Here is a 115,343-nt window from a genome sequence, read left to right on the forward strand (position 1 = left end):
TAAGGCGCAACTCGGACAGAAGCTGTTCTTCGACACCAGCCTGTCCACGCCGCCCGGCCAGTCGTGCAGCAGTTGCCACGATCCCAACTCGGCATTTTCCGACCCGAACAAAAATCAACCGACCTCCAATGGCGTGCTGCCGACGCTGAAGGGCAACCGCAATGCGCCGACCGCGGCCTACGCCGCCTATACCCCGCCGTTCCACTACGACACCACGCTGCGCCTCTTTGTGGGGGGGCAGTTCCTGGACGGACGCGCATCGACGCTCAAGGACCAGGCCAAAGGGCCATTCCTCAATCCCGTGGAAATGGCCAATCCCGACAAACAGACCGTAGTGACCAAGGTCAGGGAGGCGGAATACGCCTGGATGTTCGACGAGGTCTTCGGACCCGGCTCGCTCGACAATACCCGCAAGGCCTACGACCGGATCGCCGCCGCGATCGCGGCATTCGAGCGATCTCCGGTATTCGCCAGATTCGATTCCAAGTACGACTACTACCTGAAGGGGAAAGTCAGGCTGACGCCGCAGGAAATGCGGGGGCTGGTGGTCTTCGAATCCGAAGAAAAAGGCAATTGCGCCGCCTGTCATCCGAGCACGCCGAGCGCGAACGGCACCCCGCCCTTGTTCACGGATCACACCTACGACAACCTCGGCGTGCCCAAGAACCCGGACAACCCGTTCTACGCCCTCCCGTCGAAACTGAATCCCGATGGCCCCGCCTTCGTCGACCGGGGACTGGGTAAACAGGTGGGCAAGTTCTGGGAAGACGGAAAACTAAAGGTGCCGACGCTCCGCAACATCGCGGTCACGGCGCCCTACATGCACAACGGCTATTTCAGCACCCTGCGCTCCGTGGTGGATTTCTACAATACCCGGGACGTTCGCCCCACCTGCTGGAACGAACTCGTGACCGAAGCCGAAGCCGAGCGACTGGGCTGCTGGCCGGCGCCCGAGGTCAAACAGAACGTCAATGGCGACGAACTCGGCGATCTGGGCCTGAGCGACAGGGAAGTCGACGATCTGGTCGCTTTCCTCAAGACTCTGACCGACGGCTACCAGCCGGAATGAAGGCTCAGGAGGGTTGCGCCGCAGGGATGTAGAAAAAGCCAATAGCGAGTATGCAGTAAACGCCGATCAGCAACAGACCCTCGAACCAGCTCGACTGGCCGTCTCGGACCAGGTCGCGTGTGACCACGACAGCGAGCATCACGGCGACGATCTCGAACTGGGAAAACAGGAGGTCCATGTCCTGTCCGATGAGCATGCTGAAGAACACCAAGACGGGCGCTACCAGCAGAGCGACCTGGGTGCTGGCACCGACGGTGACGCCCAGCGCCAGCTCCACTTGATTGGAGCGGGCGAACCGGATTGAATTGAAGGTTTCAGCCGCGTTGCCCACCATCGCCAGCAGGAAAACGCCGGCGAACAAGGGCGTCAATCCCATCGCATCGGCCGCCGGCTGGATCGCGTCCGTCATGATTTCGCTCATGACGCCCAGGGCGATGGTCACCACGGCGAGGACCGCGAGCGCTCGGTTCCTGCTCCATCCGAGCTCGCCGCCCAACGGCTCCGGCTCGGCCTTGCCTTTCTCTTCGAGCTCCTCGGCTGCCGCCGCGACACCGAAAACCGCCTTCTGGCTTCGCAGGGTCAGAATGATGCTGCCGCAGTACACGAAAAAGAGCACGGCGGCGATATGGACGCTGATTTCCTCGTCGGAACTCGCGCTGAAATGAAACACGGCAGGGATGATCAGCGCGATCGCCGCCAGCATCAGCGAACCCGCGTTGCGGCGCGCCGTCTTGGAATCGAATTGCTGCTCGCCCCATTTCGCACCGCCGGCGAACAGAGACAAACCCAGCCCAAGCAACAGATTTCCGATGATGGAACCGGTCAACGAGGCCTTGACGACGTCGACCAACCCTTGATGAAGCGCGAACAGTCCCACGATGATTTCGGGCGCATTCCCGAGGGTCGCACTGAGCAAGCCTCCGTAAGTGGGCCCCAGGTAGCTCGCGAGCGATTCGGTAGCATCGCCCATCAGCGCCGCAAGCGGCACGATCGCCAAGGCAGAAGCCAGGAACACCAGCGTCGGGTGGGCATCTCGCCAGTCCATGCCCAACGCAATCGGAATGAATACCAGCAACCAGTTCAGTCTCACATTCGGCTCCCAAGGCCCATGAAGAATATCAATATCCGTTCAAAAAACTATCACGCTCGGTGACTATAATCGCGCGATTTGAAAAATAGCTGAATGAGGCCGCGGATGAACCTGAATTGGCTGCTTGCGCTGATACCCGCGTCGGTCGCGCTCAACTGGGCCCATGCCGATCCGATCCTGGTTTTCCTCTGCTCCGCCCTTTCCATCGTTCCCCTGGCCGGCCTGATGGAAAAAGCCACGGATGCCCTGTCCGACTATTTGGGGCCCACTTACGGCGGACTGTTGAACGCGACCATGGGCAACGCTCCCGAGCTCATCATCGGCGTTTCGGCCTTGCGCAATGGACTGATCGACATCCTCAAAGCCTCTATCGCGGGCTCGATCATGGGCACCCTGCTGTTCGGCATGGGCCTTTCCCTCCTTGCCGGCGGGCTGCGCAAGCCCCGCCAGAGCTTCGACAGCGAGATGGTCTCGGTCAATGGCGCGCTGCTGATGCTCGGAACCTTCGGGCTCGTGATACCCGCAGTGTTCAAGTTCGGAGCCAAGCCCGACCAGGAAATCAGCCTGGAAATCTCCATCGTCCTGTTCGTGGTTTACCTCGCCAGCATGGTCTTCACCCTGATCACGCACCGGCCGGCGGTCGGCGCCCTCGCGGTAAAAGCAGAGCTGCAGGAAAAAGGAGACGCCGCGAAGACGGAAAAACCGGCGTGGAACCCCAAGACCGCCTTTTGGATACTCGGCGGGGTGGCCGTCCTCCTGGCGGTCGTGAGCGATGCGCTGACCGACTCCATCGACGACGCAGCGGACGCCATCGGCCTCACTCCCGTGTTTGCCGGTGTGTTTCTACTCTCCATCGTCGGCAATGTGGCCCAGTTCATGAATTCGACCTCATTCGCCTACCGGAACCAGATGACCCTGGCCCTGTCGGTCAACCTCGGCGCGACGACCCAACTGGTGCTGCTGGTCGCTCCGGTGCTGGTCATCGCCGGCAATCTCATGGGCATGAGCATGGACCTGCTGTTCACCCAGTTCGAACTCGTCGGCATCATCCTGTCGGTGACGGTCGCCCGGAACCTCCTGAGCGACCATACCTCGACCTGGCTCGAAGGCGTGATGTTGATCGGAGTCTACATGATGCTCGGCATCGGTTTTTTTTATGCACCTTCGCCCTGATCCACCGACCGATAACCTACATGAAACTCCAACGAAATCTTAACGCGGCTTGCAGATACTTATACGGTTCGTACTTGAAGGCCGCGCCATAACGTTACAGTAAGGTTAAATCGGCTCGTCGACGGCGTCTCGACCTTGGCTTCCTCCAGACAGGCATGTTAGCCTGAGAATGAATGTTACAGCCGGTTTCGAACGGCCGGCCCGTCAGTCAAAACGAACATGTCAAACCTCAAGGGAGCATCCGATACCATGGCAGATCAAACCGCGAACAGTACCAGCACCGATGCCGGCGAGGCCGAAGCCCTGAAATCAATCTCGGACGCGATGCGTGACGCCGTCCAGAACGCGACGGAAGACGCCGCAAAGGTGAGAGAGAAGCTGGCCGGCATGGACGTAGGACGCTCGCTGTCGCGCTTTGCCTACACCAGCTCCTACATGGTTTCCTACGGCATCGTTTACGGCACTGTCTTCATCGCCCGCGCCATTCCCCAGGACAACCCCATCGTCGAGGGATTCGTCGATGGCAGCCGCGCCGCTATCGATGCGCTGAACGAAGCCAAGGAAGCGCAAGCACCCGTTTCCGGCGCCTGAGCCGCGATGCCGGCCACGGGGCGGGATGACGCCCCTTTGTAAAAGGAATCATCGGAAATTCTCATCGATCAATCAGGACAGTTGATAATGCCCCAGCTCGCTTCCAACCCCAGCGCTCAGAAACTCTCCGGATCCAGTTGCATCACCGTCTCGTTTCCCGCGCCCGGAACCATTGCAATCCACGGTCAGGAAATGTTCGGCAATCCGGATACACCAGTCTGCCGAGCTTTCTTACGGCGGGTATTCCTGGTACCGGAAATCCGGGGAGCGACGATCAAGGCAGCACCGGCCTGTTGCGCCGAACTGCATTTCGACACGAAGCGTCATGCTGCGAAAGAAGTGCTGTGGCGGGTGGCGGACTGCCTGGTGGAAGACGGCGCCGCTCCGGCGGAGGGCGAAGCCGCTCCGGTTATTGCGCCGATGATTACCGCGCGCGACCGTCACGGTGTCGTGCATTACCATCGCTTCGGCAAGCGGGTCACCGGCTGGCAGGTCGTAAGCGACCACACCGGTTCGATCAGGCTGAAGAACCCCGTTCTGTACCGCAAGAATAATCTCTGCCAGGCCATCGAGCGGGAGCTGATGAGCATCCTGGGGGTCGACCGCTACAAGACGCACTCGCTGCGATGCACAGTACAGATCGACTACGATCCGCGCCGTCTGAGTCAGGCGAATCTCATCGAGATACTCGACAGTGCCCTGGAAACTGCAGAGCACCAGGAAGAACTCGACAAACTCGATCTCGACCTGACCATCTGCACCCTGTCCATTCCCCTCGCGGCGACAGCCCAATTCGCGGTTCCCGCCCTGCTTCCGGTGTCCGCAGCGGTATTCGCCTACACCTCGATCCCCTGCTTCCAGGGAGCCTACGAACTCATCTTCAAGGAAAAGCGGATCGGCTGCGACTTCTTGGATTCGATCGTCGTGCTCGGCTGCCTGGGCACCTTGCAGATCCTGCCCGGCGCGGTGCTCGCCTGGTGCCTGTCGTTCGGCCGGCTGTTGGTCAAGAAGACCGAAGACAACTCCAAGAAGATGCTGCTGAACGCTTTCGGCAAACAGCCTCGTTATGTCTGGCTGGTCAAGGACGGCGTAGAGATCGAGGTGCCCATGGACAAGGTCGAGAAGGGCGACATCGTTGCCGTCCACACCGGCGATACCGTGCCGGTGGACGGCCACATCGTCGAAGGCATGGCGATGATCGACCAGCACGCGCTGACCGGCGAATCCACCCCCGCCGAAAAAGGTGTGGGGGACAGGGTCTTCGCCTCCACCATCATGGTGGCCGGCAAGATTTTCGTCTCGGTCGAGCAATCGGGCAGCGAAACGGCCTCCTCGAAGATCAGCCAGATATTGAACGATACCGCGGGCTATAAGCTCTCCTCCCAGAACCGGGGAGAAAAGCTGGCGGATCAGGCAGCCGTTCCGACCCTGGTGGTGGGCGGCCTCGCGATGGCGGCCATCGGACCGGGCGGCGCAGTCGCCGCCCTGAACAGCGACCTCGGCACCGGCATCCGGATGGCGGCGCCGCTGGCCCTGTTGTCCTCCCTGGCCCTGTGTGCGCAAAAGGGCATCCTGGTCAAGGACGGCCGGGCGCTGGAACTCATGGGCAAGATCGACACCGTGTTGTTCGACAAGACCGGCACCCTGACACGCGAGTGCCCGGAGGTCGGCCGCGTCATCACGGCGAACGGCTTCGCCGAAAGCGAGGTGCTGATGTATGCCGCCGCCGCGGAACAGAAATTCCATCACCCCATCGCCCTGGCTATCCTGAACAAGGCGGAGGAATGGGGGATTGGGCTGCCGGCGACCGACGAAACCCAGTACAAGGTGGGCTATGGCATCGACGTCGGCGTGAACGGCCGGCGAATCCGGGTCGGCAGCCCCCGCTTCATGGAGATGGAGGGCATCGCGCTGACCCCGGAAATCAAGGAAGCGCTCGATGCCGCCCATCTCGAAGGCTACACGATGGTGATGGTCGCGATCGGCGACCGGATGGGTGGGGCGCTGGAACTCCGGGCCGCGGTCCGCCCCGAAGTGAAGGAAATCGTCGCCGGCCTGCGCTCACGCGGCGTCAAGCATCTGGCCATCATTTCCGGCGACCATGAAGCACCCACGCGCAAACTGGCCGAGGAACTCGGCATGGACCGCTATTTCGCCCAGGTCTTGCCGGCAGACAAGGCCGATTACGTGGAAAAGCTGCAGCAGGAAGGCCGCATGGTCTGCTTCGTGGGCGACGGGATCAACGACTCGATCGCGCTGAAGAAGGCCAACGTGTCGATCTCGCTGCGGGGCGCCACCTCCATCGCCACGGATACCGCCCACATCGTGTTTCTCGAGCAGGGCCTGGGCAAGCTCTGCGAACTGCGGGACATCTCCCGGGAGCTGGAGCGCAATATCGCGCGCAGTTGGGCTATGATCATCGCCCCCAACGTTGCCTGCGTCCTCGGCGTGTTCACCCTGGGCTTCGGCGTGGCAGCCTCCGTTTTCACCAATAACGTCGCGGCGCTCGCGGCGCTCGCCAACGGCCTGCTGCCCATGCGGAAGGTCGCCCTTCTGGAAGCCGAACGGCGCCATCAGATCGAACTCGAACTGAAGCGCGCGGGCTGTGCTAATGTAGATCGGTCTGGAATCCATGAAACCGCCACCGCAGCGGAAAGTGTCGACGCGACGGCGGAAATCGACGATGCCGACGACGGCAGACGGAGCGCGCTGGCGGCCTAGCGATCCGGTTCCGGCGCTCGTGCCGCCTCACCCATGCAGCGGCATCCGCGCTCTCGCTCTCATGCTTCGGAAATCTCCAACAGAGGATTGCCCATGTCCGAACCAAACACACCCGCATCCCGCGGACGCAGAAGCAAACCGGTACACGCCGCGGCCTCGGAAAGCGCAGGCGGCCGGCCGGCTCCCAGATTTCGCATATTCATCGTGGATACCGGCTGGACCTCCCCCGCCGCTCAGGTGATCCGGGACAATTTCGAGATGATCCGCTCATTCCAGGACGGCGACCCGCTCTACGTGCTTTCCCCGGAACAGTCCCGAGACATCGTCAAGCGGCATCCGCAGTTCATCGGAAAGGATCCTGTCCTCATCGTCCGCGACATGCATCGGTCCGGTCCGCGCGACGGCGGCGAATACCACGGATTCCATCTCAATCTGGGACTGATCCAAAAGCCCGTGCGGGCGCTGCACGCTCTGCAGGAATTCCTGCGCTTTCTGAACCTGCATCACGACAGCCCCAATATCGAGCGGGACATCAAGGACAGGCTGCACAAAGACGGGTTCATCGGTACGATCGAGGTGATCCGCGAGGGTGCCAAGGACGCCATGGGCGCCTGACGGAAACGTTCGACCCGCATTTTCACTACACCGAAACCGGAGGATAGACGCATGGAACAGGTGACGAACGCACTGACCACCGCCCTGGCGGCCGTTTTTCTATCGGCCATGATCATCGAAGTCCGGCGCCGCCAGAAGCAGTTGCAGGAGCTATACAACGTCCTCGATGAGCAGGATAAGCAGATCGTCGTGGAACTCGACCGCATGGTCGAGCTCGGCGAAATCGAGCCCTACGCCGATTAGCCGCATCTCAAACCAACAGCCCGACAAAAGACTGGTGTATGGCCGATAGCATCACGTTCGGTTCCAACTGGCTGCGCATCGAGGACGACTCGGTCTTTGGCCCCGGCCGCGCAAGGATTGCCCGCCGTTTTGCCCGGCAGGTCCTGGCCCTCCCGGAAGTCGAATCACTCGACCTGGCGCCGTCCCAAGGCAGGGCGCTCATAAGGCACCGCACCGCGAAAGGCGACCTTAGCGCATTCCGCCAACGTCTGGCCGCCGCCGTGGGCCCCGATAACGAAGGACTGGACGACCGCGATTTGCCGCATTGGCCGGTGGATTCCTCGCTGACGCTGCATCGGCACGAGGGCTTGATTTCGCTGTTCCGGATCGAAGCTGTCGATGACGGCTGGCTGGAATTGCGTCATCCCCGCCTGAAGGGAAATTCCCGGCTCCTCCGAAACATCGAAACCGGGCTGGGCGCACTCGATGCCGTCAGGCGGGTCTCCGGCAACGCCGCTTCCGGATCCATCCGGATACGTTATGACGCCGAGTCGGCAGAACCGTTGATCCTTGCGCGCTTGGCCGAGGGGCTGCTGACGGGTCAAGTGGCATCGCGTGTTCCCGAACCCGCGACAGTGGACTTCCGGGTCGCCAATGCCGGCATCGGACTCGGCGCCGTTGGGGAATTGATGCTGCCGCTTGCGACGCCGGTCGCGGCGGGCCTGCTGGTCGCGAGCAATCTCAAGGTCTTGCAGGATGCGGGCAAGCAGATCGGCCGCGGAAAACTGGGCGTGCCGGTGTTTCACACCGCCCTGCTCGCCTGCTCGATCGCCACCGGCCAGGTTCTCGCCTACGCCCTGACCGAATGGTCTCTGCGCTACTGGCAGCGGAACTGGCGGAAAAATCTGGCATGGGAAACCCATGCGCTCCTCGAGGACACCCTGCCACTTCCGGCACAGACCGTCCTGCTGGATACCGATGGAAGCGAGTCTCTGATCGCCGTGGCCGATTTGCGCGCCGGCGACCGCGTCAAAGTCCCGGCATCGGAAGCCATCCCGGTCGACGGGGTCATCGTCGCCGGCCAGGCCCTTGTCCAGGAAACCAGCCTCCGCGGAAGCCGGGGCCTGGTGCGGAAAATCCCCGGCGACGAAGTCTTCGCCGGAACCGTCGTCATCAACGGCTCCCTGGAAATCGAAACCGTCCGCACCGGACCGGACACACGGGCGGCCGGGCTTACGAGATCCGTTCTCGAAACCGCCACACTGATACCCTCCGACCGGGCCATGCGGCGCGAAGCCGAAGACTTGGCGGAACGGACGGTGCTCCCCACGTTGGCCACCGCCGGCGTCGGCTGGGCCGCGGGCGACCTGATCACGGTCGGTGCCATCCTGCACCAGGACTGGGTCAGCGGACCCGGTATGGCTCTGCCGATGCAGGCACTCCGGGACATGCGCCTGGCCCTGCACAGCGGTGCCCTGCTCAAATCGGCTTCGGCCCTCGCCCGCCTGAAGGACAGCGACTTCCTGGTGATCGACGGCGATCTGCCCGGCCTTCTCAGTCCGCAACTCGAACTGACCGAAGTGGCCAGCCAACTACCGGACACTGACACGATCCTGCGGCATGCCGCTGGCGCCGGACTCTTCCTCGGCGACGAGCGCGCGGAGGCGTTGGCCCAAACCTGCCTCCAGCGTGGGCTGGTCGTCCGCGAGCCGGAACTGCTGTCCCTGGAGGCCAATGCGGTGGAGGTGCGGATCGGCCGCCATACCGTCAGCCTGGTCGGCGATCCCAGCCGTTCCACGACGGCTCCGGCGCCATTGCTGATGCGCATTGACGGCGCCGACGTCGCCGAGCTGCGGTTCGCTTACTCACCCCTGCCTCGCGCGGCCCATACTCTCGCCCGTCTCCACGCGCTCGGCATGCAGCAGATATTCGTCGTCTCGTCCCGTCCCGACGCTGAAGCCGCCGAACTCGCGCGGCGCCTCGGCGCCGATCTTTCCGGCGGCGGACTGAACGCGGAGCAGAAGATCCGCTTTCTCCAGGGGCTGAAAAAACGGGGCGTGCGCGCCGCGCTGATCGGCGACTTCGGCAGGGATCCGGATGCTGCGGGCGAAGCCCATGTCGCCGTCGCGTTCGGAAGCCGGGCAGCTGACGGCGGCCCCTGCGACATCGCGATCCTGGGCGAGTCGCTCGATCCCCTCGTCGATTTGATGGAGCTGGCCCGTGGCCACGACGCCAACGTCGTTTCGGCCTGCCGCATGGCGGCGATCCCGAATCTGCTGTGCATCGCCGGCGCCTTCGCCGGCCTGCTCAACGGCATCACTTCCGGAATCATCGCCAACATCGGCGTCATGAACGTCGACCGCCGCATGCGGCGAGACCTGCAGGCGGCAAGAACCCGCCGCGTTCCGGTTCTGCGCTGACCCGTTTTTCGGCGGGGGAAGCAGGCCGCCTCCTCCCCGCCCCGTCTTGCGGACACGCATGAAACACCTCATCCCAGCCGAACCGCCGAGCCATTACGAGGCGGAACAGATCCGGGCCATCGCCGCCTGGAAACGGCGCAAGCCTCATCTGGCGAGCCCGCTCCTGAACCGCGCGCAACGGCCGCTGGTCCGGCTGAGCCGGAAGATCGTACCCGCCCCCGCCTCGCGATTCGCACTCGACGCCCTCAACGGAGTCGCCGAACAACTGGTACGGGACGATTGGATCCTGCGCCACAGCGGATTCCGCAGCCTGGAAGAAATCGGCGCGCAATCGCTGGAATTCAGCGACCGCCTGGCCGACAAGGTCATCGAAGAAGGACTCAAGCTCGCCACCGGGGTGGGAGCGGTGACCGGCACCGGCAGCCTGGGTACCGTCGTGGTGGGCGTTCCGGCATTGCTGGGCGTGGCCCTGCGCCTGATCCACCGCGTATCCCAGGCTTACGGCTATTCCACGGAGTGTACGGGCGACCGCAGCTTCATGCTGCACATCCTGGCGCTGTCCACCGCCAGCACATCCGAGGAACAGTCGCGCGCCATGGAGAACTATCATTGGCAGCTCGAGCATCACCTCGTCGGCGACGCCGTGAACGATGCGGCGCTGGCAGTGCTGCAGCGGATCGTGCTCGGCCGCAAGCTCGCATCGTTCGTTCCCGGCCTGTCCGTTGTGCTCAATGCCTACGCCAATCGGTCCTTCAGCCGGCGCGCCGGCCTCGCCGCCAAACGCGTTTACCAGGAACGCTGGCTGCTCGATCACGGCAGGATCCCAGGCTGGATCGTGCCTGCGTGAGTCCGGGTTGAGCGGTGCCGGCTGCGGAATGTAACATGCTGGGCTCAACCTTCAAGCCGTATGAACATGACCGAAACTCCCCACTCCGGACGCAAATCCCCAAGGCCGCGTAGCAAGCCTGGCGCCGCCCCGGCCCCATCCGAACCCCGCGGACGGGAGGCGGGCGAGGCGTCCCTCGAAAAGAGCCTCGAGACGCTGGATGCCCTCGCCATCGAACAGAAAACCGAACAGCGGATACGCCGCATGCCGCATGATGTGGCCTGGCTGCTGATCACCGCCGGCGTCGTCGGGCTGGTCACGCCAGGCGTGCTGGGCCTGCCTTTCCTCGCCATGGGCGGATTGGTATTGTGGCCCGGCAGCAGCACGCGCCTCGAACATTGGCTTAACGGGCGGCCGCCGCGGCTGCTGAAAGGCAGCATGAAACAGATAGGCCGTTTTCTCGACGACCTGGAACGACGCTACCCGCCATCCGCCCGCTAACCTTCCCTGCCCCGGAGTTTCCGGGTCCGGTTCACCTTCGAATCGACCGATGCTGAGCTACCGTCACGGCTTTCATGCCGGCAATTTTGCCGACGTCCTCAAGCATGTCGTGCTGACGCAGACCGTCCGTTCGCTGCTGCGCAAATCGGCGCCGTTCTTTTTCCTCGATACCCATGCCGGAGGCGGCCGTTACGACCTGGAGTCGGCCATGGCGAAGCAGAACCGGGAGCACCGGAGCGGAATCGAACGCTTGTGGAAGCTGCCCTCGGCTCCGCCCGAGCTGGAGGACTACCTCGCCGCGGTGCGGGCGCTCAATCCCGGCGGCAGACTGCGGCTTTATCCGGGATCGCCGCTCATCGTCCGGCATTTTCTTCGCGGCGGAGACCGGATGGCCCTGTGCGAGCTGCACGGCACGGAAGTCCAGTCGCTGCGTTCCGTCTTCGCCGGCGAACGCCGGATCACGGTCAACCAGATCGACGGTTACCAGGGCCTCAAAGCCTTTTTGCCTCCCCCCGAGCGGCGCGGCCTGGTGCTTTGCGATCCGCCGTTCGAGCTGCGCAACGAGCGCGAGCGGATGGTGGAAGCCGCGGCGGCCGCCTGGAAACGCTGGCCCACCGGCATGTTCGCCTACTGGTACCCGATCCAGGACCGCCGTACAGCCGACTGGTTGCGCCGGAAATTCCGCCAGACCGGAATCGGCCGGTTGCTTGCGATGGAGCTGTCGGTGCTGCCGGAGACCGGCGAAAAGGGGATGAGCGGCAGCGGCATGATCGTAGTCAACCCGCCGTGGCGTCTGGATGAGCAGATGAAGACCCTCCTACCCTGGCTGCACGCAACCCTGAGCCCCCAAGGGGAAGGCGGCTGGCGTCTGGAGTGGCTGGCGGGCGAACCGGACTAACGAGGCGCGGAAGCGGACCGTCGAACCCGCCTCCGCCTCCGGCTCAGTGCAGCTTGATCTTCGGCCGCAGCTTCTGGCTGAAGAAATGGGCGATCATGATCAACCCGACCCGGAACGGCCCGAACAGGGCATTCTGGTGCATCTTGTAAAGGCTCAGGTAGACCAGGCGGGCGATCACCCCTTCGATCATCACGCTGCCCAGGAGGTTACCCATCAGGTTGCCCACCGTGCTGTATTTTCCCAGGGAAACCAGGGAACCGTAGTCGCGGTAGCGGTAATCGGCCAGCGCCTTGCCGGCCAGGAGCCGCAGAATGTTCTTGTAGGCCGTGTCGGCCTGCTGATGGGCCGACTGGGCGCGTGGCGGCACCGTGGCGTTCTTTTCCGGCCAGGGGCAGGCGCTGCAGTCTCCGATGGCAAAGATGTGGTCGTCCCGTGTCGTCTGCAAAGTCTGGCGCACCACGGCCTGATTGATGCGGTTGGTTTCCAGATCGGTCTGCGCCAGGAAGTCCGGCGCCTTCACCCCGGCCGCCCAGACTTTCAGCGCGGCGGGGATGAATTTGCCGGTCTGGGTGAGGACCCCGTCCGGCCGCGCCTCCACCACGCGCTCGCCAAGGTGCAGCTCCACGTCGAGCGACAGGAGCTGCTTGACCGTGGACTCCGAAAGGCGCGGCGGCAGCTCCGGCAGCAGCCGGGGCGCGGCCTCGATCAGATGAATCTTGATGTCCGACGGTTTGACGTTGTCGAGGCCGTACGCGGCCAGCAGCCGGGTGGCCTGATGCAACTGGGCCGAAAGTTCGATGCCGGTGGCACCACCGCCGACGATGGCCACGTCTAGCTGGCCGGCCTGCTTCGCGCCTCCCATTGCATGGGCGCGCATGTAGGCTTCCAACAGGCGGCGGTGAAACTGCTGAGCTTCTTCCGCGGTATCCAGGAAGATGCAGTTCTGCGCCACGCCGGGCACGCCGAAATCGTTGCACACGCTGCCGACCGCGATCACCAGGATATCGTAGGGATAGGAACAGGCGGGGATCACCTCCTCGCCCGCGACATTGAGCGTCGGCGCGAGCTTTACCTGTTTAGCCGCACGGTCCAGGCCGTTCATGCGTCCCAGGACGAAACGGAAATGGCAGGCGTTGGCCTGCGCCAAGTAATCCAGCTCGTCGTCGTTCACGTCCATCGTGCCCGCCGCGACTTCATGCAGCAGAGGTTTCCAGATATGGGTGGGGTGGGCGTCGATGAGGGTCACCTGCGCCTTTCCTTTCCTGCCGAGAGTTTTGCCCAGTTTGGTTGCCAGTTCCAGGCCACCGGCGCCGCCGCCGATGATCAGGATGCGCGGTACGGGTTCCTTATTCTGTTTTTGTTGCATGAATCCCCTTCCATTCTTAGGTTGAGTCCGAAAAAGTTTAAACCCCGCGCTGGTCCCTGTCTCCTTCGCCGTGGCCGGGCCCGAACAGCTTGCGAAAACGCCGGCGCGAAGGCTTTCCGGCGAATGCCGCGAAACCTTCCCCGAAAGCCCGGCGGCAGCGCGACTGGCGCCCCTCCATATAACCGACCAGGACGCCCATCGCCAGCAGGGTTTCGAGCGGCTGGCCGTCCTGTTTCAGGGTTTCCGCCAGGTGCAGGAGGCGGGCGCGCTGAACGGCCGTGTCCTGGAATTCGCCGAGGACGTCCTGCAGCTTCTTCAAGTGGGTGATGAGATCCCGGAGTTTGCCATCGTCCCGGAGCGAAGCCGAAAATTCCAGCAGATAGCGCAGTTTCTTGCCTTGCTTCCGCAAGGCGTGGAACGCCTCCTGCGGACTGTCCGGCCCGAGCACCGCCCCCTCCCGCAGCATCCGCCGGTAAAGCTTCCAGATGCGCCGGCCGCAGACCTCGCCGGCGGCAGCGCGGGCATTGGGCGCCGATGGCCGTTTCGGCGCGGGCCGTTCGAGGAACCGGCGCCAGCTTTCGATCGCGCGCCGGTAATCCTTGTGCCGCAAACGATCCGCCACGATCCGGTGAGCGGACGCCGCCTCCCGCTCGAGATAGACCTGCAACGGCGCCAAGGCCGGCCTCAGCGACTCGGGCAGCACCGAATGGTAGAGCGGCAGATCGGCGAGCATGACGTGGCAATCCCGCAGCGGGCCGGTCAATTCGCCCAGCCGTCCGAGCCGGTCCAGCCAGCGGCGGACCTCCCGTTCGGGGAATAGGCCTTTCAGCTGCCCCAGCAAGGTCCGGCTGCGGCGCAGGGCCACACGGTAATCGTGCAGGGCCTCGGTATCGCGGTTTTCCAGTATCCCGGTTTCGCTCGACTCCATGCGATCGAGACACTGCAACGCGAACCGGCGTACGACGGCATCGGCACGCCCCGCCGCCGCCGGTCCTGTGCCGGCCCTCCCCGTGTCCTTTTCAGTCTGCTGCATCACCCTACGCTCCTCGAGCAACATACGGTTTCGGCGCCGGCCCGCGGGCGGAAAGCATCAGTTCTGCTAAGATTGCGGGAGAGCCACACGCAGACCGATTATGGAAGCGATCTCCCGCGCACGGCAACCGGCAGTGCCCGCTCGCCCCAGAGCCCGCGTCTCCACCCGCCCCGAAACTGAATGAAGCACACGCACTACCAGTCCGACGCCTCGAAATTGGAGGCCGAGCAACTTCACCAACTGTTCGAGCAAGGTTATCCCGCCCAGGCGGAAAACATCCGCAAGGCCCTGAACCTCGCCATCGACGCGGCGGCCAAGGATTCCGAACCCCGGCCGCGCGGGGTCGACGTCGGGCATATCCTGCTGGACCTGAAGGTCGATGCCCACAGCGTCCAGGCGGCGCTGCTGGCGGACCCCTATCTGCGGGAGACGCTTCCGGCAGAGTTCGTCCGGGTCCATTTCGAAGAAGAGACCGTCCGCTTGCTGGAAAAGGTCAACTGGCTCAATACCTTCAACGAATATTCGCTGCAGGAAAACCCCGGCCCCGAACAGGCCGAACTGCTACGGCGCATGCTGCTGTCCGTGGTCAACGACGTCCGCGCCGTGCTCATCCGGCTCGCCTACCGGGTGCAGCGGATGCGCATCCTGAAATACCAGGACGACGGCGTCCGCGAGTCCATCGCCCGCGAAACCCTGGAACTTTACGCCCCCCTGGCGCACCGCCTGGGCGTCGGCCAGCTGAAATGGGAGTTGGAAGATCTGTCGTTCCGCTATCTGCATCCGGACGAATACCGCACGCTAGCCAAGTCCCTGAGTACCAACCGCGCGGAGCGCGAAGTCTATATCCAGAATTTCATGAGCCTGCTGCGGGAAGAACTCAAGAAACTCGATGTCAATGCGCGGGTCTCGGGCCGTCCCAAACATCTCTACAGCATCTGGAAGAAGATGGAGCGCAAACACGCCCAACTGGCCGATCTGTACGATCTGCTGGCGGTGCGGGTCATGGTGGACAGCATTCCCACCTGCTATACCGTGCTGGGTGCAGTGCACGGCTTGTGGCCGCACATTCCCAAGGAGTTCGACGACTACATTGCCAATCCCAAGGACAACGGCTACCAGTCGCTGCACACCGTCGTCATCGGTCCCGACGACCGTCCGGTGGAAGTCCAGATCCGTACCGCGGCAATGCATGAATTCGCCGAATACGGTGTCGCCGCCCACTGGCGCTACAAGGAAGGAGGCAGCCAGGACGCGGCATTCGACCGCAGCATCGCCTCCCTGCGCCGCCTGCTGGAAAGCGAGGAGGACAACGATTCGCTGCTGCAAGACTTCCGCGAAGAGCCTTTCGGCGATGCGATCTTCGTGCTCACGCCGCGCGCCCAGGTCATCCGTCTGGTCAAAGGCAGCACCCCGGTCGATTTCGCCTACGCCATCCACTCGGAAGTGGGCCATCGCTGCCGGGGCGCCAAGGTCAACGGCGTCATGGTGCCGCTGACCCACCCGCTGAAATCGGGAGACAAGGTCGAAATCCTCACCGCCAAGCAGGGCGGCCCGACCCTGGGCTGGCTCGATCCACGCCTGGGGTACGTGCGGACCGCGCATGCGCGCGGCAAGATCCGGCAGTGGTTCAAACAGCAGGACCACGACAAGCATCTGCGCGCGGGCAAGGCCATACTCGACAAGGAAAAGCACAAGCTCCAGACCCGTGACATCGACCTGGACACCCTGGCCCGCCATTTCCACCTGCCCAGGCCCGACGACGTCCTGCTCGGCATCGGCCGCGGCGACATCGGTCCCGGCCAACTGGCCGCCGCGCTGCAAGTGCCCGGATTCCAGCCGCCGCCGCCCGCCCCGCAGCGGAAACCGGCGCCCGCGGCCGTCCCCGGAACCGGCGAAGTGACCGTGCAGGGCGTCCGGAACCTCCTGACCCATTTCGCCCGCTGCTGCTCGCCGATTCCGGGTGATCCGATCATCGGCTACATCGGCGTGGGCCGCGGCGTGACCATCCACCGCCAGGACTGCCCCAACGTCGTCCAGCTACCCTTGGGCAAACGAAACCGTCTGATCGACGTCGCCTGGGGGGCGGAAACACGGGTGTTCCCGGTCGAAATCGAAGTCCGCGCATTCGACCGCAAGGGACTGCTCAAAGACGTCACCCAGGTGCTGGCCCATGAACACATCAATATCGTGCGGACTTATACCGAAACCAATCCTCGGGATCAGGGCGTCGTCATGGACATCACGATCGAAGTCCACGACCTGAGCCAGCTCAGCACCGCGTTGGAGAAAATCGGGCAGATTCATAACGTGCAGGAGGCGCGGCGGAAATTGCACGGCTGATGCATGGCTCCCCGCAGAGCCTTGGCACACGACATCGGTGTGCCGCCCCCGATTGTCAACTTTTGGCCGGAAATGGCCCGAACGGGAACCTCATGGATACGGCTTGGCCTGATCGCTAGTCGGGCAAAAGCCAAGTCGTCGCCCCGGCATGGACTCACGGCAGGCCATCCTGCCTTCCGCCCTTCGGGTAAACGCACAAATCGGCAGCAAAGCCGAATTGCACGCGTAGCGCCCGATGGGAGCGGCACAGAGATGTGCCGCATAAAATCCGCTCCCGGCGGATTGATCTGGCAATCCCTGCCAGAATGACGGGCCAGCGAGTCGGACAAAGCCCCCCTGTATCTCTCAATCTTTGAGAGTCCCCCACCCAGGCCGGGCTGTTTCCGCGAAGAATCATATTTGCTGCAAATCAATATCCTGTGTTACAAAACGAGCCTCCCATCGGCGGGAATATCGTCTCGCCGCTTCCCCTTGAAAACCCCCGCAGCTTCGGCTAGTCTCTCGAAAAAATGCTGATATGTGATTTTTCCTAATCACATATTACATTTCTGTGCAATTGTTTTCCCAGTACAGACTTCAAACGATAGGAGACCTCGGATATGCGCGACGGATTTCGGCTATTGCGGACAATCGGGCTGGCGCTGGTTCTGGGAGTGCCGAGTTTCGGGGTCTGGGCGGCGGAGACGGAGGCCACGATGCCGCCGGAGCTCCAGTCGGCCGTAAGTGCCGACCTGAGGAAAATCGCGGCGGCGGAAAGAGGCTACGCCTCACTCATCCGGACAATGGCCTCGCGCTGCGCTTCGAGGAAGGCGCGGTCGCCGTCAGCCCGCTCCAGCCACGGAACAGCACAGAACATAAAGTTTCTGACTGGCACTGGGGCCTGAAGCTCATCGGCTACGGCACGCCGAGCGCGATCCGGCCGGTCGCTCCCGCCCAAGCCGTCGCGGCGGAACGGCGGCTTGAATACCGCCGCGGCGCCGTCGCCGAATGGTACGAAAACCGTCCGGAAGGGCTGGAGCAGGGCTTCACCCTGGCGGAACCGCCCGCCACCGGCGCGGAAGACCTGGTGCTCAGCCTGGCGGTGGAAGGCGGCCTGCAGCCCTCACTCGATCCCGCCGGCCGGGCCGTCGCCTTCCGCGACGCCACCGGTGCCGCCGTCCTGCATTACAAGGATCTCCAGGTGACCGACGCCGCCGGCAAATCCATCCCGGCCCGCCTCGCCCTGGCCGGGGACGGCGTGCAAATCCATGTCGACGCCCGGGGCGCCGTCTGGCCCATCGTGGTGGACCCGTTGGTCAGCAGCCAGCAGATCGTAGCCGCCTCGGATGCGGCGACGACCACGACCTTCGGCTTCTCGGTCGCCGTGTCCGGTGACACGGCGCTGGTGGGGGCGGCCTTTGCCAATTACGGCGGTTTCACCACCGCCGGTAAAGCCTACGTCTATGTCCGCTCCAGCGGCGGCGTCTGGTCACAGCAGGCCATTCTGAACGCCTCGGACCCTGAGGTGGACGCCAAATTCGGGAGCTCGGTCGCCCTGTACGGCGATACCGCCCTGATCGGTGCACCCTACGCGACTTCCAACAGTTCAACCTGGGCCGGACAGGCCTACGTCTTCATCCGTTCCGGCACCACCTGGACCCAGCAGGCCCTGTTGTACGCCTCGGACCAGACGGCGAACGCCTTCTTCGGGTGGTCGGTGGCCCTCTCGGGCGAAACCGCCCTGGTAGGAGCTTACCAAGCGAACTCCGGCGGCAAAAGCAAGGCGGGCCAAGCCTACGTCTTCACCCGTTCCGGAGCGGTATGGACCGAACAGGCCATTCTGTACGCCTCGGACCGGAGCCCGGGATTCAATTTCGGCAATGCCGTGGCGCTGTCCGGCGACACGGCCCTGATCGGTGCGTATAGCGCCACATACCCCTCTAGCCCTAATCTCGCCTATGCGGGAAAGGCTTATGTGTTCGTCCGCTCGGGGACCGCCTGGACCGAGCAGCAGGCCTTGCCGCCGCCGGATCCCCAGCAGCTGGGTCGATTTGGCTATGCAGTGGCCCTGTCCGGCGATACCGCCCTGATATCCCAGCCTTACAGGAATACGGTCGGGCCCCTCGGTGCGGGGGAGGTCTTCGTCTTTGCCCGCTCCGGCTCGTCCTGGAGGCAGCAGCAAATCCTGTACGCCTCGGATGCGGCGGGCAACGCCTATTTCGGCAATGCGCTGGCCCTGTCCGGCGACACCGCCCTGGTGGGGGCGTACAACGCCAACTCCCCCATCGCCAGCGGCGCCGGCAAAGCCTATGTTTTTGCCCGCTCCGGCACGACCTGGACCGAACAGAAGATCCTCTACGCATCGGATGGGGCCTACGGCGACAATTTCGGCAACTGGGTGGCCCTGTCGGGCAATACGGCTCTGGTGGGAGCGCCTTACGGATATTCGGGCGGCAACGCCGACGCGGGCAAGGCCTATTTCTACACCTTCCCCTGTGCCTTCGGTACCGGCGTCGTCGCCACCGGTAGCCCCTCCACTTCGCTGTGGAAGATGATCGCTCTCCCCTGTAATCCTCAAGACCCCTACGTTGGCTATACCTTCGGTGACCTGGATTCGACCTATGCCAATTTTAGTAGCGCTGGATGGAATAGCACCTGGGGGCTATACACCCGCAATGCCGCCACCGACGCCTACGCCTTTTCCAACCTCGGTGCCATTGTCTCCCCTGGCACCGGCTACTGGCTCAAGAGCTATAACAGCCCCACGTATGGAGCCGTCGTCATCAACGGCAGCGCCACCCCGGTAACCACCAGCGCCCAGTGCGCTTCGGCCAACGGCTGCTACTCCATCACCCTCACCAGTACCGCAAGCGCCTCCGGCCTGATGAATCTGGTGGGTAATCCTCTGCCTTATGACATCGACTGGGCCAACGTCCGGCTGCTGGTCGACGACGTTGCGGTCTATGCACCGGTCGCGGCCCAGATCGGCAACCTCATGTCCAAGAGTTTCTCCATCTGGAACGGCACCAGTTACGACACCTACGACGACGTGACTCCCGGCCTGACCGGCGCGCTGAAGGTATTCCAGTCGTTCTGGGTCAAGACCCTGCCCGGCTCGAGCGGCCATACCCTGAAGCTGCTGATCCCCGCGAAGCCCAGTACCACCAGCCAGGCCTTCCCCATGCCCAGCCAAACCCTGGCGGCCGGCACCCTGCCCTGGTACCTTGGCTGGCTGGACTGGGTGGTGGCGCCGGTTAAGGCCGAAGAAGCCGGGCTGGCGGTCGAAGCCCAGGGTGCCGGCATGAAAGCCCAAGGCCTGGCCGCCCGCGCAGCGACGCGGCGCAGCCACGCCTCCGCCCTGGCCAGTCTCAAGGCCTGGTACGTCCGGCTCAAGCTGGACAACCCTGCGCTCGGCTACAAGGACAGCGGCAACATTCTCGGCCAACTGCCCGACGCCAAAGCGGGCTACGACGCCTACGATCTGGCCGAGCCGGCGCCCTTCGCCGCGCCCTACCTCACCCTGGTGTTCCCGCACAAAGACTGGGGCGACAAGGCCGGCGCCTATGCCAGCGACTACCGGCCGGCCAAAGGCCTGAAGGCCATGAGCTGGGACATCGAAATCCGCGCCGATCAGGCGGGGTCGGAAGTGCGGGTGAGCTGGCAGGGCGACCCGCGGATCCTGGCCCGATCGCGGCTGACCGACCTGAGCAGCGGACAGACCTACTCGGTTGGCGACCCCGACCTCGTCGCCAACGGCGTGGCGGTATTCCTGGCCGACAAGGTGCAGCGCCTGCGCTGGCGTTACCTCGGCGGCCTGGGCAAACCGTAATGGCGGATCGCCTGCCGGCTCCGCCCGCCGGTGGTAGCTCCGCACGCGCAGCGTAATCGGAGGGAATGCTGTTTCTCACAAACCTCGACAAGGAAATGCCCACATGACCGACAACACCGAAATCCAAGGCATGGATCCAGCGCTCGACACTTGCGAGGGGCCCGACCGCCGCGAGGTGCTGGAGAAGCTCAAACTGATCGCCGCCTACACCCCGCCGGCGATGCTCACCCTCATGCTGTCGCAGCGTGCCTCGGCTTTTTCCACCCCGCCTGCGCCGCCGGCTTCGTTCTGAACGCCTACCGTCCGGCAGGGGATGCCCATGCTGCAAGCCACATTGGGCGCAAGCGCCGTCCTCGCCCAGCCCGGCGACCGACGCCTGTGCATCCTCAACCCGCTCGCGGCTTGGCTGTGGGAAGCGCACCAGGCCGGCTACGGAGTCGATCGGATGGCGCAATTGCTGGCGGCGCGGTTCGCCCTGACGGAAGACGAGGCCAGGACGCAGGTCGAAGCGATGGTCGGGCACTGGGACCGGGCCGGCCTGCTCGGCGAACCGGGCCCGGACCCGATGGGCGGACCCGCTGCCGTTCCCCGGACCGGACGGTTCCCTGCCCAGAGGCAGCCTGACGAGGCGACACCGGTCCGGTACCTTCGCCTGGGGGACAGGCAACTCGGCCTCGCCGTCGACGACGCCGTCGTGGCGGCCCGGCTGGCAAAGCTGCTCGGCTCTCCAGGCAGCCCTTCCGATGCCGCGGTGTCTCACACCGTGCATCTGGCCGGCACGGCCGAAGACTGGACGCTGTGGCTCGACGCCGAGCCTTCGGTTTCCGGCACCGGGGCCGACGCCGCCCTGGTCGAAACCTTCCACGCCCTGTGTGAGCTCGCCTCCGCCGCCGAAGAACGGCTGATCGTGCTGCACGGCGCGGGGCTGGTGGTGCGGGAGCGGATTGGCGTGGCGCTGATCGGGCAGGGCGGCGCGGGCAAGACCACCCTGGCGGCGGCGCTCAACGCCGCCGGGCACGTGCTGCTGAGCGACGATGTGGTACCGGTGAACGCCGAAGGGAAGCTGGTAGGCTTGGGCTCAAGCATCTGCCTGAAACCGGGCAGCTGGCCGGTGCTCGCGCCGCTGCGGCCCGACCTGGACACGGCCGAACCGCTGCTGCGCTTCGGAGAGCGGGTGCGGTATCTGCCGCCCGCCGGCCCGGCACCGGAGGCGCCGGTGCCGCTCCGCCTGTTCCTGTTCCCGAACTACCGGCCGGACGCCGAACCCGCATTGACGCCGCTGTCTCCCGAGAGCGTGCTGCACGGGATCGTCACGGCCGAGGCGGTGATCCGTCACCTCACCCAGGACAAGCTCGACGCCCTGGCGCGCTGGGTAGCTTCGGCACCGGCCTTCGAACTGGTCTACCCCGACCTGGACAGCGCGCTGGAGCTGGTGGAGGAGGCCTTGGGGGCTGTGCCTTAAGCTGCCGGCCCTATTGCCTTCCCACCAACCGCTGCCAGATTCTTGGCCAATAGCGTTGCCAGAGCGGAAACCGCTGGTGACTCCCGTTTCCGACTCAAGCGCGCCTACGGAACCGGAGCACCAAGTACAGCAACGCCACGACCAGAATCAAAACGGTCGCGACCGTAGCCCAGGGCGGGAAATAATAACCAGCTCCACCGCCATAGCGGGCATGCAGAGCCACGCCTCCGATGTCCACGAAATCCTCGGTGCCAAAGGGCGCGGCCTGGGCGGTCACGAAAAAGACGACGTCATCATGCTTAGGCGGCGAGGCCGTCGGCGTCACGACGGCCTGGATGAGCCTGGCGCAGTCGTGCACATCCAATACGAACTTGTCTTCGCTCAGCTTGACGTTCCAGTCAGGAATCTGATTCTCGACCCGGAGGCGGATTGTGGCCTTTACAGGCAAGGTATTTTCGACGCGGAAATCGAACTTCGCCGGAGAGGATGTGTCATGGACGCGGACGTTTTTCTGAGCGACATTGGAACGGTTCCCGAAGTGGGTATCGTAGCCGTAGTCGATGGTGGCGAGGATACATCCATGAAACTCGCCGGTAGGCAGGTCCGGCGGTGTCCATGCAATCGAGATTTCTCGCGTCTCCCCGTTTGCGATATCGACCACCTGGCTGCCCAGGTCGTAAAAGGTGGGGATGCCTGCGGTGAAGGGATAGAATCCAAAGCTGATCCGGACCCGCTGGACATTTCCGGGTCCGTTATTGTGAATGCGGGCATAGATGCGATCCGCCACCCCGGAACTGATATTGCGCCCGCCGCGTTCGCTCTCGGTTTCGACGGCGTGAGAGTAGTACCACGGGTCGCTGGGATTGGGGTGCGCGCTGCCGTCGAATCCCAGAAAGGTCAGATCAGCCACCCCTCCTTGGGAGCCATCGGACAGGTTATGAAAGGCCTGGTAGGCGTCGATCTCCCCAAAGCCCCAATGGTTGTCCCAGGTTGCGGCCGGCTGCGGATAGGCGACGGCGGTATCGGCGGTATCCCGAGCCTCGGCGCTGCGGATCAATAAGTCCTTGACGTTGCCGGCGGCGGCGTTGTCGAAATCCCTCAGCTGGGAGTTATAGCCGAAGGCAAGCGCAGCGAGTCCCGCCGTGGCGGCGGTCGCAGCCGAATTGGAGGGAAGCCACATGGACCCGCCCATCGGAAAGACGACCTCGGGCTTGAGTTCGTCCAGAGGGTCGTCGTCCAGATCGTTCGCGCGGGGTCCCTGAACCGTCGTGGCAGTGTCGTTGGCACGCTCGACCGTGTTATGAATGTCCGCCGTGGCCACGGCGAGGGCCCGGGTCGCCGCGCCCGGCGTGAGGACCGGCGAGTCCGCGGCATTGTCGCCCGAACCGGCGACCACGAGAACCCCCATCCCCGAGACCAAGTCGACGAGTTGGTTCCAGCTTTCGCGACCGTCGGCCGCCCCGCTGAAAGCCGCCGAGATGGAGACGACATGGATCTGCCAGGTGCGGTGCATCTCGTAGACCTTTTCGAGAGCACGGACGTACGCCGCGGGATCGGGTCCGGAACCGTCGCCGATCTTGATGTCGATGAGCCCGGCCCCGCGGGCGATACCGTTGGCCGGATCGTAGATCAGTTCAGCCATGTAGCCGGCATGATCCTGTGCGGGGGGTTCGGCGGACGGATTCTCTACGGAATCGGTCAAGGCGTTATAGCCGTGCCGGAACGAAGCGTCGTAGGCAACGCCTACCCCGGTATCGAGAATCGCGACGTTGGCACCGCTTCCATTCAGAGTGGCAGGCCAGCCGAAGCCGCTTTCCAGGGTTTGGGCATAGGTCGTGCTGGCGCGGACCTTGGCCGCCTGGTAAACGTCCCAGGTCCAGCGACCCTTCTCGGCCAGTTCCACCATCGCGACTTCGGGCCGCGCTCCGATTTGCCTGGCTTCGTCGCGGTCGATACCCGTAACGACCACGAGGCTTAGGTATTTGCCGACATACCTGACGTCGCCCAGAGTCTTGAGATAAGCGATGAAGGGACTCGAGGCAGGGTTTCCGACGCATCCGTTCAAATCCACGATGACAGCCGTCGAATCGGTACGGGCTTCGATCAGATCGTCCACGAAATTGTCATTGGTATCGCGAACCCAATGGCGCAGCTTGCCGTTGTCCTTCCATGCCGTCGGAGTCCAAGGAGTCGCTGCTGCGGGGCCCGAGGCAGCGACAAGGAAAAACACGGCTGCGCCTAGCGCGGCGCGAGCACGAAAGATAAGCGCTGGTTTCATGATGAGGCCTCCTTTGGTCCGACCGGAAATCGAACAAATTCAGCTTGCGCTGCACAGGGGCGGCGAAACCCGCACGCAGCTTGAAGGAATGGGTTTCGCTGGGAGTATTTTCACCCAGCTAGAATTTAAATATGGACGGGAAAATCGTATTGTCAAACAGTAGAATAAGATATCCTGCAGTGCTCGCCAGCCGCTTCGATATCCACTTCCAGCGGTTGGGAATCAGGATTCCTATCGGGCGAAACCGGCGCTCTACTATAAAAATTTAAAATAAGTAATGACGAAATAAAAGAAAGCCGGGCACAAAGGCCCGGCAATAGCGAATTCCTTGTCTGAAATTTTCCGTCCGTTGGGATAATAATATTATCTCAGGTTCATGCAGTTGGCATAATACGTCACGGTTGCCGGCCAATCGGAGAAAATGCCCAGGATGCCGACGTCCTTGGCCAACACGTCCAGCACGCGCATCATGTCGCCTTCGTGATGGATTGCCGAGTCGAAAGTCTGGTAATAAAAGCCGTTGTTGCCGTCCGCGAGGATGCCGGAACGCTCCAGGGTCCAGGTGATGATGTCCAGACCGGCACGCCTCGCGTTCCTGGCGTACTCCGACGCCACGATGTTCCCGGCGGCATCCGCGTCCAGCAGGGCGAAGATCGGCGGCGCGACGATGTTGATGCCATCGGCCTTGTACTGCGCCAGTTCGACGGCATCGGGCAGGTCTGCCACCCCCTCGGCGTCGTCCAGGTACACGGCCTGCCTGCCGAACGCGGGCTCATGCTGGATCCAATACAGGACGTCCGCCTTGTTGAAGGATTGGGCAAAGACCCTGCTGGCCGGAACCAGCGCTTCCTTGTACTCGTCGATCATCTTCTGGGCGTAGTCTTCCTGGCTGAAGCCGTCGAAAGGCATCGCAACGCTCGGGCTCTTGAGCTCGGGCGTCATCTTCACGCCCAGCTTCTTGAACAGCGCGATGCTTTCCTTGTGAGTCATCAGCGTGCCGCTGGTGGGACCGGCGTAAACGTCCGTGCGCCAGTTGGCCGTGCCGCCCTGGAATTCCGCCGGGGTCTTCGCCCTGGGGTTGAAGGCGTCCATCTTGCCCCGGAGCGTCTTGAATTCTGCCAGGGTAATGTCGCTGGTGCGGCATTCCGCGCTGGCCGCCGTCAGCAGGTTGCCGCTGGCATCGAAGGTGGCGGGGGTGAAGGGCTTGGTACACTTCGCCGCCAGCTCCGGGATGGTGAGGATGTTGGTGGTGGTGTGCAGATCGTTCTGCGCGTGACGGCAGACCAGTTCCTTGTCCCTGGTGAAGGTCACGTCGCATTCGACGATGCCGGCGCCCATGCGTGCCGCCGCCTCGTAGGACTCCCTGGTGTGCTCGGGGAACTGCATCGCCGCGCCGCGATGACCGATGGAGAAATCGGTCTTCTTGAACGGACCGCCGGAACATTTCAGCAGTTTGGTTTTCAGCTTGCCGTCCGTCATGTCATTGACCAGGAAGAACGGACGCGGCCCCAGTTGCACGCTCTCTCCGAGCGCTGGCTTGCCGGCCATCGCATCGCAAGAGGCCCCAGCTACGAATGACGAGCCCACGAGCAAGGCTAGCACCCGACGTATTTTCGACATGTTCATCTCTCCGATTTCGCGCTGATCATCAGCCGATGCTGGTCATGCCCGCATCCGGAAAAACGGAAGGGAGGGAAACCGCATATCGGCCGTCGTTGGGATGGCTGGAACGGCTCCGTCGATGATGCATGCGGACGTCCGGCGCCATTCGGCCCGGCGGGCCGGGTCGAATCGGCCGCTACGGTAAACGGTGTAAATGTCAGGCTTATGACCGGCGGCCGGAAGCCGGTATGGCAGAGTGTTGCGATGGGGTGCTATCCCTTGACCCCACCTTGCATCAAGCCTCCGATGTAATAGCGCTGTACCGCCAGGAACAGAACGATCGCCGGCAGCACGGTAAGCGCCGCGCCCGCCATCATCAGCTCCGTATCCACCGCGTGTTCGCCCATCAGGTTGGCCAGCGCCACCGGGAGAGTATGAAGACGGCTGTCGCCCAGAACGATCAGCGGCCAGAGAAAATCGTTCCAGCTTCCCAGGAAGGTGAAGACCGCAAGAGTGATCAGAATCGGCCGGCACAGCGGCAGGACCAGCGACCAGAAGATTCGCAACTCCCCTGCCCCGTCCAGCCTCGCCGCATCGAGCAAGCTCTGCGGAAGCGACAGCGCATACTGCCGGACCAGGAAAATTCCGAAGATGCTGGCCAGCCCAGGAACGATCACTCCGGCGTAGGTATTGATCAGGCCGAGATGCTTCAGGAGCAGGAACAAGGGCAGCATGGCCACTTGGCCGGGAATGACCATGGCCGCCAGCAGCGTCCGGAACAGCGCATCGCGCCCTGCGAACGGCAGGCGGGCGAAAGCATAGCCGGCCGCGGCGTTGATCAGCACCGACAACGCGGTGACTGCGGCGGCCAGCACCAGGCTGTTCAGCACGTACCGCCCCACCGCAAGCCGGTCGAACAAGTCCCGGTAATGCTCCAGCGTCGGCGTATGGGGCCAGGGCGGTGGCGGGTAACGCATGGCTTCGGCCGACGGCGTCAACGACACCGAAACCATCCAGACCAGCGGAAACAGCGTCGCCGCGGCCGCCGTCAGCAGCACGAGATAAAACCCCGCCGAAGACAAACGCATCAGGACGCTCCGGAAGGGTGCGGCATGGCCTGCGGGAATACCTCCTCGCGCCGGGCCGTTCTATTCCTCCCCGGAACCTTTTCCGCCCATGCGTTCTTCACGGGCCGCGCGTGCGAGACTGACGTACTTCCGGCGCATCAGCGCCAGTTCTTCTTCCTCCAGTTCCTCGAGATCCAGCAAGGTGTTGTCGGCGCGCTCGACCGCCCGGATCAGCTCGTCCAGCTTCACCTGCAAGGCCTCCGTGTCCCGGTTCTGGGTATGCTGGATCAGGAACACCATGAGGAAAGTCACGATCGTCGTGGTCGTGTTGATCACCAGCTGCCAAGTGTCGCTGAAGCCGAATATCGGCCCCGTGATCACCCAGGCCAGAATCACGAACAATGCAATGTTGAAAGCGAGCGGCCGGCCGGAAAGGCGCGAAAATAATCTGGCGAAGCGATCGAACCTGGCGTTCCAGTATGCGATGTCGTCCATGTTTGCGGACAGCTTGGCGGCCCAGGACCGCGCCAGATCGCAAATATTCGGCTTCGATGACATCGGGGTCTCCTCCTGATTCATGTTGTTTTGGAGCGGAAGCATTACCCTATATTCGGCAGTCTCTCACCCAGAACTTCAGCAGCAATGCGGCCGCCAGCGCACAAGCGGCGGCGAAACCGAAGGCGGCTTCCGGGCTGGCGTATTGCCACAGCATTCCGAATACCATGGACGCCGGCAATAGCATGATGCCGGTGGTCAGATTGAACCAGCCGTAAGCCGTCCCCAACAGGGCGGGCGGCGCGATATCGGCAACCAGCGCTTTTTCCGCGCCCTCGGTCGCAGCCAGAAACAGGCCATACAAGGCGAACAGCGGCCACAGCAGCGGAAGACCGGCCCCGTTCAACCCGATGCACAGATAAAACACGGCATAGACGATCCACCCCGCGAAAATCACCGGTACCCGGCCGACACGGTCGGACAGCCCCGAAAGCGGCGTGGAGAACAACATGGCGACCAGCGAGGTCGCACCCCATAACAAAGGGACCTGGTATTCCGGCAAACCCAACTCGCGTGCGCGCAGCAGCAGGAACATATTGGACGAATTGCCGAGCGTGAACAAAGCCAGCACCCCGAGATAGCGCCTGAAAACCCGGGGAAGCTTCCGAAGCTCCCAGTCGAGCGGCTTGCCGTCGTACCGGATCTCCCGCGCCGGCTCCTTGACCGCAACCGCCAGGACGACCGCCACGACGCCGGGGAGCGAAGCCCAGAGGAAGATTTCCGTGAGGGGCATTTCAGCCGCCAGCATGACGGCCGCGGCCAGCGGCCCTATAACCGCCCCGGCATTGTCCATGGCGCGCTGCAATCCGAACGCCAGACCGCGCTGTTCGGAGGAGACGCTGGCGGCAATCATGGCATCGCGGGGCGACGAGCGCAGCCCCTTGCCCAAACGGTCGGCGAAGCGGATGGCCAGGACGACCGGCCAGGCGGACGCCAGCGCCAGCAAAGGACGCGATACCGCCGCCAGACCGTAGCCGCTCACGACCATCGATTTGGCCCGGTGCACCCGGTCGGCGATGATGCCCGAAAACAGCTTGAGCAGGCTGCTTACCGTTTCCGCGACGCCCTCGATGATTCCCAATGCCCTGGGACCCGCCATCAGCACGGAAGCGAGGTAGAGCGGAACGAGGGGATACACCATCTCGCTCGCGGAATCGTTGAACAGGCTCACCAGTCCAAACAGCCAGACGGTGGAAGGCAGGGCTGCGAGCTGTCGGAACATTCGGCATCCTCCTATGGCTTGGGCAAGGACCGGCCTTCGGGCTCCTCTTCGGCCGCGACCCGCAGCTTCCTCAGCCCCGCCGCCAGCACGGTCAGACTCAGCACCAGGCCGAACAGCACGAAAGCAATCGCAGAAGCATAGCCCAGATTCCACCAGCGGAATCCCTGCTGATACATCAGCAACGCGATGCTGAGCGTGCTGCCGGAAGGACCGCCCTGGGTCATCACATAAGGTTCGGCGAACAATTGGAAGTGGCCGATCATGGTGATCACGGCGACGAACAGGAAGGTCGGCGCGAGCAGCGGGAGGGTGATGTGGAAGAACTGCTGGCGGGCGCCGGCGCCGTCGATGCTGGCCGCCTCGTACAGCGATTCGGGGATGCTCTGGAGGCCGGCGACGAACACGATCATGTTGAAGCCGAAATTCTTCCACACCGCCATGAGGATGATCGCCGGCATCGCCCAGTCCGGATCGCCGAGCCAGTCGACCGGTCCGATGCCGAACCCGCCGAGCAGGTAGTTGAGAACGCCGTTGCGCGGCTGATACAGGTAGCGCCAGACCACCGCCACGGCCACCAGGGTCGTCACCACCGGCAGGAACAGCAGCGAACGGAACAGCCCCTTGAACGGGGTCAGGCGGTGATTGACCAGCAGGGCCGCCGCCAGCGAAACCAGCACCGACAGCGGGCCGCCCACGGCCACGAAATACAGGGTGTTCCGCAAGGCCATCCAGAACTCTGCATCGCCGAACAAGCGGCGGTAATTGTCCAGCCCCACGAACCGGAGCCGGCGAATGTCGGCCAGAGCATAGATGTCGAAATCGGTGAAACTCAGGCCCAACGCCGCCGCCACCGGCAGGAAGACGAACATGGCGAGCAGCGCCAGCGCCGGCGCGATGAACCAGAAGGCGGGATTGAGCCTCATCGCCCCCGCTCCAGCAGCCAGCGGCGTTTTTCCAGGATCCGGTCCACTTCATCGTTCAAGGCCTCCAGGGCCGCCGACGGAGCCATTTCACCCCGCGCAGCCTTCTCGGCATAAGCCGCGATGCGGCTGGCAATCCGCTCCCACTCCGGGATTTTCGGGGGCGGAAGCAGACGGTCCATCTGCCTCCGGAAGGACTGCGCCTTGTGGTCCCCGGCCAGGACGGGATCGCTCCAGGCCGTCCGTCCCGGCGGCAGGTCGCCGGTGAGACGATACAGGCGGATCTGCTGCGGCGGAGCGGTCAGGAACTCGATCAGCTTCCAGGCCGCTTCCTTGCGCGTGGACCCGGCGGCGAGCGCAAGACTGGCCCCGCCGGCCAGAGAGATTCCCGGATAGGAACCGTCGAAGGACGGCAAGGGCGCGGTGTCCCAGGCGGCGTCGACATCCGGCAGCCGGCGCCGGAACTCGCCGAGGTTCCAGGGGCCGGTGATCAGAGCCGCGAAATAACCGCGTCCGAACTCCCTGTAAAGGTTGGCCATCTGGCCGGAGGCTTCCGCAGGCGTCAGTTTTTCCCGAAAGCCGCGCAGATAAAAGTCAAATGCCGCCCGGAAATCGGGATGGAGAAAATCGCCGTAGCGGTTCCCGTCCTTCAACAGAGCCGCCCCCTGCTGCAGGGCGAAAATCACGGGGACCTCCCATGCGTCGATGGGAAGGAACAGCCCGAAATCGCCGTGGCGTTCGCGGACGCGGATCATGGCCTCGAACCAGCCCTCCCAGCTCCGGGGCGGTGATGCGATCCCTGCGGCCTCCAGCAAGTCACGGCGGTAAAACAGAATGCGCGTGTCGACATACCAGGGCACGGCCAGCATCCTTTCGTCGACGACGGCCACATCCAGAGGCCCTTCGAAGTAGTCGCCTTTCCGCCCGGTGTTCTCGAACCGGGCGGCGACATCCTCCAGTGCCCGGAGCGCGGCGAATTCCGCTATCCAGGTGTTGCCGAGCTGAAATACGTCCGGCAGGTTGCCGCCGGCATAAGCCGTCAGCAGCTTTTCGTGGGCGGCGCTCCAGGGGATTTGCTGGACCTCGACGCGAATTTCCGGGTTCAGCCGCTCGAACTCCCCGGCGAGCTCATGGGCGACTTCACCCTCGCTGCCGAACGCCCAGAATTCCACGACTTCGGCTTCTTCCTCCGGCTGGCAGCCGCTCAGGATCAAGGCACAGGCCAGGAGGATCGAACGGGGACAGAGACTCCTGGTCCGGCTCATCGGAAGAACGGGCCCACCGGTTTCTCAGGCCGGAGCCGCCAGGCTGAAAGTGAAGACTGCCCCGCGGCCTTCTCCGCTCAATGCCTCGATCGTACTTCCATGCAGTTCCAGCATCCGCTTGCTGATAAGCAGACCCAGCCCGCCCCCCATATGCCTTCCGGAATCCCGGCGCAACGGCGAATCCCGTTCGAACAGGCTTGGCAGAAGTTCGCTGGCGATGCCGGCACCGCTGTCCTCCACCCGGACCGTCACCCTGTCGCCGGCTTCGCACCTCAGCGTCAAGTCGATCTCACCGCCCTCCGGCGTGTGGCGCAACGCGTTGTCGATGAGGTTGGTCAAAACCCGCTCGATCATCGCGATATCGGCATAGACCAAGGGAATGCGATCGCGAAACCGGGCGGCAATCCGGACTCCTTTGGCATCGGCGGCCAGCTCGAATTTCTGCGCCACGTCCTGGACGAGCTCCTGCAGGGAGAAACGCTCGAAACTCGGCCGCACTTCCTCGCATTCCAGCTTCGCCAGTTCGAACAGCTCCTGAGCCAAGTGCGCCACACGCCGGCTCTGCCGCACGGCGACCTCAAGGTACTGTTGCCGTTCCGCCGGAGAAAGCCGGTCGGACTTCCGCAGCATGGTTTCCAGATAACCCTGCATGGACGTGAGCGGGGTGCGCAGGTCGTGCGACACATTGGCGACCATTTCGCGCCGCAGCGTGTCCTGGGACTTGATATGTTGCACCTGCGCGGCGATGCGCTCGGCCATCCGCGAGAATGTCGCGGCGAGCCGGCCAATCTCGTCAGGACTGCTTTGCAGCGCGCCGTCCAGTTGCAAGGTGCCGGAAAAACTCGCGTCGTCGAAGGCGGCGATCGTCCGCGTCAAGGCGTCCAAACGACGGGTCACCAGCGAAAACAGGCCCAACCCGGCAACCAGGGTGAGCAGCAACGCCCCCGCTCCCGTCCACATGACACTCTGGAACACATGCCCCTGCCAGACGTCTTCGGCCAGCCTTTGGTACTCGTCTCCGGCCAGCACGATGTATAGGTAACCGATGATTCGCCCATCCCGCTTCAGCGGTGTGGCGCTGAATATCTCGCGGCGGTCCGGGCGGCGCGGATTGTCCCCTTTCACGGGCAGCGCACCGCCTTCGAGAAGGCCGCGCAGGGGGGCCAGGGAAACCTCCTTCAGCCGAACCCGCCCCGGCGGCGCATCGTAGGCCAGAATGGCACCCTTCGCGTCCAACAGATAGAGTTCGATGCTGGGGTTGACGATCATGAGCATGTGGAACAGCTCGCTCACCGCCTTGCCGTCGAACCCCTCCCCATTCAACAAGGGCCAGTGGCTCGCGATGTGTTCCGCCAGGCCGCGGCTGAGCCGCTGGATGATTTCCTGCTGGTGATTTTTTGCCGCCACCAGATCGAGCCCGCCGCACAAGCCGCCGAAGAGGAGAACCAGAGCGGCGAAGGTGAGCGCGATGCGGCTGTAGAGCGACCTGAATTTCACGGGCGATTCTCCCCAAAATCCACGAACTTATAGCCGACACCCCAGACCGTTTGGATGAATTCGGGCCGTCCGGGATCGCGTTCGATCTTCGCACGCAGGCGATTGATATGCGAATTCACCGTGTGCTCGTAGCCGTCGTGGCTATAGCCCCACACCCGATCCAGCAGCGCCAGGCGGGTGAATGCCTGACCGGGATGGCGGGCGAAGAACAGCAACAACTCGAACTCCTTCAGCGTCAGGGCGACAGGCCGACCTTCCAGCATGACGGAATAACCGACCGGGTCGATGGTCAGCGGCCCACGGACCATGACGCCGGCCTTTGCCTGCGACTCCCGTTCCATCGCTTCGACTCGTCTGAACAGGGCACGAATCCGCGCAATGAGTTCGGGGATGGAGAAGGGTTTGGTCAGGTAGTCGTCAGCCCCGAGTTCAAGGCCCAATACGCGCTGCGTTTCCGTGGACTTTGCGCTGATGATAACGATCGGCTGGTAATGGGGCATGCGCCGGACTTGACGGCAGATTTCCAGGCCGTCGATGCCGGGAAGCATCAGGTCCAGAACCAGGAGGTCGAAACGGTAGGCCTTCAAACACGCAAGTCCGCCGGTACCGTCTCTTGCGATCTCCACGGCGTAACCTTCATCCCGCAGGTTGATGCCGAGCATGTCCCCGATGTCGGGATCGTCTTCGATGACCAGGATGCGTTTCATTGCCGGAGCCGGACTCCCGCCGATCGGATGGTGGGGCCTCAATTATCGGCACGCGGCAAGGGACAGGCCAGTCACATTTATTTGAGCGCTCCGTGATGAATTCGTGATTTCTGGCCACGCACAATGGCCACGCCCGAAAAGCCCATGGCTTACCGGAGGAACCTTTTTCGATTCACACGAGGCCTGTCATGAAGACCCTATTCAAGCTCATCTTCACCGCATTTGCGTTCGCATCGATGATCCCCGGCATTGGCCTGGCCGATCCCGACAAACTCCCCAAATTCGGTGGAAATCCGCCGGTGGAGACGGTATACACGCTGTCCAACAATGCCGACGGAAACGAGGTGCTCGCATTTCACCGCCACGGCAATGGCCAAATGGAGCCGGCAGGCCGCTTCGCCACCGGGGGAACCGGTACCGGCTCCGGACTCGGCAACCAGGGTGCTCTGGCACTGAGCGCAAATGCGCGGTACCTGTTCGCCGTCAATGCGGGCAGCAACGACTTATCGGTGTTCCGGATCGACCGGGACGGGCTGCGACTCATCGACCGCGCCGCCGAGGAAGGCACCACCCCCGTCAGCGTGGCCGTCGGCCCGAATCGGGTCTATGTCGTGAACTCGGGAGACGATTCCATCTTCGGCTTCCGCTTCGACCACCGCACCGGCAAGCTGCACCCCCTGCCCGAATCCCACCAGAAGCTCAGCGGAGACGGCACGGCGCCGGCCCAGATCAGCCTCGACCGCGGGGGCGACGCCTTGGTCGTCACCGAGAAAGCGACCAACAAAATCACGACATTTTCTCTGAACGAGGACGGCAGCCCGGAGGCCAGGCATTCGATCGATTCCGCCGGATCGACGCCCTTCGGCTTTGCCTTCGGCAAGCGCGACCAGTTCTTCGTTTCCGAAGCCCAGGGCGGTGCCCCGGATGGCGCGACCGTGTCGTCCTACCAGTTGCTGGAGAACGGAACCGCGCAACTGATCGACGGAGCGGTCGCGGCCGGGCAAACCGCCGCATGCTGGCTGGCCACGACACCCACGGGCCGCATTGCCTTCACCGCCGATACCCCCGCCAACGCCATTTCCGCATTCTCAATCGATGCCGCCGGCCATCTGTCGCTGTTGCACACCCGTGCAGCCGAGGAAAACCGGCCCACCGACCTCGCCGTTTCTACCGACGGCCGAATGCTGTATACCTTGAGCGGTGGCGACCACAGTATCGGCGTTTACCGCATCCTGAAGGGAGGCGCGCTGCAAAAGCTCCAGAGTCTGGGCGCCCTGCCCGCAGGCACCACCGGTCTCATTGTCCGCTAACCCCACTTGCGTACCGGGATCGGCAAGCGCGGCCGGAAGGCCGCGCTTGTTGCCGCAGCGTGGATCATTCGCCTCTTCCCCATTCAGGACGGCTTTTGTGGAAAGACTGCCGGGTTAGAATAGTTGATCGCTCAATTTCCCCGCCCTCATGAAAAATCCAGGCGCCCGGCCAGCTATGGGAGAGAGAAAGTCCTCCGCCATCCAAATCGCACAATCCTGCGCCAAAGACCCCCGCAAATCCGTGCGTGAATTCCATGCGGGCATCGCACCCCAACAGCCGGCACTGGTGACTTTCTTTTGCTCCAGCGAGTACGATCTGGGTGCGATCGCTGCTGAGATGCGCCGCCTGTTTGCCGGAATCCCCGTCGTCGGCTGCACCACGGCTGGAGAAATCGGGCCGGCCGGCTACCGCGACCACAGCCTGGCGGGCGCGAGCTTTGAGGCCGGCAGCTTTCATGCAGCGGCGGACATCCTGACGGGTCTACAGCGCTTCGACCCGGACAAAGGTCATGCGCTGGTACAGGGACTCCTGCAGCGGCTCGAAGTTTCCTCCCCCGCGGCACGGCCGGATGACAGTTTCGCCTTCCTGATGATCGACGGACTCTCGGTTCGAGAAGAGGAGGTCACCCACGTGTTGCAGGACGCTCTGGGCGAAATTCCGCTGATCGGCGGCTCGGCGGGCGATGGCATGAAGTTCGCCAGGACCTGCGTCTATTTCGACGGCCATTTCCACAGCGATGCCGCGGTGCTGGCGGTGTTTACCACTTCCCTGCCCTTCAAGGTGTTCATGACCGAGCACTTCGCCGTCACCGACGAACGGGTGGTGGTCACCGACGCCGACGCCGCCCATCGCGTCGTCCGGGAAATCAACGGACGGCCGGCGCTCCAGGAATATGCGCGGCTGATCGGCGTCGATCCCGCGCGAGTCGGTTCCGAGCATTTCGCAGCGTCGCCCGTCGTGGTCCGCATCGGCGGCACGGACTATGTGCGTTCGATCCAGAAAGCCGATGCCGACGGCAGCCTGACCTTCTATTGCGCCATCGAGACGGGAATGGTGCTGCGCCTGGGCCGTAGCGGAGACCTGGAGGGGAACGTGGCGCAGACCTTCGAGCAGCTGCGGGAAACCCTGGGTCCACTGCAAGGCGTGATTGCCTGCGATTGCATTTTCCGCAACCTGGAAATGACCCGCTGCGGCGTGACGCAGCATGTGGGCGAGATTTTCCGGAACAACCGCACCGTGGGCTTCAGCACCTACGGCGAGCAGTATCTCGGCGTACACATCAACCAGACCTTTACCGGAATCGCCATCGGCGCGCCAGGGAGACTTCGGCATGGCGGACAGTGAAATGGATTTGCGCGCGGAAATCGCCCGCCTGAACAAAATCATCGAGGTTCTCATGGACCGGGTGGAAAACAATCTGAGCCTGCGGCCGACCACCTACTTCGGACTGTTCCAGGGGAAAATCGTACTGGAGAACCAAGTCCGGCAGCGCACCCTGGAGCTGAACGCGGCGTTGCGCGAAATCGAAAAGATCAACCGGGTGCTGAAGGAATCCGAAGCGAAATTCCGCGCCGTACTGGACCAGTCCCTGGTCGGGATCGTCATTACCGAGCAGGGATCGTTCAGCTATGTCAATCCCAAGTTCACGGAGATCTTCGGCTACAGCGAAGATGAACTGGCACACATCCGCCCGATCGATCTGGCGATCGAGGAAGACCGCCCGCTGGTGAGCAAGCAGCTCCGCAAAGCCTTCGCCGGAAGAATCCACGAGGTCCGGTTCACCTTCCGGGGCACGCGCAAGGACGGTGCGGCCGTCCATGTGGAGGTGGCCGGCAGCCCGCCGACCCGGATCGCCGGCCACCGTTCCATCATCGCCGTCGTCACCGACATCACCGAGCGGGTGCGGGTGGAGAAGGAAATGCAGGCGCTCCAGGCACAACTGCGCGAGCAGGCGGTGCACGACCCGCTCACTGGCCTGCTCAACCGGCGCGCACTGGAGGATTCGCTCGGCCGGGAACTGATCCGGGCGGCGCGCCATGGCGATCCCCTCAGCCTGGTGATCTGCGACATCGACCGCTTCAAATCCATCAATGATACCCACGGACACCAGGCAGGCGACGAGGTACTCAAGACCTTTGCCGGCCTGCTGAACCGGGCGACGCGAAGCGGCGACATCTGCTGCCGCTATGGCGGCGAAGAGTTCGTGCTGGTCTGCCCGCGCATGACTCTGGCCAAGGCGGCGGAACGCGCGGAACAATTGCGCGAAACCTGCGCCGCCCTGCCGTTCGATTGCGGCGATGCGGTTTTGCAGGTCACGGCATCGTTCGGCGTCGCGGCCTTCCCACGTCACGGCGACACCGGCGACCTGCTGATCCGCTCCGCCGACCGGGCGCTGTACGCGGCCAAGAATGCCGGCCGCAATCAGGTCAAGTGTTATGCCAACACCGAATCCGGCGAATTCGCATGGGCAGCATCGCGTTCGAACGCCTGAGCAAGATCTATCCGGGCGGTTTCGCGGCGCTGTCTGACCTGAGCCTCGAAATTGCCGACGGCGAACTTCTCGTCGTCGTCGGCCCATCGGGTTGCGGTAAATCCACCCTGCTGCGGCTCCTGGCCGGGCTCGACCAGCCCACCGGCGGCTCAATCCGGATCGGCGCCACGAACGTGAACGCACTGTCCCCGGCAGAGCGCAATGTCGCCATGGTGTTCCAGGATTACGCGCTCTATCCCAACATGACGGTACGCGGCAACCTCGAATTTCCGCTGAAGATGCGCAGCATGAGCCACGCCGAACGCCGGCGCCGGATCGAGCAGGTGGCCGGAATGCTCGATCTTCTGCCGCTCCTCGACCGCAGCCCCGCCCAGCTCTCCGGCGGCCAGCGCCAGCGCGTCGCCATGGGACGGGCGCTGGTCCGCGAGCCCGCGGTGTTCCTGCTCGACGAGCCCCTCGCCAACCTGGACGCCCGCCTGCGCGCCCAGGTTCGCGCCGAAATCGCTGAATTGCAGCGGCGGACCGGGACGACCATGATCTACGTCACCCACGACCAAGTCGAAGCCATGACCCTGGGCCAGCGCATCGCGGTTCTCGACCGCGGCCGGTTGCAGCAGGCCGCCTCGCCTCGCGATCTCTATGCTCACCCCGCCAACACCTTCGTCGCCGGCTTCATCGGCAACCCACCCATGAACCTCCTGCCGGTCCGGCTTGAGCGCTCCGGCCGGATCGTCCTCCCCAGTTTCGGCGGCTGCCCGCTGCCTGGAATGACGGGGGCGCCGCAAAGCGCGGCCATCGCCGGCATCCGGCCGGAGGCGGTCCGGCTGGCGAAAGGCTCTTCCGAGGGGATCGCAGCCCAGGTCCAGGACGTGGAATATCTCGGCCATGAGACCTTGCTGCATTTCGCCCCTGAAGCGGGACCGGCCGCTCTCATCGCCCGCCTCCCCGGCCTGCAGCCCTTTGTCCTGGGCGATGCCGTCCGCCTTGTGATGGCGCCGGAAGACTGGCGTTTTTTCGACGGGGCCGGTCAGGCGCTGGGCTGACTCCTGTGGGCTTCCAGCGCCTTCAGCTCCTCGAGGGAATTTGCATTCGCGAACAGTTCCGGCACGTCGCTGTAGTCGGCCCGGTGCGCCCTGTGCCGCGCCAGCCAGGCTTCGACCTTGCGCTCTCCCGACGCCAAAAATGCCTGGAGATCGACCAGCAAAGACCGCCGCGCGATGACGAACACCGGATGCAGGCGCTCGCCGTCGTGCGCCACGGCGATATCACAGTCCGACGCCTCCCGATCCTCGACCAGGCGTTTCAACATGCAGCCGGTGACCAGCGGTGTATCACAAGGCACGGTCAGAACGAATTCCGTGTCGGCCCAGGCCATCGCGCTCAAAAGCCCCGCCAGCGGCCCCTCGAATTCACGGCTCTCATCGGCGATAACCGGGCAGCCGAAGCCGGCGTAAATTTCCCGGCTACGGTTGGCGCTGACCACCACCTGCCCTGCCACCGCCCGCAAGGCCTCCAACGCATAAACCACCAGCGGCCTGCCCTTGAATGGCACCAGCCCCTTGTCCCGGCCGCCCATACGGCTTCCTCTTCCGCCGGCAAGCACGCATCCGGTAATCTTCTCGGAAGGATATTTCACGGCGCAGTCCCCGACGATGATCGAAAAACCCATGTGGCACCTGTCCATACTGGCGGTGGCGGTCTTGTCCGCCTGCGCCTCAAAGCCGGCGGGCTGGCGCGCGGACTATTACGAAGTCGAAACCGCCAAACCGTACGCCGATGTGATGGCCGAACTGGAACTGGCGATCACCGAACAGAATTTCCGGATCACCGGCCACAACAAGATCGGCAGTGTGATCCGCCAGCGGGATCATATAGACTTCCCCGATTATGACACGCTCCAGTTCTGCAACCTGACCCTGGCCCGGCAGATGCTGGAAATCGAGCCGGCGGCCGTGGCCTGGATGCCATGCAACGTCGCCGTCCGCTTCGAGCGGGGCCGCACGCGGATCACGGCGCATCTCTTGCCCGAAACCACCCGAAACCCGCCCCTCGACGATTTCGCCAGGAGCATGAATGAGAAACTCAAGAAAATCGTCGATTTTGCCGCCGAAAATTAGTTTCCTCTCCTCTCACCAATCGGATACGACCATGGCGAAAACCTTCCCTGCTAAAACGACCCGGCCTGTTGGCCTGACCCTGCTGCTGGCGGGCCTGAATGCCTGCGACCCCCAGCCGGTGCAACCAACGGTCCAGGCCTCCGCCGCTTCCGAACAGCCCGCCGCCGCCCGAGGCGCCGGCGATTTCCCGACGCTGACGCGGGTCGAATACGTTCTGGAATGCATGCAGGAACACGGCGGTCAAAACTACGACAACATGTACCACTGCGCCTGCGCCGTCGACGTCGTCGCCAAGACGATGACCCCGGACGAGTATGACCAGGCCGTGACCTTCACCAACCTGTTCGGCATGGGGGGGGAACGCGGCGCCGTGTTCCGCGATCCACCGCAATCCGAACAACTGCGCAAGAAGCTCAAGGACGCCAAGACGGCGGCGAACGACACTTGTTTTCCGAAGACGCCGGGGAGCGCCAGGGACCAGGAAGGGAGATAGCCGAGAGCAGGTGCGCCGATCACCTACCGAGGCGCCCCGGCACAGGCTCGAGCAGGACCTGTCGATGCGCCTCCGGTATCGACGCGCACGACGGCACGGTCCTCATCTGAAATTCGGGGCGATGACGCGCAAGCCATCGATCTCTCCGGCGAAGTCCGCCTTCGAGACGCGGCCGGAGACCAGGGCCCATAACGGCCCATCTTCAAATACGTATAACGTATCGCGGGACAGCTCGTTGCGGTACAAGGACAAAGCCAGCTCGCGTGCGACACGATCGATCTTGGCGTTATCAACTCTGCCGAAATAGGCCGCGTTCACCGTCATCCCGTTCCTCGCAGCGAAGTGCGCCAAGGGCACCCAATTGGCCGGCTCGTTTTTCGGCGGAACGAACACAATATGTCTATATTTGGCGGCTATGTCAGTCCACTCCAGCGAAGTCAAGGGAGACGACCAGGTATATCGGCTGGTAAACATATCCCGCAGCCGGGCCAAGGCCGGGGACATGTCCGACACCTGCACGAGAAGCATCAGCACACATAGAATTCTGGCCGTTTTTATTTCCAGTTTTTTGAAAACAATATAAAAAGCTGCTATGTATATGACATAGAAAACCGGCCAGAACATTCTTCCTGCCGCTCTAAATATCCGTGTCAGAGGCTCAACCGGCGCCGGAACACCATAGGAAATTAATTCATGGCTTCCAAACGCAATATGGTTTGAAATCGCGAACAGATATAGACATAGCGATAACAGGACTAACGGCGCGAGCCGCTTGGCATTCCATTCCAGACCATGGGACTTCAGCGTTTCGTACAGCCCCACGAACAAAAGGCCCAAAATTCCCAGACCGAGGTAACTGAATCCACCATAATCTCCCGGTCCTTGTTTCTGGTCGCGCAGTAATATCGACCAGCCGGAATCGGGGTCGACCGGAGCCAGAACATTCATTCTATAATATCCGAAGCCACCGATTTCAACCCCGGTCCCCACCATGAAATATCCGACAACCCACATCACCAATACCGTGACGGTAGTTCCGGCACCAAACACGGCGACGCAGCCCGCAGTATTCGCCTGCGCCAGCCAACGGCGCTGCAAGAGATCGGCCACGAAAATCCCGGCAACCATGAAAAGAAGATAAGCGTGTATAAGTGCCGTCACCGCCAGCAGCAAATACCACGACGAACTGCTGAACGGCCGCCTCACATAAAGATACAAACCCGCCAGCAACACCCATTGAGCGAACAGAGCATAATGAGCCGTTAGCCGCCAAAGCGCGGGTGGAGCCAGAGCAAAAAACACGCAGCCTGTCAGCGCGAGAATTCTGTCGTTGCCAATAGCGAAGAGAATCTTCCAGGCAAACATCGCCTGCAGACAAAATGACGCCAGTATCCAGAATCCGGAGTACTGAAACGGCTCTGGCAGAACCCCGTCAAACGGCTTCAGCAGAAGCGCCAACAAAGGTATCGAGTCGGTAAATACGATCGAGCTGCTGATCTCGCCGCCGTAGGCAGGATTGGCGCCGAGCGGGAACTGCAAAACCGGCGAGTGGCGGAAGAACTCCCAGCCGAGGTAGTGCATGGTGCGATCGACCATGATGGCATCCTGCCCTATCAGCCAATCGACGTAGCCGGGATCGAGCACCCGTCCGCCGGTCAGCGCAACGAATACCACCAGTCCCACGAGGGAAGCGGACACCGGATTGATTGCCTCCCGGTGCCAGGCTGCATCATTCATCGCTTCCGCCTCCCAAAGAGATTTCCCGACTCAGCACACATCATCCAGTGTTTGTCTCACCCCCGAGCGGGCAGCCGGCTGTCCAACATCTGACCCAGCGATTCGATGTCCACCGGCTTGGTCAGGTGATCGTCCATGCCGGCAAGTGCAAATTTCTCCTGATCGCCGGCGACTGCGCTGGCTGTGAGAGCAATGACGGGTATTGTCGGATCACAGGCACCCGCCTTCCCCGCCCGAATCAGCCGGGTGGTTTCGTAGCCGTCCATTTCGGGCATCAGGCAATCCATGAGCACCAGATGGTACCGGCGTTCGCCCAGAGCCCGGAGGCAAGCCCGCCCGTCGCCTACCGCGTCGGCGGCGAATCCCAGCCTCTCGAGAATGGCGAGCAGCAGCTTGCGGTTGACGGGGCTGTCGTCGGCCACGAGGACCCTCCAAGGGCGCATCGACACGGGCGGAATCCCGCCCATGGCCGGACCAGGCGCCCAAGCGCCGGCTTGGGGTTCGGGCTGGCTGACTGGATCGACGGCGCCGGCCGACCCGCTCAAAGTCTGGCCGTTCCGGAGAAACCCGTGCGTCTTGCCGAAAACCGCGGTGAACCAGAAACGCGAACCCTGCCCGTCTTCGCTGTCGACTCCGCATTCGCCCCCCATGAGCGTCACCAGTTTCCTGCTGATGGCGAGTCCCAGGCCCGTCCCGCCGTATTTCCGCGTGGTCGAACCGTCCGCCTGTTCGAACGGCGAGAATATCCGGTCCTTACAGTCCGCCGGAATACCGATACCGGTATCCGTAACGGTGAAACGCAGGGTCGCGGCCTCCGGCGTCTCCTGTTCCAGCGAAACTCTGAGCGCCACTTCCCCCCGCGCAGTGAATTTGACCGCGTTCCCGACCAGATTGGCGAGGATCTGGCGCAGTGCGCCGTGATCGCCCTTCACCCAGTCCGGCACCGCGGATTCCACGTAACAGTGAAGTTCAAGGCTTCTGCTCAGAGCCTGCGCCCGGAACAACCCGATCGCCGCGTCGACGACCTCCCGCAGTTGGAATTCGGCCGGCTTGAGTTCGAGCTTTCCCGCTTCGATCTTGGACAGGTCCAGAATGTCGTCGAGCATCGCCAGCAAGGTCCGGCCGCTGCCGCGGATAATCTCCGCATACTCTCTCTGCCCCGCCTCCAGCGCGCCGTGGAGCAGGAGTTCCACGGCACTCAACATGCCGTGCAAGGGCGTGCGGATCTCATGGCTCATACGGGCCAGGAAGTCGCTTTTGGCCCGGGAGGCGGCCTCGGCCGCCTCCCGGGCACGGCGCGAGGCGGCTGCGATCCGTTCCTGCCGGCGGTATAGCAGGAAGGACAGCACGCCTGCCTCCACGACGACCGTCATAACGGGCGAGGCGAAATCGAGAGCCACACCGGCGCCGGTGAACGTTCCAACACCAAGCCCCACGAGCGCCGAGACGAGCGCCACGACTCCAAGCGTCGCCCGCAGCGCCGGCAAAAGGGCGAACAGCAGGGCTGTCACCAAGCCGGAGGCCAGAGTCGTGCCCAAGACGAACGCTTCCTGCCACGACGGCTCGCGGTAATAAGCCCCGGACAGGCTACCGTCAATGAGCACGGCGTGCGCCTCCGCGCCGGACAAGTCCGGCGCGACGGCGGTACGGTGCAGATCGCCCAGCCCCAGGGCGGAGGAACCGACCAGCACTGTCCGTCCTGCCAAGGTCTCAGGGGAGTACGCTTCCCGCAGAATGTCGAGGGCGGAGACCCTCTGGTGAGCATGACCCGCCGTCTGAAACCGCAGCAGCGCCACGCCTTGCCGGTCCACCGGAACAGTCAGATGGCCGAGTTTCAGCACCGGCCCGAACGCATCGGCCCCCACCTCGACGGCATCGGCACCGGCGACGCGCATCAACAGCGCCAGCGAGAGGCTCGGGTACCACTGCCCTTCGTAGGCATGCAGCAGAGGCTGGCGCCGCAGACGTCCGTCCGGGTCGGTCGCGGTATTGATGAACCCGTGGCCGGCGAGCCCGCTGTGCACGGGAAAGGTATTGCAAAGCACGCTCTTCCCCTCGGGCGGGACGATGGCTTGACGCGCGCCGCTGATCGCAAGGGGAGCCAGAGCGCAGCGTGGTCCGGTGTCACGCAGATCGGGAGGGAAGTAGATCGAACCGACGGTCCCGCTGGCGGCGAGAACCGCGCCCAGGTAGCCGTCGTTGTCCTCCATCCCCGGCGGCACACCGCTGAAACCCAGTTCGAGCCCGAACTCGCGCCGGAAGCTGTCCCGTAGCGTGGAAAGCGAGGTGCGATCCGGCTCCGGGAACAGGATGTCGAGACCGATGGCCCGCGGCTTGGCAGAAGCGATCGCCTTGATCAGCGTTGCCACTCGATAGCGAGGCCACGGCCACTGCCCCGCTGCCGACAAGGTGTTCTCGTCGATGTCCACGATGACGACGTGGGACTCGGCCCGCGCGGCGAGGCGCACACGGACCAGATGGTCGAAAATGGCGCCATCGAGCCCGATCCAGGGCACCGAGTCGGCCAGCCGCAGCAGCAAAGCCAACCCGGTCAGCAGACAGCCCGCGGCCAATACCGCGCGGGACGGCGTCTCGCCGGTGCCGCCGAGCCTGGAACCGGCATTCATGGACCGTCTGCCCGTCCGCCGCCTCAGCGCACGAAGACCTCGACCCGCCGGTTTCTCGGCTCCTCCACCCCCTCCGCGGCGGGAAACAACGGCGCGCGGAAGCCGTAGCTCTCCACCCGCATGATCTTCGGATCTATGCCCTCTTGCAGCAGCAGCGAACGGACGGCATCCGCCCGTGCCGCCGACAGCCGCTCGTTGTGGTCGAAGTTGCCGACCTGATCGCTGTGGCCGATCAGCGTCACTTCGGGCAGAGGGCGCGCCTTGATCGCCCGCGCGATCTCCGGAATTTCCGCTTTGGAATCGGGCTTGGGTTCGGCCGAATCCTTGCCGAAATACAGCAAGTAGCTCAGCGGCTTGGCCGGGGCGGCCGCCAGCGCGGCACCGAACAGCGTCTGCAGCTTCGCTTCGTCCATGGGCCGGGGCTCGGAAATCTGGTTGGTCACATCCACATAAGCCGACGCTTCGGCGATCGTGCGGCTGGCGCCGCCGCCGGAGACTTCCACCCGTCCCAGCTTGCCGTCGTCGTCCGGCACCAGAACCACGGTGGTCGCCGGTGCGCATGCCGCCAGCAGCAGACCGAGCAGCGAGATAAAACCGATACGTTTCATCGCGATCTCCCTACTCCGCCCTGACCAGGAACTTGGTGCCCCGAATCCCGATGCTGGCTTGCGGCGTATTGACTTTCACCGCTTCCGGCGCGAGCTTTCCGAACTTGCCGGTGGAAAAAACCGCCGAACCCTTGCGCAGGTAAACGTCGAAGGCATAGTCCTGCTTGATGGGGACGAACCGGTATCGATCGACCTTGAGCTCGGAACCGGGCCCCATGCTAATCCGGGTGCCATCCTGGAAACTGACGCCCGCGGAACTCGCATCGGCGGTCTTGAGCACATCGCCGGTATACAACGGCGCCCCGGCCGAGAGCGCGATGATCTGATCGTTGCGCGAGACCTCGACCTTCCCGCTTGCGGTTTTCAGACTCGCCACGGGGTCGTCGGCCAAGGCGGCGGCCGAAACGAGCGCGGTTGCCAACGCCACTGTGGAACGAATGTAGTTCATGCCAAATTTCCTGCGGTTTCGTAGGGAAAGCAGGCATTGTCGGCGGCGGCCCCCCGCGCCGCAAGTATAAAGACCGTCAGTACACGGTGCCGTCCCGCCCGGCATCGAAAATCCTGTAGCGATGCCTACCCGATGCCTTGGCGCGGTACATCGCCCGGTCTGCCCGCTGCAGCAGCAATTCCGGCTCCGCTCCATCGGCCGGACAGAACGCCACGCCGATGCTGGCGGTAACGACGATGTGTTCCTCAAAGAGAGACACGGGCTCGGCTATGGCCTCCAGGATTCTGGCGAACACCGTTTCGATGTCGCTCGCAATCTCCAGATCCGGCAGGATCAGGACGAATTCATCACCGCCGAACCGCCCGACGGTGTCGCTCATCCGCAATACTCCGCTCAGCCGCTCGGCGACCCGGGCCAGGACGGCGTCGCCCGCGTGGTGGCCCAGCCTGTCGTTCACCGGCTTGAAGCCGTCCAGATCCAGCACCGCGACCGCCAGCGGCGTCCGATGCCGCAGACTCAGGGCAATAGCGTGTTGCAGACGGTCCATCAGCAGGCGGCGGTTGGGCAGGCCGGTCAGTGCGTCGTGATAGGCGAGGCGCTCGAGTTGCCGGGCCTGGTCCAGCAGGAAGCGGATGTCGGAATGAAGGGCGACGAAGTGGCTGGTTCCGCCTCCGGCATTCTCGACCCGCGAAAGGTTGAGCAACTGGGGATGGCTCTCCCCGTTCTTCATGCGGCTCCAGATTTCGCCTGCCCAGTGGCCGTTGCGCCGTACCGCCTCCCATATGTGATCGTAGAAAGACGCTTCGTGCCGGTCGGACTGCAGCATGGTCATGTTCAAACCCAGCAGGTCCTCCGGCCGGTAACCGGTCATGCCGCAGAAAGCCTCGTTCACTTTGATGATGATCCTGTCGGCATCGGCCACGAGGATGCCTTCCATCGTGTTGTGAAACACGCTGGCTGCCAACCGCAATTCGGCAAACGCCCTGTGAAGTTCGAGCTGGTTGCGGATGCGGGTGCGGAGGACGGGGATGTTGATCGGCTTGCTGATGTAGTCGGCAGCGCCGGCTTGGAAGCCGTGCACCTCGTTCTCTTCGCCGCAGGCCGAAGTGATGAAAATGATGGGGATGTCGCGGGTGGCCGGATCGGCCTTGAGGCGTCTGCACACCTGATAACCGTCCATCGCCGGCATGACGACGTCGAGCAGCACCAGGTCGGGGGGAAGCCGCCGGGCCAGCCGCAGCGCCTCGTCGCCCGAAGTGGAGAACCGGACTTCGTAATCGTCGCCCAATGCGCCGCCCAACAGGCGGATATTGGAAGGCGAATCGTCGACGATGAGCAGGGTCGGCCGATATTGGCTCACGGCTCGCCCTTCCTCGGCCAGACCCGGAGCGCCGCTTCCGCACGGAGGCTCTGCAACGCCTCCTCGAATCGAAGCCGTGCCATCAGGACGCGCAGGCCGGCGAGGAAAGGCCGGTATTCGGGGCCGGCAAGCAGCGCTTCCAGCCGGTCCAGCGTGTCGCTCGCACGGAGACTGCGGTCGGCCAACTGGCTTTCCAGCGTCGTGAGAACGGCGCCGAGAGGAGGCGCATCGGCTGCGGCGCGCGGAGTCTCCGCCACCGCAGCCGCCTCAGCGGGAAGGCCGGCCTGGAGCTCCCGCACGCTCCGGGCCACCGCATCCGCCAGCATCTCGGTCGAGGCAGCAATCTCCCGCTCGGAACACGCCCGGAGCGCGGCATCCAACTGGCCGGCCGCGGTCCGGACCGCAGTAATGCCAAGGTTGCCGGCCTCGCCCTTCAGGGTATGAGCCAGGAGGCGCAGGGCTTCGGCGTCCGGACCAAGGCCAAGCCGGCGGAGGCGTTCCGGCGTGTCCTGATGGACGTCGGCGAAGGCCCGCAGGCTGTCCAGATAAAGTTCCCGGTCCTGTCCCAGGCGCCTCAACGCCGAGGCGGTCTCGACTCCCGGCAACTGCGGATATCCGTCGAGTTGGCTTTCGGGGGTGACGCTGCCGTTCATGTCTCCTCCGGCTCCGCTGTGGGCGACGGCTAATCCGTTGACCGAGAAAAGCTCATCCCGCCGCCGTTGCGCCCGAGATCCAAAAAAAGGCGGCCGCCGGACTGATGAAAATGCGACGCCCCCTCCAGCGACTGGATGAAGTGCTCGGCAACCGGCCCCGGCCGGCAGCGCCCGGCATCGGACCGGGTGACGGCGATCACGATCCGGTCGCCGTGGGTCTCATAGATGCCCTCGCCTTTGAGGCATTCGGCCGAAAACTTGAGCCAGCCGTTGGCGAGCAATTGGACAGTGTAATTTTCAGGCTTGGACACCAGATGCGTCTTGCCGTGCTGATCCCAGGACTCCCATCGCCACAGCGGAACGCCGGGCACCGGGGATACCTCCCGGCGGTCGGTGGCAAGCGGCTCCGGCCGTTTCTGCACGACCGGCTTAGCCGGTTTGGCGGGTGCGGGCTGCGGCGGGGGCGCTACCGGCGGCTTGCCGGTACAGCCCGCTAAGCACACCAATATCAAGGAAATGACCGGCCACCGGCCAAACCGATCCGCCGGAATACGCAGACGCCCCGCTGCCATCTTCCCTATCAACCGCCCGTGACGTTCATGTGGCGCAGGATCACCGGCCGGGCGGCCAGATCGAAGTCGTGGCGCTCCGGCTTCCGGCTCATGGCCTCCACGATCACCCTCTTGAGTCGCTCGACATCGCCGGGATGAGCCCGCACGACCCGCTTGAGGTCCACGGAATGCTCGTTGCCCAGGCAGAGCAGCAGCCACCCTTCGGCGGTGAGCCGCACCCGGTTGCAACTGCCGCAGAAATTGTGCGAATGGGGGGACACGAAACCCACACGGGTCTCGGTGCCGGCGACCCGGAAATAGCGCGACGGCCCGCCGGTGGTTTCGGGGGTCGGCAGCAGGCTGAAACGCGCCTCCAGATCGTTCCGGATCGCGTCGCTCGAATAATAGCCTTCGAGGCGGTCGTGGCCATCGACCCGTCCCAGCGGCATCTCCTCGATGAAGCTGATGTCGACGCCCTTGTCCACGGCAAAGCCGACCAGATCGGCCACCTCGTCGTGATTGCGCTCCTTCAGGATCACTGCATTGAGCTTGATCCGCCCGAAACCGGCCACCACCGCGGCGTCGATGCCGCGCAGGACCGCGGCGAGGTCGCCCACCCGGGTCAGCGCCCGGAACCGCTCGGGCCGGAGCGAATCCAGGCTGATGTTGATGCGGCGCACTCCGCAGGCCTTGAGCTCCGCGGCGGTCCCCTCAAGCCGCATACCGTTGGTGGTCACCACCAGTTCGCGCAGCCCCTCGAGCCGTCCGAGCCGCCGCAGCAAGTCCACGGCGCCCTTGCGCACCAGCGGCTCACCGCCGGTGATGCGGATCTTGTCGACTCCCAGCGCTACGAACGCGGCGGCAAGGGTGTGAATTTCCTCCAGCGTGAGAATCTGCGCACGCGGCAGAAAATCCATCTCCTCGCTCATGCAGTACACGCAGCGCAGATCGCAGCGGTCGGTGATGGAGATGCGCAGATAGTTGACGCGGCGGCCGAATCGGTCGATCAGACCGGAGGGGGGCGCGGAAGTGCTGGCCATGGGAACGAGCGAAACAGTCATGCCGCGTATTTTCCCATCGTTGACCGCGCCTTGAAAGCTCCGGTAACGGCCGGATGCTTGCGCAGGGCGGATTCGCGTTCCGGCGAACCCTCCCGCGGACGCATTCAGCCGCCGGCCTCCGCCTCGGGACGATCCGGCGCCGGCCAGTCGAGATGGAAGAAACGGCCGCGCGGCCGGTCGGTGCGTTCGTAGGTATGGGCGCCGAAATAGTCGCGCTGGGCCTGCAACAGGTTGGCGGGAAGGCTGGCGCTGCGGTAGCCGTCGAAATACGCCAGGGCCGAACCGAAAGCCGGGACCGGCAGCCCGTTGCGGACGGCGAGCGCCACGATTCCGCGCCAGTGGCCCTGGCCTCGATGGAGGGCGTCGCGGAAATAGGGGTCGAGCATCAGGTTCGAAAGCGCGGCATCCAAGGTGTAGGCGTCGGTGATCTTTTGCAGGAACCGGGCGCGGATGATGCAGCCGCCCCGCCAGATGCGGGCGATGGTGGCAAAGTCCAGTTGCCAGCCGTAGGTCTTCTGGGCTTCGGCCATGAGCTGGAAACCTTGGGCGTAGGCGCAGATCTTGGCGCAGTACAGGGCATCCCGGACCGCCTCGACCAGGTGTGCGGTATCGGCCTCCCGCCGGACCTCCGGGCCCTGCAGGATGGCGCTTGCGGCCACCCGCTCCTCCTTGAGGGCCGACAGCGCCCGGGCGAACACCGCCTCGGCGATGGCGTTGGCCGGTATGCCTTGCTCCAGCGCGCTGGCCGCGGTCCATTGTCCGGTGCCTTTCTGCCCCGCCGCATCCAGGACCTTGTCGACCAGGAAACCGCCGCCGGACGGGTCCTGCTGCTGCAGGATGTCGCTGGTGATTTCGATCAGATAACTCGAAAGCTCGCTCTCGTTCCAATCCCGGAAAATGGATGCGATGGCGCCGGCTTCCAGACCGCCCAGGTGCTTCAGCAGCCAGTAGCTTTCCGAGATCAGCTGCATGTCGATGTATTCGATGCCGTTGTGCACCATCTTGACGTAGTGGCCGGCGCCGTTCGGGCCGATCAAGGCCGTGCAAGGCTCGCCGCCGCCAACGGGGCGGCCGGGCTCTGCCCCCTCCAGCGGCTGCCCGGTGGCCGGATCGACCTTGGCGGCGATCGCCTGCCATATCGGCTCCAGCAGACGCCAGCTTTCCGCGTTTCCGCCCGGCATCAAAGAGGGCCCGAAGCGGGCGCCGATTTCTCCGCCGGAGACGCCGGAACCGATGAAGCGGAACCCGGCGGCATCCAGTTCCCGCTCCCGCCGGATCGTGTCCAGCCAATGGGCGTTGCCGCCGTCGACGACGAGGTCGCCCGGGTCCAGCAGCGGCAGGAGCTGCCCGATCACGGCATCGGTCCCCGCGCCGGCTTTCACCAGGAGAATGATGCGCCGCGGCCTTTCGATGGCCTGCACGAACTCCGCCAATTCGGCGCAGGGAAGAAGGCGTCCGCGCGACGGCTCGGCGCGTTCGCAGTGGGCCATGAATTCCCGCGTTCGCTCGTAGTTGCGGTTGTATACCGCAATCGTATAACCGTGATCGGCGATGTTGAGCGCCAGATTCTGGCCCATCACCGCCAGACCGATGAGTCCGACGTCGGCATTCCCATTTTTCATCACGACAAGCTCCGAATGGCTAGGTTCGGAAGTCACCTTAGAACGCTTTGTGCGGCGAGTAAAGGCGGGAACCTTCCCACCTTGCATCCGGTCTGAAAAAGTCATCGATACATGAACTACTATAGGCTTGCGGCTTTCTCAAAAAGGACTCCCACGATGAAGATGCGCTCGCTGTCCCTGGTCGTTGCCATCGCAAGCTCCTCCTCCGTCCATGCCGACCGGGCCGAGCCGGTTCAGCACCGGCCGGCCGTTCCGCTGAGCGCGGCGAGCGTCCCGGAGAGGGGTTTCCTCGGCAGCGGCAGCCAGCCTTTCGACCTGGAACTGCCCGCGGTGGTAGCGGACCTGACGTCCGCAAAACCCGGCATACCCAAGACCGGAACCGTATACTCCTTGCCCATTCCCGTCACGCCGTCGGTGTTGCACTGGGAAGCGGTCCAAGGCGGTTATGCGGGCCGTATCCGGGTGTCGACGGCCAATGCGGTTCGGCTCCGGCTGCACCTGGTTTTCGGCGCTGCTCCGCCGCCCCTCGAATTGCGCGTTCAAGGCAACGAGGACGCGACCCTGCCGGCGCCGATCGGCAATACGGCGATTCACGGCAACGAGCTTTGGCTGCCTATCACTCAGGGAAGCGGCGCCGATCTGGAAATTTTCGTCGGCGGCACCGCATCGCCGGAGGAACTCGACTTGAGGCTGGACAAGATCAACCTCATCCTGGTCGATGCCAGCGGCGCGGCTACCCCCGGCTTCTCCGCCCAAAGCCTGGGGTACGCCAAACACCTGGAATACGACCTCGCCTGCTGGTCGAACGACACGCACTATCCCGCCCTTCAAATCGCGGCAGCGGCCACGTCCAAGGTCAATTTCATCGAAGACGGCAGCTCCTATATCTGCAGCGGTACGCTCTTGAACGACATGGGCGACACCAGCACGCCGTGGTTCGCCACGGCCAACCATTGCCTGCCGGACCAAGCCGTCGCCGATACGGCATCCTTCGAATGGTTCATGCAGGCGACCGACTGTGACTTGTCCTACACCGATTCGCGCTACAGCCAGACATTCGGCGGCGCGCAACTCCTGTGGACCGAGTTCAATCGCGAGCCTTCGTTTCTCAGGCTCCGGAATCCCCCGCCGGCAAACGTCTACTTCTCCGGCTGGGACACGGCCATCCATGTCGGGGATGCCGTATGGGGCGTGCATCATCCGCGCGGAGATCACACGATGGTCAGCAAGGGAAAAGTCACGGCCCTGCAGAAGACGGTCACCGACAGCGGCCAGGGCGGTACTCACCTGCTGGATGAAGTGCAATATATCAAGGGCGGCACGGAAGGCGGCAGCAGCGGCTCCGGCCTGTTCGCCGCCGAGACGGAGGCGGCTTATTGGAAGGGCTCCCTCTTCGGCGGACCTGAAAACGACTATCAGACCAGCGTCTACAGCCACTTTGCCGGCTATTACGACCAGATCAAGCCCTGGCTCACCTCCTGCGTACTGCCCTGGGGAGGCAGCATTCCCGGAGGACAGAGCGTCACCGCCTACCAGAAAGCCACTGCCAGCAAGTGCGCTTCGGTGTCCGAGACCAGGACCTGCACCGACGGCAATCTCAGCGGAAGCTATACCTACGAAACGTGCACCTACGTGGCGGGCGCGTCCTGTACCCTCCCCTGGGGCGGCACCCTGGAAGACGGCCAGAGCGTCACCGCCTATCAGATCGACAGCGCCGTGAATTGCGCATCGGTCGCCGAAGTCCGTAGATGCTCGGACGGCACCCTCAGCGGCAGCTACGACCATCAGACCTGTACGAACTCCGCCGACTCGGCCACCATGACCGTCATCCACCCCGCCGGTGGCGAAACCCTCACCGCCGGACAAATCGTGCCGGTACAATGGCAACTCACCGGCTATGGCTCCAAGGCGAAAGTGAACATCGCCTTGTCCAAGAACGGCGGGGCGAAATGGAGCGCCTTGAAGTCCGGCGCCCGGAATACCGGAAGCTGGAACTGGAAGGTCAAGAAGGGTCAGGCAACGTCCCAGGCGCTCATCCGCGTCTGCCTGCCCAAGACCAAGAAAGCCCCGGCCATTTGCGATGTCAGTGACGCGGTCTTCACGGTCCAGAAGTAATGCGGACACCGGCCCAAGGAAGAGCCGGTCCGCCCCAAACGGATTTCCCCCAGTGTTTCAGGTCTTGAAAGCTCACCGCCTTGCCCCCCACAATTCCGTGTATCCCTCCGAGCCGACTGTGTCTTTGGCAAGGAACGCGTGAGATGAGCAGCAAACCCGGACTATTTCCAAACACCACTGCATTTTCCGAAGACAACGCCGGTTTCGTCGAAGCGCTGTACGAGCAGTTCCTGCGCGACCCGGAAGCCGTGGCGCCGGACTGGCAGGAGAAGTTCCGCGCCGTCCGCGAAGGCAGGGCGGCCGAACCGGCCGTTCCCCTCCGAACCGGGGACGCCGACCGGGCCGTGCGCAAGCAGGCGGCAGTGGACCGGCTGATCGACCGGTACCGCACGCATGGTCATCTGTCGGCAGACAACAACCCGCTGAAGCCGACTTCGCCTTCGCGTAACCTGGATCCAGCCCGCTACGGCCTCGATGCCAGGGACATGGAAGCCGCCTTCTACCTGGACGTTCTGCACAGCGACGAGAAGCTGCCGCTGAAAAGCATTCTGGACACCCTGCGGGCGACCTATTGCCGGCATGTAGGCGTAGAGTACATGCATATCATGGAACCCGAGATCAGGGAGTGGCTCCGGCAGAGCCTGGAAGGCTCGCGCGCCCAGGGCCATTTCGACCCGGAACAAAAGCGGGAGCTGCTGCGCCTCCTCACCGCCGCCGAGGGCATCGAAAAATATCTGCACCGCAAATACGTGGGGCAGAAGCGGTTCTCACTGGAGGGCGCCGAAAGCCTGATTCCCCTCCTCGACGAACTGATCCAGCGCTGCGGCGCCAAGGGCACGCGGGAAGTCGTCCTCGGCATGGCGCACCGCGGCCGCCTCAACGTCCTGGTAAACATCCTCGGCAAGAAACCCGAACTGCTGTTCCGCGAATTCGAGGGCACCGAGAGTCAGGACAGCGGGTCCGGCGACGTCAAGTATCACCTGGGGTTTTCCTCCGATGTGGAGAGTGCCGGCGGCCCGGTCCACCTGACCCTGGCGTTCAATCCCTCGCACCTGGAAATCATCGACCCCGTGGTCGAGGGATCGGTGCGGGCGCGCCAGGACCGGCTTGCCGGCGACGCCGAGGCCGCCGTGGTGCCGGTGCTCATTCATGGCGACGCCGCTTTTGCCGGGCAAGGCGTGGTCATGGAAACCCTCAACATGGCGGAAACCCGCGCTTATACGACAGGCGGCACGATACACATCGTCATCAACAACCAGATCGGCTTCACCACCAGCAACCCCTTCGATGCACGCTCCACGCTGTACTGCACCGATGTCGCCAACATGATCCAGGCGCCGGTGTTCCACGTGAACGGCGACGACCCCGAAGCAGTGCTGTACATCACCCGGCTCGCCGTCGACTACCGGATGAAGTTCAGGCGCGACGTGGTGGTCGACCTGCTTTGCTACCGCCGCCACGGCCATAACGAGGCAGACGAGCCGGCCGTCACCCAGCCGCTGATGTACCGCTTCATCCGCCGGCATCCGCCTGTACGGGCGTTATATGCCGAACAACTCGCCGCAGCTGGCATCATTTCCGCAGAGGACGCTGCGCGGATGGATCACGACTATCAGGAAGCTCTCGCCAGAGGGGAAACCGTGTCCAGACCGCTGCTGGGGGACTCCGCCGGCTACGTCAAGACCCGGTGGGACCGCTATCGCGGCGCGGACTGGACTACGCCCGCGGAGACGGGCTTGCCGATGGCGGACCTCGCCGCCATGGCGGAGCGGATGACGGCGCTGGCCCCCGGCTTCGAAGCACACGCCAGGGTCGAAGCGATCCATGCGGCGCGACGGCGCATGGCGGCGGGCGAACTTCCCGCCGACTGGGGATTCGCCGAGACCCTCGCCTACGCCTCCCTTCTGTGGGAAGGCCGCAACATCCGGCTGACGGGCCAGGACGTCGGGCGCGGCACGTTCTTCCACCGCCATGCCATCGTCCACGACCAGCGCACAGGACAAGCCTATGCCCCGCTTCAGCACCTGAAAGCCGGCCAGGGCAGGTTCGACATCTACGATTCGCTGTTGTCCGAGGAGGGGGTGCTGGGCTTCGAATACGGCTACAGCAGTTCGGAACCCGAAACCCTGGTCATCTGGGAGGCCCAGTTCGGCGACTTCGCCAACAATGCCCAGGTGGTGATCGACCAGTTCATCTCCTCCGGCGAAACCAAGTGGGGCCGCCTGAGCGGCCTGACCCTGCTGCTTCCGCACGGCTATGAGGGACAGGGCCCCGAGCATTCCTCGGCCCGACTGGAACGCTATCTCCAGCTTTGCGCCGGCGACAACATGCAGGTCTGTGTGCCGACCACGCCGGCCCAGATTTTCCATCTGCTACGGCGCCAGTTGCTGCGTCCCTACCGCCGCCCGCTGATCGTGCTGACGCCCAAGAGCCTGCTGCGCCACAAGCTGGCCACTTCCTGCCTCGCCGAGTTCGCCCAGGGAGGCTTCCGCTGCCTGATCGGCGAGACCGATCCGCATGAACCGGCCGGAATCACCCGCCTGGTGCTGTGCGCGGGCAAGGTCTATTACGATCTGTTGGAATCCCGGCGGCGGGACAACCTGAACCATGTCGCCCTGGTCCGCATCGAGCAGCTCTATCCATTCCCGCGGGAGGATTTTCTGGCGATGCTGGAACGCTATCCCAAGCTGGAGGAATTGATCTGGTGCCAGGAAGAGCCGGAAAACCAGGGCGCCTGGCACCAGATCAAGCACCGCTTCCCCGGCGTTCCGGGCCGTTCCTTCAATATCGGCTATGCAGGTCCCCCGATGTCCGCCTCGCCCGCAGTCGGCAACTTCCGGCAGCACCTGGAACAGCAGAAAATGCTGGTGGAACGCGCCCTGGTTCTCCCGGTCAATCCCACCGCTACCATGGAAATAACCCATGCGCATCGAAATCAACGTGCCTCCTCTGCCTGAATCTGTCAGCGACGCGACGCTGCTGGACTGGCACAAGAAAATCGGCGAGGCGGTCGGCAGGGGGGAGAATCTGGTCGACCTCGAAACCGACAAGGTCGTGCTGGAAGTTCCAGCACCCGAAGACGGCGTGGTCACTGAACTGCACGGCGGCAGGGGCGACGTCGTGGTCGGCGGACAGCCGATCGCCGTGATCGACACGGACATTCGGCCCGCCGCGCCAGCGGTCGCCATGGCGGCGGAAAGGCCTGCGCCAGTGCTGAGCCCGGCGGTGCGCCGCCTGGTCGCCGAACACGCCCTCGATCCGGCGCAGATTCCGGCCAGCGGACGCGAAGGACGACTGACCAAGCAGGACGTGCTGGACTTCCTGGAAACCAGACCCGCCGCGCAGACGGCAAGCCTGCCCCCCCAGGGCCGGGCCGAACGCAGGGTACCCATGAGCCGGCTGCGCGTCAGGATCGCCGAGCGCATGCTGGAAGCCCAGCACCGAACCGCAACCCTGACCACCTTCAACGAGGTGAATCTGCAGAAGGTGTTCGACATCCGCAATGCGCACAAGACACGATTCGAGCAGCAACACGGCACCAAGCTCGGCTTCATGTCGTTCTTCGTCAAGGCCTCGGTGGAGGCGCTGCGCCGATTTCCCGTCGCCAATGCCTCCCTCGAAGGCGAGGAGATCGTCTACCACGACTATTTCGACATCGGCATCGCCGTCTCAACCGACCGCGGGCTGGTCGTGCCGATCCTGCGCGACGCCGACAAAGCCGGCTTCGCCGAGATCGAGAAAGCGATCGCCGAATTCGGCCAAAAGGCCCGCAGCGGCAAATTGAGCCTCGACGAGCTCAGTGGCGGTACCTTCACCATCACCAACGGCGGCATCTTCGGCTCCATGCTGTCGACGCCGATCCTCAACCCGCCGCAAAGCGCCATCCTCGGCATGCACGCCATCAAGGAACGGCCGGTGGTAGAGGACGGTCAGATCGTGATCCGGCCCATGATCTATCTGGCGCTGTCCTACGACCACCGTCTCATCGACGGCCGTGAGGCGGTGTCATTCCTTTTCACCGTCAAGGAACTGCTCGAAGATCCCGTCCGGCTAATGCTCGAGGTCTGATCCGCGGGACGGATGCCGCCGGGCCGGCAGGACGGAAGGCGCTTGGCCATCCGCCGGCCGGTCAGACGGTTTTTTTGAGCGCCTCCAGCAATTCCCCCTGGGCGTCGCAGTGGCTGACGTCGGGCAGCCGCTCGTAGCTTCCATCCGTACGCAGCTGCCAAGCCTGGCAATCGTCCTTCAGATAAAGCTCGAGATCGTTGCGTATCCGCTCGGCCAGCTTCTTGTTTTCGATGGGAAAGCAGGTTTCCACCCGGCGGAACATGTTGCGCGCCATGAAATCCGCACTGGCCGCGTAGATCTCGGGCTCCCCGCCGTTCTCGAAGCAATAGACACGGCTGTGTTCGAGGAACCGTCCGATGATGGAGCGTACCTCGATGTTCTCCGAAACAGCCGGAATGCCTGGCCTCAAGCAGCAGATGCCGCGCACGATCAGCCTGACCGGCACCCCGGCGCACGAAGCGCGGTAAAGCGTCCGTATGAGCTTGGGCTCGACCAGGGAATTGATCTTGATGACGATCCGCGCCGGCCTTCCCTCCTTCGCATGCTCGATTTCCCGCTCGATCTTGCGGATCAGCGTCTTGTGGAGAGTGAACGGCGACTGCAGCAGCTTGTGCAGCTTTCCCATCTTGCCCAGGCTGGTGAGCTGGACGAATACCCGCTGCACGTCCTCGCCCAGCGCCTTGTCCGATGTCATCAGGCCGTAGTCGGTGTATATGCGGGCAGTGCGGGGATGGTAGTTGCCGGTGCCCAGATGGGTGTAGTACCGCAGCGCCCGCCCCTCCCGACGGAGGATCAGCAGGATCTTCGCGTGGGTCTTGTATCCGACGATACCGTAGACCACCTGTACCCCGGCTTCCTGCAGGCGCGTGGCGAGTGAAATGTTGGCACGCTCGTCGAACCGCGCCAGGAGTTCCACCACGACGGTCACTTCCTTGCCGGCCCTGGCGGCGCGCGCCAGCGCGTCGACGATGGGCGAATCCGGTCCGGTGCGGTACAGCGTCTGCTTGATGGCAACCACCTGAGGATCGTCGGCGGCCTGGCGGATCAGGTCGATGACCGGGATGAAGGACTCGAAGGGATGGTGCAGCAGAATGTCCTGCCGGCGCAGGACCTCGAAGAAGTCCTGGTGCCCCGTGAGCTGCGCCGGCCACCCCGGCGTGAAAGGTGGATATTTGAGGTCCGGCCGGTCGACCAGATCGTAGATCTCGCGAGTCCGGCTCAAATTGACCGGGCCGTCCACCCGGTACAGGCGGTCCTCGCCCAAGCCGAACTGGCTCAGCAGGAACTCGATCACCGTGTCCGGGCAATTGTCCGCCACTTCCAGCCGCACTTCGTCGCCGTAATTGCGGCTCGCCAACTCGCCTTCGACCGCCTGCAGCAGGTCGTCGATTTCCTCCTCGTCCAGGAACAGGTCGCTGTTGCGGGTCACCCGGAACTGGTAGCACCCTTTCACCTTCATGCCGTGAAAGAGGTCGTCGACGAAGGCGTGGATGATGGACGACAGGAACACGAAATCGTGCGGCCGCCCGCCGGTCGTGCTCTTCGGCAACTGGATGATGCGCGGCAGCGCCCTCGGTGCCTGCAGGATGGCGAGATGGATGTTGCGGCCGAAGGCGTCCTTCCCCGCGAGGGAGATGATGAAATTGAGGGCCTTGTTGAGCGGGCGCGGAAACGGATGGGTCGGGTCCAGCCCGATCGGGCTGAGTATCGGCGCGAGCTCTTCCTCGAAGTACCGGCGCAGCCATTTGTGCTGGGCATCGGTCCAGTCGGAGCGGCGGATGAACCGGATGCCCTCGGCTTCCAGCGCGGGCAGCAGTTCCTGGTTGAGCACGCGGTACTGCTCGGCGACCAGTTCGTGCACGCGTTCGCTGACGGCGGAAAGGATTTCCTGCGGCATCATGCTGTCCGGGTCGGTCTGCGCCGCCCCGAGTTCGGATTTTTGAAGCAGCCCGGCGACCCTGATTTCGAAGAACTCGTCCATGTTGGAACAGGCGATGCTCAGAAAATTGAGCCGTTCCAGCAGCGGCGTCCGGGTGTCCTTGGCCTGATCGAGCACCCGGCGGTTGAACTCCAGCAGGCTGAGTTCCCGGTTCAGGAAGCACCGCGACTCGTCCAGGCCGGCGTCCTCCAGTGAAACCTCCGCCGCCTCGGCCGCACCGGCAGATGCGACCGCTTCTTCACGCCCTTTTTCCATGTCGCCGACCATGAACTTGGCAGCCCTGACCATGCGCTGGGCTTTCTGCCGGCTGAGGCCGGGGATTTTGGTAAGCCGGCCGACGTCGGCATCGGCCAGCTCCTCGACCGAAAAAATCCCGTGCTCCGCCAGCATGATCCGTGTCGATTTGCTGATGCCTTTGACTTTACTGATGACCAAGCGGCCTCCCACCTTATCCTCGTTTTCGCGGTCCACGATATCCATCATTTGAAAAGCGTCAGATACTCCTCGTAGCCGGCCTCGGCCAACTCCTCTTTGGGGATGAAACGCAATGCGCTGGAATTGATGCAGTAGCGCTTGCCGGCGGGCTCCGGACCGTCGTCGAAAACGTGCCCCAGATGGGAATCCGCATGCCTGCTGCGCACTTCGGTCCGGGTCATCAAGTGGGACCGGTCGGTCAACGTGATGATGTGGTCGGGCTCCAGCGGCCGGGTGAAGCTGGGCCATCCCGTCCCCGAGTCGAATTTGTCGCGCGAGCTGAACAGCGGCTCGCCCGACACGACGTCCACGTAGATGCCTTCCCGGTGGTTGTCCCAGTACGGATTGTCGAACGGCCGTTCGGTGCCATTCTCCCTGCAGATTGCATACTGTTCCTCGCTCAGCCGGCCCTTCAGTTCTTCCTCGGTCGGCTGCTTGAAGCGCTTCTCGTCCCAGCCCATAAGCCTGTCTCCAAATAAATCTCTCAGATAATCAATTATTAACCATTGGCGCTCCCGCTTCCATACGCTACAATCCGCGCCCTTCACAGGTGTCGGCCGGCGGGAAACGCCGGTCGGTGAAACGGGAAGCCGGTGCGGATACCTTATCCCAGTCCGGCGCTGCCCCCGCAACGGTGATTGAGCCGGAACGTATCAAACGTTCCGAGGTGGATTCTTGACGCCACTGCGCGAATGCGCGGGAAGGCAGAAAACCGCCCGGCGGACACGCCTCTCATCAGCCCGGAGACCGGCCTGCGATCATTTGAAGACCCCGCGGAGGGCGAGGGTCGCGCCCTGCTTTGCCACCCGCCCGGTGCTCACCCCGGCGATGCGGCTGCGGCCGGCTTGCGACCTCTGTGGAATCATTAACGCCATGCGGGTGTGCATGGCCATCCCATGCAGAGGTTCATCGTGAAATTCCGGCTTTTCCGCCTTTCCCTGACGGCGCTCGGCGCCGCGCTTTCCTTCGACACATCGGCCATCGACAGCGATCCCGAGGAACTCGACACCGTGGTGGTCACGGCCACCCGCACCGAAACGCCCAGCCGGCAGGTCGGCAGTTCCGTCACCGTCCTGACCGCCGAGGACATCAAAGAGCGCGGCATTTATTCGGTCGATCAGATCCTGCGCATCGTTCCCGGCCTCGACGTGGCCCAAACCGGCGGTCCGGGGCGCGAGACCTCAGTATTCCTACGAGGCGCGAATTCGGGTCAAACCCTCGTCCTGATCGACTGGACCGAGATGAACGATCCATCCTCGACCAATGCCGGGTTCGATTTCGCCAACCTGACCGTCGACAACATCGAGCGCATCGAAATCCTGCGCGGCGCGGCCAGTTCGGTGTATGGCTCGGAGGCCATCGGCGGCGTCATCAACATCGTCACCAAGAAGGGCACCGGCGAACCCCGCCTGAAAACCAGTGTCGACGGCGGCAGTTACGACACTTGGCGGGTCATGGGCGACCTCGCCGGCGGCGACCCCGGCCTGAACTACAGCCTCACCACCAGCCACCGCGAAGTCCGCGGCTTTTCCGCCGCCGATCAGCATTTCGGCGCCACCGAGCGCGACGGCTACCGCAACACCACCGTCAGCACCCGCGTCGGCGGCAAACCTGCCGACAACCTGGAGCTGGGATGGAGCCTCCGCTACGACAACGGCTTCACCAAGCTGGACAACTACGATTTTCTGCTCCGGCGCCCGGTCGACGATCCCAACTACACAGGCAACACCGACGAGATCTACACTCGCGGCTTCGGCACCCTCAAACTGTTCGATAACTTTTGGGAGCAAACCGCCGGGCTAGCCTACACCTGGGTCGACCGCCGCTACGACAACCCGAACAATCCCGGCGACCCCTACCCTTTCCGTGCGGCCTACATGGGGGAGAAGCTCAAGGTCAACTGGCTCAACACCCTCCGTCCGCACGAGACCAACACAATCTCCTTCGGCATCGACGACGAAGAGGACACCATGACCATCCGCGAACCATCGCAATTCGTCAAAGGCTACAACACGCTGGGATATTTTCTCGAAGACCAGATAAATCCCTTCGACTGGTGGTCCACCACGGCAAACGTTCGGCATGACCACAACAACTTCGTCGGCGGCAAGACGACTTGGCGTGTCAGCCAGGTCTGGACTGCTCCGCGCGTCGAAACCCGTTTGAAGGCAAACTACGGGACCGGCTTCAAGGTGCCAGCGCTCGCCCAGCTCTACGATCCCCTGTACAACACGGGGAACCCGAACCTCAAACCGGAAACCAGCACCAACTGGGACGTCGGGATCGAACAGCCGTTCTGGAAAGCGGTGAGAGGCAATGCCGGCATCGTATATTTCAACAACCGTTTCAAGGACTTGATCCAGTTCGATCCCATCGCGTTCCGCATGGAAAACATCAACAACGCCACGGCCGAGGGCGTAGAGACCTATGTTGAAGTGAATCCGCTGAGCGGCCTGGACCTGCGGGGAACCTACACCTATATGGACAGCCGGGACCAGGACACCGGGACCCAACTCTATCAAAGAGCCCGCAACAAGGGGGCATTCGACCTCAACTACCGTTTCGACAGCGGTGCCAACGTCCACGCGAACATCGTGATGGTCGGCCCCCGGATCAGCACGGGGAACCAGATCGCGGCCGGCTACGTCATCCTCAACCTCGCGGCATCCTATGAAATCAGCGAGCGCCTGTCGCTGTGGACCCGAGTGGATAACGCGCTCAACAAGTGGTACGAAGAAGTCTACGGCTACGGCGCCACCGGAACTGCGGCCTACGGCGGACTCACCCTGACCTATTAACGTGAAAGTCGCTCAACCTTTCCCTTTGCGAGCGCACGGGGTGAGGGAGAGCGTAGCGAGGGTGCGCAATCATGGCGGGCAGTCGCTTTCATCAACCGTGGCGGCTGGTCACCATGACCGTTGGCGGGAAACCCTATTTCACAACCCGCAGCGCCGGCCGCTTTTTCGGCTCCGGCTCCTGCGGTTCCGGCGGCGGCTCGCCGCCCGGGCCCGGCCCCTCGTCCTGGTCGAACACCATGCCCTGGCCATTTTCGCGGGCATATAGCGCCATGACGGCCGACACCGGGATGTACACGCTAGTGGGGGCTCCGCCGAAACGGGCGCTGAACGTCACCTCGCTGTTGCTCATATCCAGATGCTGCACGGCCTGCGGGCGGAGATTGAGCACAATGCGGCCCTCCTGCACGTATTGCCGCGGCACGTTCACCGAGGGCGCCTCGGCGTCGACGAGCAGATAGGGCGTGAAATCGTTGTCGACCAGCCAGTCGTAAACAGCCCGTATGAGATAGGGCTTGAGAGGAATCATGCGTCTTCCGGCGTAACGTGGGCCGGCGCGGCGAACTCCCGCTCCTCTTCACTCAGGCTCGCCTGAAACGAATGGCGCTCGAACAGCCGGGTCGCATAAGCCTTGATCGGCTCGGCCTGGCGCGGCAGATCGATGCCCAGCATGGGCAGCCGCCACAGCAACGGTGCTAGCGAACAGTCGACCAAACAGAATTCGTCACTCAGGAAATAGGGCTTGGCGGCAAAGATGGGCGCAGCCGCGATCAGGCTTTCCCGCAACTGCTTCCTGGCCTTCTGGCTTCTGCCCTCGGGCGCATTTTCGATTTCCTCCAGCAGACTGTACCAGTCATGCTCAACCCGATGCGCCAGCAAACGCGCCCTGGCCCGCGAGACCGGGTCCATGGGATGCAGCGGGGGGTGGGGAAAACGCTCGTCGAGATACTCCATGATGATGCGGGAGTCGTAAAGCACCAAGTCGCGGTCGACGAGCGTCGGCATGGTGCCATAGGGATTCAACTCGACAAGATCCTCGGGAGGATCACTCATGTCGACATATTCAATGTCCGCGGAAATCCCTTTTTCGTGCAGCACGATCCGCGTACGATGGCTGTACGCACAGGTCGGGGAGCAAAACAGAGTCATCACGGATTTTCGGCTGGCCGCTGTTGCCACGTATCACACCTCTTTCATGTCGTGATCACGCCCGGAACTCCCTTCCTTTCATGTCCAACCGCGAATCGGCGGGCCCATCCCTGTGGAAGCGGCAGAACACTCGAGAAAACCACCCCTCGGGGGAAGCCTCCACCATGGATGGCCCTTGGTCCGCTCGCCCAGTTGCAGCGAACCCGTGCGTTGAGCCAGACGGATCGGGACCTCGGCGCGCCACAACCCATCCGGATTGTATCATGATCGCTTCAGGCGATGTCTTTCCAGTATTCCCGCTTGAGCCGGTAGAGGACGACCGCCAGAACGATCAGCACCGAGATCACATACTTGCCGATGCGCAGCCGGTCCAATTGTGCAGGCTCGGCGGCATAAACCAGGAAATTGACCAGATCGGCCACCATCTCGTCGAATTCCTCGGACGGCAGCGCCCCCTGACTGACATGTTTCAAACCGACGATGGCTTCCACCCCTCCGCCCTTCTTGACCACCGGCCGCTGAGCGCCCTGCAGCGAGGCGAATACGTTCGGCATGGCGACCTGACGGAAGAAGGCGTTATCCACGCCCGTCGGTCGTGAAGGGTCCAGATAGAAGCCCCGCAAATAACTGTAAATCCAGTCCGGATGGCGTGAACGCGCGATGAGAGAAAGATCGGGCGGCGCAACCCCAAACCATCCGTTCGCATCGGCGGCGCGCATGGCGCTGAGCATGCTGTCCTGCGGCTTGGCCTGCCCCCGCAGGAAATCCCGCTCCAGGGCCTGCTGCTCCAGCTTGAGGTCGTGCGCCATGCGCGAATAGCGCAGATGTTTGAGGGAGTGGCAGCCCTGGCAGTAGTTCGCGTACGTCACCGCGCCCCGCCTGAGCGACTCCTTGTCGAAGACGTCGATGTCGACGTCCTCCAACGGCATGACGCTTTCCACGGCCAACGCACTGCCGGCCACCCAAGTCAGAAAAAATCCGGCGATTCGTCTCATTTCTTGATCCCGCACAGTTCCCTGGCTTTGTCCGCCCAAGCGGTGATCTGCGCACAAGCGCGTCCGTACCACTCGGAATTCTCCGCCGCGGAAATACCCCGCCGCACACCTTCCCAAACGATGCCCTCCCTTTTTTCCAAGGGAATGACGGCCTCGGTCAAACGCTCCGGCAAGGGATTGGTCCTGTCCTTCAGGCTGTACCAGGGCATCAGCAGGAAAAAGGCAAAGTAGTTGAACGAGAAAAACCGGGCCAGGAACGTCGTGGTGGGCGTCACCGGCTTGGTGCCCAGGATGCCGAGCCCGATGAAGCTCAGGACGAACAGGGTCAGGGCGGTCTTGTAATAGGCGCCCCGGTAGCGGATCGAGCGCACCTGGCAGCGGTCCAGCCACGGCAGTCCGAACAGCACCACCATCGAGGCACCCATCGCGATGACGCCACCGAGCTTGTCCGGCACCGAGCGCAGGACCGAATAGAACGGGGCGAAATACCAGACCGGTGCGATATGCTCCGGCGTCTTCATCGGGTCGGCCGGCTCGAAGTTGGGGTGTTCCAGGAAATAGCCGCCCATCTCCGGTGCGTAAAACACGACCACGGCAAAGAGCAGCACGAAGATCGCCATGGCATATAAATCCTTCACCGTGTAGTACGGGTGCAAGGGAATGCCGTCCAGGGGTACGCCTTCGGCATCCTTTTTTTCCTTGATCTCGATACCGTCAGGATTGCCCGAACCCGAGGTATGCAGCGCGGCCAGATGCAGCACCACCAGCATCACGATGGCCAGCGGAATCGCCACGACATGCAGGGCGAAGAACCGGTTCAGCGTGGCATCGGCCACAACGTAGTCGCCCCGCACCCAGGTGGCGAGATCCTCGCCGATCACCGGGATCGCGCCGAACAGCGAAATGATCACCTGCGCGCCCCAATACGACATCTGGCCCCAGGGCAGCAGATAACCCATGAAGGCCTCGGCCGCCAGCAACAGAAAGATCACCATGCCAAACAGCCACAACAGCTCGCGGGGCTTCTTGTACGATCCGTAGAACAACGCCCGGAACATGTGCAGATAGATCACGATGAAGAACGCCGAGGCGCCGGTCGAATGCATGTAGCGCAGCAGCCAGCCCCATTTGACGTCGCGCATGATGTATTCGATCGAGTCGAAAGCGAGGCCCGCGTCCGGCTTGTAGTGCATCGCCAGGAAGATGCCGGTGACGATCTGGTTGACCAGCACGAACAGGGCGAGCGAGCCGAAGAAATAGAGGAAGTTGAGGTTCTTCGGCGCGAAGTAATGGGTCAATTGGTCGCGAATGAACGCGCTCACCGGAAGGCGCTCATCCACCCAGTCCATGACGGCTTTCATTCTCTCGTTGGGCATCAGGCCTCCTCCTCGCCGGCAACCCCCACCAGGATCAGGGTGTCGCTCAGATATTTATAGGGTGGGATGTCCAGATTCTTGGGCGCCGGAACCCCTTTGAATACGCGGCCGGCCAGATCGAAGCGCGAGCCGTGGCAGGGGCAAAAGAAGCCGCCGGGCCAGTCAGGACCCAGATCGGCCGGAGCCACTTCCGGACGGAACGTCGGGGCACAGCCCAGATGGGTGCAGACGCCCACAGCCACGAAAACTTCAGGCTTCAAGGCGCGAGCAACATTGGTCGCCGCTTTAGGCTGATCGGATTCCTTGGACAAGGGATCGCGCAGCACGTCTTCGTCCAGTGCGGCCAAACGGTCGAGTTCCTCTCGAGTCCGGCGCAATACCCATACCGGCTTGCCGCGCCAGAGCACCCGAATGAGCTGGCCAGGCTCGAGTTTGCTGATATCGACATCGACCGGCGCGCCGGCCGCCTGAGCCTTGGCGCTGGGCTGCATGGAACCGACGAACGGCACGGCGACCATGCCGGCGCTGACGGCACCGATCATGGTTGCGGCTTGTGTCAGGAACCGGCGCTTCTCTGAATCGACGCCTTCTGTCATCGTGAAAATTCTCCAGCGGTGGTCGGAAGGAGTTTTACTCCCGTTTGGAAACAATCCATTTCGAAACCATCCTTATTGTTTGGCCGCCGATTGTGTTGCATAGTGATCAGTTCGGTCAAGCCAAACCGCGCAATTGTAGCACGCACGCGGGTTCCAGCTTGTGGAAGCAGACCCGCGCGCTGTCATTCGGGAACATTTCCGGACGCAGTTTCGCCGTCGAAACCGCCTGTGAACGAGCCGGACGTACCGGCACCGGCTGCCTACCGGTGCCTGATCCGGTATTCGGCCGAACGGGCGTGCGCTCCCAGCCCCTCGCCCCAGGCCAGCAGCGAAGCGATGCGCCCCAGTTGATCCGCGCCCTCCGCCGAACAGTAGATCAGACTGGAACGCTTCTGGAAGTCGTACACGCCCAGCGGAGACGAGAAGCGTGCCGTGCCCGAGGTCGGCAGAACGTGATTGGGACCGGCACAGTAATCGCCGAGCGCCTCCGCGGTATAGCGCCCCATGAAGATGGCGCCGGCATTGCGGATCGAACGCACCAGAATCTCCGGCTTGTCCACCGAAAGCTCCAGATGCTCCGGCGCGATGCGGTTCGCGACCGCCGCCGCCTGTTCCAAATCGTCGACCAGGATCATGCCGCCACGCCGCTCCAGTGAGGTGCGGATGACCTCGGCGCGTTCCATGCCGGGCAGCAACCGCTCGATACTCGCCTGTACCGCCTCCAGATGGGCCGCATCCGGGCTGATCAGGATCGCCTGGGCGTCCTCGTCGTGCTCGGCCTGTGAGAACAGATCCATGGCGATCCAGTCCGGATCGGTCCGCCCATCCGAAATCACCAGGATCTCCGACGGGCCCGCGACCATGTCGATGCCGACCTGGCCGAACACCAGCTTCTTGGCAGTCGCCACGTAGATATTGCCGGGACCGACGATCTTATCGACCCGCGGCACCGTCTCCGTGCCGTAGGCCAAAGCCGCAACGGCCTGCGCGCCGCCGACGCGGAATACCCGGTCCACGCCCGATATGTAGGCGGCAGCCAGCACCAGGGCGTTCAACTCTCCCCTCGGCGCCGGCACCACCATGACGAGTTCCGGCACGCCGGCCACCTTGGCGGGAACCGCGTTCATCAGCACCGAGGACGGATACGCGGCCTTGCCTCCGGGCACATACAGGCCGACCCGGTCGAGCGGCGTGATCTGCTGGCCCAGCAGCGTGCCGTCGGCTTCGCGGTAGTCCCAGGATTCGAGCTTTTGCCGCTCGGCATAGGCCCGGATGCGCTCCGCCGCCTCCCGCAGAGCCTTGGCGCGTTCGGTGGGCAGCGCCTGCCAGGCCGCTTCCAGCGCATCCCTTGGGAGTTCAAGCGCCCCGGCATCGTCCACGACGAAATTGTCGAAGCGTGCCGTAAGCTCCACCAGGGCGGCATCGCCCTCGCGGCGGACGCGGCCGATGATCTCGATCACGCGTTGATGGATCTCGGCGTCCTCGCTCTCGTTCCAGGCAAGCAGCCGATCCAATTGCAAAGCGAAATCCGCATCCGCGGTGTCAAGCCGTTTGATTCTTACTTCTGTCATAAACTTACCCCTCCCGAGCGGCCCGCTCCGAAACGATCCGCGCCAGATGGCCTACGAGTTCCGTAATGGCTCCATGTTTCATCTTCATGGCCGCCTTGTTCACCACCAGGCGGCTGCTGATGTCCATGATCAGTTCCAGCGGCTCCAGACCGTTCGCACGCAAAGTGTTGCCGGTGTCGACCAGATCGACGATGCAGTCGGCCAAGCCGACCAGAGGCGCCAGCTCCATCGAGCCGTACAGCTTGATGACCTCGGCCTGCACACCGCGCCGGGCGAAAAAGCGCTTGGCGGTGTTCACATACTTGGTAGCAACCCGCAGACGGCGGCTGGAAGCCGGCATCTCCCGTGGCCCAGCCGTCATCAGCCGGCAGCGCGCTATCCCTAAATCGAGCGGCTCGTAAAGTCCCTCGCCTTCGTATTCCACCAGCACATCCTTGCCGGCGATGCCGAGGTCGGCCGCGCCGTATTCGACGTAGGTGGGCACATCCGCCGCCCGGATGATGACGAGTTGCACGTCCTCCCGGCTGGTGGGAAGGATCAGCTTGCGGCTCTTGTCCGGATCCACCGACGGCACGATGCCGGCATCGGCCAAAAGCGGCAGGGCTTCTTCGTAGATGCGCCCCTTGGAGACGGCGATGGTCAGCATGGCCTCTAGTTCGGCACCCGGCGGATCTCGGCGCCGAGCTGGGCCAGCTTTTCCTCGATGCATTCGTAGCCGCGGTCGATGTGGTAGATGCGGTCAACCTTGGTCTGCCCCTCGGCCACCAGACCCGCCAGCACCAGGCTGGCCGAAGCGCGCAGGTCGGTCGCCATGACCGGCGCCCCGGTCAGCCGGGATACACCCTTGACGATGGCGGTGTTGGACTCCAGCTTGATGTCGGCGCCCATGCGCTGCATTTCCTGGACGTGCATGAAGCGGTTTTCGAACACCGTTTCGGTGATGACGCCTACACCCTCGGCAACGCTGTTCATCGCGGTGAACTGGGCCTGCATGTCGGTGGGAAACGCCGGATAGGGCGCTGTATGGAGCGAGACCGCCTGCGGCCTCCGGCCCTTCATGTCCAGCTCGATCCAGTCTTCACCCAGCGCGATTTCGGCGCCGGCCTCCTCCAGCTTGGCCAGAACCGCATCCAGCAGGTCGGGGCGGGTCCCCTTGAGTTTCACACGGCCGCCCGTCATCGCCGTGGCAACCAGGTAAGTCCCCGTTTCGATGCGGTCCGGCAGGATCCGGTAGCTCAGCCCTTCGCCGCTCAGCGAGTCGACGCCTTCGATCTGCAGGACGTCCGTCCCCGCCCCACTCACCTTGCCGCCCATGGCATTGATGAAATTGGCGAGATCGACCACCTCCGGCTCCCTCGCTGCGTTCTCGATAATGGTCACGCCTTCGGCAAGCGCCGCGGCCATCATCAGGTTCTCGGTGCCGGTCACGGTCACCTGGTCCAGCACCAGCCGGCAGCCTTTCAGCCTTTTCGCCTCGGCATAAATGTAACCATTGCGGACGTTGATGTCGGCCCCCATGGCGGCCAGTCCTTCCAGGTGAAGATTGACCGGTCGGGTTCCGATGGCACAGCCGCCCGGCAGCGAGACTTCGGCCCGGCCGAAACGCGCCAGCAACGGCCCCAGCACCAGGATCGAAGCCCGCATGGTCCGGACCAGTTCGTACGGTGCGAAAAAATTCTGGATGGTGCTCGGATCGACCTCGATGTTCAGCTTTTCGTCGACCATGAGATTCAAGCCCATGCGGCCGAGCAGTTCCATGGTGGTCGTGATGTCGTGAAGATGGGGAACATTACCCACGGTCACGGGGCCGTCCGACAGCAAGGTCGCGGCTAGAACCGGCAGGGCCGCATTCTTGGCGCCGGAGATTCGCAGTTCGCCGGAAAGCGGTCGTCCGCCTCCGATGAGAAGTTTATCCATGTAGTTCTGTATCCGTAGGTTGAGATGCGGGTCCGGAACAAGACGCCAGCAAGGCGCCGGTTCCGGACACGCGAACCAGATTCTCGACCTGGTCCGGCATATTTTCCAAGCGCAGGGACGCGCCGCTCTTTCGGGCCAGCCTCACCCATTCGATCAGCAGGGCGATGCCGGCACTGTCGGCGCGTGCCACCTTGCGCAGATCGAACACCACGCTGGTTTGCGCCCGAAACAGCCTGAGGGTCCGCTTGAGCGCCGCCGGCGCCGTGGCGTAAGTAAGCTCGCCGCTCACCGAATACCGCCCTTGGGCCGCCTCGTGCAAGGCGAAAACGCGCTTCGAGCCGCCAGGCGGATGCATGGCTATTTCCCTTTGCCCGATTTGTCCTCGGACTTGCCATCGCCCTCCGCCTTGTTGAACAGGAAACGGCTGATGACTTCCTCCAGGACGAGAGCCGACTGGGTCAACTCGATCTGCCCGCCTTCGCCCAGGTAGTCGTCGCTCCCGCCGGGTGTAAGGCCGACATACTGCTCTCCCAAGAGGCCTGCGGTCAGGATGCTGGCGCTGGTATCACTGGGAAGGGTGTCGTACCGCCGGTCGATGCGCATTTCTACGACAGCCTCGTACGAGGCCTTGTCGAAGGACACCGACGTGACCCGCCCGATCCGCACCCCCCCCATGGAGACGGCCGCGCGAGGCCGGAGGCTGCCGACATTCTGGAACCGCCCAATGATCCTGTAGCCTTCAGCGCCGGTCTCGAACTCGCTGAGATTGCTCACCTTCATGGCGAGCAGAAACAGCGACGCCAGCCCCAGGGCGACGAATATCCCCACCCAGATTTCGATCGATTTTGAATGCACGCCTCAATCCTTTCCAAACATCAGGGCCGTGAGCACGAAGTCGCAGCCCAGCACTGCGAACGCCGAATAGACCACCGACCGCGTCGTCGCACGGCTGACGCCTTCCGAGGTCGGCACGGCATCATAGCCCTCGAATACCGCGATCCAGGTGACGACCGCACCGAAAACCAGGCTCTTGATTACGCCGTTGACGATGTCCTCGTCGAAATCGATCTTGGCCTGCATCTGGGAGCGGAATGCGCCTTCGTCCACGCCGAGAAGGCCGACGCCGACGAAATAGCCGCCTAGCACGCCGATGATGCTGAACAGCGCCGCCAGCAGCGGCATCGAAACCACACCGGCGAAATAGCGCGGTGCGATGATCCGCTTCACCGGATCAACCGCCATCATTTCCATGCCGGAAAGCTGCTCGGTCGCCTTCATGAGGCCGATTTCCGCCGTCAAGGCGGAACCGGCCCGGCCAGCGAACAGGAGCGCCGTCACCACGGGACCGAGTTCCCGCACCAGCGACGCGGCCACCATCACGCCCAGACTCTCCTCCGCGCCGAAATCCGAGAGGACATAGTAGCCCTGCAGCCCGAGCACCATGCCGACGAACAGGCCCGAGATCATGATCAGAAGGATACTCAGCACGCCGACCGAATACATCTGAACGATCAGCAGCCGCAGGCGCGCGACCAGCCCTGGCAATCCCGTCAGAACGTGCAGAATGAACAGATGGGCCCGCCCCAGTTTGCGGACGCTGACCAGCGCAGACTGGCCGAGAAGCTGGAACGGCTTCAACACGGTATTCATCAACTCGCCACGAAACCCAGCAGATCGCTCGCGTAATCCTTGGAAGGATAATGGAAATGGACCGGGCCGTCCGGCAGCCCGTCCATGAACTGCCTGATCCAGGGCGAATCCGATTGCGCCACTTCCACCGGCGTGCCGCGCCCGACCACTTTGCCTCCCGAGATCAGGTAGACGTAGTCCGCAATCGAGGCAGTCTCCTGCACATCGTGCGAAACCACGATACTGGTCAGACCCAGCCCGTGGTTGAGGTCGTGGATCAGCTGCACCAGCACCCCCATGGAAATGGGATCCTGGCCCGTGAACGGTTCGTCGTACATGATCATCATCGGATCCAGCACGATGGCCCGCGCCAGCGCGACGCGCCTCGCCATCCCGCCCGAAAGCTGGGCCGGCATCAGGTCGCGGGCGCCTCGCAAACCCACGGCTTCGAGCTTCATCAGCACCAGGGTGCGGATCATCGATTCCGGCAAGCGGGTATGCTCGCGCAAGGGGAAGGCGACGTTCTCGTAAACCGAAAGGTCGGTGAGCAGCGCCCCGCTCTGGAACAGCATGCCCATGCGCTTGCGCAGGGCATACAGCTCATCCAACCCCAACCGGTGCACGTTGATCCCGTCCACCCGAACGCTACCGCTATCCGGGCGAAGCTGCCCGCCGATGAGCTTGAGCAGCGTGGTCTTCCCGGTGCCGCTGGGGCCCATGATGGCGGTGATCTTGCCGCGGGGGATGTCGAGGTCGATCTTGTCGAAGATCTTGCGACCGTTGCGGGAAAAACTCAGGCCGCGGATGGAAACGAGCGCTGTGGTGTCCGAAGGCTGGAAAGTCATTGGGCCGCTACGCGCGTCGTATCGTCGGTGCAGTACGCAAAAAAGGCGTGTATTGTCGGGACTGGGGCGGTGTCCGTCAACTCGAGCCCACCCCGCCAAGACAGAAAGCCTTTACGGATCAAGCGCATCACTGAGGCTGCAGCTCGACCTGCGCCAGTGCGACGCCCCGTTCGTCCCCGATCCGCTTGATCAGATTGCGGGCATAACCGTTGAACGGCTTGACCCTTACGGCGGCGGCGAGTTGATGGCCGATCACGGAAAATTTACGGTAGCTCACGCTGCCCGGCTCTTCGCCCGCCGGCTTAGCCACTTCGTACACCCGGTCGAAATAGTTCACCCGAAGACCGCGCGAACTCCCGCTCAACACCCCGGTTTCCAGCGAAAGCAATCCGATGCCGATGAAATGCTGGGTCAGGTCGTTGCCGCGCACATAGCTCCACATTTCCTGCCGTGTCAGAGATTCGTCGAACAGGAAGCGCCAGCCGGATTCGAAGGCGAAAACGAAGGCGCAATACTCGGAAAAGCCGCTCAGTTCCCAGGCCTCCATCTGGCTCAAGCACGCCAGCGTACGCTGCGAATAGAAGCCCGGCGCCGCCGTCTCCTTCGCCAGCACGCGCGCCCAGAATTCCTGCGCTTCTGGCTCGCCGACGTCCTGCGCCAGCCGGAAGAAGGTTTCCAGCCAATCGGCGCGGACCGGCTCCTGCGACGCGTATTGCGGCAACTCCGCGGCGGTAAGTTCCAGAATGCGTTCGATGTTGCGCTGGCGTTTCGCTTCCCTATGGGCGGTGCGAGCCGCCACGCGCGCTTCGAACGCCGCCGCTTCGGCCGCGTCCCCAGGCAGTTGACAGGCGCCCTCCCCCAGCACCGAAGCCGTGGCCTCGGCCAGTGTGATCCACAATTCGCTCATGGCCTCGCTCGCTTATTCGATGACGGTGACGCCGCCCATGTAAGGCGCCAGGACCTCTGGCACCCGGATCCGCCCCTGCTCGTCCTGATAGTTTTCCATGACCGCGACCAGGGTTCGTCCCACCGCCAGCCCCGAGCCGTTGAGCGTATGCACCAGCTCCGGCTTGCCGGTTTCGGGATTGCGCCAGCGCGCCTGCAGCCGGCGGGCCTGGAAATCGCGGAAATTGCTGCAGGAGGAGATTTCCCGGTAGGCCTGCTGCCCCGGCAGCCAGACTTCCAGGTCGTAGGTCTTGGCCGAGGAGAAGCCGGTGTCGCCGGCGCACAGCACGATCCGGCGGTACGGCAGACCGAGCTTCTGCAGGATGGTCTCGGCGTGCCCGGTCAGCGCCTCGTGGGCCGCCGCCGAATCCTCCGGACGGGTGATCTGGACCAGCTCGATTTTCTCGAACTGATGCTGGCGAATCAGCCCCCGCACGTCGCGGCCGTAGGAGCCGGCTTCGCTGCGGAAACAAGGGGTATGGCAGACGAACTTCAACGGCAGGCGCTCGGCCTCGACGATCTCGTCGCGGACCAGGTTGGTCACCGGCACTTCGGCGGTGGGGATGAGATAGAACGCCGGATCGTGTTCGATCTTGAACAGATCTTCCTCGAACTTCGGCAATTGCCCCGTGCCGCGCAGGCTGTCGGCATTGACTATGAACGGCACATAGGTTTCGACGTAGCCGTGGTGGCCGGTGTGGGTATCGAGCATGAACTGCGCGAGGGCGCGCTGCAGCCGGGCCAGCGGCCCCGTCAGGACCACGAAGCGCGAGCCGGTCAGCTTGACCGCGGCCTCGAAGTCCGCGTAACCCAGCCCCACGCCGAGATCGACGTGGTCCTTGGCCTCGAAGCCGAATCGGGGCGGCTCGCCCCAGCGCAGTATCTCGACATCGTCGTCCTCGCTGCGGCCCTCGGGCACGTCGGCATCCAGGATATTCGGCACGCCCAGCAGCAGGTCCTCCATGCGGGACTGGATCGATGCCAGTTCCGTTTCCTTCTCCTGCAGCTGATCGCCCAGCCCCTGTACCGCCGCCAGAAGAGGTTCGATGTCCTCGCCGCGGGCCTTGGCCTGGCCGATGGATTTGGAGCGGGTATTGCGCTCGTTCTGCAGGTTCTGCGTTTCCACCTGGACCGACTTGCGGCGCTCCTCGAGCGCGCGAAACGCTTCGACGTCCAGGGCAAATCCCCGGCGCGCGAGCTGTTCCGCAGTCTGCTCGAGCTGGCTGCGGACTAAGCGTGTATCCAACATCGTGTTGCCTATGCTCCTTCGTTGCGATGCGCGGTTCCCCGTACCGTAGCCGGCCAGGTCACCACATGATGTAGATCGTATCTTTCGATGATGTCGGCGAGTGCCGACTCGACCCGCTCCGGCGCGTCGAAAAACTCGACGACCAATGGCAGATCCAGCGACAAGTCCACCAGGCTGGCGGTATGCAGCCTGCCATCGGAACCGGCTCCCGCCATGCCCTGGAATACCGTGAGGCCCGCGACTTCATGCGTGGCGACCAAATGCTTCACCAAGTCGCGCATGACGTGCTCGCCTTCCCGCAGATAAATCCGGACGAACGTCACTTCCCGGCTCATCCCGTCCCCCTTGCCAATGCCAGCCCCAGACTCAGAAACACCACTGCGGCGAACGCCGACAGGGTAAAACTGCCCCACAACTCGACCGGGCCCCGCAACTCGGTGCCCGTCAAAACCAAAGCCGCCAGGGTTCCTACGACGATGAGGCCGGTCAAGGCCACCAGGACCAGCGATTCGAGCTGAGGGCCGAAGCCCGTCCGCGCAAACGCGTGAGCCGCAGCGAAGCCCGCTAGAAACGCCACCACGCAGGCCGCCCCGAACACCCGCAGCCCCGGTCCGCCCGCCATGGTTGCGATCTCGCCGACGGCCAGGCGGCGTGCCAGCACCGTGCCGACCCAGACGGCCGCAAGACACAGAATGACGCTCAACAGCACGTTGAGCGCAGCCTTGAACACGCTCCCTTCTTCGAACAGAACCAGCGTTTCCACGGAGAACGTCGAAAACGTCGTGTAAGCGCCGAGAAAGCCGACCAGCACGGCGGCACGGTATTCCGCCGCCAGGGCAAAACGCTGGATCATCAATACCGTCAGGAATCCCATGAGAAACGAACCGCTGACGTTGATGAACAGCGTTCCATGCGGAAAATCCCTGCCCAGCCAACCGTACAGGCCATTGGAGACCCAGAAGCGCGCCAGGGCTCCGGCGGCTCCGCCCAAGGCAATCGCGACCAGCGAAAGATTCATCGCGCCTTTCCGCGCAGGGCCGCCATGGCATCGGGCGAGGGATTCGCCACTGTACCCGCCTCCGTGACGATGGCGTCGATCAGCTCGGCCGGCGTCACGTCGAACACAGGATTCCAGGCCCCGATCACACTGTCGCTCCCGAGAAAAGCCGGATGCAGCAATTCGCGCGGATCGCGCTCCTCCACCACGATGTCCCGGCCGGTGGCCGTCGCCCAGTCTACCGTCGACGTCGGCGCCGCCACCATCAGCTTCACCCCGTGATGCCTGGCCAGCACCGCCAGCGAATAGGTGCCGATCTTGTTCGCCACGTCGCCGTTGGCGGCGATGCGGTCGGCGCCGACAACCACCCATTGCACTGCGCCGGATTTCATCAGCCAGGCTGCGGCGGAATCGGCCACCAGGGTCGCCGGAATCCGGTCCTCGTTCAGTTCCCAGACCGTGAGCCTGGCGCCCTGGGACCAGGGTCGGGTTTCGGTGGCATAGACCCGTTCCAGCGCGCCACGGCGCCAAGCGCTGCGGATTACGCCCAGTGCAGTGCCGTATCCGCCGGTCGCCAGTGCGCCGGTGTTGCAATGCGTCAGCACCCCTTTACATCCGGCCAGGATATCGGCGCCGAGTTCGCCCATCGCCAGGTTGGCGGCGAAATCGTCTTCGTGAATCTTGCGGGCAACCGCCAGAAGCGGCAGTACGGGATCGCCTTCGATACCAGCAATCGCCTCCCGCATCCGATCCAGCGCCCAGAACAGGTTCACGGCGGTAGGGCGAGACTCGGCAAGCCGCCGGATGTCGTCCTCGATGGCCCGTTTCCAGCCCGAGGGATCACGGACGAAGCAGCCCCTGGCGCCGAGCACGACGCCATACGCCGCGGCAATGCCGATCGCCGGCGCGCCGCGGACCCGCATGCTGGCGATCGCTTCCGCCACACCCGCCGCGGTGTCGAAAGTCTGGTAGACCCTCTGGCCCGGCAACACGCGCTGATCCAGCACGTCCAGGCCTCGGTCCGTCCATTTGAGGGCCTGGACGTTGGAAACTGCGAAAAATGAATGGTCTGACACGGGAGTGAAAGCTCTGGAGCGGTTCATCGGCTGCCGCAAGCGGCACAAGATGCGGATTTTACGGGCTGAGAGCGGGATTGGCCATGGACGCCGCCGGCCGATTCAGGGCGCCGCCTGCCCCCGCTGGCGGAGGGCTTCGTACAGGACTATGCCGGTCGCCACCGACAGATTGAGGCTCTCCACCCCGCCCAGCATCGGTATCCGCAACAAAAAGTCGCAGCGCTCCCGGGTCAGACGCCTTAACCCCACCCCTTCTGCGCCCATCACGATCACCAGCGGCAGGTTCAGATCCAGCTCGTACAGCGTCTTTTCCGCTTCGCCTGCCGCCCCGGCCACCCAGTAGCCGTGCTGCTTGAATTGATCCAGGCTGCGGGCAAGATTCGTCACCCGGTACACCGGAACCGTCTCGGCGGCGCCGGAGGACACCTTGGCCGCGGTCGGCGTCAATCCGACCGACTGGTCCTTGGTCACCACCAGTCCTTTGACACCCGCAGCATCGCAAGTCCGCAGGCAAGCCCCGAGATTGTGCGGGTCCTGCACATGGTCGAGCACCAGATAGAGCGGATGGCCGTCGGCGGCATCCAGCGCGTCCAGCAATTCAGCCTCGCCCCGCTCGCTCGGCAGATCCAAATCCAACAGAATGCCCTGATGCTTGCGCGGATCGGCCATGCGGTCGAGCTGTTTTCGGTCCGCACGGACAATCTCCACCCCCAGTTCGTCCAGGCGCGAGGCGACCGCTTTGAGCCGGCTCTGCATGCGGTGGGCGTCCAGCCAAGCCTTGAGTACCTTGTCGGGCGAGTATTCCAGAGCCGCCTCGGCGGCGTGAATGCCCCAGACCCGGCGCGCTTCGCTCACTTCTTGCTCCGCTTCCGGCTGCGCTTTCTGCGCTTCTGCTGCGGCTCAGAGGCCTCCGCGGTCTTCTTGACCAGATCGAGGTCGATCTTGCGTTCGTCGAGATCGACCCGTGCGACTTTCACCCGCACGGTATCGCCGAGCCGGTAACGCACCCCGCTGCGCTCGCCGGTGAGGCGATGGCCGATGGGATCGTAGTGGAAGAAATCCTTGTCGAGATTGGAGATGTGCACCAGCCCCTCGACGAAGATTTCGCGCAGCTCCGCGAAGAAGCCGAACGAAGTGACGGCCGAAATGACGGCGTCGAATTCTTCGCCCAGCTTGTCCAACATGAATTCGCACTTGAGCCAGCTCACCACATCGCGGGTGGCCTCGTCCGCGCGGCGCTCGCAGGTCGAGCAATGCTCGCCGGCCAGCACCAGATCGTTGTGGGAATAGGCGAATTCGCTGGGTTTGGCTCTGCTCAAGGCATGCTTGATGGCACGGTGTATCAAGAGGTCGGGATAGCGTCGGATCGGCGAAGTGAAATGGGTATAGGCATCGGAAGCCAAGCCGAAATGCCCTTTCTGGTCGGGGCTGTAGACTGCCTGCGCCAGCGACCGCAGGAGCACGGTCTGTACCAGATGTTCGTCGGGCCGGCCATGGATGGCCTCGATTAGTTCTGCGTAATGTCCGGGCTCCGGCTCGTCGCCGCCACCCAGGCTCAGGCCGACCTCGCCCAGGAAGGTGCGCAGATCCGTGAGGCGCTCCGCCGTGGGGCCCTCATGGATGCGCAACAGGTGCGGCACCTTGGTCTTGGCGAGGAAGCGGGCCGTCGCCATGTTGGCGGCGATCATGCACTCCTCGATGAGGCGGTGGGCATCGTTCCGGACGACCGGCACGATGGTCTCGATCTTACGCCCGGCGCCGAACACGATCCGGGATTCCTGGGTCTCGAAATCGATGGCGCCGCGCTCGTCCCTCGCCCGCCGCAGAAGCCGATAGACCGAATGGAGATTTTCCAGGTGCGGCACCAGCGCCTTGTAGTGCCGCCGGAGCGGCTTGTCGCCGTCGACCAGCATCCGCGCAACCTGACTGTAGGTCAGACGGGCGTGGGACCGCATCACGGCCTCGTAGAACTTGGCGCGGCCGACATTGCCTTCGTCGTCGAGGACCATCTCGCAGACCATGCACAGGCGGTCCTGATCCGGGTTGAGCGAACAAAGCCCGTTGGACAGCACCTCCGGCAGCATCGGAATCACCCGCTCGGGGAAATACACCGAGGTGCCACGGGTGTGGGCCTCCTGGTCCAGGGCCGTACCCGGCTTGACGTAATGCGAAACGTCGGCTATCGCGACGTACAGCTTCCAGCCCTTGGGGGTGCGGCGGCAATACACGGCGTCGTCGAAATCGCGCGCGTCTTCGCCGTCGATGGTCACCAGCGGGATATCCCGCAGATCGGTCCGGCCGACCTTGGCCTCCTCTGGCACCTCCGGGGCCAGCCCGGCGATCATGGCTTCGACCTCGTCCGGCCACTGGTTCGGCAGATCGTAATTGCGTATCGCAACCTCGATCTCCATGCCGGGCGCCATATGGTTGCCCAGGATCTCCACGATCCGGCCGATGGGTTCGCGCCGCGCGGTCGGCTGCTCAACGATCTCGACCACGACGATCTGGCCGTGTACCGCACCGGCAAGAGCGTTTTCCGGCACCAGGATTTCAAGGGGGATGCGCTTGTTGTCCGGAACGACGTAGGCGATGTCGTTTTCGATGTAAAGCCGGCCTACGGTGCTGCGGGTGTTGCGCTCCAGAATCTGGACCACCGCGGCTTCCCGACGCCCCCGGCGGTCGATGCCGCGCACGCTGACTACCACGCGGTCGTCGTGAATCAGGGCGCGCATGTCCTTCGGCGAGATGAACAGGTCGGCGCTGCCGTCGTCGGGGTGGAGAAAACCGAAACCATCCGAATGGCCGATGACCCGGCCGGCGATCAGATCCTTGGCGTTGACCACGCAGAAGTGGTCGCGGCGGTTGCGCAGCAGCTGGCCGTCACGTTCCATGGCGTTGAGCCGGCGCCGCAGCGACTCACGGTCGTCCGCGTCGTCCACGCCGAGCGCATCGGCAACCTCTTCGAGGTTGGCCGGCGCGCCGATGTTCTGCAGCACCTTGAGAATCAGTTCCCTGCTGGGGATCGGGCGTTCGTACTTCTTCGCCTCCCTTTCCGCGTACGGATCCTTATGGCGGAACTCCCGCTCCCTGCTGGCGGCATCGGCCGAAGATGTATTCAAATCGCTTTCCTGATCCTTGATGCTCAATGTGTTCTCTCGAGTGCTTCGTTGTTGACAGTAATGATGGAGCTGGCTATCATACCAGCTCTCGCAAGGCTTTCGGGCCTCATCATCTTGCCGAGGTGGTGAAATTGGTAGACACGCATGTTTCAGGTACATGTGAGGCGACTCGTGGAGGTTCAAGTCCTCTCCTCGGCACCAAGCACTTCCCGTACGCTCAGATCGAGCGGGCATCCCTAATATAGAAAATTCCGGTTGTTGATGGCATCCGCGCCAGCTTTGGCGTATCGTGCCACCTTTTCGCATGCGGGCCTCCTCGCCGGAGGAAACCCGCGTCCAGGCCCCTTTTAGCCCGCCGCGAAGGGATTTTGCATCACGATCGTGTCCTGCCGGTCGGGCCCTGTCGAGATGATGTCGACACTGACGCCGGTGGTCTCTTCCAACCGCTTGATGTAGGCCCGGGCATTGGCGGGCAGATCGTCCAGGGCACGGATACCAGCGGTTGACGCCTGCCAGCCCGGCATTTCTTCGATGATCGGTTCACAACGGGCGTAGTTGTCCGCACCGATCGGCACGGTATCGATTTCCTGCCCGTCGTAACGGTAACCGGTGCAAATTCCGATCTTGGGCAAACCGTCGAGTACATCCAGCTTCGTAAGGCAGATACCACTCAGGCCGTTCAGTTTGGCCGATCGGCGCATCAGCACGGCGTCGAACCAGCCGCAACGCCGGCGGCGGCCGGTCGTTGCTCCGAATTCAGCGCCGTTCTGGGTCAAAATCTCTCCTGTAGCGTCGAGCAATTCGGTCGGAAACGGCCCGTTCCCCACACGGGTGGCGTAGGCCTTGGTGATTCCCAGAACGTAGTCGAAATTCAAAAGGCCTACGCCGGTGCCGCAGGAAGCGCCGCCGGCCGTGGTGTTGGACGAGGTGACATAGGGATAGGTGCCGTGGTCGATATCCAGCATCGCGCCTTGGGCGCCCTCGAACAGAACGTTCTCGCCCGCCGCTTGGTAGCGGTGCAGGATGCCCGCCACGTCCCCCAGCATGGGGCAGATTTTCCCCCCGAGATCCAGCAGGTTGTCCAAAGTTTCCTGGAAATCCACGCCTTGCGCGCCGTAATAGCGTGTCAACATGAAATTGTGGTACTCGAGCAGTTCCCGGAGACGTTCGGGCAAACCCGCAATATCACGGAGATCGCCCGCCCGCAACCCCCGGCGCGCCACCTTGTCTTCATACGCAGGCCCGATGCCGCGCCCGGTTGTGCCAATAGCCTTGCCGCCGCGCGCAGCCTCCCGGGCGTTGTCCAGAGCGACATGCACCGGCAGGATCAAAGCGCAGGCCTCGCTGATGATCAGCCGGTCGCGGATCGACAATCCGACGCTCTCCAGCACCCCGATCTCCTGCATCAAGGCTTCCGGTGAAAGCACGACGCCGTTTCCAATGAGACAGGTGACGCTGTCCCGGAGTATGCCCGAGGGGATGAGATGGAGCACGGTCTTGCGCCCGTCGATGACCAGTGTGTGCCCCGCATTGTGGCCCCCTTGGAAACGGACGACGGCATTAGCGTGCTCGGTCAGGAGATCGACTAGCTTGCCCTTACCCTCATCCCCCCACTGGGTTCCGATGACGACTATGTTTTTTGCCATTGAATGATGATTCCGTTGCTGTGTCGTTTAGCCCTTGCCGATTCCGCGACGGCACGGCTGGAAACTGGTGTCACGCGTCCTTTGCCACAACAGGACAAACACGCCAACGATCGCCGTCGAACTGCAGCTCGCTGCGGAACCCGTGCGTCGCCGCGTCGCCTTGCTGGCCGGGAAGATTCTCGATGACGATACGTCCGGCGTCGCGCAGTTCGCGGATGGCCCCGGTCAACGTGGGATCGGCGCCAACAGGGGCGAATATGGCATCTTCTCTGCCCGAAAAAGATTCACCGAGTTCGGACAATCTGAGGATGACCTTGAGATCGGCACTGAATCCCGTCGCCGGACGCGCCCGCCCGAATACTTTTCCTATGTCGTCATATCGCCCGCCGCGCGCAATTTCCCTGCCGTAGCCTGGCACGAAAGCGGCAAAAACCACGCCGGTCTGATAGCGGTACCCCCGTAACTCGGCCAGATCGAAATTGATGGGAACCTCAGGGCAGTAGCTGCCAAGCCGCTCCGCCAGAACGGCCAACTCCTCCAGGGCAAGATGCACCACCCTGTCGGCGTCTGCCAGAGACTCCAGGGCCCGCTCAATAACGCCGTGGCGGCCGTTGAGGTCAATCAGGTCCGTAAACATTCGCGCCAGCTGCGGCGCCATTCCCATCCCCTCGATGGCCGCGTTGAGCTCGGGGCGCGCCTTCTGCTGCAACAAGGTAAACAGCTCGCCTTCCTGCTCTCCGCTCAGGCCGGCCTGGCGCGCCAAACCACGGAAGATGCCGACATGTCCCAGATCCAGATGGACTTGTCCGACACCGGCCGTCGCCAGAACTTCCAGCATCAGACGAATAATTTCGAGATCGCTCGCCCCGCCGCCATGGCCGTATAGCTCCGCACCGAACTGGATGGGGCTGCGCGATTTCTCCAGACGATCGGCCTGGGTATGCAGCACGGAGCCCAGATAACAAAACCGCCCCGGCATGCCGCCGGCATGGGTGCGGGCATCGATGCGCGCGACCTGGGGTGTCATGTCGGCGCGGATGCCGAGGAGGCGTCCGCTGGCCTGATCGATCAGCTTGAACGTCTGAATGTCCAGATCGTGGCCGGCCCCTGTCAACAGCGAGTCGATGAATTCGATCAGGGGCGGCATCACCAGCCTGTAGCCCCAGGCGGCAAAACGATCGAGCACCCTTCGCCGAAGCAGTTCCAGCCGCTCGGCTTCCTCGGGCAAGAGTTCTTCAATGCCTTCCGGCAGCAGCCAGCGGTCATCGGCTGGGTAGGAAAAAGGGAACATAAGGAATCAATTGGTTAGAGCCGCAACCAGCCGGCCCTCACCGGAACACCGTTGGGGAAAGACGTTGGTATCGAATTATAGCGGAGGAATCGCCCGGTGTGCCCGTCGGCGACGGGCACACGGCATCGTCACTTGCCGGTGGATTTCTTGAAATACCTGAAGAACTCGGAATCAGGTTCGACCACCAGCGTGTCGTCTTCACGGATCGCGCTGCGGTAAGCCGACAGGCTGCGATAGAGACCGAAGAACTCCTTATTCTTGCCGTACGCCTGGGCGTATATATCCGCCGCGGTTGCCTCCCCTTCGCCGCGCTTGAGCTCGGAATCCCGGTAGGCATCGGCCAGAATCACTTCCCGCTGACGGTCGGCATCCGCGCGAATCCGCTCCGCGGCCTCGGCACCGCGCGAGCGGAAATCGCGAGCCACCCGGGCCCGCTCGGCCTCCATCCGCCGATATACCGAGGAACTGACCTCGCTCGGAAGATCGATGCGCATGACGCGGACGTCCAAAATCTGGATGCCCAGTTGTTCGGCCACCGGACTCGCCGCGCCGCTCAGCACGTCCCGGATCTGCGAACGTTCGGACGATACCAGTTCTCGGATGGTGCGCTTGCTGAATTCGCTGCGCATTGCGTCCTTGATGATCTGATCCAGGCGGATGTTCGCCTGGACCACGTCGCCCGCCACCGTCGTGTAATACTTGGCGACGTCCTTCACCCGCCACTTGACGAAGGAGTCGACGATGACGTTCTTCTTCTCGGAAGTCAGGAACCGCTCCGGTTTCGACTCCAGGGTCAAAATCCGACCGTCGAACTTCTTGACGTTGTTGATGAACGGCACCTGGAAATAAATCCCGGGCGTATAGTCCGATTGCACGATTTCACCCAGCCGGAACCTGATCACCTTCTGGGTTTCGGAGACGGTGAACATCGACAGCGAAGCCAGCACCGCCGCCGCGCCGGCCACCGCAATCATTGCCTTAGCCTGTGCCATTATTGTCCCCTCCCGTCTCTGCCGCGGCTCGACGCACGCCCACCGCCGGCTTTGGCTCCACCATCCTGGCTATCGATCTGCGCTGGAATGGATACGCTGCCGACTTCGGACTCTGACGCAGCGGCATCGGCCGCGCCCCGACCCGACCTGATCTTGTCCAGGGGCAGGTAGATCACATTGTTCCCGCTCTTCACGTCCAGCATCAGGGTGTTAGCACGCTCCATCACTTCCTGCATCGACTCGATGTAAAGACGCTCGCGCATCACGTCCGGCGCCTTTTCGTATTCCGCAAGAAGCCGCTCGAAACGACCGGCCTCGCCCCGAGCCTTGGCGATGACCTTTTCCTTGTAGCCTTCCGATTCTTGAGTCAGCCGCGACGCCGCTCCTCGTGCCTTGGGAACGACCTCGTTCGCGTAGGCCTCCGCTTCGTTCTTGAGCCTTTGCTCGTCCTCGCGCGCCTTGATGGCATCCTCAAACGCCGCCTGCACCTCTTCCGGGGGCTGGGCATCCACCAGATTGACGGTGATGACCCGAATGCCGGCATGATACTGATCGAGGATCTCTTGGATTTCTGCCTTGATATCCGAGGCAACGCTGCTGCGGCCTTCCGTAAGCACGAAATCCATGGTGCTGTTGCCGATAACCGAACGCTCGGCGCTCTCGGTGACCTGTTTCAGCGTGCCCTCGGGATCCAGCACGTTGAACAGATACTCTTTCGCATCCTTGATCTGGTATTGCACGGCCAGACGCAGATCGACGATGTTCTCGTCCTGGGTCAGCATGAGCGCTTCGCGCGGCACCGAACCCAGAGAGCCGACCGCCTGCTGGCGACCGCCCGAGCGGTAGCCAACCTCGACGAAGCGCTGCTGCTCGACGTTGACTACCGTCACGGCCTCGACCGGGGACGGCCAGTGCCAGTGCGGACCGGGCTGGGTCGTTTCGACGTACTTACCAAAACGCGTCACTACGCCGCGGCTGCCCTCGTCGACGATGTAAATGCCGGTCAGGCCCCATACCGCCACGGCGGCCACGCCGATCATGCCGGCAAGCCTGGCCGCGTTTCCACCGCCCCCGCCGCCGTCGGGCTTGCGCCCGAACAGCTTGTTGATGCGGTCCTGCAGATTGCGAAGAACCTCGTCCAGATCCGGAGGGGTATCCTGCTGGTCGCGCCCGCTCCACGGGTCCTTCTTTCCACCGCCCGGTTCATTCCAAGCCATGTGAACACTCCTGTGACGATCTATAGCCATTGCTTTCGAGTTGCAGCATTGCTGGAATTATCCCGGAAATCCTTCAAACATACAAAAATCCCGAGTGGAATCGTCAGTGGCTCACGCTGAGTGGACCTTCGTGTTCCGCCTCGGTGGCGTTATCGCCGATGGCATGGCGTAAACCGCGAGCCGTGGCCGGAAACTCCACGGCCAGCCGCCAGCCGCCTGCCCCGTCGGGCTCGTCCGACAACACCCTGGCCTCGCGATAGAGGCGTGCCCTGAGTTCGCCCTGGGCCGCAGACAGAGTCAGGATACGGCGCTCGACGCCACCGCCCAGGATCTCCTCCAGAAGTTCCTTGAGCAACTCCAGGCCGGCGCCGCTCCGGGCCGAAACCCAGACCTGGGTCGGCCGGCCCGACGCACCGCGCTCGATGTGCGGAACCACGCCCTCCAAGCGGTCGATCTTGTTGTAAACCTCGACGCACGGAATGCGGTCGGCACCGATCTCCGCCAGCACCTGCCGCACCTCGGCGATGGTTTCGTCCATCCGCTCGTCGCTGGCGTCGACGACATGCAGCAGAAGATCCGCTTCGGCCGATTCCTGCAGGGTGGACCGGAACGCCGCGACGAGTTCATGCGGGAGATGGCGTATGAAACCCACGGTATCCGCCAGCACCATGTTCAGACCGCCACTGCTCAGACGCCGCAGGGTCGGATCGAGAGTCGCAAACAATTGGTCGGCCGAATAGACTTCCGCATGTGTCAAGGCATTGAACAAGGTCGACTTGCCGGCGTTGGTATAGCCGACCAAGCCGACCACTGGCACTTGCGCCCGGCGACGCGCCTGACGCCCCTGATCGCGCTGCACTTCCACGTGCTGCAGCCGCTTCTGAATCTGGCGGATCCGGTTGGCGAGCAGACGCTTGTCGGTCTCGAGCTGGGTTTCACCGGGACCGCGCAGGCCGATCCCGCCTTTCTGGCGCTCAAGGTGAGTCCAGCCCCGTACCAGCCGGGTGGAGAGATGTTTCAGCTGAGCCAGTTCGACCTGGAGCCGCCCCTCGAAGGAACGCGCACGTTGGGCGAAAATGTCCAGGATTAGGCCGCTGCGGTCGACCACCCGGACATTCAACGCTTTTTCAAGATTGCGCTCCTGGCTCGGTGTGAGCGCGTGATTGAAGAGTACCAGCTCCGCCTCGTGCGCCTTGACCGTTTCGGCCAGTTCTTCCAGTTTGCCCTGGCCGATGTAGTAGCGGGGATCGATCGCCCGCAACCGTCCCGTGAGCGTAGCCGCCGGCTCCGCCCCTGCGGAGAGGGCCAGGAGCCGCAGCTCGTCCAGATCCTCCTGATCCGGACCGGCCAGCGGCATGTGCACCAGTACCGCGCGCGATCCGGTATCTGGCCTATCGAACAACCAAGTCCCTCAAGACTACGGCTCTATGAAGCACGTCTTTCGCTGCCTCACTCGGCATCCTCGTCGCCACCTTCACCCGCATGCGGCACGCGCACGGGGCGGCCGGGCACGATGGTCGAAATCGCGTGTTTGTACACCATCTGGCTGACGGTGTTCTTCAGCATGATCACGTACTGGTCGAACGAATCCACCTTTCCTTGCAGCTTGATTCCGTTGACGAGATAGATCGAAACCGGAACGTGTTCCTTCCGGAGTGTGTTCAGGAATGGATCTTGCAGATTTTGGCCCTTCGACATCCTCTTTCTCCTTGTTGTTTTTGGATTGGATTACCTTCCCATCCAAGATTTGAAACAAATTAACAGAATTGCACCGGCATAGCCATCTGCACAATCTTGAGACAAACCGTTTGCAATTCAAGCCTTCCCGTAAAATTTTCATGCGGCGACAGGACCTGGTCCCTTCACGCTTGCCTCATCACCGACCCAAGGCATCCCTATTACAATTCAACGGAAAACGCCGCCGTCCGACCGGAGTTCTATGGTTTACAATGCCCGCCCCAAAACGAAGAGAGCCCCATGAACCCAATTCCGTCCCCTCGCTGTGTGATGTTCGACCTTATCGGGACCCGGATATCCGACGACGAGCGCGAATTCCTGCTTCACCCTGCGGCCGGGGGGCTGATCCTGTTCAGTCGCAACTACGAATCGCCGGACCAGATGATAACGCTGGTGTCGGAGGTCCGCGGCCTGCGGCCGGACATTCTCATCGCCGTGGATCACGAGGGCAGCCGGGTCCAGCGTTTCCGCGCGGGCTTTACCCGGCTGCCGGCGGCATCCGCGTACCTTGAAGCCGGCGCCGAAGCCGGGCTGGCGGCGGCCGAGACGGCGGGCTGGCTGATGGCGGCGGAGCTTCGCGCCGTGGGCGTGGACTTCAGTTTCGCGCCCGTACTCGACGTCGATACCGGCATCAGCACCGTCATCGGTGACCGCGCCTTCGCCCGCACGCCGGATGAAGTCACCGCCGCCGCCCGCGCCTTCGCCGCCGGCATGCGTCGGGCGGGCATGGCGGCGGTGGGCAAGCATTTCCCCGGCCATGGCGGCGTGGCCGGCGATTCGCACCTCACGCTGCCCGAGGACCCGCGCGAACTCGAGGACCTGCTCGCCCGCGACCTGCTGCCCTTCTCGGCGTTGATACGCGAAGACCTGGAAGGCATCATGCCGGCCCATGTGCTGTATTCCCGCATCGACGCCCAGACACCGTGTTTTTCTCATTTCTGGCTGCAGACCATCCTGCGCGAACGGATGAATTTCGACGGCGCGATCTTCTCGGACGACCTTTCCATGGCGGGCGCGACCTTGGCCGGCGACTACGCCACCCGTGCCCTGGCGGCACTCAAGGCGGGCTGCGACATGCTGGTGGTCTGTAACACTCCCGAGGCGACGGCGGCGATCCTGCAAGTGCTTGAAAACCGCACCGCTTCCGCCGGCAGCGCCCGCCGCCTTGCCGCAATGCGCGGCCGCTTTCCGATCGACCGCAGCGATCTGCTGGCAAGCGCCGAATGGCGCGCCGCCGTCAGCCGCATCCAAACCCTCACCGGCCCTGCCCAATGAACAGACTCGAAGAAATACGGCGGGTCGAGACGTCCGCCGAGCTGCTGCATTCCGAAGCCGACGTCGAAAGCGCCATCGCCCGTCTGGCTGCGGAGATAGGCGAAGCCATCGCGGACAGCAATCCGGTCGTCATGACCATCCTCACCGGCGGCATCGTGTTCGCCGGGAAACTCCTCACCCATCTGCGGTTCCCGCTGGAGCTCGACGCCATCGGCGCCAGCCGCTACCGCGGCCGGACCGAGGGCGGCGAGACCCACTGGCGGCTGGAACCCGGCCTTTCCCTGCAAGGCCGTACGGTGCTGCTGGTCGACGACATCCTCGACGAAGGCATCACCCTGGCCGAGGTGCGCAAACACTGCTTAGAACTGGGGGCGGAGCGCGTCGTGATCGCCGTCCTGGTCGACAAGGAGCTGGGCCGGGAGAAGCCCTGCCGGGCCGATTTCGTCGGCCTCGTGACCGAAAACCGCTATTTGTTCGGCTACGGTCTGGACTACAAAGGCTATCTGCGCAACGCCGCCGGCATCTACGCCTGCGCCGCCACCGAACTCCAAGGACCGTGACATGAGCCTCACCGCAATCATAGGAGGCACCGGCCTGACCCGGCTCGAGCAACTCGAGATCGTCCGCCGTGAGACCTTGACCACACCCTATGGCCCCCCCTCTTCGGCCCTGACCTTCGGCCGGCTCACCGGTCGCGATTTCGTATTCCTGGCGCGCCACGGCGACCCGCACACTATCCCGCCGCACCGGATCAACTATCGCGCCAACCTCTGGGCGCTGGAACAGGCCGGCGCCGAGTCCGTCATCGCCGCTGCCGCGGTCGGCGGCATCGGCGCAGAGATGGAGCCGGGCCGGCTGGCCATCCCGCACCAGATCATCGACTACACCTGGGGGCGGGCCGGCACCTTCTTCGAGGACGGGCTGGACCACGTCACCCACATCGACTTCACCGCCCCCTACAGCGAAGACCTGCGCCAGAAGCTCATCGCCTCAGCCCGTACCGCGGGTCTTTCCGTCGTCGACGGCGGCGTCTACGGCTGCACCCAGGGACCGCGGCTGGAAACGTCGGCGGAAATCGCACGGATGGAGCGCGACGGCTGCAACCTCGTAGGCATGACCGGCATGCCGGAAGCGGCGCTGGCACGCGAGTTGGAGCTGCCCTACGCGGCCTGCGCGATCGTGGCCAATTGGGCCGCCGGCAAGAGCGAGGGGGAAATCACCATGGCCGAGATCGAGCGGCATTTGGCGCGGGGCATGGCCGATTTCGTCAAACTGCTGACCCGCTACGCCGAATCGCCCTGACCCGGATCAGCCGCAGCCGCCGACCGCCACCTTGACCGGCTTGCGGCTCCAACAGATACGCCCCCCGGCCTCTGCCAACGCAACCACCTCGCTGCTCTCGTTCATCTTGATACGGAGCGAGACCGAGGGCACCGCGCCGTCCAGGAAGTCGAAGGAGGCCGCCAACGGCCGGGGATTGCGCACCACCAGGAGATGCAGCGCAGTCGTGCGCTCTAGGCGGCTCTCCAGCGTCACCGGCACGATGGCGCCGTTCTCTGCACTGTCCGGCACATCCAGCACCAGTTCACCGCTTTCTTCCGGCATTCGGCCGCCAGTGATGGCGCGCAGCGCAGCATCGTAAGACATCGATTCTGCGCCTGCCGCATGAGCGGAGACTCTAAACAGCGGGAGACCGAACCCGAACCCGGCTGCACTGCGCACAAGGGCGAGGAGAAAATGGCGGCGGGAAGCGGATTCGTTCATGTCGCACGAGTTGGCTTGTCGGTGATGCAGCTTATCGCTACCCTGAGTCTTCAGCCAAGACCCGTTCTTTCGCCGCTGCATGAAGATTCGCACCAAGACCGTCGACGGCATGACGACCGTCCGCCTGCTGATCACCCATCCGATGGAAACCGGGCGCCGCCGGGACGAAGCCAGCGGAGCGGTCGTTCCGGCCCATTACATCGAGGAACTGACCCTCGAGCACGAAGGCATACCCGTGGTGCGCTGCCGCCTCAGCACCGCGGTGTCCAAGGACCCTTATTTCTCCCTGCAATTCCGCGGCGGCCGGCCGGGGGAACGCATCCGGGTGAGCTGGACCGACAATCTCGGCGAAACCGAATCGCAGGACGCCGTCATCGAGTAATCAAAGCTCGCGGGTCGCGCTGAAGCGGATGTCCGGCCAGCGCTCCTCGGTGAGCGACAAGTTCACCCGGCTGGTGGCGAGATAGACCAGATAGCCGCTGCCGTCCTCCGCCAGGTTGTCGTGGACCTTGCGCCTGAACTCTTCGAGCTTCTTGGGATCGCTGCACGACACCCAGCGCGCCGTGGTCACCGGCACCGCATCGTAGACGCAGTCCACGTTGTATTCGGATTTGAGCCGGAACGCCGTCACGTCGAACTGCAGCACGCCCACCGCGCCCAGGATCAGATCGTTGTTGCGCAGCGGCTTGAACAGCTGGGTCGCCCCCTCCTCGCTCAGCTGCTGCAGGCCGCGCTGCAGCGCCTTGGAGCGCAAAGGGTCCTTCAGCACCACGCGGCGGAACAGCTCCGGCGCAAAGTAAGGAATGCCCTCGAACTTCAGGTTCTCACCCTGGGTGAAGGTGTCGCCGACCTGGATGGTGCCGTGGTTGTGCAGGCCGATGATGTCGCCGGGATAGGCCTCCTCCACGTTCTCGCGGCTGTCGGCCTGGAAGGTGATGGCGTTGGCCACCTGCATGGCCTTGCCGCTGCGTACATGGAACAGCTTCATTCCCTTGGTGTACTGGCCGGAACACACGCGCAGGAAGGCGATGCGGTCGCGGTGGGCCGGGTCCATGTTCGCCTGGATCTTGAATACGAAGCCGGAAAACCTGTCCTCTTCCGGCCCGACGGCGCGCTCGCGGGCCTGGCGCGAATGCGGCGGCGGCGCATATTCGGCGAAGGCGTCCAGCAGTTCGAGGATGCCGAAGTTGTTGATCGCCGAGCCGAAGAACACCGGCGTCTGGCGCCCGGCGCGATAGGCCTCCAGGTCGAATTCGTGGCTCGCCCCGCGCACCAGTTCGATCTCCAGGCGCAACTCGTCCGCCATGTCGCCCAAGAGTTCGTCCAGCTTCGGGCTGTTCAAGCCCTCGATGACCTCGCCCTTGACGATGCGGTCGCCGTGCGAGGCGCTGAACAAATGGATCGCATCCTCGTACAAGTGGTAAACGCCCTTGAAGCGCTTGCCCATGCCGATCGGCCAAGTGATGGGCGCGCACTGGATGTTCAGGATGCGTTCGACCTCATCGAGCAGTTCCACCGGCTCCCGGCCCTCGCGGTCCAGCTTGTTGATGAAGGTGAGGATGGGCGTGTCGCGCAGCCGGCACACTTCCATCAGTTTGATGGTGCGCTCCTCCACGCCCTTGGCGCTGTCGATCACCATGAGGGCGGAGTCCACCGCGGTCAGAGTACGGTAGGTGTCCTCGGAGAAGTCCTCGTGACCCGGCGTATCGAGCAGGTTGAAGATGCGGTCGCGGTGCTCGAACTGCATCACGGAGGTCGTGACCGAGATGCCGCGCTGCTTCTCCATCTCCATCCAGTCCGAAGTCGCATGCCGCGCCGCCTTGCGGCCCTTGACCGAGCCCGCCAACTGGATCGCGCCGCCGAACAGCAACAGCTTCTCGGTCAGCGTGGTCTTGCCGGCGTCGGGGTGGGAGATGATGGCGAAGGTTCGCCGCCGCTCGATTTCGAATTCAAGATCGGACATGGAACAGGCTTGCGGAAGGAAAACTGCTTATTGTAGGCCATTTCACCACTCAGACGGAGACGGGAAAACTCAGGGGGAAACCTCGGGCTGGGGACCGGCGAAAAAGGCTCGCACCGCATTTGACTCGCGGGTGATGCGCATCGGCGGCAGGCTGTCCAAAAACACCCGGCCGTAACTCTTGGAGGTGAGCCGCGGATCGGCCAGCACCAGCACGCCGCGGTCGTCCACGTCCCGGATCAGCCGGCCCGCGCCCTGCTTGAGGGTGATCACGGCAGCCGGCAGTTGGAACGCTGCAAAGGGGCTGTGGCCGCGCTTGCGGATGGCTTCCAGCCGGGCGCTGATGACGGGGTCGCCGGGTGATGCGAACGGCAGCTTGTCGATCACCACGCAGGACAGCGCCTCGCCGCGAACGTCCACCCCTTCCCAGAAGCTGGCAGTCCCGAGCAGCAGGCCGTTGCCCGAGGCGCGGAAGGCCTCCAGCAACCGGGCCTTGGGCTGGGTGCCCTGGACGAACAGCGGAAACTCGATCTTGCCTTCCAGGATGGACGCCGCCTCTGCCAAAGCCTGGTGGCTGGTGAACAGCAGGAAGGCGCGGCCCCCGCTCGCCTTCAGCACCGGATACGCTGCCCGCAGCACCGCCCGGGTGTAGTCGCGAGTGCCCGGTTCGGGCAGGCCGGCCGGCAGGTACAGGAGGCTCTGGCGGCGGTAATCGAAAGGGCTTTCCCAGCGCCGGCACTCCGCATCGGCGATGCCGAGCTGGCGCGAGAAATGCTCGAAGCGCCCCGACACGCTCAAGGTCGCCGAGGTGAAGATCCAGGTCGCCTGCCTTGCCTTACGGAAGCGTGCGAATTCGCCGGCGATGTCCAGCGGGGTCCGGCTCAGGGAAAAGCCGCGGCGATGGGTCTCGAACCAGCGCACCGATTCCTCGGTATCCTCGGCCAGGAAGGCCTCCAGCCGCTGGATGAACTCGTCGCAGCGCTTCCAGCAGGATTCCAGCCCCTTGCCCCGCACCGACGCCAGCTTCAACTGGGCGGCCAGGGCCAGCAGGCTTTCTTCCATGCGCCTGAGCCCGGTGTTAACGGCCTCATGACCGGCCACGCTGTGCCAGGCATCGCGCCGCAATTCCTCGCCCAGCGCGGCGCGCATCGCCGCCAGCTCGTTTTTGAGCAGGGTCGCGGAGTCTGCCAGCCCGCCCATGTCCGGCGCATCCTTGGCCCGTTCGATCAGGGTGTCGTCCGCCAGCTCGCCGAGCTGTCGCGTGCTCAGGCTGATCCCTAAGAATTGCGTCGCGGTTTCGGCGAACTGGTGGGCCTCGTCGACGATGATGACGTCGGCCTCCGGCAACAGTTCGCCGAAGCCGTCGGTCTTGACCGCCCAGTCGGCCCACAGCAGGTGGTGGTTAATGACGGTGATCTGCGCCTCTTGCGCCGCCTTTCTGGCCTGCACCACGTGGCAGTCTTCGTAAGCCCCGCAATCCTGGCCCAGGCAGTTCTCGGCGGTGGAGGTTACCGAGCGCCACAGGAGCGAGGCTTCCGGCACATCGCTGACCTCGGCGACGTCGCCGCTGCGGGTTGTCTTCGCCCAGCGACGGATGCGCTCCAGTTGATCGGCCTCCTCGGCGCTGAAGCCGGCGCGAAAACCGAAATCGACGACGTTTTCCAGCCGATAGGGACAAAGATAGTTCGACCGCCCTTTCAGCAAGGCGGTCCGGACCGGTACCGCCAGCGCCTGCCGCAGCAGGGGCAGGTCCTTCTGAAACAGCTGGTCCTGCAGGTTGCGGGTGCCGGTGGAGACCAGCACGCGCTTGCCGCTCAGCAGGGCCGGCACAAGATAGGCGAAGGTCTTGCCGGTGCCGGTTCCGGCCTCGGCGATCAGGCAACGGCCGTCGCGGATGGCCTGCTCTACCGCCCGCGCCATGCCGGTCTGGGCTTCACGCGGCCGGAAGCCCGTGAGTGAGCGCGCCAGCGGGCCATCCTCCGCGAAGGCATCGTCGACGCTGCTCACCCTATTTTTCCGCGGCGCCCGCGAGTTGGCCCGCTTCTTCGATCAGCGCTTGGCTTTTCTGGACCAGATCCGGATTGCCTTTGGCCAGCACCTTGGATTTGCGCGCCAGATCGAGCGCGAGGCGCGGTTGCTGCTGCGCCATGCGGACCGTCGCCAGGCGGTACCACAACTCGGGATTGCGCGGCTGCATGCGGATGGCCCGCTCCAGGGTGGCAGCAGCGTTGTCGAGCTGGCCGGAGGCCTGCGCCTTGTCGGCGTCGGACATCAGCGCGGCCACCGCGGGCGTCGGTGCCGGCTGCTTCTTCACACCTCCCGAGGTTCCCGGAGCCGACCTGGCGGGCGGAGCCGCCGGTTTCGCCTTGGGGCTGGGCGCCGGTGTTGCCGTGGGCGCCGGACGAACGCCAGGGGCAGGCGGACCGACCGCCTTCCGTTGGGCGCATCCCACTGAAACGGCCAGACAGAGCACCACCGCCACCCATCGGCAGGGCAGCGTATTGAAACGCCGGGATTTAGCGTACGAATTCATCGAAAAACCGGGGGTAGGAAAAGCCCAACGGGGCAAGCAATATCTATTCCGTAACCTTAGTCGTTTTCGAACAGCGCGTAATAGTTCCGCGTCGTCCGGTCCGCCACCTCGGCCAGCGAAACGCCCCGAAGTTCGGCAATCATGCCGGCTACATGACGAACATGTTGCGGATAGTTCGGTTTGCCCCGCAGCGGCACCGGTGCCAGATAGGGCGAATCGGTCTCGATCAGATAGCGCTCGTCCGGCACTCGGCGGGCGACGTCCTGAATGGTTTCGGCAGTGCGGAACGTGACGATGCCGGAAAAGGATATCGAGAAATTCAGATCGAGCGCGCGGCGCGCCGTGTCCCAGTCCTCGGTGAAGCAATGAAACACGCCGCCCGCCTCGCCCGCCCCTTCTTCCTCGAGGATGCGCAGGGTGTCGGCGCGGGAATCGCGGGTGTGTACGATCAGCGGCTTGCCGGCGAGCTTCGCGGCGCGGATGTGGGTGCGGAAACGCTCGTGCTGCCAAGCGAGGTCCCCCTCGCTGCGGAAATAATCCAGGCCGGTTTCGCCGATGGCGACGACGCGCTCGTCGCCCGCCAGCTCGGCCAAGCGTTCGGCGCTCGGCTCCTCGGTATCGGTTTCGTTGGGATGCACGCCGACGGAGACGGAGACGTTGGGATACGGCTCGATGAGCAGGCGCATGGCGGGATAATCTTCCAGATTGATCGATACGCACAGCATGCGGTCGACGCCTTGGGCGCCGGCCTCCGCCATGAAACGCGAAAAATTGCCGCCGAACGGTTTCAGGTCGAGCCGGTCGAGGTGGGCATGGGAGTCGATGAACATCGGATTGGGCGCAGTGAGTAGCGGGTTCTGCCCGCAAAGCTTACATGGTATGGGTCGGCTGGTCCGATTCAAGGTGGCCGGAGAGATAACTCTCGATCAGGGCCTTGGTGACGCCGGCGTCCTCTTCGTTGAATTGCACGCCCACGCCAGCCGACCGGAAGCCGGCGGCACCCTTCGGGGTAATCCAGACGACCCGTCCCGAAATCGGGATCCGCTCCGGCTCGTCCATCAGTTGCAGCAGCATGAAGACCTCATCCCCCAGGCCGTAACTGCGAGTCGTCGGAATGAACAGCCCGCCGTTCCTGATGGTCGGCATGTACGCGGCGTAAAGCGCATTTTTGTCCTTGATGGTCAGCGCCAGGATGCCCTGGCGGGCGCCCGCCTGCTCTTCGCTCAACGCCGTTCTCCCCCGGGTCTCAGCCGGCTCCAGTTTATCAGGATATCTTCCATGATCAGCTGTCGGTTGGCCTGGCCTTCCAGATTGCGGCGGGCGGCATCGACGTCGTCAAGCCGGGCGAACAGGGTGCGGAGATCCAGGCCGGCCGCCGCTTTCCGCAACCCCTGCTCCAGGTCGGCATTGGCCAGGCGCAACGCTGCCGGGGTCTCAGCGCTGCCGATACGAATGAGGTCCGCAATCCAGCCGCGCAACCATGTCGTGACGGTCTCGCCGTCCTCCTTGGCCCACTGCTCGGCGACGGCAAGCGGATCGGTCTCGTCCCTCAGCACGGCCAGCCAGTCATCGAAGAGCTTCCTTCTGCGCTGGGCCAGATCGCCCCCGCACAGTTCGACCGCTCGGACCGGCGCGCCGTCGGCCATCGCCAGCAAAGCTTCGGCCTCCTCCCCGAACCCCTGTCCACGCAGCCAATGCAGCGCTTCTTCCCGCTCCGGCAGCCTGACGTCCAGCCGCTGGCAGCGGCTCAGGACCGTCGCCGGCAATTGCGCGGGCCGCTCGCTGATGAGGATGAACAGAGTCTGCGGGTCGGGCTCCTCCAGAGTCTTGAGCAAACTGTTCGCGGCCGCCGTGTTCATGGCATGCGCCGGACGGATCACCACGACCCGGGAAGCACCGTACTGCGGCTTGAGCGAAAGCCTGTCGATCAGGCGGCGGACCAGATCGACGGTGATGCGTTTGCCGGCTTCCTCGGGTTCGACACGAAGATAGTCCGGATGGTTGCCCGCCGCCGCCAGGCGACAGGCGGGACAGGCACCGCACGCCCCTTCGGCCGACGGGCTGGCGCACAGCAGACGGCGGGCGAAATCGTCGGCCAGCGCTCCTTTCCCTACGCCCGCGGCGCCCGAAATCAACAAGCCTTGCGGCAACCGGCCGGCGGCCAGATACGCCGCGAGCCGGCGGCGGGCCGGCTCCAGCCAAGGATAGCAACCGACCGGATCAGACACGACCGGACAACAGCAAATCCAATTGCGAAGCGATCGCTGCCTGCACCACGGCCAGTGGCCGGGCGGCGTCGATCACCCGTATCCGACCGGGCTCGGCCTGCGCCAGCGCCAGATAGCCCTCCCGCACCCGCGCGAAAAAAGCGATATCTTCCCTTTCCAGCCGGTCCGGGCCGCTGCGCTGGCGCGCGCGCGTCAAGCCGGTGTCCACCGGCGCGTCCAGCAGCAGGGTCAGATCGGGCCGCAGCCCGGCCTGAATCCAGTCCCGCAGGAAATCTATGACCGACCGGTCGATACCGCGCCCCGCGCCCTGATAGGCATAGCTGGCATCGGTGAAACGGTCGCAGACCACCCAGGCGCCGCGCTGCAAGGCGGGCTCGACCACTTCCCGAAGATGGTGGACCCGGGCCGCGAACAATAGCAGCAATTCGGCTTCCGGCCTCACCTCAGCATGATGCAGGAAAATTTCCCGCACCGCCTCACCGAAGACCGTGCCCCCCGGCTCCCGGGTCGCGACCACCTCCAGCCCTCGATCGCGCAGCCGGCTCACGATGAAATCGAGATTGGTGGTCTTGCCGACGCCCTCGCCGCCTTCCAGCGTAATGAATTTGCCTGGTGTCATGGCTGCCGGGCCTTCTGGTACAGGTCCACCGCCTGCCGGTGTTCGTCCCAAGTCCGCGAGAATTGGTGGCCGCCATCTCCGCGTGCGACGTAATACAGGCTGTCGCCCGGCGCAGGATTCAGCGCAGCCCGCAGCGAAGCCAGCCCCGGCGCGGCGATCGGCGCCGGCGGCAGGCCGCGGTGAAGATAGGTGTTGTAGGGCGTGTCCGCCTTGAGGTCCTCGCGCCGCAGATTGCCATCGTAGCGTTCGCCCAGGCCGTAGATCACGGTCGGATCGACCTGCAGCGGCATGCCGGTGCGCAGTCGCCTGACCAGCACGCCCGCCACTTCGCTCCTTTCTTCCGGCCGGGCGGTCTCTTTTTCTACGATGGAGGCCATGATCAAAGCATCGTCCAGCGTCCGGTAGGGAAGCGCCGGCGCCCGCCGCGCCCATTCCGCAGCCAGCACCGCCGTCATGCGGTCGTAGGCTCGCTTCAGAATTTCGACGTCCGGCGTGCCCTTGGTGAAAAAGTAGGTATCGGGGAAAAACCGCCCTTCCGGATCCAACTCGGGCCTCGCCAGCGTCCGCATCAGCATGGCGGCATCGCTTTCCGAACCGATGCGGTGCTCGAGCGCCGGTTGGGCCCGCAGCGCCGCCAGCATCTGACGGAAGGTCCAGCCTTCGACCAGGGTCACGGCATGCTGACGGACCTTGCCGGAAGCGAACAGCGCCAGCAGCCTGCGCCGGTCGACGCCCGGAGGAATCTCGTATTCCCCAGACTTCAGCTTGCGCGCTTGGCCTTCCTCCCAGGCCAGCAGCACGAACCACCAGGGCTCGTCGATCACGCCTGCCTCCCTCAGTGAGAAGGCGACATCCTTCAGGCCCTGCCCCCGCCCGATCTCGAACACCACCGGCTCCGCGTTGGCCACCGGCCGATCGGCCGACTCGGTAAAATCCTTCACCGCCACGACGGCAACGAACACCGCTGCGGCAACCAGCGACAGGACCAGGGGGCGCCTCATCCGGCCAGAACCTCACTCCGCTGATAGTCTTCCAAGCACACGCTCAGCACCCTTGTCACCTCGCCCACCGGATAACTCCTCGCCGCCACTCGTGCCACCGGCCAGATGCCGATGACGCAGTTGGTCAGGAAAACTTCATCGGCGGACGCCAGTTCTTCCGGCCGGACGCGCCTTTCATGCACCGCGATCCCCTGGGACCGGGCGATCTCCAGGACCAGGCGCCGCATCACGCCACTCACGCCGCAGCGGTCGATCAGAGGAGTTTCGAGCTGCCCGGCATTCACCATAAATAAGTTGCTCATGGTGCCCTCCACGAGGAAGCCCTCGGTGTCGCACATCAAACCTTCCTGGAACTCATCGGCCCACTCCCCCCGCCCGAGCACCTGCTCCAAACGATTCGTATGTTTGATCCCGGCCAGCGCCGTATTGATGCCGAGCGGCGTACTGCAGCGGGTCACGCTCACGCCGGACCGGTAATACGCCTGTGGAAATCCAGGGACGGAATGGAGCGAAACCACGCGCGTCGGTTCGCCGTCCGTCACTGGGCGGTAGCCGCGCCCGCCGATGCCGCGGGTGATCTGTATCTTCACGACCCCCTCGGCCGCTTCCGGGCCGAGCAGCCGCAGGTCGACGAGAACCGACTCATCCCCTGGATAAGAGATGCCGAGCCGGGAGCAGGCATCGGCAAGACGGTCGAGATGCCGGGACAGCAGGAGCGGCTGTCCGCCGCTCACGCGGAGGGTAGTGAATACGCCGTCGCCATATTGAAACCCCCGGTCGCGCACGTCGACAAACTCGGAGGGACGACCGTTCACCAGGACTCTCATAGATACGGAATCCGGCAGAAGTGGAGCGAGGCGCAGAAGCCGGGGAGGGCTCTCCGCGCCTAAGCGAATTTCTTGAAGATCAGCGTCGCGTTGGTACCGCCGAAACCGAAGGAATTGGACATGACCACTTCGAGATCCTTTTCCCTGGCCGTGTGGGGCACATAGTCCAGGTCGCACTCCGGATCGGGCGTATCCAGATTGATGGTCGGCGGCACCACGCCGTCCCGGATTGCCAGCACGGAGAAGATCGCCTCGATCCCGCCCGCCGCGCCGAGCAAATGCCCGGTCATGGACTTGGTTGAACTGATCGCGGTGGTATAGGCATGCGGGCCCAGCACCGCCTTCATGGCGCGGGTTTCGGCGAGGTCGCCGGCCGGCGTCGAGGTGCCGTGAGCATTGATGTAATCAATGTCTTCCGGATTGACGCCGGCATCGCGCATCGCGTGCATCATGCAGCGCGCGGCGCCTTCGCCGTCTTCCGGCGGCTGGGTCATGTGATGAGCATCGCCCGACATGCCGAAGCCGATCACCTCCGCATAGATGCGGGCACCGCGCTTCCTGGCGTGTTCCAGTTCCTCCAGCACCACCACGCCGGCGCCGTCACCCAGCACGAAACCATCGCGATCCTTGTCCCAGGGCCGGCTCGCCCGCAGCGGGTCATCGTTGCGGCGCGACAGGGCACGGGCCGAAATAAAACCGCCCAGCGCTGTCGGGGAACTCGCCATTTCGGCGCCGCCGGCCACCATCACGTCGGCATCGCCATACTGGATCACCCTGGCCGCACTGCCGATGCTGTGGGTCGCCGTAGCGCAAGCGGTCACGATCGCGTAATTCGGCCCTTGCATACCGTACTTGATCGACAGATTGCCGGAAATCATGTTGATGATGTTGGCCGGCACGAAGAACGGGGATATCTTGCGGGGTCCGCCCTTGAGAAAAACACCGTAGCCGTGCTCGATGCCGGTGATCCCGCCGATGCCGGAGCCGACGCAGACGCCGATCCGGTCGGCATTGGCCTCGGTGACCTCGAGGCCTGAGTCTTCGAACGCCTGGCTGCCCGCGGCCATGCCGTAATGGATGAAGGTATCCATCTTCTTGGCTTCTTTTTCGGGCAGATACTGGGTGACATCGAAGTTGCGCACGCTACCGCCGAAACGGGTAGCGAAGTCGGACACATCGAAATGCTCGATCGGGCCGATTCCGCTGCGGCCGTTCAGGATGCTATCCCAGCTTTCGGGTACATTGAGGCCCACCGGACAGACCATTCCCAGTCCGGTGATGACGACGCGACGCTTGCTCACGCTGACACCTGGAGGTAAACGAAAGAAAACCCCACCGGATGACGATGTCCCGTGGGGCTGATAGAACGGTGAAGCCGATCAGGTGTGGGTCTGGATGTAATCGATCGCCTGCTGAACCGTGGTGATCTTTTCGGCGTCCTCGTCAGGAATTTCGCACTCGAATTCTTCTTCGAGAGCCATTACCAGCTCGACCGTGTCCAGAGAATCGGCGCCCAGATCGTCCACAAAGGAAGCCTCGTTCGAGATTTCGTCCTTCACGCCCAACTGTTCGGCGACGATCTTCTTTACACGTTCTGCTATATCACTCATCGTTTTTTGTCCTCAGTGTTATTCAAGTTTAGAGGTGCGGAGATTTTAGTGTGAATTCCCGCGAACACAAGCAATTTCTGGCAATAAAAGCCGCTTACGGCATGAACATGCCGCCATTGACATGCAGGGTTTCGCCGGTGATGTAGGCCGCATCGTCGGAGCATAGAAAGGCCACAGCCCCGGCGATTTCCTCGGCCTGGCCCAGCCGCCCCAGCGGGATAGAGGCCAGCAGGGTCGTCTTGTGCGCATCAGGCAAGGCACGGGTCATATCGGTATCGATGAAGCCCGGCGCGACCGAGTTCACGGTGATGCCGCGCGACCCAATCTCCTTCGCCAGAGACTTGGTGAAACCGATGATGCCGGCCTTGGCCGCCGCGTAGTTGGTCTGCCCGGCGTTGCCGGTCAACCCCACCACAGAGGTGATGTTGACGATGCGGCCGGTGCGCGCCTTCATCATGCCCTTGAGGCACGCCTTGCTCATGCGGTAGACCGAGGACAGGTTGGTGTCGATGATCGCATCCCAGTCTTCGTCCTTCATGCGCATCAACAGCCCGTCGCGGGTGATGCCGGCGTTGTTGACCAGGATCGTCGGCACGCCGAATTCCTCGCTGACGGCGGCCACGAGCGCCTCGACCGATTCGGGATCGCTCACGTCAAGCACCCGCCCGCAGCCGCTCAGGCCGGCATCGCTCAGGGCTGCACCGATCGCCGCAGCGCCCCCCGCCGAAGTTGCGGTGCCGACGACGGTATGGCCGGCCCGCGCCAAACGGTGGGCAATGGCCTGTCCGATACCCCGGCTGGCCCCTGTGACAATTGCTATCTGGTCCGTCATCGAATCGACTCCAAGGCTTTATTCAACGAATCCTGATCCACCACGGCAAGCGTCGCTTCGCCGCTTACGATCCGCTTATTGAGTCCCGCCAGAACCTTGCCAGGCCCGCATTCCACGAAACGCCTCACGCCCTGGTCGCTGAGGAAGCGGATCGTTTCCGACCAGCGCACAGGATGGGAAATCTGCTGAGCCAGCACCGCCCGGATCACCTCGGGAGACGGATGCATGGCGACGTCGACGTTGTGTACCACGCCTATCCGGTCACGGGGAGAATCGAACGGCGTTTCCGACAGCAGGGCTGCGAATTTTTCCGCGGCCGGCGCCATCAGCGCGCAATGCGAGGGGACGCTGACCGGCAGCAGCACCGCCCGTTTCGCCCCCAGCGCCTTGGCCGCCGCGATCGCGCGCTCAACCGCGCTGCTTACGCCGGCGATCACCACCTGGCCCGGCGCATTAAAATTGGCCGGCGTCACCACCGAATCCTGAGCGGAAGCCTCCTTGCAAGCGGCAACGACCTGCGGATCGTCCAGCCCAAGGATAGCGGCCATGGCCCCGTCGCCGGGAGGAACCGCTTCCTGCATCAGCCTGCCGCGCAGGGCCACCAGCTTCACCGCATCGGCGAAGCCGAGCGCACCGGCGGCGACCAGCGCCGAATATTCTCCCAAACTGTGGCCTGCCATCCACGCGGGACGCCGCTCGCTCGCTTCACACCATATCCGCCAGGTCGCGACGCCCGCAGCCAGCATCGCCGGCTGGGTGTTGACAGTCTGGTTGAGTTCTTCTTCTGGCCCCTCCTGAACCAGGCGCCAGAGGTCGAATCCCAGTACTTCCGAGGCCTCGGCAAAGGTCCGTTCGACCACCGGATGCGCTGCGGCAAGGTCCGCCAGCATGCCGACGGACTGGGAGCCCTGCCCCGGAAAAAGGAAAGCGAGGCTGTTGTCGATATTGGGCATTGCAAAACGTATTTAATAGCGCAGAAGAGCAGAACCCCAGGCGAACCCGCCACCAAAGGCTTCCATCAGCACGGTTTGCCCGCGCCTGATGCGGCCGTCGCGAACGGCCTCGTCGAATGCAAGAGGAATTGAGGCGGAGGACGTATTGCCTTGCTCGTCCACCGTAACGACAACGCGCTCCATGGGCAACTGGAGCTTTTTCGCAGTCGCCGCGATGATGCGGATATTGGCCTGGTGGGGCACCAGCCAGTCCACGTCGGATTTCTGGAGGCCATTCTGCTCCAGAGTTTCATCGACGATGCGGCCGAGGGTGTTGACCGCTACCTTGAAAACCTCACTGCCCTGCATCCGGATGGTGCGGCTCTCGTCGCTCCCCTCTCCGTTGCTGGCTGGGTTGGGCAGATACAGCAGATCCTGATAATGACCGTCGGAATGGATATGGGTGCTCATGATGCCGGGCTCGGTGGAAGACTCGAGCACCACGGCCCCGGCGCCGTCGCCGAACAGAATGCAGGTCGAGCGATCCTCCCAATCCACGGAACGGGAATTGACTTCCGTGCCGACCACCAGCACGCGGTTGGCATTGCCGGCGGAAATATACTGATCGGCGATGCTCAGTGCGAATATGAAGCCCGAGCAGGCCGCCTGCACGTCGAATGCCGCACAGCTGCGCACGCCCAGCCGCTGCTGCAGCAAGCACGCCGTACTGGGAAAAACCCGGTCCGGCGAACTCGTCGCGAGGATGATCAGATCGAGATCGTGCGGATCGATGGCGGCCGCTTCCAGCGCCTGCCGGGCAGCGATTTCGGCCATGCTGGATGCCGTTTCGTCAGCGGCCGCAATGTGCCGGCGGCGGATGCCGGTCCGCTCGACGATCCATTCGTCCGAAGTTTCGACCCGCATGGCGAGGTCGTCGTTGGTCACCACCTCACGGGGGAGATAACCGCCGGTGCCCGCAATACGCGAGTAACGGCTCACGCCAGGTTCCTCGCGGCGAAGACATCCGTCACGCGCTCGCCGATGCGGTGCGGAACGGCTTTCTCGACCTCTTTCACCGCGATCGCGACGGCGTTGGCGAAGGAAAATCGGTCCGCGTTTCCGTGGCTCTTGATCACGATGCCGCGCAAGCCCAAAAGGCTGGCGCCGTTGTACTGGCGAGGATCGATCCGGCGCTTGAAGGCATTGAGTACGGGAAGCGCCACCAGGCCGGCGAGCTTAGTCAGCCAACTGCTGGAAAATTCCCGTTTGATGAAATGGGAGATCATTTTCGCCAGGCCTTCGCTACTTTTCAGCGCGACATTTCCGACGAAGCCGTCGGTCACGACGATGTCGACGCTGCCTTTGAAAATGTCATTGCCCTCGACGAAGCCAACGAAATTGACGTGCGCTCCGCTGAGCAGTTCGGCGGCCCGCTTCACCTGTTCGTTCCCCTTGATTTCCTCTTCGCCGATGTTAAGGAGACCGACGGTGGGGTGCTCCCGCTCCTCCACGGCCCGCACCAATTCGTAGCCCATGACGGCGAACTGATAAAGATGCTCCGCAGTACAGTCGACATTCGCGCCGAGATCCAGCACGTGGGTATGCCCTGTCATGGAGGGCACGGCAGCGATGATCGCCGGCCGGTCGATGCCGGGTATGGTCTTCAGGACGAATTTGGCGATCGCCATCAGCGCACCGGTATTCCCCGCGCTTACGCACGCGTCGGCCTCGCCCTGCTTGACCAGATCGATGGCCACCCGCATCGACGAGTCCTTCTTGGTGCGAAGCGCCTTGGATGGCTGGTCGTGCATCTCCACCACCTGAGAAGCATGGTGCACCTTCAGCCGTTCCCCATACCGAGTCTGGGCGTCCTTGAGGTACCCGCGCAGCACGGTCTCGTCGCCAACCAGCACGAGCCGCAGCAGCGGGTGCCGTTGCAGACTGTCCAAAGCCGCTGGTACCACGACCTGAGGTCCGTGGTCGCCACCCATCGCGTCCAAAGCGATGGTCGTCATACCGTCACCGCGCCGCATGCACCGCCATCAAAAGTCAAATAGAGGGTACCGAACCGCAAGACCGGAAGGTCTATGCTTAGTCTTCAGTTTCGTCGCTGCGCTTCGGCTCGACGACCCGGCGGCCACGGTAATAACCGTCCGGGCTCACATGGTGGCGCAGATGGGTTTCGCCGGTATTGGCTTCGACGGACAGAGCACTTGCGCTCAATGCGTCGTGCGACCGCCGCATTCCGCGCTTCGAACGGGTCTTGCGATTTTGTTGAACAGCCATGATGACTCCTTAAGAAGACTTGCTATCGTTGTTTTTCAATTGCGCCAGCACGGCAAACGGGTTTTCCCTTTGCCTGACGACCGGCCGCGGCCCGGAATGCGCCGCCTCCCTGCAGTCCGGGTGCTGCGGTATCGGCGGGATGGCCAGGACCAGTTCGTCCTGAACCAGGTCGGACAGCCGAATCGGCGCTTCGCCGTCGAACAGCAGCGGCTCGTAACAGCCGGACAGGCGATCGGCTTCTTCGAGTGAAGCCACCACGCCCAGCGACACCTGCGACCGCACCGCCCACGGCAGCGGTTCCAGGCAGAGCTGGCATTGCAGCACGAGATCGCCATCCACTCTGCCGGTCACCACCGACCATCGGCCGTCCTTGCCGAAATCCAGCTCGACCCTGATGTTCCCGGCTTTCTCGAACAAGAACTCCTGGATGCGGTCCAACAGCGCCAGCGGCATCTCACCCGCCAGCCGGCGACGCTTGTCCGCGAAATCCAGCGGATCGACGAATTCAGGCAGGCGGGGAGGCATAATCGTGCAATAATACAGGCCAAATCCAACTTCTGTCAAAGCCTGGAACACTGCGATGCAGGCTTCCCCTCCCCAGCTGCAGCCGCTCGTGCTTGCCTCCGGCTCGCGCTACCGCCGCGAATTGCTAAGCAAACTAGGACTGGCTTTTACCTCGGTCTCTCCGGACATCGACGAGTCCGCTTTGCCGGGCGAGGACCCGGCGGATCTTGCCCTGCGGCTGTCGTACCAAAAGGCGCAGGCGCTTGCACCAGCCTATCCCGACCACCTGATCGTCGGTTCGGATCAGGTCGCCGTTCTGGGGGAGCGGCAGCTGGGCAAACCCGGAAACCACGAAAATGCCGTGGCCCAGTTGCAGCAGGCCTCAGGGAAAATCGTGACTTTTCTGACGGGACTCTGCGTGTACGACGCCCGTAGCGGGACCAGCCATGCCGGCCTCGACCGCTGCCGGGTGCATTTCAGACGCCTGGACCGGCGCCGGATCGAGCGCTATGTCGCGATCGACAAACCTTACGACTGCGCCGGCGCTTTCAAGTCGGAAGGATTGGGTATAGCCCTGCTGCAGCGCATCGAGGGCGACGATCCGAATGCCTTGGTCGGCCTGCCCCTCATTCTGCTCACCGAACTGCTGCAGCGCTGCGGCGTAGCCGTCGTTTGAGGAGGCCGATACCGCACGGCGTCAGTTCAGGCGATTGTAGTACTCGATCACCCGGTTCAGGTAGTCCTGGGTCTCGGGGAAAGGCGGAACCCGGTTGCCATATTTGATGATGTTGTTCTCGCCGGCATTGTAGGCTGCGACCGCCAGACTCACATCGTTGAACATGCCGATGAGGTCGCTCAGGTAGCGGGCGCCGCCGTGGACGTTCTCCACCGGATCCGTCCGGTCCCGCACGCCGTAGCGCGCCGCGGTGTCGGGCATCAACTGCATCAGTCCAACCGCTCCCTTGCCTGAGACCGCCTCAGAGTTGTACGCGGACTCGGCCTGGATCATCGCATGCAGCAGCAGCGGGTCGAGATGGTAGCGCTCGGCCACTTCCGCGATCAGCGGCGCCAGCATTTCACGGTTCCGCTCGAGGGAAACCGACACCCGATTGGACAGCGCCACAGCAGGCAGCAGCGGCGGCGAACCCAGTTTACCGGCCACCTTGGTCGTGGCGATCAGCCGGTAGCCGTTGTGCTGAGGCCGGTCGGTGTAATAGACATGGCCTTTCTTGTCGACGAACTTATAGACATCTGCCGAAACCTGCGCCGCCGGCAGGCCTCCCAGCATCAGCGCGATCCAAAGACGTCGTTTTATCCGCATGTTTTTCGGTCTTTTTCTCGAATCAAAACGAGCGCGGTTATACCACCGCATCGTCTGACCAGACAAGTCTCAAACCGGAACCTCCGCTGGCCGTACCGCCGATGCCGCCTGAGCCGCCCTGCTTCGGGCCTCTTCCACCGTAGCCGCCGCCGCCAGAGCGACGCCCATCCGCCGCCGCGGAAACGATTCCGGCTTGCCGAAAAGGCGAACCTCGGATTCCGGCACGCTCAGCGCCTGCTCCAGTCCCTCGAATGCGATGCCTTCCGCCGCCATGCCCCCGTAAATCACGGCGCTGGCGCCGGGGCGCCTCAAAGCGGTGTCGATCGGCAATCCCAGAACGGCACGGACGTGCAGTTCGAATTCGTTTTGCACCTGACTGATCATGGTCACCATCCCGGTGTCGTGCGGGCGCGGGCTCACTTCGCTGAACCAAACCTCGTCGCCCCGGACGAACAGCTCAACGCCGAACAGACCTCGCCCTCCCAAAGCATCGACTACCGAGCGCGCAATCGCCTCGGCCCGCTCCCTGGCTTTCTGGCTCATGGGCTGTGGCTGCCAGCTTTCCACATAGTCCCCGGCCTGCTGGCGGTGACCGATCGGTTCGCAGAATGCGATTCCGGCATCGGCTCCCGAACTCGGCGAACGCACCGTCAGCAGGGTGATCTCGAAGTCGAAGTCGATCCTGCCTTCGACGATCACGCGGCAAGCTTTGACCCGCCCACCTTCCCGCGCATGGGCCCAGGCCGCTTCGACATCGGCGGGCCCCTTCAGCATCGACTGGCCTTTGCCGGAGGACGACATGATGGGTTTGACGAAGCAGGGGAAACCGATCTTCGCCACCGCTTCGGCCAAGGCGTCGCAGGAATCGGCGAACGCATAGGGCGATGTCGGCAGGCCCAGTTCTTCCGCCGCCAATCGCCGGATACCTTCACGGTTCATGGTGAGTTGCACGGCGCGGGCATTGGGGACGACCTCCGCCAGCCCCGCCCGCTCAATCTCGGCCAAGGCATCGGTGGCGATCGCTTCGATTTCGGGGACGATGAAATGCGGACGCTCGGACTCGACCAGCCGCCGGATCGCCTCCGGGTCCGTCATATCTACGACGTGGGCGCGGTGGGCAACCTGCTGCGCCGGGGCGCCGGGATAGCGGTCGACGGCGATCACCTCGACACCGTAGCGCTGCAGGGAGATCACCACTTCCTTGCCGAGTTCACCGCTGCCCAGGAGCATTACCCGGACTGCGGAGTGCGAATTTGGGGTTCCGATACGCATATAGAGAAAGCCGAAGGATTGTAGGGAGCAACCGGCGGCGAGAGCAGGCCGGGAGGCAGTGATTTTAATGCCCCCCCGCCTCCAATTGCCAAGCCGCCGGCCCTTTTTTACCGCCTCGGGCCTTCCGGATGGCGCTCAATCATCATCGGCAATGGCGACTGCTGCATCCGTGGCAGGCAGGCTGGTGTATTCCTTCTTTTCCGCAATGGCCAGGGTCACCATTTCCGTCCCTTCGGCGAGGTGGTCATTGCGTAGTTTCACCGAAACGTCCACGCTGGCGACGCCTTTTGGCAGGGTGACCCGGAGCTTGGGCTTGATATAGTCCTTGCCCGGCTGAGCGGTGCCGCCCAGCGTCAGATTAACGGTCAAGGACCTGTCCATCGGCGTCTCGCGAGACACGGTAAAAACCAGCCGCTCTCCGCTTCCTTCGGCAATTTCGGTCCGGGCAGCCGACACCCAGACACGCGGAAGCGAGCCCAACAGCACCTCGCCGCTGATCTGGGACATGGTTGTCAGATCGGGTTTGAAGCGCAGGGTGCTGCGGAGCCTGCGGATCGCGGCAGGATTCGCCGCAGCGATCTCTTTGGCCGCGCCGATGGCCGCACTCACTTGGCCCTGCGTCGGCAGGGTGCCAGTGGCCGTGTTTTCATTGTGCGTCAGTGTCCGCCTGAGATCGCCCGCACCCGCAGCTTCCCTGGAATTCCCGATCGCCGTGGTCAACAGACTCTTGTCCGCCTCCTGGCTGGCCTGATAGGTCAACGTGAAGCGGGCATGATCGGCGGCGAACGCGGAATAACGTTCCTGGAAGAATTCGAGGATCCGGACGGCGGTACCGCGCATGGAGCCGGCCAGCCGCTGGAACTGCAGTTGCGTCGAGGGCTGGGTCCGGCTGCCTTCCTCGTTGCGCTGCAAGACGATTGTAGCGGCGTTCACCCCGTCATTGGCCGCCGCGGGAATTTCCCAGGTAATGGTGCGGCGAAGGCCGGTCGCGGCCTCGCCAGTCGTAGCGTCGGTCTTGAGCACAGCAGCAGGAAAGTCTTCCGCCAGCCGGGACGACACGAAATCGGCGGCATCGGCCGGCAGGGTCGCCAGATAACGCAGCACAATCTGCGAATTCGTCAGCAGAGGCTGTATGGACATATCGCGATCCGCGAGCGCCAGATGCTTGTGCAAATCGGCCGTCCTGGCCATCCTGGCTTCCACCGTCCCGTCCAGCCGGGTAGTGACGCTCATGTCCTGCTCCGCCAGTGACAGCACCTCGTTCGACAGAGCGGCGGCATACTGGGGCAGCAGATCGGCGTTTTTCTTCACGTCGAAGGCGTTTTTCGGCTCGAAGAACACCAGCGGCACGTCGTGCGTCAGATTGTTGATGTTCTTGTCCTGGGCACGGACGTCGATCGAAAACGATCCGATCTGAGGTAGCCCGCTGAGGCGTGCAGCCGTGTTTCCCTTGAACGACCCGGCATATCGCAGCAGGGTCCGGGCCGCCGCCAAACGCTGCTTCGCCAGTCCGGCGTTCTTGGTTTCATCCAGCGACGCAAACGGTTTGACGTAAAACGGCATCTCCCCCGCCACCGTCAGGCTATGGCAGCCGGCCTTTTCGCAGCTCTTGGCCGGGTTCGCTTCATTGATCGTCAGGCCGTAATGGTCCACGGAGACGGAATCCTTGACGTGGCACTGATCGCAGGTGGCGTCCTTGGCCGGGTGATGTTCGGCCACGCCGGCCGTTTCACCATCGATGGCGTCCATGAGCTGGAGGACGGCACGGAATTGGTCCTCCGTGTCCGTAACGGGCCGGTTGACGTTGAACTTTACGGTCAATATATGCCGAGTGCCCTCGAAAGGGTCCGGCGGCGCAGCATTCGCCGGATTCAGGCACAACGGAATCAAAACACCTAAGCAATTCATGGAGGATCGGGAAAAAAGGAGGTGAAATCTCATGTTGGGCTCGCGTGGTTTTGTTATTCGGAAAAGGTACGGCTATCCAAACGGTGAAGCGGATTTGATACGAATTCAAATGATAACGATTCGTATTTACTGATTCAATCGCAAGTCCACATGCGCGCCCCGAATTTCTGGAGGAATCAATGAGGGAAACCGGGGGCTACCACTCCCTCCCGTCCCTGAGGGACGCAGGAAAAGACGAGTGCCTCGCAAGCTCGGGCAGGACATTCCTTATCCTGCCCGAACTTCGTTCATTCGATGGAAAACTCGCGCATCATGCCCATGTCCTCGTGCTCCAGGTTGTGGCAGTGGTACATGAAAAGGCCCTTGAAGTCCTGGAATGGCTTGATCAGACGGATACGTTCGCCGGGCATCGCCAACACGGTGTCCTTCCAGCCACTGTCGACGAAGCCATCGCGCACACTGGCATAGTCGTCCATCGTCGCATTGCTCACCGTGCGGCTGACGATCTGGAAGGACTGGCCGTGCAGATGGATGGGATGCGCCATCGACATCATCGTGCCCATGCCGCCCTCCATGCCCCCACCGTGTCCTCCCATCATCCCCATGCCACCGCGATGTCCCATCATGCCCATCCCCATGCCGCCATGCATGCCCATGCCAGGCCCGCCTCCTTGCTCCATGCCCTCTCCCCCTCCTCCATGCCCCGAACCACCGTGGCCGTGGAATATCTCCAGCAGTTGGACGCTGCCCAGCGGAATCCGCTCGAACGGCTGCAGGTCGTCGTGGGCATACGGCCGCCGGTTGATCAGCATGGACATCGGTCCTTCGGAAATCTCCAGGGGCACCGGTTTATCCGGATTGGCGGTATCGGCCAGGGTGTAGCGGGAAACCTTCGCAAGGCGCCTCGGCAGGCTGGGGCTTTCGCTCACCCGCCGGTTCACCCGGACCGTGAACAGCGGATAATCGCTGCCCGGCGGCAAGGCGCTGTGCATCATCTCGCCCATCATCCGCCGCGCCATCATCGGGAGAGCCCCCGAAAACGGCAGGCTCCGCATCACCAGCTGCGAACCGACACCGCGTCCGCTGAAATCCGCCCAGACGTCCAGGCGCTCGCCCGGCGCGAGCATCACATAGGGCTTGACCTCCGGCGTCTCCAACAGGCCGCCGTCGGTACCGATGACCGTCAAGGGCGTGCCGTCGTCCCAGCCCAGCTTGTAGATGCGGGCGTTCGAGCCATTCATGATCCGCAGCCGATAGGCCCGGCTCGCCACCTCGACCGCGAAGTCCGGCCGGCCGTTGACCAGGATGCGGTCGCCGTGAAACCCCATCATCCGCTCGTGCATGTGGCGGACATAGACGAGCTGGTTGTCGGCATCGAAACGCCGGTCCTGCAGCACGATGGGGATCTCGTATTCCCCCGCGGGCAGGCCCAGCGCCGCCTCCTCATCGTCGTTCACCAGGATGCCGCCCGCCAGGCCGTGATAGACCTGCCGCCCGGTGAGCTCGTGCGGATGCGGATGATAGATATTGAGGCTCGCCCGGTTGAGCACCTCGAATTCGTAAACGAAAGTCTCTCCCGGATCCATCGCGTACATCGGGTGGCCATCCATCAGCGCCGGGACATGCATGCCGTGCCAGTGCGCGATGGTCGGCTCTGCCAGCTCGTTGCGGAAATGGATGCGCACCTTCTGCCCCTTGTGCAGACGCATGACCGGGCCCAGATAAGACCCCGGCAGGTTCGTCAACGTGCCTTCCGGGCCTTTCATCAGCCGCGCGGCGTACTGCAAAACCCGCGTCGGCTGGCCGGGCAGGATGGCCATCGAAGACTGGCGTGCCGCCAGCTCGATTTCCACGTCCGGGACGAAAGCGGGTGATGCCTTGTTCGGGCTGAGCTTCGGACCGGCCGGCATGGTCATGGCCTGCACCCAGGCCGGCACCCCGGCGAGAGCGAACAGACCCAGACCGGTCTGACGGAGAAAACGGCGGCGTGACGCATGGATGCTGGACGGCATAACCCCTCCTGTCGACCTTGAGGTCGCTTTAGTTATGGCGAACCTTCAGCTGCTGCGGGTACCGCCAGCCGGGAGGCTCGTGGTGGACGGACTCCCGCACGGATGGCGGACGGGATGCCCTTGGCAGCATTGTATATAAGTTTCCGGTGATATCGACATTCAATCGGCGGGGCCTGGTCAACGGCTTGATCCGTCGAATACCGCCGCAGAACGGCATGGCGCGCCATGGAAACTCACGGCTGCACCCGCCCGGAGAACATCGCCACGCAGCCCCGCACCGTCAGGGTATAGGAAGGAAAATGGGTCGCCAGCACTTGGCGCAGGTCGTCCTGGCTGTCATCCCGATTGCCGAACACGCCCTTGCGGTTGTAAAGCGCCATCAGCCGCCTCCCCAGCGCGTTGTGGCACACTCCCCGGCCGAGAATGGTGCTGCCGAAGATGACCCCGGATTCCGGCGCCAGCAGGGGCAGCAGATGGCCGAACACCCGCGGGCCTTTCTCCGCCAGACTGCCGGGCAGGCAATGCAGCAGGTAATTCACCCCGATCGACGAAAACCCCGATTCGGGAAGCGAGAGGGGCTGGGTGACATCGGCCAGGCAGGTGCTGGGCCGATAACGCCGCAACCGCCGCGCGGAGGTCTGCAAGCTGTTGGGATTCACATCGAGCAGGACGATGGAGGGCCGAGCGACCGGAAAGCGGCAACGGTCGAGAAAGTAGCCGGTGCCGACGCCGACTTCCAGATGCCGCGGCGACACCCATCGGTCATAGAGATCCAGGATGCGGCGGGTGGGGCAGCGCCAGGCGAAGGTATTGGAAAGCCCCAGCACATAGACGTCGTACACCGAGAGAATCGCGCGGCCATAGAGGGCGGCGCTGGGCGGCAAGGACGGCGGATCGGGGTTTCGAGAGGCGAGCGGATCGTTCACGTGGGGCGCCGGCGCTGTGGAAGAACGCACAATCTATTCGTCCTCGCCGCCCTCAACAAGACCTGGGCAGAGACTGGCGGGGCGCGGCCGGAGCAGCGAGGACCGGAGAACGAAGTCCAGGATTCAGGTCGTTCCGATCGCTCGAGAAAGCCGTGTCGATTCACGGCGTCCCTCCCCCTCGCACATGTGGGCCGATGCAAACAAGCGCCGACAGATGTGCCCCAGAGGGAGGAGTCTGTGTAAAAATTCAGACTTGGCGTGCGTGGCTTGGCCTTGCGCGGGCTTCGGTCCGCGACGCCCGCCGCAGACTGAACAGACATTACAGAAACTCCTATGCAGACATCGAACGGAAAAATGATCAAGCAGGCGTCCTTCCTCATCTTCAGTGCGCTGCTGGGCGCGGTCCCGCCCGCCTCGGCGGAAAGCGACAAAGAGCTCCAGGAAAAAGCCCTCAAGGCACGCGAACTGGGCCAGCAAGGCGCCATGGACCATTCGGCGCATGCCGCCGAGGAAGCGGCTGGCAAATTCCGCGGCGTCTTCTACGGCTACCTGCCCTGCCATGAAGAAAATTGCGACGGCCTGAAAATGACGCTGTCCTTGAACGACAAGGACCGATATCTCCTGGTGATCCAGCCCGCGAAGCCGCAAAATCGGGAATCCTTCGAAAAAGGCAAATACCGGTGGGACGACAAGAACGGCATCGTCCTGCTGACCCCCAACAAGGAAGCTCCGCCGCGCCGGCTGGCCATCAAGGATGAAGGCACCCTGGTCTATCTCGCCAGCGACGGCAAGCCGCTGCCCGGCGACCAGGACCGGTATAGGCTGGAGCGGAGCGACAAGGCCGGCAACCGGGAAATGCACATTCATTGATGATTCCGCGAACACCGCCTTCTGGCGAAATCCTGCTGACTTGCGCCGCCATATCCCGATAAAATAAGGGATTTTCCAACCGCCCAACGACTCCCCCCATGCGCACCTCCCAGTTCCCCCTGAGCACCCTGAAGGAAACCCCGTCCGACGCCGAGATCGTCAGCCATCAGCTCATGCTGCGCGCCGGCCTGATCCGGAAGCTGGCGGCGGGCCTCTACACCTGGCTGCCGCTGGGATTGAAGGTGTTGCGCAAGGTCGAGCGGGTGGTGCGCGAGGAGATGGACCGGGCCGGGGCGTTGGAAGTGCTCATGCCGGTGGTGCAGCCGGCCGAGCTGTGGCAGGAGTCGGGGCGCTGGGAACAGTACGGACCGGAGCTGGCGCGTTTGAACGACCGCCACGACCGGGCGTTCTGCCTCGGACCGACCCATGAGGAAATCATCACCGATCTGGCCCGCAACGAACTGAAGAGCTACAAGCAGCTCCCGGTCAATTTCTACCAGATCCAGACCAAGTTCCGCGACGAGATCCGGCCGCGCTTCGGGGTGATGCGGGCGCGCGAATTCCTCATGAAGGACGCCTACTCCTTTCATCTGGACAACGAGTCGCTGGCCCAGACCTACGACGCCATGTATCTGGCCTACAGCAACATCTTCAGCCGCCTGGGGCTGAAATTCCGCCCGGTCCTGGCCGACACCGGCGCCATCGGCGGCAGCCATTCGCACGAGTTCCATGTGCTGGCCGACTCCGGCGAGGATGCCATCGCCTTCTCCACGGGCAGCGATTACGCCGCCAACATCGAGCAGGCTGAGGCCGTGGCTCCTGCAACGCCACGCACGGCTCCAGCCGCCGAGCTGCTCAGGGTCGAGACGCCGGGCAAGAAGACCATCGCCGAGGTGAGCGAATTCCTGGGCGTTCCGGCCGAGCGCATCCTCAAGACCATCGCGGTCATGCAGACCATCGTCGATGCCGACGGCCTGGACCGCGACGTGTTCGTGAAAGTCCTGCTGCGGGGCGACCACGAGCTGAACGAGATCAAGCTGGGCAAGGTGCTGGGCAAGTTCCGCTTCGCCAGCGAGGACGAGATCGAGCGCCACATGGGCTGCCGCCCCGGTTACATCGGCCCGCTGAACCTGCCGGCCGAGGCCGCTTTCGGCCCAGCCTATGCCGACCGCGCCGTGGCCGCGATGAGCGACTTCGTCTGCGGCGCCAACGAGGCCGGCTACCACTTCTCCGGCGTCAACTGGGAGCGCGATCTGCCGCTCCCGCAGGACGAGTATCTGCGCGACCTCCGCAACGTGGTCGAGGGCGACCCCAGCCCGGACGGCTTAGGAACCTTGAGCATCGCCCGCGGCATCGAGGTCGGCCACATCTTCCAGCTCGGCACCAAGTACAGCGCGGCGCTGAACGCCACCGTGCTCAACGAGGAAGGCCGCAGCCAGGTCATGGTGATGGGCTGCTACGGCATCGGCGTATCGCGGGTGGTCGCGGCGGCGATCGAGCAGAACCACGACGAGCGCGGCATCCTATGGCCGGAAGCCCTGGCGCCGTTTCAGGTCGCGCTGTGCCCGATCAACATGCAGACCTCCGAACGCGTGCAGGCCGCCGCAGACCGGCTCTACGCCGATCTCATGGCCGCCGGCTTTGAGGTGCTGTACGACGACCGCAAGGCCCGCCCCGGCGTGATGTTCGCCGACATGGAGCTGATCGGTATTCCGCATCGCATCGTCGTCAGCGAGCGCGGGCTGGATGCCGGCACCCTGGAATACAAGGGACGCAGAGACGCAGACAGCCAGCAGATCGGGATCGACGGCGTTGTCGAATTCCTCTGGAGCCGTTCGGAAACCCGGTAAGCATCGGCCGCATTCGTATAGAATGCCTACGCTTGGCCCACGACTCTTAGAAATCCTGTGGAAAATTTTCACGGTACAACCATCGTCTCCGTCCGCCGGGGCAATCAGGTGGTGATCGGCGGCGACGGCCAGGTCACGCTCGGCAACACGGTGATGAAGGGCAATGCCCGCAAGGTGCGGCGCCTCTATAACGGGCGCGTCATCGCCGGGTTTGCCGGCGCCACGGCAGACGCCTTCACCCTGTTCGAGCGCTTCGAAAACCAGCTGGAAAAGCATCGCGGCAACCTCACCAAGGCCGCAGTGGAACTGGTCAAGGACTGGCGCACCGACCGCATGCTGCGCCGGCTGGAGGCCTTGCTGGCCATCGCCGACGACAAGGCCTCGCTCATCATTTCCGGCAATGGCGACGTGATCGAGCCGGAGAACGGCCTGATCGCCATCGGCTCGGGCGGCCCGTTTGCCCAGTCGGCGGCCCGCGCCCTGCTCGAAAACACCGAGCTGAGCGCCCGCGACATCGTCGAACGCTCGCTCAACATCGCGGCCGACATCTGCATCTACACCAACCGCAATCTGACCATCGAAGAACTCGAGATCGCGCAGAATTCCAGTACCCCAGCATGAGCCAGATGACTCCCCGCGAAATCGTCCACGAGCTGGACAAGCACATCGTCGGCCAGGCCGATGCCAAGCGCGCCGTCGCCATCGCGCTGCGCAACCGCTGGCGCCGGGCCAACATCGGCCAGCCGCT

The 115,343-nt window shown here is 63.6% G+C and carries 105 protein-coding genes, 1 tRNA gene and 1 riboswitch (2 of these 107 only partly in view); of the genes, 34 read left to right on the forward strand and 72 right to left on the reverse strand.

Annotated features, from left to right (window positions below; genetic code table 11):
* Nucleotides 1-1,069 carry the 3' portion of a cytochrome-c peroxidase gene (locus OOT43_RS05165; RefSeq protein WP_266023705.1) on the forward strand. It extends 104 nt beyond the left edge of the window, so the window shows 1,069 of its 1,173 coding nt (coding positions 105-1,173); its start codon lies off the left edge, out of view; it ends in the stop codon at nt 1,067-1,069.
* A gap of 4 nt (nt 1,070-1,073) precedes the next feature.
* On the opposite strand, the gene cax (OOT43_RS05170) is transcribed toward OOT43_RS05165, so the two are convergent.
* Nucleotides 1,074-2,159, reverse strand: coding sequence for a calcium/proton exchanger (gene cax, locus OOT43_RS05170; protein ID WP_266023706.1), 1,086 nt, complete (start codon nt 2,157-2,159; stop codon nt 1,074-1,076).
* Between the two features lie 105 nt (nt 2,160-2,264).
* On the opposite strand from cax (OOT43_RS05170), the gene cax (OOT43_RS05175) reads away from it, so the two are divergent.
* From cax (OOT43_RS05175) to OOT43_RS05215, 9 genes are all read left to right on the forward strand, one after another.
* Complete coding sequence (gene cax, locus OOT43_RS05175; protein WP_266023707.1) at nt 2,265-3,332, forward strand: calcium/proton exchanger; 1,068 nt, start codon at nt 2,265-2,267, stop codon at nt 3,330-3,332.
* 249 nt (nt 3,333-3,581) lie between these two features.
* Nucleotides 3,582-3,923, forward strand: a complete 342-nt coding sequence (locus OOT43_RS05180) for a hypothetical protein (protein ID WP_266023708.1) — start codon at nt 3,582-3,584, stop codon at nt 3,921-3,923.
* An 87-nt stretch (nt 3,924-4,010) separates the two neighbouring features.
* Entirely contained in the window at nt 4,011-6,644 is a 2,634-nt protein-coding gene (locus OOT43_RS05185) for a heavy metal translocating P-type ATPase (RefSeq protein ID WP_266023709.1), read from the forward strand.
* Nucleotides 6,645-6,848: 204 nt separating this feature from the next.
* Nucleotides 6,849-7,259, forward strand: coding sequence for a hypothetical protein (locus OOT43_RS05190; RefSeq protein WP_266023710.1), 411 nt, complete (start codon nt 6,849-6,851; stop codon nt 7,257-7,259).
* A 51-nt stretch (nt 7,260-7,310) separates the two neighbouring features.
* Nucleotides 7,311-7,502 carry a hypothetical protein gene (locus OOT43_RS05195; RefSeq protein ID WP_266023711.1) on the forward strand — a complete coding sequence of 64 codons (192 nt, stop codon included), beginning with the start codon at nt 7,311-7,313 and terminating at the stop codon, nt 7,500-7,502.
* A 38-nt stretch (nt 7,503-7,540) separates the two neighbouring features.
* Nucleotides 7,541-9,901 carry a P-type ATPase gene (locus OOT43_RS05200; protein ID WP_266023712.1) on the forward strand — a complete coding sequence of 787 codons (2,361 nt, stop codon included), beginning with the start codon at nt 7,541-7,543 and terminating at the stop codon, nt 9,899-9,901.
* A gap of 58 nt (nt 9,902-9,959) precedes the next feature.
* Nucleotides 9,960-10,748 (forward strand): EcsC family protein, encoded by a 789-nt coding sequence (locus tag OOT43_RS05205; RefSeq protein WP_266023713.1) that lies wholly within the window; start codon nt 9,960-9,962, stop codon nt 10,746-10,748.
* A gap of 66 nt (nt 10,749-10,814) precedes the next feature.
* Nucleotides 10,815-11,228: a hypothetical protein gene (locus OOT43_RS05210; RefSeq protein ID WP_266023714.1), complete on the forward strand. Its 414-nt coding sequence runs from the start codon at nt 10,815-10,817 to the stop codon at nt 11,226-11,228.
* Nucleotides 11,229-11,277: 49 nt separating this feature from the next.
* Nucleotides 11,278-12,126 (forward strand): 23S rRNA (adenine(2030)-N(6))-methyltransferase RlmJ, encoded by an 849-nt coding sequence (locus tag OOT43_RS05215; RefSeq protein WP_266023715.1) that lies wholly within the window; start codon nt 11,278-11,280, stop codon nt 12,124-12,126.
* Nucleotides 12,127-12,169: 43 nt separating this feature from the next.
* Here the strand turns inward: OOT43_RS05215 and OOT43_RS05220 are convergent, their stop codons facing one another.
* Nucleotides 12,170-13,492, reverse strand: coding sequence for an NAD(P)/FAD-dependent oxidoreductase (locus OOT43_RS05220; RefSeq protein WP_266023716.1), 1,323 nt, complete (start codon nt 13,490-13,492; stop codon nt 12,170-12,172).
* Nucleotides 13,493-13,529: 37 nt separating this feature from the next.
* Nucleotides 13,530-14,525: a CHAD domain-containing protein gene (locus OOT43_RS05225; RefSeq protein ID WP_266023717.1), complete on the reverse strand. Its 996-nt coding sequence runs from the start codon at nt 14,523-14,525 to the stop codon at nt 13,530-13,532.
* Nucleotides 14,526-14,705: 180 nt separating this feature from the next.
* Here OOT43_RS05225 and OOT43_RS05230 point away from each other — a divergent pair, with 180 nt between their 5' ends.
* The 4 genes from OOT43_RS05230 to OOT43_RS05245 all read left to right on the forward strand — a co-directional run bounded on the left by OOT43_RS05230 (nt 14,706) and on the right by OOT43_RS05245 (nt 22,135).
* Complete coding sequence (locus OOT43_RS05230; protein ID WP_266023718.1) at nt 14,706-16,865, forward strand: RelA/SpoT family protein; 2,160 nt, start codon at nt 14,706-14,708, stop codon at nt 16,863-16,865.
* A gap of 550 nt (nt 16,866-17,415) precedes the next feature.
* Nucleotides 17,416-20,673, forward strand: a complete 3,258-nt coding sequence (locus OOT43_RS05235; protein WP_266023719.1) for an FG-GAP repeat protein — start codon at nt 17,416-17,418, stop codon at nt 20,671-20,673.
* Between the two features lie 103 nt (nt 20,674-20,776).
* Nucleotides 20,777-20,965, forward strand: a complete 189-nt coding sequence (locus OOT43_RS05240; RefSeq protein WP_266023720.1) for a hypothetical protein — start codon at nt 20,777-20,779, stop codon at nt 20,963-20,965.
* Between the two features lie 27 nt (nt 20,966-20,992).
* Nucleotides 20,993-22,135: a PqqD family peptide modification chaperone gene (locus OOT43_RS05245; RefSeq protein ID WP_266023722.1), complete on the forward strand. Its 1,143-nt coding sequence runs from the start codon at nt 20,993-20,995 to the stop codon at nt 22,133-22,135.
* Between the two features lie 94 nt (nt 22,136-22,229).
* Here OOT43_RS05245 and OOT43_RS05250 read toward each other — a convergent pair whose 3' ends face one another.
* The 9 genes from OOT43_RS05250 to OOT43_RS05290 form a co-directional block, all read right to left on the reverse strand.
* Nucleotides 22,230-24,413, reverse strand: coding sequence for a S8 family serine peptidase (locus OOT43_RS05250; RefSeq protein WP_266023724.1), 2,184 nt, complete (start codon nt 24,411-24,413; stop codon nt 22,230-22,232).
* Nucleotides 24,414-24,776: 363 nt separating this feature from the next.
* A complete protein-coding gene (locus OOT43_RS05255) occupies nt 24,777-26,033 on the reverse strand; it encodes a glycerophosphodiester phosphodiesterase family protein (protein WP_266023725.1) in 1,257 nt (418 codons plus the stop codon).
* A gap of 254 nt (nt 26,034-26,287) precedes the next feature.
* Nucleotides 26,288-27,103 (reverse strand): carbohydrate ABC transporter permease, encoded by an 816-nt coding sequence (locus tag OOT43_RS05260; protein ID WP_266023726.1) that lies wholly within the window; start codon nt 27,101-27,103, stop codon nt 26,288-26,290.
* A 60-nt stretch (nt 27,104-27,163) separates the two neighbouring features.
* A complete protein-coding gene (locus tag OOT43_RS05265) occupies nt 27,164-27,640 on the reverse strand; it encodes a low affinity iron permease family protein (RefSeq protein ID WP_266023727.1) in 477 nt (158 codons plus the stop codon).
* Nucleotides 27,641-27,686: 46 nt separating this feature from the next.
* On the reverse strand, nt 27,687-28,859 hold the full coding sequence (locus OOT43_RS05270; RefSeq protein WP_266023728.1) for an MFS transporter: 1,173 nt from the start codon (nt 28,857-28,859) through the stop codon (nt 27,687-27,689).
* A gap of 11 nt (nt 28,860-28,870) precedes the next feature.
* The gene (locus OOT43_RS05275; protein ID WP_266023729.1) at nt 28,871-29,782 is read right to left on the reverse strand and encodes a carbohydrate ABC transporter permease; all 912 of its coding nucleotides are present in this window, start codon (nt 29,780-29,782) and stop codon (nt 28,871-28,873) included.
* On the reverse strand, nt 29,779-31,044 hold the full coding sequence (locus OOT43_RS05280) for an extracellular solute-binding protein (protein WP_266023730.1): 1,266 nt from the start codon (nt 31,042-31,044) through the stop codon (nt 29,779-29,781). Before OOT43_RS05280 ends, OOT43_RS05275 begins: the two co-directional genes overlap by 4 nt.
* A gap of 24 nt (nt 31,045-31,068) precedes the next feature.
* The gene (locus OOT43_RS05285) at nt 31,069-32,541 is read right to left on the reverse strand and encodes a sensor histidine kinase (protein WP_266023731.1); all 1,473 of its coding nucleotides are present in this window, start codon (nt 32,539-32,541) and stop codon (nt 31,069-31,071) included.
* On the reverse strand, nt 32,538-33,248 hold the full coding sequence (locus OOT43_RS05290) for a response regulator transcription factor (protein WP_266023733.1): 711 nt from the start codon (nt 33,246-33,248) through the stop codon (nt 32,538-32,540). The genes OOT43_RS05285 and OOT43_RS05290 overlap by 4 nt, the downstream gene beginning before the upstream one ends.
* A gap of 188 nt (nt 33,249-33,436) precedes the next feature.
* Here OOT43_RS05290 and OOT43_RS05295 point away from each other — a divergent pair, with 188 nt between their 5' ends.
* The 4 genes from OOT43_RS05295 to OOT43_RS05310 all read left to right on the forward strand — a co-directional run bounded on the left by OOT43_RS05295 (nt 33,437) and on the right by OOT43_RS05310 (nt 38,093).
* Nucleotides 33,437-34,558, forward strand: coding sequence for a lactonase family protein (locus OOT43_RS05295; RefSeq protein ID WP_266023735.1), 1,122 nt, complete (start codon nt 33,437-33,439; stop codon nt 34,556-34,558).
* A 241-nt stretch (nt 34,559-34,799) separates the two neighbouring features.
* A complete protein-coding gene (locus OOT43_RS05300; protein ID WP_266023736.1) occupies nt 34,800-35,903 on the forward strand; it encodes an FIST N-terminal domain-containing protein in 1,104 nt (367 codons plus the stop codon).
* On the forward strand, nt 35,890-37,050 hold the full coding sequence (locus OOT43_RS05305; protein WP_266023739.1) for a sensor domain-containing diguanylate cyclase: 1,161 nt from the start codon (nt 35,890-35,892) through the stop codon (nt 37,048-37,050). Before OOT43_RS05300 ends, OOT43_RS05305 begins: the two co-directional genes overlap by 14 nt.
* Nucleotides 37,023-38,093, forward strand: coding sequence for an ABC transporter ATP-binding protein (locus OOT43_RS05310; RefSeq protein ID WP_266023742.1), 1,071 nt, complete (start codon nt 37,023-37,025; stop codon nt 38,091-38,093). The genes OOT43_RS05305 and OOT43_RS05310 overlap by 28 nt, the downstream gene beginning before the upstream one ends.
* On the opposite strand, the gene mobA is transcribed toward OOT43_RS05310, so the two are convergent.
* Nucleotides 38,078-38,719, reverse strand: a complete 642-nt coding sequence (mobA, locus tag OOT43_RS05315; protein WP_266023744.1) for a molybdenum cofactor guanylyltransferase MobA — start codon at nt 38,717-38,719, stop codon at nt 38,078-38,080. The two genes, OOT43_RS05310 and mobA, sit on opposite strands and share 16 nt — an antisense overlap.
* Here mobA and OOT43_RS05320 point away from each other — a divergent pair.
* A complete protein-coding gene (locus tag OOT43_RS05320) occupies nt 38,703-39,167 on the forward strand; it encodes a DUF302 domain-containing protein (RefSeq protein WP_266023746.1) in 465 nt (154 codons plus the stop codon). The genes mobA and OOT43_RS05320 overlap by 17 nt on opposite strands.
* 31 nt (nt 39,168-39,198) lie before the next feature.
* Nucleotides 39,199-39,660 carry a hypothetical protein gene (locus tag OOT43_RS05325; protein ID WP_266023748.1) on the forward strand — a complete coding sequence of 154 codons (462 nt, stop codon included), beginning with the start codon at nt 39,199-39,201 and terminating at the stop codon, nt 39,658-39,660.
* A gap of 102 nt (nt 39,661-39,762) precedes the next feature.
* On the opposite strand, the gene OOT43_RS05330 is transcribed toward OOT43_RS05325, so the two are convergent.
* The 9 genes from OOT43_RS05330 to gndA form a co-directional block, all read right to left on the reverse strand.
* On the reverse strand, nt 39,763-41,397 hold the full coding sequence (locus tag OOT43_RS05330) for a DUF6311 domain-containing protein (RefSeq protein WP_266023750.1): 1,635 nt from the start codon (nt 41,395-41,397) through the stop codon (nt 39,763-39,765).
* 56 nt (nt 41,398-41,453) lie between these two features.
* Nucleotides 41,454-44,024, reverse strand: a complete 2,571-nt coding sequence (locus OOT43_RS05335) for a CHASE2 domain-containing protein (RefSeq protein ID WP_266023752.1) — start codon at nt 44,022-44,024, stop codon at nt 41,454-41,456.
* A 23-nt stretch (nt 44,025-44,047) separates the two neighbouring features.
* Nucleotides 44,048-44,632: an OmpA family protein gene (locus OOT43_RS05340; protein ID WP_266023754.1), complete on the reverse strand. Its 585-nt coding sequence runs from the start codon at nt 44,630-44,632 to the stop codon at nt 44,048-44,050.
* A 10-nt stretch (nt 44,633-44,642) separates the two neighbouring features.
* Nucleotides 44,643-45,080, reverse strand: coding sequence for a FecR family protein (locus tag OOT43_RS05345; RefSeq protein WP_266023756.1), 438 nt, complete (start codon nt 45,078-45,080; stop codon nt 44,643-44,645).
* 76 nt (nt 45,081-45,156) lie between these two features.
* Nucleotides 45,157-46,440: a GGDEF domain-containing response regulator gene (locus tag OOT43_RS05350; protein ID WP_266023758.1), complete on the reverse strand. Its 1,284-nt coding sequence runs from the start codon at nt 46,438-46,440 to the stop codon at nt 45,157-45,159.
* Complete coding sequence (locus OOT43_RS05355; protein WP_266023760.1) at nt 46,437-47,093, reverse strand: Hpt domain-containing protein; 657 nt, start codon at nt 47,091-47,093, stop codon at nt 46,437-46,439. The genes OOT43_RS05350 and OOT43_RS05355 overlap by 4 nt, the downstream gene beginning before the upstream one ends.
* A gap of 29 nt (nt 47,094-47,122) precedes the next feature.
* Nucleotides 47,123-47,665 carry a hypothetical protein gene (locus OOT43_RS05360; protein WP_266023761.1) on the reverse strand — a complete coding sequence of 181 codons (543 nt, stop codon included), beginning with the start codon at nt 47,663-47,665 and terminating at the stop codon, nt 47,123-47,125.
* Between the two features lie 8 nt (nt 47,666-47,673).
* On the reverse strand, nt 47,674-48,705 hold the full coding sequence (gene moaA / locus OOT43_RS05365; RefSeq protein WP_266023762.1) for a GTP 3',8-cyclase MoaA: 1,032 nt from the start codon (nt 48,703-48,705) through the stop codon (nt 47,674-47,676).
* Nucleotides 48,706-48,809: 104 nt separating this feature from the next.
* Nucleotides 48,810-50,327 (reverse strand): NADP-dependent phosphogluconate dehydrogenase, encoded by a 1,518-nt coding sequence (gene gndA / locus OOT43_RS05370; RefSeq protein WP_266023763.1) that lies wholly within the window; start codon nt 50,325-50,327, stop codon nt 48,810-48,812.
* A 156-nt stretch (nt 50,328-50,483) separates the two neighbouring features.
* On the opposite strand from gndA, the gene OOT43_RS05375 reads away from it, so the two are divergent.
* The 3 genes from OOT43_RS05375 (at nt 50,484) to odhB (ending at nt 56,510) form a co-directional block, all read left to right on the forward strand.
* Nucleotides 50,484-52,442: a hypothetical protein gene (locus tag OOT43_RS05375; RefSeq protein ID WP_266023764.1), complete on the forward strand. Its 1,959-nt coding sequence runs from the start codon at nt 50,484-50,486 to the stop codon at nt 52,440-52,442.
* Between the two features lie 143 nt (nt 52,443-52,585).
* On the forward strand, nt 52,586-55,399 hold the full coding sequence (locus OOT43_RS05380; RefSeq protein ID WP_266023765.1) for a 2-oxoglutarate dehydrogenase E1 component: 2,814 nt from the start codon (nt 52,586-52,588) through the stop codon (nt 55,397-55,399).
* Nucleotides 55,365-56,510, forward strand: coding sequence for a 2-oxoglutarate dehydrogenase complex dihydrolipoyllysine-residue succinyltransferase (odhB, locus tag OOT43_RS05385; protein ID WP_266023766.1), 1,146 nt, complete (start codon nt 55,365-55,367; stop codon nt 56,508-56,510). The genes OOT43_RS05380 and odhB overlap by 35 nt, the downstream gene beginning before the upstream one ends.
* A gap of 61 nt (nt 56,511-56,571) precedes the next feature.
* Here the strand turns inward: odhB and ppk1 are convergent, their stop codons facing one another.
* Both ppk1 and msrB read right to left on the reverse strand, forming a co-directional pair.
* Entirely contained in the window at nt 56,572-58,932 is a 2,361-nt protein-coding gene (gene ppk1, locus OOT43_RS05390; protein ID WP_266023767.1) for a polyphosphate kinase 1, read from the reverse strand.
* Complete coding sequence (gene msrB, locus OOT43_RS05395) at nt 58,929-59,384, reverse strand: peptide-methionine (R)-S-oxide reductase MsrB (protein WP_266023768.1); 456 nt, start codon at nt 59,382-59,384, stop codon at nt 58,929-58,931. The genes ppk1 and msrB overlap by 4 nt, the downstream gene beginning before the upstream one ends.
* Nucleotides 59,385-59,454: 70 nt before the next feature.
* A riboswitch (cobalamin riboswitch) is annotated at nt 59,455-59,693 on the forward strand.
* Between the two features lie 141 nt (nt 59,694-59,834).
* Here msrB and OOT43_RS05400 point away from each other — a divergent pair.
* A complete protein-coding gene (locus OOT43_RS05400; protein WP_266023769.1) occupies nt 59,835-61,721 on the forward strand; it encodes a TonB-dependent receptor plug domain-containing protein in 1,887 nt (628 codons plus the stop codon).
* A 133-nt stretch (nt 61,722-61,854) separates the two neighbouring features.
* On the opposite strand, the gene OOT43_RS05405 is transcribed toward OOT43_RS05400, so the two are convergent.
* The 19 genes from OOT43_RS05405 to rnr all read right to left on the reverse strand — a co-directional run bounded on the left by OOT43_RS05405 (nt 61,855) and on the right by rnr (nt 79,182).
* Nucleotides 61,855-62,247: a ClpXP protease specificity-enhancing factor gene (locus OOT43_RS05405; protein ID WP_266023770.1), complete on the reverse strand. Its 393-nt coding sequence runs from the start codon at nt 62,245-62,247 to the stop codon at nt 61,855-61,857.
* Complete coding sequence (locus OOT43_RS05410; RefSeq protein ID WP_266023771.1) at nt 62,244-62,897, reverse strand: glutathione S-transferase N-terminal domain-containing protein; 654 nt, start codon at nt 62,895-62,897, stop codon at nt 62,244-62,246. Before OOT43_RS05410 ends, OOT43_RS05405 begins: the two co-directional genes overlap by 4 nt.
* A gap of 242 nt (nt 62,898-63,139) precedes the next feature.
* The gene (locus tag OOT43_RS05415; RefSeq protein WP_266023772.1) at nt 63,140-63,862 is read right to left on the reverse strand and encodes a cytochrome c1; all 723 of its coding nucleotides are present in this window, start codon (nt 63,860-63,862) and stop codon (nt 63,140-63,142) included.
* Complete coding sequence (locus OOT43_RS05420; RefSeq protein WP_266023773.1) at nt 63,859-65,238, reverse strand: cytochrome b; 1,380 nt, start codon at nt 65,236-65,238, stop codon at nt 63,859-63,861. Before OOT43_RS05420 ends, OOT43_RS05415 begins: the two co-directional genes overlap by 4 nt.
* Nucleotides 65,238-65,834, reverse strand: a complete 597-nt coding sequence (gene petA / locus OOT43_RS05425) for a ubiquinol-cytochrome c reductase iron-sulfur subunit (protein WP_266023775.1) — start codon at nt 65,832-65,834, stop codon at nt 65,238-65,240. Before petA ends, OOT43_RS05420 begins: the two co-directional genes overlap by 1 nt.
* A 260-nt stretch (nt 65,835-66,094) precedes the next feature.
* Nucleotides 66,095-67,405: a histidinol dehydrogenase gene (gene hisD / locus OOT43_RS05430; protein WP_266023776.1), complete on the reverse strand. Its 1,311-nt coding sequence runs from the start codon at nt 67,403-67,405 to the stop codon at nt 66,095-66,097.
* A gap of 4 nt (nt 67,406-67,409) precedes the next feature.
* Nucleotides 67,410-68,051, reverse strand: coding sequence for an ATP phosphoribosyltransferase (gene hisG, locus OOT43_RS05435; protein WP_266023777.1), 642 nt, complete (start codon nt 68,049-68,051; stop codon nt 67,410-67,412).
* Between the two features lie 5 nt (nt 68,052-68,056).
* Nucleotides 68,057-69,322: a UDP-N-acetylglucosamine 1-carboxyvinyltransferase gene (gene murA / locus OOT43_RS05440; protein ID WP_266023780.1), complete on the reverse strand. Its 1,266-nt coding sequence runs from the start codon at nt 69,320-69,322 to the stop codon at nt 68,057-68,059.
* Nucleotides 69,315-69,677 carry an STAS domain-containing protein gene (locus OOT43_RS05445; protein ID WP_266023781.1) on the reverse strand — a complete coding sequence of 121 codons (363 nt, stop codon included), beginning with the start codon at nt 69,675-69,677 and terminating at the stop codon, nt 69,315-69,317. The genes murA and OOT43_RS05445 overlap by 8 nt, the downstream gene beginning before the upstream one ends.
* Before the next feature lie 2 nt (nt 69,678-69,679).
* Complete coding sequence (gene mlaD / locus OOT43_RS05450; RefSeq protein WP_266023782.1) at nt 69,680-70,177, reverse strand: outer membrane lipid asymmetry maintenance protein MlaD; 498 nt, start codon at nt 70,175-70,177, stop codon at nt 69,680-69,682.
* Nucleotides 70,178-70,180: 3 nt separating this feature from the next.
* Nucleotides 70,181-70,972 carry a lipid asymmetry maintenance ABC transporter permease subunit MlaE gene (gene mlaE / locus OOT43_RS05455; RefSeq protein ID WP_266023783.1) on the reverse strand — a complete coding sequence of 264 codons (792 nt, stop codon included), beginning with the start codon at nt 70,970-70,972 and terminating at the stop codon, nt 70,181-70,183.
* On the reverse strand, nt 70,972-71,796 hold the full coding sequence (locus tag OOT43_RS05460; protein ID WP_266023784.1) for an ABC transporter ATP-binding protein: 825 nt from the start codon (nt 71,794-71,796) through the stop codon (nt 70,972-70,974). Before OOT43_RS05460 ends, mlaE begins: the two co-directional genes overlap by 1 nt.
* 127 nt (nt 71,797-71,923) lie before the next feature.
* Complete coding sequence (locus OOT43_RS05465) at nt 71,924-72,703, reverse strand: DUF2806 domain-containing protein (RefSeq protein WP_266023785.1); 780 nt, start codon at nt 72,701-72,703, stop codon at nt 71,924-71,926.
* 12 nt (nt 72,704-72,715) lie between these two features.
* A complete protein-coding gene (gene serS, locus OOT43_RS05470; protein ID WP_266023787.1) occupies nt 72,716-73,990 on the reverse strand; it encodes a serine--tRNA ligase in 1,275 nt (424 codons plus the stop codon).
* 8 nt (nt 73,991-73,998) lie between these two features.
* On the reverse strand, nt 73,999-74,325 hold the full coding sequence (locus tag OOT43_RS05475; protein ID WP_266023789.1) for a DUF190 domain-containing protein: 327 nt from the start codon (nt 74,323-74,325) through the stop codon (nt 73,999-74,001).
* On the reverse strand, nt 74,322-75,008 hold the full coding sequence (gene crcB, locus OOT43_RS05480; protein WP_266023790.1) for a fluoride efflux transporter CrcB: 687 nt from the start codon (nt 75,006-75,008) through the stop codon (nt 74,322-74,324). Before crcB ends, OOT43_RS05475 begins: the two co-directional genes overlap by 4 nt.
* Nucleotides 75,005-76,063: an S-methyl-5-thioribose-1-phosphate isomerase gene (gene mtnA, locus OOT43_RS05485; RefSeq protein WP_266023792.1), complete on the reverse strand. Its 1,059-nt coding sequence runs from the start codon at nt 76,061-76,063 to the stop codon at nt 75,005-75,007. Before mtnA ends, crcB begins: the two co-directional genes overlap by 4 nt.
* Nucleotides 76,064-76,165: 102 nt before the next feature.
* The gene (rlmB, locus tag OOT43_RS05490; protein ID WP_266023793.1) at nt 76,166-76,918 is read right to left on the reverse strand and encodes a 23S rRNA (guanosine(2251)-2'-O)-methyltransferase RlmB; all 753 of its coding nucleotides are present in this window, start codon (nt 76,916-76,918) and stop codon (nt 76,166-76,168) included.
* Nucleotides 76,915-79,182 carry a ribonuclease R gene (rnr, locus tag OOT43_RS05495; protein ID WP_266023794.1) on the reverse strand — a complete coding sequence of 756 codons (2,268 nt, stop codon included), beginning with the start codon at nt 79,180-79,182 and terminating at the stop codon, nt 76,915-76,917. Before rnr ends, rlmB begins: the two co-directional genes overlap by 4 nt.
* A 116-nt stretch (nt 79,183-79,298) precedes the next feature.
* Here rnr and OOT43_RS05500 point away from each other — a divergent pair.
* Nucleotides 79,299-79,383 (forward strand) — tRNA-Leu (locus OOT43_RS05500).
* Between the two features lie 146 nt (nt 79,384-79,529).
* Here OOT43_RS05500 and OOT43_RS05505 read toward each other — a convergent pair.
* The 6 genes from OOT43_RS05505 to hfq form a co-directional block, all read right to left on the reverse strand.
* Nucleotides 79,530-80,828, reverse strand: a complete 1,299-nt coding sequence (locus OOT43_RS05505) for an adenylosuccinate synthase (protein WP_266023795.1) — start codon at nt 80,826-80,828, stop codon at nt 79,530-79,532.
* Between the two features lie 70 nt (nt 80,829-80,898).
* Nucleotides 80,899-82,119, reverse strand: coding sequence for an ATP phosphoribosyltransferase regulatory subunit (locus OOT43_RS05510; protein ID WP_266023796.1), 1,221 nt, complete (start codon nt 82,117-82,119; stop codon nt 80,899-80,901).
* A 128-nt stretch (nt 82,120-82,247) separates the two neighbouring features.
* Complete coding sequence (hflC, locus tag OOT43_RS05515) at nt 82,248-83,111, reverse strand: protease modulator HflC (RefSeq protein ID WP_266023798.1); 864 nt, start codon at nt 83,109-83,111, stop codon at nt 82,248-82,250.
* Entirely contained in the window at nt 83,111-84,328 is a 1,218-nt protein-coding gene (gene hflK / locus OOT43_RS05520) for an FtsH protease activity modulator HflK (RefSeq protein ID WP_266023799.1), read from the reverse strand. The genes hflC and hflK overlap by 1 nt, the downstream gene beginning before the upstream one ends.
* A 103-nt stretch (nt 84,329-84,431) precedes the next feature.
* Nucleotides 84,432-85,730: a ribosome rescue GTPase HflX gene (gene hflX, locus OOT43_RS05525; RefSeq protein ID WP_266023800.1), complete on the reverse strand. Its 1,299-nt coding sequence runs from the start codon at nt 85,728-85,730 to the stop codon at nt 84,432-84,434.
* Between the two features lie 47 nt (nt 85,731-85,777).
* On the reverse strand, nt 85,778-86,026 hold the full coding sequence (gene hfq / locus OOT43_RS05530) for an RNA chaperone Hfq (RefSeq protein WP_266023802.1): 249 nt from the start codon (nt 86,024-86,026) through the stop codon (nt 85,778-85,780).
* Between the two features lie 279 nt (nt 86,027-86,305).
* Between hfq and nagZ the strand changes: the two genes are divergently transcribed.
* Genes nagZ through OOT43_RS05545 form a run of 3 tightly spaced genes read left to right on the forward strand, consistent with a single transcriptional unit; the run spans nt 86,306 to nt 88,642 of the window.
* A complete protein-coding gene (gene nagZ / locus OOT43_RS05535) occupies nt 86,306-87,340 on the forward strand; it encodes a beta-N-acetylhexosaminidase (protein WP_266023803.1) in 1,035 nt (344 codons plus the stop codon).
* The gene (locus OOT43_RS05540) at nt 87,337-87,900 is read left to right on the forward strand and encodes a hypoxanthine-guanine phosphoribosyltransferase (RefSeq protein WP_266023804.1); all 564 of its coding nucleotides are present in this window, start codon (nt 87,337-87,339) and stop codon (nt 87,898-87,900) included. The genes nagZ and OOT43_RS05540 overlap by 4 nt, the downstream gene beginning before the upstream one ends.
* Nucleotide 87,901: 1 nt before the next feature.
* Nucleotides 87,902-88,642 (forward strand): S-methyl-5'-thioinosine phosphorylase, encoded by a 741-nt coding sequence (locus OOT43_RS05545; protein ID WP_266023805.1) that lies wholly within the window; start codon nt 87,902-87,904, stop codon nt 88,640-88,642.
* A gap of 6 nt (nt 88,643-88,648) precedes the next feature.
* Here the strand turns inward: OOT43_RS05545 and OOT43_RS05550 are convergent, their stop codons facing one another.
* Nucleotides 88,649-88,987, reverse strand: coding sequence for a thiosulfate oxidation carrier protein SoxY (locus tag OOT43_RS05550; RefSeq protein ID WP_266023806.1), 339 nt, complete (start codon nt 88,985-88,987; stop codon nt 88,649-88,651).
* A 196-nt stretch (nt 88,988-89,183) separates the two neighbouring features.
* On the opposite strand from OOT43_RS05550, the gene soxZ reads away from it, so the two are divergent.
* Nucleotides 89,184-89,486 (forward strand): thiosulfate oxidation carrier complex protein SoxZ, encoded by a 303-nt coding sequence (gene soxZ, locus OOT43_RS05555; RefSeq protein ID WP_266023807.1) that lies wholly within the window; start codon nt 89,184-89,186, stop codon nt 89,484-89,486.
* Here soxZ and OOT43_RS05560 read toward each other — a convergent pair whose 3' ends face one another.
* From OOT43_RS05560 to OOT43_RS05640, 17 genes are all read right to left on the reverse strand, one after another.
* A complete protein-coding gene (locus OOT43_RS05560; protein WP_266023808.1) occupies nt 89,487-91,067 on the reverse strand; it encodes a peptide chain release factor 3 in 1,581 nt (526 codons plus the stop codon).
* A 69-nt stretch (nt 91,068-91,136) separates the two neighbouring features.
* On the reverse strand, nt 91,137-93,071 hold the full coding sequence (locus OOT43_RS05565; RefSeq protein WP_266023809.1) for an ATP-dependent DNA helicase: 1,935 nt from the start codon (nt 93,069-93,071) through the stop codon (nt 91,137-91,139).
* 1 nt (nt 93,072) lies between these two features.
* A complete protein-coding gene (locus OOT43_RS05570; protein WP_266023810.1) occupies nt 93,073-93,378 on the reverse strand; it encodes a tetratricopeptide repeat protein in 306 nt (101 codons plus the stop codon).
* 275 nt (nt 93,379-93,653) lie between these two features.
* On the reverse strand, nt 93,654-94,499 hold the full coding sequence (locus OOT43_RS05575; RefSeq protein ID WP_266023811.1) for a TatD family hydrolase: 846 nt from the start codon (nt 94,497-94,499) through the stop codon (nt 93,654-93,656).
* Nucleotides 94,468-94,824 (reverse strand): PilZ domain-containing protein, encoded by a 357-nt coding sequence (locus OOT43_RS05580; protein ID WP_266023812.1) that lies wholly within the window; start codon nt 94,822-94,824, stop codon nt 94,468-94,470. The genes OOT43_RS05575 and OOT43_RS05580 overlap by 32 nt, the downstream gene beginning before the upstream one ends.
* Nucleotides 94,821-95,825: a DNA polymerase III subunit delta' gene (locus tag OOT43_RS05585; protein WP_266023813.1), complete on the reverse strand. Its 1,005-nt coding sequence runs from the start codon at nt 95,823-95,825 to the stop codon at nt 94,821-94,823. Before OOT43_RS05585 ends, OOT43_RS05580 begins: the two co-directional genes overlap by 4 nt.
* Entirely contained in the window at nt 95,818-96,444 is a 627-nt protein-coding gene (gene tmk / locus OOT43_RS05590; protein WP_266023814.1) for a dTMP kinase, read from the reverse strand. Before tmk ends, OOT43_RS05585 begins: the two co-directional genes overlap by 8 nt.
* Entirely contained in the window at nt 96,441-97,445 is a 1,005-nt protein-coding gene (gene mltG, locus OOT43_RS05595) for an endolytic transglycosylase MltG (RefSeq protein ID WP_266023815.1), read from the reverse strand. Before mltG ends, tmk begins: the two co-directional genes overlap by 4 nt.
* Nucleotides 97,442-98,260 (reverse strand): aminodeoxychorismate lyase, encoded by an 819-nt coding sequence (pabC, locus tag OOT43_RS05600; protein WP_266023816.1) that lies wholly within the window; start codon nt 98,258-98,260, stop codon nt 97,442-97,444. The genes mltG and pabC overlap by 4 nt, the downstream gene beginning before the upstream one ends.
* A 71-nt stretch (nt 98,261-98,331) precedes the next feature.
* On the reverse strand, nt 98,332-99,573 hold the full coding sequence (fabF, locus tag OOT43_RS05605) for a beta-ketoacyl-ACP synthase II (protein WP_266023817.1): 1,242 nt from the start codon (nt 99,571-99,573) through the stop codon (nt 98,332-98,334).
* A gap of 78 nt (nt 99,574-99,651) precedes the next feature.
* Nucleotides 99,652-99,882, reverse strand: a complete 231-nt coding sequence (gene acpP / locus OOT43_RS05610) for an acyl carrier protein (protein WP_266023818.1) — start codon at nt 99,880-99,882, stop codon at nt 99,652-99,654.
* A 94-nt stretch (nt 99,883-99,976) separates the two neighbouring features.
* A complete protein-coding gene (fabG, locus tag OOT43_RS05615; protein ID WP_266023820.1) occupies nt 99,977-100,714 on the reverse strand; it encodes a 3-oxoacyl-ACP reductase FabG in 738 nt (245 codons plus the stop codon).
* The gene (gene fabD / locus OOT43_RS05620; RefSeq protein WP_266023821.1) at nt 100,711-101,667 is read right to left on the reverse strand and encodes an ACP S-malonyltransferase; all 957 of its coding nucleotides are present in this window, start codon (nt 101,665-101,667) and stop codon (nt 100,711-100,713) included. The genes fabG and fabD overlap by 4 nt, the downstream gene beginning before the upstream one ends.
* A gap of 12 nt (nt 101,668-101,679) precedes the next feature.
* Nucleotides 101,680-102,645 carry a beta-ketoacyl-ACP synthase III gene (locus tag OOT43_RS05625; protein ID WP_266023822.1) on the reverse strand — a complete coding sequence of 322 codons (966 nt, stop codon included), beginning with the start codon at nt 102,643-102,645 and terminating at the stop codon, nt 101,680-101,682.
* Complete coding sequence (gene plsX / locus OOT43_RS05630; RefSeq protein WP_266023824.1) at nt 102,642-103,661, reverse strand: phosphate acyltransferase PlsX; 1,020 nt, start codon at nt 103,659-103,661, stop codon at nt 102,642-102,644. Before plsX ends, OOT43_RS05625 begins: the two co-directional genes overlap by 4 nt.
* A 76-nt stretch (nt 103,662-103,737) precedes the next feature.
* A complete protein-coding gene (gene rpmF / locus OOT43_RS05635) occupies nt 103,738-103,932 on the reverse strand; it encodes a 50S ribosomal protein L32 (protein WP_266023825.1) in 195 nt (64 codons plus the stop codon).
* 9 nt (nt 103,933-103,941) lie between these two features.
* Entirely contained in the window at nt 103,942-104,457 is a 516-nt protein-coding gene (locus OOT43_RS05640; RefSeq protein ID WP_266023827.1) for a YceD family protein, read from the reverse strand.
* Between the two features lie 55 nt (nt 104,458-104,512).
* On the opposite strand from OOT43_RS05640, the gene OOT43_RS05645 reads away from it, so the two are divergent.
* Entirely contained in the window at nt 104,513-105,112 is a 600-nt protein-coding gene (locus OOT43_RS05645) for a Maf family protein (protein ID WP_266023828.1), read from the forward strand.
* Nucleotides 105,113-105,133: 21 nt separating this feature from the next.
* On the opposite strand, the gene OOT43_RS05650 is transcribed toward OOT43_RS05645, so the two are convergent.
* From OOT43_RS05650 to OOT43_RS05670, 5 genes are all read right to left on the reverse strand, one after another.
* Nucleotides 105,134-105,757: a lytic transglycosylase domain-containing protein gene (locus OOT43_RS05650; RefSeq protein ID WP_266023830.1), complete on the reverse strand. Its 624-nt coding sequence runs from the start codon at nt 105,755-105,757 to the stop codon at nt 105,134-105,136.
* Between the two features lie 69 nt (nt 105,758-105,826).
* Nucleotides 105,827-107,029, reverse strand: a complete 1,203-nt coding sequence (gene purT / locus OOT43_RS05655) for a formate-dependent phosphoribosylglycinamide formyltransferase (RefSeq protein ID WP_266023832.1) — start codon at nt 107,027-107,029, stop codon at nt 105,827-105,829.
* A 135-nt stretch (nt 107,030-107,164) separates the two neighbouring features.
* The gene (locus OOT43_RS05660) at nt 107,165-108,850 is read right to left on the reverse strand and encodes a Calx-beta domain-containing protein (protein ID WP_266023833.1); all 1,686 of its coding nucleotides are present in this window, start codon (nt 108,848-108,850) and stop codon (nt 107,165-107,167) included.
* 374 nt (nt 108,851-109,224) lie between these two features.
* Nucleotides 109,225-110,949 (reverse strand): multicopper oxidase family protein, encoded by a 1,725-nt coding sequence (locus OOT43_RS05665; RefSeq protein WP_266023834.1) that lies wholly within the window; start codon nt 110,947-110,949, stop codon nt 109,225-109,227.
* A gap of 233 nt (nt 110,950-111,182) precedes the next feature.
* Nucleotides 111,183-111,875: a class I SAM-dependent methyltransferase gene (locus OOT43_RS05670; protein ID WP_266023835.1), complete on the reverse strand. Its 693-nt coding sequence runs from the start codon at nt 111,873-111,875 to the stop codon at nt 111,183-111,185.
* A 333-nt stretch (nt 111,876-112,208) separates the two neighbouring features.
* Here OOT43_RS05670 and OOT43_RS05675 point away from each other — a divergent pair, with 333 nt between their 5' ends.
* The 4 genes from OOT43_RS05675 to hslU form a co-directional block, all read left to right on the forward strand.
* Nucleotides 112,209-112,745 (forward strand): copper resistance protein NlpE, encoded by a 537-nt coding sequence (locus OOT43_RS05675; protein ID WP_266023837.1) that lies wholly within the window; start codon nt 112,209-112,211, stop codon nt 112,743-112,745.
* 98 nt (nt 112,746-112,843) lie between these two features.
* Complete coding sequence (locus OOT43_RS05680) at nt 112,844-114,595, forward strand: proline--tRNA ligase (RefSeq protein WP_266023838.1); 1,752 nt, start codon at nt 112,844-112,846, stop codon at nt 114,593-114,595.
* A gap of 57 nt (nt 114,596-114,652) precedes the next feature.
* Nucleotides 114,653-115,216 (forward strand): ATP-dependent protease subunit HslV, encoded by a 564-nt coding sequence (gene hslV / locus OOT43_RS05685; RefSeq protein WP_266023839.1) that lies wholly within the window; start codon nt 114,653-114,655, stop codon nt 115,214-115,216.
* Nucleotides 115,213-115,343: the beginning of an ATP-dependent protease ATPase subunit HslU gene (gene hslU / locus OOT43_RS05690; protein WP_266023840.1), read on the forward strand. The gene runs 1,192 nt beyond the window's last position; 131 of the gene's 1,323 nt are visible here — the first part of the coding sequence; it begins with the start codon at nt 115,213-115,215; its stop codon lies beyond the right edge, outside the window. The genes hslV and hslU overlap by 4 nt, the downstream gene beginning before the upstream one ends.

Origin of the sequence: Methylococcus mesophilus (genome assembly GCF_026247885.1) — a bacterium.
Lineage (GTDB): Bacteria > Pseudomonadota > Gammaproteobacteria > Methylococcales > Methylococcaceae > Methylococcus > Methylococcus mesophilus.

What these genes read in the sequence shown, in the direction of transcription:
- OOT43_RS05355 (WP_266023760.1), bottom strand. Translation starts at nt 47,093, where the DNA reads ATGAACGGCAGCGTCACCCCCGAAAGCCAACTCGACGGATATCCGCAG.
- OOT43_RS05665 (WP_266023834.1), bottom strand. Translation starts at nt 110,949, where the DNA reads ATGCCGTCCAGCATCCATGCGTCACGCCGCCGTTTTCTCCGTCAGACC.
- OOT43_RS05380 (WP_266023765.1), top strand. Translation starts at nt 52,586, where the DNA reads ATGAGCAGCAAACCCGGACTATTTCCAAACACCACTGCATTTTCCGAA.
- tmk (WP_266023814.1), bottom strand. Translation starts at nt 96,444, where the DNA reads ATGACACCAGGCAAATTCATTACGCTGGAAGGCGGCGAGGGCGTCGGC.
- fabG (WP_266023820.1), bottom strand. Translation starts at nt 100,714, where the DNA reads ATGACGGACCAGATAGCAATTGTCACAGGGGCCAGCCGGGGTATCGGA.
- OOT43_RS05540 (WP_266023804.1), top strand. Translation starts at nt 87,337, where the DNA reads ATGAACAGACTCGAAGAAATACGGCGGGTCGAGACGTCCGCCGAGCTG.
- OOT43_RS05240 (WP_266023720.1), top strand. Translation starts at nt 20,777, where the DNA reads ATGACCGACAACACCGAAATCCAAGGCATGGATCCAGCGCTCGACACT.
- OOT43_RS05195 (WP_266023711.1), top strand. Translation starts at nt 7,311, where the DNA reads ATGGAACAGGTGACGAACGCACTGACCACCGCCCTGGCGGCCGTTTTT.
- OOT43_RS05205 (WP_266023713.1), top strand. Translation starts at nt 9,960, where the DNA reads ATGAAACACCTCATCCCAGCCGAACCGCCGAGCCATTACGAGGCGGAA.
- hisD (WP_266023776.1), bottom strand. Translation starts at nt 67,405, where the DNA reads ATGACAGAAGTAAGAATCAAACGGCTTGACACCGCGGATGCGGATTTC.
- acpP (WP_266023818.1), bottom strand. Translation starts at nt 99,882, where the DNA reads ATGAGTGATATAGCAGAACGTGTAAAGAAGATCGTCGCCGAACAGTTG.
- nagZ (WP_266023803.1), top strand. Translation starts at nt 86,306, where the DNA reads ATGAACCCAATTCCGTCCCCTCGCTGTGTGATGTTCGACCTTATCGGG.
- OOT43_RS05420 (WP_266023773.1), bottom strand. Translation starts at nt 65,238, where the DNA reads ATGCCCAACGAGAGAATGAAAGCCGTCATGGACTGGGTGGATGAGCGC.
- OOT43_RS05510 (WP_266023796.1), bottom strand. Translation starts at nt 82,119, where the DNA reads ATGTTCCCTTTTTCCTACCCAGCCGATGACCGCTGGCTGCTGCCGGAA.
- mlaE (WP_266023783.1), bottom strand. Translation starts at nt 70,972, where the DNA reads ATGAATACCGTGTTGAAGCCGTTCCAGCTTCTCGGCCAGTCTGCGCTG.
- hisG (WP_266023777.1), bottom strand. Translation starts at nt 68,051, where the DNA reads ATGCTGACCATCGCCGTCTCCAAGGGGCGCATCTACGAAGAAGCCCTG.
- OOT43_RS05225 (WP_266023717.1), bottom strand. Translation starts at nt 14,525, where the DNA reads ATGCAGCAGACTGAAAAGGACACGGGGAGGGCCGGCACAGGACCGGCG.
- rpmF (WP_266023825.1), bottom strand. Translation starts at nt 103,932, where the DNA reads ATGGCTGTTCAACAAAATCGCAAGACCCGTTCGAAGCGCGGAATGCGG.
- OOT43_RS05220 (WP_266023716.1), bottom strand. Translation starts at nt 13,492, where the DNA reads ATGCAACAAAAACAGAATAAGGAACCCGTACCGCGCATCCTGATCATC.
- murA (WP_266023780.1), bottom strand. Translation starts at nt 69,322, where the DNA reads ATGGATAAACTTCTCATCGGAGGCGGACGACCGCTTTCCGGCGAACTG.
- OOT43_RS05310 (WP_266023742.1), top strand. Translation starts at nt 37,023, where the DNA reads ATGGGCAGCATCGCGTTCGAACGCCTGAGCAAGATCTATCCGGGCGGT.
- OOT43_RS05465 (WP_266023785.1), bottom strand. Translation starts at nt 72,703, where the DNA reads ATGAGCGAATTGTGGATCACACTGGCCGAGGCCACGGCTTCGGTGCTG.
- OOT43_RS05230 (WP_266023718.1), top strand. Translation starts at nt 14,706, where the DNA reads ATGAAGCACACGCACTACCAGTCCGACGCCTCGAAATTGGAGGCCGAG.
- OOT43_RS05405 (WP_266023770.1), bottom strand. Translation starts at nt 62,247, where the DNA reads ATGATTCCTCTCAAGCCCTATCTCATACGGGCTGTTTACGACTGGCTG.
- gndA (WP_266023763.1), bottom strand. Translation starts at nt 50,327, where the DNA reads ATGAAAAATGGGAATGCCGACGTCGGACTCATCGGTCTGGCGGTGATG.
- OOT43_RS05305 (WP_266023739.1), top strand. Translation starts at nt 35,890, where the DNA reads ATGGCGGACAGTGAAATGGATTTGCGCGCGGAAATCGCCCGCCTGAAC.
- OOT43_RS05255 (WP_266023725.1), bottom strand. Translation starts at nt 26,033, where the DNA reads ATGTCGAAAATACGTCGGGTGCTAGCCTTGCTCGTGGGCTCGTCATTC.
- OOT43_RS05640 (WP_266023827.1), bottom strand. Translation starts at nt 104,457, where the DNA reads ATGCCTCCCCGCCTGCCTGAATTCGTCGATCCGCTGGATTTCGCGGAC.
- OOT43_RS05245 (WP_266023722.1), top strand. Translation starts at nt 20,993, where the DNA reads ATGCTGCAAGCCACATTGGGCGCAAGCGCCGTCCTCGCCCAGCCCGGC.
- OOT43_RS05675 (WP_266023837.1), top strand. Translation starts at nt 112,209, where the DNA reads ATGCAGACATCGAACGGAAAAATGATCAAGCAGGCGTCCTTCCTCATC.
- OOT43_RS05330 (WP_266023750.1), bottom strand. Translation starts at nt 41,397, where the DNA reads ATGAATGATGCAGCCTGGCACCGGGAGGCAATCAATCCGGTGTCCGCT.
- OOT43_RS05645 (WP_266023828.1), top strand. Translation starts at nt 104,513, where the DNA reads ATGCAGGCTTCCCCTCCCCAGCTGCAGCCGCTCGTGCTTGCCTCCGGC.
- OOT43_RS05325 (WP_266023748.1), top strand. Translation starts at nt 39,199, where the DNA reads ATGGCGAAAACCTTCCCTGCTAAAACGACCCGGCCTGTTGGCCTGACC.
- serS (WP_266023787.1), bottom strand. Translation starts at nt 73,990, where the DNA reads ATGTTGGATACACGCTTAGTCCGCAGCCAGCTCGAGCAGACTGCGGAA.
- OOT43_RS05265 (WP_266023727.1), bottom strand. Translation starts at nt 27,640, where the DNA reads ATGTCATCGAAGCCGAATATTTGCGATCTGGCGCGGTCCTGGGCCGCC.
- OOT43_RS05445 (WP_266023781.1), bottom strand. Translation starts at nt 69,677, where the DNA reads ATGCATCCGCCTGGCGGCTCGAAGCGCGTTTTCGCCTTGCACGAGGCG.
- OOT43_RS05215 (WP_266023715.1), top strand. Translation starts at nt 11,278, where the DNA reads ATGCTGAGCTACCGTCACGGCTTTCATGCCGGCAATTTTGCCGACGTC.
- OOT43_RS05270 (WP_266023728.1), bottom strand. Translation starts at nt 28,859, where the DNA reads ATGTTCCGACAGCTCGCAGCCCTGCCTTCCACCGTCTGGCTGTTTGGA.
- soxZ (WP_266023807.1), top strand. Translation starts at nt 89,184, where the DNA reads ATGAAGATTCGCACCAAGACCGTCGACGGCATGACGACCGTCCGCCTG.
- plsX (WP_266023824.1), bottom strand. Translation starts at nt 103,661, where the DNA reads ATGACGACCATCGCTTTGGACGCGATGGGTGGCGACCACGGACCTCAG.
- mltG (WP_266023815.1), bottom strand. Translation starts at nt 97,445, where the DNA reads ATGAGGCGCCCCCTGGTCCTGTCGCTGGTTGCCGCAGCGGTGTTCGTT.
- fabD (WP_266023821.1), bottom strand. Translation starts at nt 101,667, where the DNA reads ATGCCCAATATCGACAACAGCCTCGCTTTCCTTTTTCCGGGGCAGGGC.
- OOT43_RS05200 (WP_266023712.1), top strand. Translation starts at nt 7,541, where the DNA reads ATGGCCGATAGCATCACGTTCGGTTCCAACTGGCTGCGCATCGAGGAC.
- OOT43_RS05210 (WP_266023714.1), top strand. Translation starts at nt 10,815, where the DNA reads ATGACCGAAACTCCCCACTCCGGACGCAAATCCCCAAGGCCGCGTAGC.
- crcB (WP_266023790.1), bottom strand. Translation starts at nt 75,008, where the DNA reads ATGAATCTTTCGCTGGTCGCGATTGCCTTGGGCGGAGCCGCCGGAGCC.
- hfq (WP_266023802.1), bottom strand. Translation starts at nt 86,026, where the DNA reads ATGTCGAAGGGCCAAAATCTGCAAGATCCATTCCTGAACACACTCCGG.
- odhB (WP_266023766.1), top strand. Translation starts at nt 55,365, where the DNA reads ATGCGCATCGAAATCAACGTGCCTCCTCTGCCTGAATCTGTCAGCGAC.
- OOT43_RS05340 (WP_266023754.1), bottom strand. Translation starts at nt 44,632, where the DNA reads ATGAAACGTATCGGTTTTATCTCGCTGCTCGGTCTGCTGCTGGCGGCA.
- OOT43_RS05460 (WP_266023784.1), bottom strand. Translation starts at nt 71,796, where the DNA reads ATGACTTTCCAGCCTTCGGACACCACAGCGCTCGTTTCCATCCGCGGC.
- OOT43_RS05275 (WP_266023729.1), bottom strand. Translation starts at nt 29,782, where the DNA reads ATGAGGCTCAATCCCGCCTTCTGGTTCATCGCGCCGGCGCTGGCGCTG.
- cax (WP_266023707.1), top strand. Translation starts at nt 2,265, where the DNA reads ATGAACCTGAATTGGCTGCTTGCGCTGATACCCGCGTCGGTCGCGCTC.
- ppk1 (WP_266023767.1), bottom strand. Translation starts at nt 58,932, where the DNA reads ATGATGGATATCGTGGACCGCGAAAACGAGGATAAGGTGGGAGGCCGC.
- OOT43_RS05545 (WP_266023805.1), top strand. Translation starts at nt 87,902, where the DNA reads ATGAGCCTCACCGCAATCATAGGAGGCACCGGCCTGACCCGGCTCGAG.
- OOT43_RS05180 (WP_266023708.1), top strand. Translation starts at nt 3,582, where the DNA reads ATGGCAGATCAAACCGCGAACAGTACCAGCACCGATGCCGGCGAGGCC.
- OOT43_RS05185 (WP_266023709.1), top strand. Translation starts at nt 4,011, where the DNA reads ATGCCCCAGCTCGCTTCCAACCCCAGCGCTCAGAAACTCTCCGGATCC.
- OOT43_RS05415 (WP_266023772.1), bottom strand. Translation starts at nt 63,862, where the DNA reads ATGAGACGAATCGCCGGATTTTTTCTGACTTGGGTGGCCGGCAGTGCG.
- hflK (WP_266023799.1), bottom strand. Translation starts at nt 84,328, where the DNA reads ATGGCTTGGAATGAACCGGGCGGTGGAAAGAAGGACCCGTGGAGCGGG.
- OOT43_RS05260 (WP_266023726.1), bottom strand. Translation starts at nt 27,103, where the DNA reads ATGCGTTTGTCTTCGGCGGGGTTTTATCTCGTGCTGCTGACGGCGGCC.
- OOT43_RS05280 (WP_266023730.1), bottom strand. Translation starts at nt 31,044, where the DNA reads ATGAGCCGGACCAGGAGTCTCTGTCCCCGTTCGATCCTCCTGGCCTGT.
- OOT43_RS05345 (WP_266023756.1), bottom strand. Translation starts at nt 45,080, where the DNA reads ATGAACTACATTCGTTCCACAGTGGCGTTGGCAACCGCGCTCGTTTCG.
- OOT43_RS05550 (WP_266023806.1), bottom strand. Translation starts at nt 88,987, where the DNA reads ATGTCTTACGATGCTGCGCTGCGCGCCATCACTGGCGGCCGAATGCCG.
- OOT43_RS05650 (WP_266023830.1), bottom strand. Translation starts at nt 105,757, where the DNA reads ATGCGGATAAAACGACGTCTTTGGATCGCGCTGATGCTGGGAGGCCTG.
- OOT43_RS05320 (WP_266023746.1), top strand. Translation starts at nt 38,703, where the DNA reads ATGATCGAAAAACCCATGTGGCACCTGTCCATACTGGCGGTGGCGGTC.
- msrB (WP_266023768.1), bottom strand. Translation starts at nt 59,384, where the DNA reads ATGGGCTGGGACGAGAAGCGCTTCAAGCAGCCGACCGAGGAAGAACTG.
- OOT43_RS05505 (WP_266023795.1), bottom strand. Translation starts at nt 80,828, where the DNA reads ATGGCAAAAAACATAGTCGTCATCGGAACCCAGTGGGGGGATGAGGGT.
- OOT43_RS05295 (WP_266023735.1), top strand. Translation starts at nt 33,437, where the DNA reads ATGAAGACCCTATTCAAGCTCATCTTCACCGCATTTGCGTTCGCATCG.
- OOT43_RS05290 (WP_266023733.1), bottom strand. Translation starts at nt 33,248, where the DNA reads ATGAAACGCATCCTGGTCATCGAAGACGATCCCGACATCGGGGACATG.
- OOT43_RS05680 (WP_266023838.1), top strand. Translation starts at nt 112,844, where the DNA reads ATGCGCACCTCCCAGTTCCCCCTGAGCACCCTGAAGGAAACCCCGTCC.
- hflC (WP_266023798.1), bottom strand. Translation starts at nt 83,111, where the DNA reads ATGGCACAGGCTAAGGCAATGATTGCGGTGGCCGGCGCGGCGGCGGTG.
- OOT43_RS05560 (WP_266023808.1), bottom strand. Translation starts at nt 91,067, where the DNA reads ATGTCCGATCTTGAATTCGAAATCGAGCGGCGGCGAACCTTCGCCATC.
- petA (WP_266023775.1), bottom strand. Translation starts at nt 65,834, where the DNA reads ATGACAGAAGGCGTCGATTCAGAGAAGCGCCGGTTCCTGACACAAGCC.
- mobA (WP_266023744.1), bottom strand. Translation starts at nt 38,719, where the DNA reads ATGGGTTTTTCGATCATCGTCGGGGACTGCGCCGTGAAATATCCTTCC.
- OOT43_RS05475 (WP_266023789.1), bottom strand. Translation starts at nt 74,325, where the DNA reads ATGAGCCGGGAAGTGACGTTCGTCCGGATTTATCTGCGGGAAGGCGAG.
- moaA (WP_266023762.1), bottom strand. Translation starts at nt 48,705, where the DNA reads ATGACTGTTTCGCTCGTTCCCATGGCCAGCACTTCCGCGCCCCCCTCC.
- OOT43_RS05335 (WP_266023752.1), bottom strand. Translation starts at nt 44,024, where the DNA reads ATGAATGCCGGTTCCAGGCTCGGCGGCACCGGCGAGACGCCGTCCCGC.
- OOT43_RS05250 (WP_266023724.1), bottom strand. Translation starts at nt 24,413, where the DNA reads ATGAAACCAGCGCTTATCTTTCGTGCTCGCGCCGCGCTAGGCGCAGCC.
- OOT43_RS05375 (WP_266023764.1), top strand. Translation starts at nt 50,484, where the DNA reads ATGAAGATGCGCTCGCTGTCCCTGGTCGTTGCCATCGCAAGCTCCTCC.
- purT (WP_266023832.1), bottom strand. Translation starts at nt 107,029, where the DNA reads ATGCGTATCGGAACCCCAAATTCGCACTCCGCAGTCCGGGTAATGCTC.
- OOT43_RS05360 (WP_266023761.1), bottom strand. Translation starts at nt 47,665, where the DNA reads ATGGCAGCGGGGCGTCTGCGTATTCCGGCGGATCGGTTTGGCCGGTGG.